At 70.3% G+C, this 115343-nt stretch carries 98 protein-coding genes (1 of these 98 running past the window's edge); 41 read left to right on the top strand and 57 right to left on the bottom strand.

The genetic code is table 11. The features are described 5' to 3' along the window. Positions 1-67: 67 nt before the first annotated feature. Both OG912_RS07840 and OG912_RS07845 read left to right on the top strand, forming a co-directional pair. Positions 68-1054 carry an alpha/beta fold hydrolase gene (locus tag OG912_RS07840; RefSeq protein ID WP_327708746.1) on the top strand — a complete coding sequence of 329 codons (987 nt, stop codon included), beginning with the start codon at positions 68-70 and terminating at the stop codon, positions 1052-1054. Between the two features lie 231 nt (positions 1055-1285). Continuing rightward, a complete protein-coding gene (locus OG912_RS07845) occupies positions 1286-1732 on the top strand; it encodes an STAS domain-containing protein (RefSeq protein WP_327708747.1) in 447 nt (148 codons plus the stop codon). Between the two features lie 71 nt (positions 1733-1803). Here the strand turns inward: OG912_RS07845 and OG912_RS07850 are convergent, their stop codons facing one another. The 7 genes from OG912_RS07850 to OG912_RS07880 form a co-directional block, all read right to left on the bottom strand. Next, positions 1804-2019 carry an EF-hand domain-containing protein gene (locus OG912_RS07850; protein ID WP_326738861.1) on the bottom strand — a complete coding sequence of 72 codons (216 nt, stop codon included), beginning with the start codon at positions 2017-2019 and terminating at the stop codon, positions 1804-1806. 163 nt (positions 2020-2182) lie between these two features. Beyond that, positions 2183-3376: a YncE family protein gene (locus OG912_RS07855; protein WP_327708748.1), complete on the bottom strand. Its 1194-nt coding sequence runs from the start codon at positions 3374-3376 to the stop codon at positions 2183-2185. Next, entirely contained in the window at positions 3376-4176 is an 801-nt protein-coding gene (locus tag OG912_RS07860) for a polysaccharide deacetylase family protein (RefSeq protein ID WP_327708749.1), read from the bottom strand. Before OG912_RS07860 ends, OG912_RS07855 begins: the two co-directional genes overlap by 1 nt. Positions 4177-4602: 426 nt before the next feature. Then, positions 4603-5118: an ATP-binding protein gene (locus OG912_RS07865; RefSeq protein ID WP_326738858.1), complete on the bottom strand. Its 516-nt coding sequence runs from the start codon at positions 5116-5118 to the stop codon at positions 4603-4605. A gap of 251 nt (positions 5119-5369) precedes the next feature. Continuing rightward, positions 5370-6137 carry an enoyl-CoA hydratase/isomerase family protein gene (locus OG912_RS07870; protein ID WP_326738857.1) on the bottom strand — a complete coding sequence of 256 codons (768 nt, stop codon included), beginning with the start codon at positions 6135-6137 and terminating at the stop codon, positions 5370-5372. A gap of 387 nt (positions 6138-6524) precedes the next feature. Beyond that, entirely contained in the window at positions 6525-7778 is a 1254-nt protein-coding gene (locus OG912_RS07875; protein ID WP_327708750.1) for a L,D-transpeptidase, read from the bottom strand. A gap of 268 nt (positions 7779-8046) precedes the next feature. Further along, positions 8047-9279: a L,D-transpeptidase gene (locus OG912_RS07880; protein WP_327708751.1), complete on the bottom strand. Its 1233-nt coding sequence runs from the start codon at positions 9277-9279 to the stop codon at positions 8047-8049. A gap of 152 nt (positions 9280-9431) precedes the next feature. Here OG912_RS07880 and glgX point away from each other — a divergent pair, with 152 nt between their 5' ends. After that, entirely contained in the window at positions 9432-11708 is a 2277-nt protein-coding gene (glgX, locus tag OG912_RS07885) for a glycogen debranching protein GlgX (RefSeq protein ID WP_443060959.1), read from the top strand. Positions 11709-11727: 19 nt separating this feature from the next. Here glgX and OG912_RS07890 read toward each other — a convergent pair whose 3' ends face one another. From OG912_RS07890 to OG912_RS07910, 5 genes are all read right to left on the bottom strand, one after another. After that, positions 11728-12378 carry a response regulator transcription factor gene (locus OG912_RS07890; RefSeq protein WP_326738854.1) on the bottom strand — a complete coding sequence of 217 codons (651 nt, stop codon included), beginning with the start codon at positions 12376-12378 and terminating at the stop codon, positions 11728-11730. 30 nt (positions 12379-12408) lie between these two features. Beyond that, positions 12409-13701 (bottom strand): sensor histidine kinase, encoded by a 1293-nt coding sequence (locus OG912_RS07895; RefSeq protein ID WP_443060960.1) that lies wholly within the window; start codon positions 13699-13701, stop codon positions 12409-12411. Positions 13702-13722: 21 nt separating this feature from the next. After that, entirely contained in the window at positions 13723-14496 is a 774-nt protein-coding gene (locus OG912_RS07900; protein WP_327708752.1) for an ABC transporter permease, read from the bottom strand. A gap of 1 nt (position 14497) precedes the next feature. After that, positions 14498-15436: an ABC transporter ATP-binding protein gene (locus OG912_RS07905; RefSeq protein WP_327708753.1), complete on the bottom strand. Its 939-nt coding sequence runs from the start codon at positions 15434-15436 to the stop codon at positions 14498-14500. Between the two features lie 100 nt (positions 15437-15536). Then, on the bottom strand, positions 15537-16400 hold the full coding sequence (locus OG912_RS07910; protein WP_327708754.1) for a hypothetical protein: 864 nt from the start codon (positions 16398-16400) through the stop codon (positions 15537-15539). Positions 16401-16565: 165 nt separating this feature from the next. Here OG912_RS07910 and OG912_RS07915 point away from each other — a divergent pair, with 165 nt between their 5' ends. Both OG912_RS07915 and OG912_RS07920 read left to right on the top strand, forming a co-directional pair. Further along, the gene (locus OG912_RS07915; RefSeq protein ID WP_327708755.1) at positions 16566-18440 is read left to right on the top strand and encodes an ABC transporter ATP-binding protein; all 1875 of its coding nucleotides are present in this window, start codon (positions 16566-16568) and stop codon (positions 18438-18440) included. Next, positions 18437-20338: an ABC transporter ATP-binding protein gene (locus OG912_RS07920; RefSeq protein ID WP_327708756.1), complete on the top strand. Its 1902-nt coding sequence runs from the start codon at positions 18437-18439 to the stop codon at positions 20336-20338. The genes OG912_RS07915 and OG912_RS07920 overlap by 4 nt, the downstream gene beginning before the upstream one ends. Positions 20339-20527: 189 nt before the next feature. Here OG912_RS07920 and OG912_RS07925 read toward each other — a convergent pair whose 3' ends face one another. Together OG912_RS07925 and OG912_RS07930 are read right to left on the bottom strand one after the other, a co-directional pair. After that, positions 20528-20932 (bottom strand): hypothetical protein, encoded by a 405-nt coding sequence (locus OG912_RS07925; protein ID WP_327708757.1) that lies wholly within the window; start codon positions 20930-20932, stop codon positions 20528-20530. An 80-nt stretch (positions 20933-21012) separates the two neighbouring features. Continuing rightward, positions 21013-25050, bottom strand: coding sequence for an SGNH/GDSL hydrolase family protein (locus OG912_RS07930; RefSeq protein ID WP_327708758.1), 4038 nt, complete (start codon positions 25048-25050; stop codon positions 21013-21015). 1240 nt (positions 25051-26290) lie between these two features. Here OG912_RS07930 and OG912_RS07935 point away from each other — a divergent pair. Then, a complete protein-coding gene (locus OG912_RS07935) occupies positions 26291-28324 on the top strand; it encodes a M4 family metallopeptidase (protein ID WP_327708759.1) in 2034 nt (677 codons plus the stop codon). A 78-nt stretch (positions 28325-28402) separates the two neighbouring features. On the opposite strand, the gene OG912_RS07940 is transcribed toward OG912_RS07935, so the two are convergent. After that, positions 28403-29626, bottom strand: a complete 1224-nt coding sequence (locus OG912_RS07940; RefSeq protein ID WP_327708760.1) for an alginate lyase family protein — start codon at positions 29624-29626, stop codon at positions 28403-28405. A gap of 235 nt (positions 29627-29861) precedes the next feature. After that, a complete protein-coding gene (gene glgP, locus OG912_RS07945) occupies positions 29862-32465 on the bottom strand; it encodes an alpha-glucan family phosphorylase (RefSeq protein ID WP_327708761.1) in 2604 nt (867 codons plus the stop codon). A gap of 766 nt (positions 32466-33231) precedes the next feature. Here glgP and OG912_RS07950 point away from each other — a divergent pair. From OG912_RS07950 to glgB, 4 genes are all read left to right on the top strand, one after another. Continuing rightward, a complete protein-coding gene (locus OG912_RS07950; RefSeq protein WP_327708762.1) occupies positions 33232-35271 on the top strand; it encodes an alpha-1,4-glucan--maltose-1-phosphate maltosyltransferase in 2040 nt (679 codons plus the stop codon). Then, entirely contained in the window at positions 35268-36974 is a 1707-nt protein-coding gene (treS, locus tag OG912_RS07955; RefSeq protein WP_326738842.1) for a maltose alpha-D-glucosyltransferase, read from the top strand. Before OG912_RS07950 ends, treS begins: the two co-directional genes overlap by 4 nt. Before the next feature lie 229 nt (positions 36975-37203). Continuing rightward, on the top strand, positions 37204-38598 hold the full coding sequence (locus OG912_RS07960; protein ID WP_327708763.1) for a maltokinase N-terminal cap-like domain-containing protein: 1395 nt from the start codon (positions 37204-37206) through the stop codon (positions 38596-38598). A gap of 61 nt (positions 38599-38659) precedes the next feature. Further along, on the top strand, positions 38660-41086 hold the full coding sequence (glgB, locus tag OG912_RS07965; protein WP_327708764.1) for a 1,4-alpha-glucan branching enzyme: 2427 nt from the start codon (positions 38660-38662) through the stop codon (positions 41084-41086). 169 nt (positions 41087-41255) lie between these two features. On the opposite strand, the gene OG912_RS07970 is transcribed toward glgB, so the two are convergent. After that, positions 41256-42071 (bottom strand): glycoside hydrolase family 25 protein, encoded by an 816-nt coding sequence (locus OG912_RS07970; protein ID WP_327708765.1) that lies wholly within the window; start codon positions 42069-42071, stop codon positions 41256-41258. 359 nt (positions 42072-42430) lie between these two features. Between OG912_RS07970 and OG912_RS07975 the strand changes: the two genes are divergently transcribed. The 3 genes from OG912_RS07975 (at position 42431) to OG912_RS07985 (ending at position 44829) form a co-directional block, all read left to right on the top strand. Next, on the top strand, positions 42431-43534 hold the full coding sequence (locus OG912_RS07975; RefSeq protein ID WP_327708766.1) for a peptidoglycan-binding protein: 1104 nt from the start codon (positions 42431-42433) through the stop codon (positions 43532-43534). Positions 43535-43796: 262 nt separating this feature from the next. Further along, positions 43797-44147, top strand: coding sequence for a hypothetical protein (locus tag OG912_RS07980; RefSeq protein ID WP_327708767.1), 351 nt, complete (start codon positions 43797-43799; stop codon positions 44145-44147). A gap of 115 nt (positions 44148-44262) precedes the next feature. Continuing rightward, positions 44263-44829 (top strand): L,D-transpeptidase, encoded by a 567-nt coding sequence (locus OG912_RS07985; protein ID WP_327708768.1) that lies wholly within the window; start codon positions 44263-44265, stop codon positions 44827-44829. A gap of 29 nt (positions 44830-44858) precedes the next feature. Here the strand turns inward: OG912_RS07985 and trxA are convergent, their stop codons facing one another. The 3 genes from trxA to OG912_RS08000 form a co-directional block, all read right to left on the bottom strand. Continuing rightward, positions 44859-45203, bottom strand: a complete 345-nt coding sequence (gene trxA / locus OG912_RS07990) for a thioredoxin (protein WP_327708769.1) — start codon at positions 45201-45203, stop codon at positions 44859-44861. Continuing rightward, complete coding sequence (locus tag OG912_RS07995; protein ID WP_327708770.1) at positions 45200-45616, bottom strand: MerR family transcriptional regulator; 417 nt, start codon at positions 45614-45616, stop codon at positions 45200-45202. Before OG912_RS07995 ends, trxA begins: the two co-directional genes overlap by 4 nt. Positions 45617-45739: 123 nt before the next feature. Then, positions 45740-47101 carry a cation:dicarboxylate symporter family transporter gene (locus OG912_RS08000; protein WP_327708771.1) on the bottom strand — a complete coding sequence of 454 codons (1362 nt, stop codon included), beginning with the start codon at positions 47099-47101 and terminating at the stop codon, positions 45740-45742. A gap of 130 nt (positions 47102-47231) precedes the next feature. On the opposite strand from OG912_RS08000, the gene OG912_RS08005 reads away from it, so the two are divergent. From OG912_RS08005 to OG912_RS08015, 3 genes are all read left to right on the top strand, one after another. Beyond that, positions 47232-48908 carry a sensor histidine kinase gene (locus tag OG912_RS08005; protein ID WP_327708772.1) on the top strand — a complete coding sequence of 559 codons (1677 nt, stop codon included), beginning with the start codon at positions 47232-47234 and terminating at the stop codon, positions 48906-48908. Then, a complete protein-coding gene (locus OG912_RS08010; RefSeq protein ID WP_327708773.1) occupies positions 48905-49579 on the top strand; it encodes a response regulator in 675 nt (224 codons plus the stop codon). The genes OG912_RS08005 and OG912_RS08010 overlap by 4 nt, the downstream gene beginning before the upstream one ends. Before the next feature lie 172 nt (positions 49580-49751). Next, positions 49752-50375 (top strand): helix-turn-helix domain-containing protein, encoded by a 624-nt coding sequence (locus tag OG912_RS08015; RefSeq protein WP_327713370.1) that lies wholly within the window; start codon positions 49752-49754, stop codon positions 50373-50375. A 703-nt stretch (positions 50376-51078) separates the two neighbouring features. Here OG912_RS08015 and OG912_RS08020 read toward each other — a convergent pair. Next, on the bottom strand, positions 51079-52104 hold the full coding sequence (locus tag OG912_RS08020) for an ATP-dependent 6-phosphofructokinase (protein ID WP_327708774.1): 1026 nt from the start codon (positions 52102-52104) through the stop codon (positions 51079-51081). 263 nt (positions 52105-52367) lie between these two features. On the opposite strand from OG912_RS08020, the gene pta reads away from it, so the two are divergent. The 3 genes from pta (at position 52368) to pyk (ending at position 57198) form a co-directional block, all read left to right on the top strand. Then, positions 52368-54449 (top strand): phosphate acetyltransferase, encoded by a 2082-nt coding sequence (pta, locus tag OG912_RS08025; protein ID WP_327708775.1) that lies wholly within the window; start codon positions 52368-52370, stop codon positions 54447-54449. Continuing rightward, positions 54446-55687: an acetate kinase gene (locus tag OG912_RS08030; RefSeq protein ID WP_327708776.1), complete on the top strand. Its 1242-nt coding sequence runs from the start codon at positions 54446-54448 to the stop codon at positions 55685-55687. Before pta ends, OG912_RS08030 begins: the two co-directional genes overlap by 4 nt. Positions 55688-55761: 74 nt before the next feature. After that, the gene (pyk, locus tag OG912_RS08035) at positions 55762-57198 is read left to right on the top strand and encodes a pyruvate kinase (RefSeq protein WP_326738831.1); all 1437 of its coding nucleotides are present in this window, start codon (positions 55762-55764) and stop codon (positions 57196-57198) included. Between the two features lie 93 nt (positions 57199-57291). Here pyk and OG912_RS08040 read toward each other — a convergent pair whose 3' ends face one another. The 4 genes from OG912_RS08040 to OG912_RS08055 all read right to left on the bottom strand — a co-directional run bounded on the left by OG912_RS08040 (position 57292) and on the right by OG912_RS08055 (position 61549). Then, positions 57292-58611, bottom strand: a complete 1320-nt coding sequence (locus OG912_RS08040; RefSeq protein WP_327708777.1) for a hypothetical protein — start codon at positions 58609-58611, stop codon at positions 57292-57294. Then, positions 58601-59194, bottom strand: coding sequence for a DUF6114 domain-containing protein (locus OG912_RS08045; RefSeq protein WP_327708778.1), 594 nt, complete (start codon positions 59192-59194; stop codon positions 58601-58603). The genes OG912_RS08040 and OG912_RS08045 overlap by 11 nt, the downstream gene beginning before the upstream one ends. Before the next feature lie 92 nt (positions 59195-59286). Then, positions 59287-59946 (bottom strand): DUF6230 family protein, encoded by a 660-nt coding sequence (locus tag OG912_RS08050; RefSeq protein ID WP_327708779.1) that lies wholly within the window; start codon positions 59944-59946, stop codon positions 59287-59289. A 622-nt stretch (positions 59947-60568) separates the two neighbouring features. Next, positions 60569-61549: a tetratricopeptide repeat protein gene (locus OG912_RS08055; RefSeq protein ID WP_327708780.1), complete on the bottom strand. Its 981-nt coding sequence runs from the start codon at positions 61547-61549 to the stop codon at positions 60569-60571. A 317-nt stretch (positions 61550-61866) separates the two neighbouring features. Here OG912_RS08055 and OG912_RS08060 point away from each other — a divergent pair, with 317 nt between their 5' ends. Further along, a complete protein-coding gene (locus OG912_RS08060) occupies positions 61867-62496 on the top strand; it encodes a TetR/AcrR family transcriptional regulator (protein WP_326738826.1) in 630 nt (209 codons plus the stop codon). A gap of 11 nt (positions 62497-62507) precedes the next feature. On the opposite strand, the gene OG912_RS08065 is transcribed toward OG912_RS08060, so the two are convergent. From OG912_RS08065 to OG912_RS08085, 5 genes are all read right to left on the bottom strand, one after another. Further along, on the bottom strand, positions 62508-63584 hold the full coding sequence (locus OG912_RS08065; protein WP_327708781.1) for an alpha/beta fold hydrolase: 1077 nt from the start codon (positions 63582-63584) through the stop codon (positions 62508-62510). Positions 63585-63668: 84 nt separating this feature from the next. Continuing rightward, complete coding sequence (locus OG912_RS08070; protein ID WP_327708782.1) at positions 63669-65369, bottom strand: acyl-CoA mutase large subunit family protein; 1701 nt, start codon at positions 65367-65369, stop codon at positions 63669-63671. A 75-nt stretch (positions 65370-65444) separates the two neighbouring features. Then, a complete protein-coding gene (locus OG912_RS08075) occupies positions 65445-65780 on the bottom strand; it encodes a DUF3817 domain-containing protein (RefSeq protein ID WP_327708783.1) in 336 nt (111 codons plus the stop codon). 65 nt (positions 65781-65845) lie between these two features. Then, positions 65846-66355 (bottom strand): MarR family winged helix-turn-helix transcriptional regulator, encoded by a 510-nt coding sequence (locus tag OG912_RS08080; protein WP_327708784.1) that lies wholly within the window; start codon positions 66353-66355, stop codon positions 65846-65848. A gap of 10 nt (positions 66356-66365) precedes the next feature. Next, entirely contained in the window at positions 66366-67889 is a 1524-nt protein-coding gene (locus tag OG912_RS08085) for an MFS transporter (RefSeq protein WP_327708785.1), read from the bottom strand. Positions 67890-67968: 79 nt separating this feature from the next. On the opposite strand from OG912_RS08085, the gene OG912_RS08090 reads away from it, so the two are divergent. Continuing rightward, on the top strand, positions 67969-68952 hold the full coding sequence (locus OG912_RS08090) for an ArsR/SmtB family transcription factor (RefSeq protein ID WP_327708786.1): 984 nt from the start codon (positions 67969-67971) through the stop codon (positions 68950-68952). 58 nt (positions 68953-69010) lie between these two features. Here the strand turns inward: OG912_RS08090 and OG912_RS08095 are convergent, their stop codons facing one another. Both OG912_RS08095 and OG912_RS08100 read right to left on the bottom strand, forming a co-directional pair. Further along, a complete protein-coding gene (locus OG912_RS08095; RefSeq protein WP_030971479.1) occupies positions 69011-69304 on the bottom strand; it encodes an MTH1187 family thiamine-binding protein in 294 nt (97 codons plus the stop codon). After that, the gene (locus OG912_RS08100; RefSeq protein ID WP_266782985.1) at positions 69301-69651 is read right to left on the bottom strand and encodes a DUF3817 domain-containing protein; all 351 of its coding nucleotides are present in this window, start codon (positions 69649-69651) and stop codon (positions 69301-69303) included. The genes OG912_RS08095 and OG912_RS08100 overlap by 4 nt, the downstream gene beginning before the upstream one ends. 246 nt (positions 69652-69897) lie before the next feature. On the opposite strand from OG912_RS08100, the gene OG912_RS08105 reads away from it, so the two are divergent. The 4 genes from OG912_RS08105 to OG912_RS08120 all read left to right on the top strand — a co-directional run bounded on the left by OG912_RS08105 (position 69898) and on the right by OG912_RS08120 (position 72528). Further along, positions 69898-70530: an AIM24 family protein gene (locus OG912_RS08105; protein ID WP_327713371.1), complete on the top strand. Its 633-nt coding sequence runs from the start codon at positions 69898-69900 to the stop codon at positions 70528-70530. Continuing rightward, positions 70530-71180, top strand: coding sequence for an AIM24 family protein (locus OG912_RS08110; RefSeq protein WP_326738819.1), 651 nt, complete (start codon positions 70530-70532; stop codon positions 71178-71180). The genes OG912_RS08105 and OG912_RS08110 overlap by 1 nt, the downstream gene beginning before the upstream one ends. Next, positions 71177-71938, top strand: coding sequence for an AIM24 family protein (locus OG912_RS08115; protein WP_327708787.1), 762 nt, complete (start codon positions 71177-71179; stop codon positions 71936-71938). Before OG912_RS08110 ends, OG912_RS08115 begins: the two co-directional genes overlap by 4 nt. A gap of 113 nt (positions 71939-72051) precedes the next feature. After that, positions 72052-72528, top strand: coding sequence for a MarR family winged helix-turn-helix transcriptional regulator (locus OG912_RS08120; protein WP_148020767.1), 477 nt, complete (start codon positions 72052-72054; stop codon positions 72526-72528). Between the two features lie 13 nt (positions 72529-72541). Here the strand turns inward: OG912_RS08120 and OG912_RS08125 are convergent, their stop codons facing one another. Further along, positions 72542-73990: a sensor histidine kinase gene (locus OG912_RS08125; RefSeq protein ID WP_327708788.1), complete on the bottom strand. Its 1449-nt coding sequence runs from the start codon at positions 73988-73990 to the stop codon at positions 72542-72544. Further along, positions 73987-74646 (bottom strand): response regulator transcription factor, encoded by a 660-nt coding sequence (locus OG912_RS08130; RefSeq protein ID WP_326738816.1) that lies wholly within the window; start codon positions 74644-74646, stop codon positions 73987-73989. The genes OG912_RS08125 and OG912_RS08130 overlap by 4 nt, the downstream gene beginning before the upstream one ends. Before the next feature lie 121 nt (positions 74647-74767). Here OG912_RS08130 and OG912_RS08135 point away from each other — a divergent pair, with 121 nt between their 5' ends. Further along, positions 74768-75328 carry a PepSY domain-containing protein gene (locus OG912_RS08135; RefSeq protein WP_327708789.1) on the top strand — a complete coding sequence of 187 codons (561 nt, stop codon included), beginning with the start codon at positions 74768-74770 and terminating at the stop codon, positions 75326-75328. 73 nt (positions 75329-75401) lie between these two features. Here the strand turns inward: OG912_RS08135 and meaB are convergent, their stop codons facing one another. After that, positions 75402-76364 carry a methylmalonyl Co-A mutase-associated GTPase MeaB gene (gene meaB, locus OG912_RS08140; protein ID WP_326738814.1) on the bottom strand — a complete coding sequence of 321 codons (963 nt, stop codon included), beginning with the start codon at positions 76362-76364 and terminating at the stop codon, positions 75402-75404. 28 nt (positions 76365-76392) lie between these two features. Further along, positions 76393-77595 (bottom strand): acetyl-CoA C-acetyltransferase, encoded by a 1203-nt coding sequence (locus OG912_RS08145; protein WP_327708790.1) that lies wholly within the window; start codon positions 77593-77595, stop codon positions 76393-76395. Between the two features lie 134 nt (positions 77596-77729). Between OG912_RS08145 and mce the strand changes: the two genes are divergently transcribed. The 7 genes from mce (at position 77730) to OG912_RS08180 (ending at position 87389) form a co-directional block, all read left to right on the top strand. Continuing rightward, a complete protein-coding gene (gene mce / locus OG912_RS08150; protein WP_136328730.1) occupies positions 77730-78158 on the top strand; it encodes a methylmalonyl-CoA epimerase in 429 nt (142 codons plus the stop codon). 203 nt (positions 78159-78361) lie between these two features. Further along, a complete protein-coding gene (scy, locus tag OG912_RS08155) occupies positions 78362-82159 on the top strand; it encodes a polarized growth protein Scy (protein WP_327708791.1) in 3798 nt (1265 codons plus the stop codon). A 185-nt stretch (positions 82160-82344) separates the two neighbouring features. Next, positions 82345-83283, top strand: a complete 939-nt coding sequence (locus tag OG912_RS08160; RefSeq protein ID WP_326738811.1) for a cellulose-binding protein — start codon at positions 82345-82347, stop codon at positions 83281-83283. Positions 83284-83363: 80 nt separating this feature from the next. Continuing rightward, a complete protein-coding gene (locus tag OG912_RS08165; RefSeq protein ID WP_327708792.1) occupies positions 83364-84386 on the top strand; it encodes an ABC transporter ATP-binding protein in 1023 nt (340 codons plus the stop codon). Between the two features lie 5 nt (positions 84387-84391). Next, positions 84392-85171, top strand: a complete 780-nt coding sequence (locus tag OG912_RS08170) for an ABC transporter permease subunit (RefSeq protein ID WP_326738809.1) — start codon at positions 84392-84394, stop codon at positions 85169-85171. A gap of 152 nt (positions 85172-85323) precedes the next feature. Then, entirely contained in the window at positions 85324-86505 is a 1182-nt protein-coding gene (locus OG912_RS08175) for an ABC transporter ATP-binding protein (RefSeq protein WP_327708793.1), read from the top strand. Beyond that, positions 86502-87389 carry an ABC transporter permease subunit gene (locus OG912_RS08180; RefSeq protein ID WP_327708794.1) on the top strand — a complete coding sequence of 296 codons (888 nt, stop codon included), beginning with the start codon at positions 86502-86504 and terminating at the stop codon, positions 87387-87389. Before OG912_RS08175 ends, OG912_RS08180 begins: the two co-directional genes overlap by 4 nt. A gap of 15 nt (positions 87390-87404) precedes the next feature. Here the strand turns inward: OG912_RS08180 and OG912_RS08185 are convergent, their stop codons facing one another. Beyond that, the gene (locus OG912_RS08185) at positions 87405-87734 is read right to left on the bottom strand and encodes an ATP/GTP-binding protein (protein WP_327708795.1); all 330 of its coding nucleotides are present in this window, start codon (positions 87732-87734) and stop codon (positions 87405-87407) included. A 200-nt stretch (positions 87735-87934) separates the two neighbouring features. Between OG912_RS08185 and OG912_RS08190 the strand changes: the two genes are divergently transcribed. Continuing rightward, positions 87935-88978, top strand: coding sequence for an LLM class flavin-dependent oxidoreductase (locus OG912_RS08190; protein ID WP_327708796.1), 1044 nt, complete (start codon positions 87935-87937; stop codon positions 88976-88978). A gap of 90 nt (positions 88979-89068) precedes the next feature. Here the strand turns inward: OG912_RS08190 and OG912_RS08195 are convergent, their stop codons facing one another. Continuing rightward, complete coding sequence (locus OG912_RS08195; RefSeq protein WP_326738804.1) at positions 89069-89461, bottom strand: SCO5389 family protein; 393 nt, start codon at positions 89459-89461, stop codon at positions 89069-89071. 262 nt (positions 89462-89723) lie between these two features. On the opposite strand from OG912_RS08195, the gene nucS reads away from it, so the two are divergent. Beyond that, positions 89724-90395 carry an endonuclease NucS gene (gene nucS / locus OG912_RS08200; RefSeq protein ID WP_326657926.1) on the top strand — a complete coding sequence of 224 codons (672 nt, stop codon included), beginning with the start codon at positions 89724-89726 and terminating at the stop codon, positions 90393-90395. 251 nt (positions 90396-90646) lie between these two features. Here nucS and OG912_RS08205 read toward each other — a convergent pair whose 3' ends face one another. The 4 genes from OG912_RS08205 to OG912_RS08220 form a co-directional block, all read right to left on the bottom strand. Continuing rightward, positions 90647-93130: an ATP-binding protein gene (locus OG912_RS08205; protein ID WP_327708797.1), complete on the bottom strand. Its 2484-nt coding sequence runs from the start codon at positions 93128-93130 to the stop codon at positions 90647-90649. Positions 93131-93380: 250 nt separating this feature from the next. Further along, positions 93381-93704 carry an STAS domain-containing protein gene (locus tag OG912_RS08210; RefSeq protein ID WP_018102617.1) on the bottom strand — a complete coding sequence of 108 codons (324 nt, stop codon included), beginning with the start codon at positions 93702-93704 and terminating at the stop codon, positions 93381-93383. Positions 93705-93951: 247 nt separating this feature from the next. Beyond that, positions 93952-94800 (bottom strand): 3-hydroxyacyl-CoA dehydrogenase family protein, encoded by an 849-nt coding sequence (locus OG912_RS08215; protein ID WP_326738802.1) that lies wholly within the window; start codon positions 94798-94800, stop codon positions 93952-93954. Between the two features lie 129 nt (positions 94801-94929). Continuing rightward, positions 94930-95571 (bottom strand): TetR/AcrR family transcriptional regulator, encoded by a 642-nt coding sequence (locus OG912_RS08220; protein WP_327708798.1) that lies wholly within the window; start codon positions 95569-95571, stop codon positions 94930-94932. 81 nt (positions 95572-95652) lie between these two features. Here OG912_RS08220 and OG912_RS08225 point away from each other — a divergent pair, with 81 nt between their 5' ends. Genes OG912_RS08225 through OG912_RS08235 form a run of 3 tightly spaced genes read left to right on the top strand, consistent with a single transcriptional unit; the run spans position 95653 to position 97793 of the window. Beyond that, positions 95653-96435, top strand: a complete 783-nt coding sequence (locus tag OG912_RS08225; protein ID WP_327708799.1) for an ABC transporter ATP-binding protein — start codon at positions 95653-95655, stop codon at positions 96433-96435. A gap of 22 nt (positions 96436-96457) precedes the next feature. Continuing rightward, positions 96458-97207 carry an ABC transporter permease gene (locus OG912_RS08230; protein ID WP_327708800.1) on the top strand — a complete coding sequence of 250 codons (750 nt, stop codon included), beginning with the start codon at positions 96458-96460 and terminating at the stop codon, positions 97205-97207. 13 nt (positions 97208-97220) lie between these two features. Next, entirely contained in the window at positions 97221-97793 is a 573-nt protein-coding gene (locus OG912_RS08235; protein WP_326738798.1) for a cob(I)yrinic acid a,c-diamide adenosyltransferase, read from the top strand. A gap of 54 nt (positions 97794-97847) precedes the next feature. On the opposite strand, the gene OG912_RS08240 is transcribed toward OG912_RS08235, so the two are convergent. After that, the gene (locus tag OG912_RS08240) at positions 97848-98423 is read right to left on the bottom strand and encodes a hypothetical protein (RefSeq protein WP_327708801.1); all 576 of its coding nucleotides are present in this window, start codon (positions 98421-98423) and stop codon (positions 97848-97850) included. A gap of 152 nt (positions 98424-98575) precedes the next feature. On the opposite strand from OG912_RS08240, the gene OG912_RS08245 reads away from it, so the two are divergent. The 3 genes from OG912_RS08245 to OG912_RS08255 all read left to right on the top strand — a co-directional run bounded on the left by OG912_RS08245 (position 98576) and on the right by OG912_RS08255 (position 102487). Beyond that, a complete protein-coding gene (locus OG912_RS08245; protein ID WP_327708802.1) occupies positions 98576-99790 on the top strand; it encodes a sensor histidine kinase in 1215 nt (404 codons plus the stop codon). Then, on the top strand, positions 99787-100437 hold the full coding sequence (locus OG912_RS08250; protein WP_326738795.1) for a response regulator transcription factor: 651 nt from the start codon (positions 99787-99789) through the stop codon (positions 100435-100437). The genes OG912_RS08245 and OG912_RS08250 overlap by 4 nt, the downstream gene beginning before the upstream one ends. 178 nt (positions 100438-100615) lie before the next feature. Then, entirely contained in the window at positions 100616-102487 is a 1872-nt protein-coding gene (locus OG912_RS08255; protein ID WP_327708803.1) for a glycoside hydrolase family 18 chitinase, read from the top strand. A gap of 101 nt (positions 102488-102588) precedes the next feature. On the opposite strand, the gene OG912_RS08260 is transcribed toward OG912_RS08255, so the two are convergent. The 14 genes from OG912_RS08260 to OG912_RS08325 form a co-directional block, all read right to left on the bottom strand. After that, positions 102589-103035, bottom strand: a complete 447-nt coding sequence (locus OG912_RS08260) for a DUF2550 domain-containing protein (RefSeq protein ID WP_326740774.1) — start codon at positions 103033-103035, stop codon at positions 102589-102591. 140 nt (positions 103036-103175) lie between these two features. Beyond that, the gene (locus tag OG912_RS08265; protein WP_148020742.1) at positions 103176-103550 is read right to left on the bottom strand and encodes a F0F1 ATP synthase subunit epsilon; all 375 of its coding nucleotides are present in this window, start codon (positions 103548-103550) and stop codon (positions 103176-103178) included. A 109-nt stretch (positions 103551-103659) separates the two neighbouring features. Continuing rightward, the gene (gene atpD / locus OG912_RS08270; protein ID WP_326738793.1) at positions 103660-105102 is read right to left on the bottom strand and encodes a F0F1 ATP synthase subunit beta; all 1443 of its coding nucleotides are present in this window, start codon (positions 105100-105102) and stop codon (positions 103660-103662) included. Continuing rightward, positions 105102-106019: a F0F1 ATP synthase subunit gamma gene (locus OG912_RS08275; protein WP_326738792.1), complete on the bottom strand. Its 918-nt coding sequence runs from the start codon at positions 106017-106019 to the stop codon at positions 105102-105104. Before OG912_RS08275 ends, atpD begins: the two co-directional genes overlap by 1 nt. A 3-nt stretch (positions 106020-106022) precedes the next feature. Beyond that, the gene (gene atpA, locus OG912_RS08280; protein WP_326738791.1) at positions 106023-107594 is read right to left on the bottom strand and encodes a F0F1 ATP synthase subunit alpha; all 1572 of its coding nucleotides are present in this window, start codon (positions 107592-107594) and stop codon (positions 106023-106025) included. 140 nt (positions 107595-107734) lie between these two features. Next, positions 107735-108550, bottom strand: a complete 816-nt coding sequence (locus tag OG912_RS08285; protein ID WP_327708804.1) for a F0F1 ATP synthase subunit delta — start codon at positions 108548-108550, stop codon at positions 107735-107737. Then, positions 108547-109092, bottom strand: a complete 546-nt coding sequence (locus OG912_RS08290) for a F0F1 ATP synthase subunit B (protein WP_327708805.1) — start codon at positions 109090-109092, stop codon at positions 108547-108549. The genes OG912_RS08285 and OG912_RS08290 overlap by 4 nt, the downstream gene beginning before the upstream one ends. Positions 109093-109129: 37 nt before the next feature. Further along, complete coding sequence (gene atpE, locus OG912_RS08295; protein ID WP_018102636.1) at positions 109130-109378, bottom strand: ATP synthase F0 subunit C; 249 nt, start codon at positions 109376-109378, stop codon at positions 109130-109132. 67 nt (positions 109379-109445) lie between these two features. After that, positions 109446-110267, bottom strand: a complete 822-nt coding sequence (gene atpB / locus OG912_RS08300; protein ID WP_148020738.1) for a F0F1 ATP synthase subunit A — start codon at positions 110265-110267, stop codon at positions 109446-109448. 226 nt (positions 110268-110493) lie between these two features. After that, the gene (locus OG912_RS08305; protein ID WP_327708806.1) at positions 110494-110931 is read right to left on the bottom strand and encodes a hypothetical protein; all 438 of its coding nucleotides are present in this window, start codon (positions 110929-110931) and stop codon (positions 110494-110496) included. A 259-nt stretch (positions 110932-111190) separates the two neighbouring features. Beyond that, positions 111191-112576 (bottom strand): MraY family glycosyltransferase, encoded by a 1386-nt coding sequence (locus OG912_RS08310; RefSeq protein ID WP_327708807.1) that lies wholly within the window; start codon positions 112574-112576, stop codon positions 111191-111193. A 116-nt stretch (positions 112577-112692) separates the two neighbouring features. Then, positions 112693-113952, bottom strand: a complete 1260-nt coding sequence (gene glyA, locus OG912_RS08315; RefSeq protein WP_327708808.1) for a serine hydroxymethyltransferase — start codon at positions 113950-113952, stop codon at positions 112693-112695. A gap of 180 nt (positions 113953-114132) precedes the next feature. After that, positions 114133-114774: an arsenate reductase/protein-tyrosine-phosphatase family protein gene (locus OG912_RS08320; RefSeq protein ID WP_327708809.1), complete on the bottom strand. Its 642-nt coding sequence runs from the start codon at positions 114772-114774 to the stop codon at positions 114133-114135. Next, a protein-coding gene (locus OG912_RS08325; protein ID WP_326738783.1) for an L-threonylcarbamoyladenylate synthase crosses the window boundary here: on the bottom strand, positions 114771-115343 show its 3' portion. The gene runs 75 nt beyond the window's last position; 573 of the gene's 648 nt are visible here — the last part of the coding sequence; its start codon lies beyond the right edge, outside the window; its stop codon occupies positions 114771-114773. The genes OG912_RS08320 and OG912_RS08325 overlap by 4 nt, the downstream gene beginning before the upstream one ends.

Consider the following 115343-nt stretch of genomic DNA (forward strand, 5'->3'; position numbering starts at 1 on the left):
CATCATGATCGTCATCCGAGCCGGACATCCCTACGGACCGGCACCGGCCGACAGCCGTGGAGGAATCATGTCGCAGCAGCCCAGCCCGGCCCCCGACCTCACACACCGCCTGGTGCCCTCACCGGCCGGCCGGATCCACCTCGTGGAACAGGGCACGGGACCCCTGGTACTGCTGGTGCACGGGTTCCCGGAGTCCTGGTACTCCTGGCGCCGTCAGCTGCCGGCGCTGGCAGCCGCCGGATACCGGGCGGTCGCCGTGGACATGCGTGGCTACGGTCGTTCCTCCCGGCCCGGGGACGCGGCCGCGTACCGGATGCTCGAACTGATCGAGGACAACGTCGCCGTGGTGCACGCGCTCGGCGAGCGCGGCGCGGTGGTGGTCGGCCACGACTGGGGGGCAACGGTAGCGGCGAACTCCGCCCTCGTCAGGCCGGACGTCTTCCGGGCGGTCGGACTGCTCAGCGTGCCGTACACCCCGCGCGGCGGGCCGCGGCCCAGTGAGGTGTTCGCGGGGATGGGCGGGGACGAGGAGTTCTACGTCTCCCGATTCCAGGAGCCCGGCCGGGCGGAGGCGGAGATCGAGCCGGACGTGCGCGGCTGGCTCGCCGGCTTCTACGCCGCGCTCTCCGCCGACACCATGCCCGCGCCCGGCGCCCCGGACCCGCACTTCGCCGCCCGCGGCGGGACGCTGCGCGAGCGGTTTCCCGCAGGCCGCCCCGGCTGGCTCAGTGAGGACGAACTCGACTTCTACGCCGCCGAGTTCGAGCGTACCGGCCTGAGCGGCGCTCTCAATCGCTACCGGAACATGGACCGGGACTGGGAGGATCTCGCCGATTACGACGGTGCGCCCGTCACTCAGCCTTCGCTCTTCCTCGGCGGCTCCCTGGACGCCTCCACCACCTGGCTGGCCGACGCCATCGCCGCGTATCCGACGACGCTGCCGGGCCTGGTCGCCTCGCACGTCCTGGACGGCTGCGGCCACTGGATCCAGCAGGAGCGGCCGGATGAGGTCAACCGGATCCTGACGGACTGGCTCGGCTCGCTGCCGAGCTGAACCCGAACCGGTCCCGCCGCGAGGCGAACCGACCGGGCCGCGCCTGTCCATGGGAACAGCCGACGTTCACCCGGAAGAGGGCATTGGGGAAAGCGCGAACGTTTCTGCGTCGCGAGCCGGCGGACCCTCGGGTTAGGTTCACCGACTGTCACCTCACCGACCGTCCCCCACCGGCTGCCATGCGGGCTCCAGGCACGTCCTGCGGGCCCGGCGCTGCGAGGAGAGGCATCAATGACCCAGACCTCGGCCCCCACGGCATCCCCCGTGCCGGCCCCGCTGCCCGAGCCGTGCGGCCGGGTGTACCGCCGGGACGGCCGGACGGTGGTGGCGCTGCGTGACGAGATCGACCTCGCGACCGCCGCGCTCATCGCACCGGCCCTGGACGGGGCGACATCGGACGGCTCACCCCAGCTGGTGGTCGACCTGACGGAGGTGAGTTTCCTCGACTGCTCGGGGCTGACGCTCCTGTGCCGGGCCCGGCGGCGTGTGCTGGACCGCGACGGGCGGTTCTGGCTCGTCTGCGGCTGCCCGCGGATCCTGCGCCTGCTGCGGGCCGGCCGGCTGCACGATCTGTTCTGCCCGGTTGCCACCCCGGACGAGGCCTTCCGCACGGCTCCGGTGGCCACCCCGGACGAGGACTTCCGCGCGCCGGAGCCCGTAGCTTCTGCCGGGGCCTGAGCGGGGCGGGGAGCCCGTCCCCGAGCGCCGTCCCGCGGCCCCCGGCCCGCCGGCCGGGGGACCCCCGGACGTCAGCCCTTGTTCTGCGCGGCCCAGAACTCGTCGAACGTGAGCAGCCCGTCCCCGTTCGCGTCGTGGGAGTTGATCACGGCCTGTGCGACCGTCTCGGTGACGTAGGGGTCACCCAGCTGAGCCATGACGCTCTTGTACTCGACAGCCGAGATCAGCCCGTCGCTGTTCAGGTCGAACCGCTCGAATGCCTTGCGCGCCGACTCGATGTCCGCCACTGTTCCGCCCCTTCGTATGACTCTCTGACGGAAGTCAGATTATCGGGCGTGACAGCCGGCCCTCGCGGCGGCCGGTCGTCGATCACGGGGCGCCGCCCACCGCCCGGTGGACGGCGCCCCGATCGAGGAACGCACGGCGCGGTACGGGGCACCGGGCGGTGGCTCAGCGGAAGACGCCGGTGTGGCCGAGCGAGTAGCGGCCCGGCTGCGGGTAGACGGCGAGGCCGTGCGGACCGCTGCCCACCGGGATCCGGGCCAGCTGCTTGCCGCTGGTGGTGTCGATCGCGTACACCTCGGCGTTGTAACGCCCGGACAGCCACAGGACCTTGCCGTCCGCCGAGACCCCGCCCATGTCCGGGCTGCCGCCGTTCGGCAGGTGCCACTTCTTCGCCAGCTTCTTCTGTGCGAAGTCGAACACGGAGACCGAGCCCTCACCGCGGTTGGAGATGTACATCTCCTTGGCGTCGCGGCTGACGTAGAGCCCGTGGCAGCCCTTGCCGGTCGGCAGCAGCCTCGGCTCGGTGAACTTCTCCCCGTCCAGCACCCACATGCCGTTGGCCATCATGTCCGCGATGTAGAAGGTGCTGCCGTCGGGTGACAGTTTCACGTCCTGCGGCATGGCCCCCTTGAACGGCAGCTTCTGCCGGCCGACCACCTTCATCCTCGCCGTGTCGACCTTGAGCAGTTCGCCGGAGAACTCGCAGGAGACGATGAAGTACCGGCCGTCCGCCGAGAAGTCGGCGTGGTTGACCCCCGCGCAGCTCACCGGAACGGCCTTGGCGGTCTTCATGGTGTGCGCGTCGCGGAAGACGAGCTCGCGGTCCATCGAGGCCATCACGACGGCGTACTTGCCGTTCGGTGTGAAGTAGAGGTTGTACGGGTCGGAGACGCCGACCGTCTTCCCCGCCTTCCCGGTCGCCGGGTCGATGGCGGTGAGGCTGTCACCGACGTCGTTGTTGACCCAGAGCGTCTTCAGGTCCCAGGACGGGACGACGTGCTGCGGCTGGCGGCCGACCGGGATCGTCTCGATGACCTTGTACGTGGCGGGGTCGATGACCGACACGGTGTTGGAGTTGGTGTTGGGCACGTAGACGCGGGACGGGAAGTCCTTGACGGCCGGCGACAGCTTTCCCGGGGCGTCGGCCGCGTACACGTTCCTGGCGTCGAGCACCGGCGGCATCCCGGGCAGTCCCGGCGGCGCGGGCGGGGTGACGCGCTTGGGCCGGGCGGGCGGGGCGGCGGCTTCGGTGGGGGCGTCGGACGCGCCCTTGTCCGCGGGGGCGGTGCCGCAGCCGGTAAGGACGGCGAGCAGGACGCCCCCGAGCAGGGCCGCGGTGCGTGTGGTGGAGGGAGACATCAGGTCAGCAGCTCCGTGGTCGTCACCGCACGCAGTCGGCGGCGGTCGAGTTCGGTGAGGAGGAGGGGCAGTGCGGCGACCGTGTCCGCATAGCCGAAGTGCATGCTCACCACCGATCCGTTACGGATCTCCCCGGCCACCTTGCGGGTGACGGCCGCGGCGCCGGGCGAGGTGAAGTCGAGGGAGTCCACGTCGTACGAGAGGACGTGCGGGTATCCGGCCCGGACGGCGAGCCGCTGGACGAGCGGGGTGGCGTAGCGGGTGCGCGAGGGCCGGAACCAGGTGCCGATGGAGCCGGTGAGCCGGCGCAGCCGCTGGGCGCAGCCGGTGATCTCCGCGTAGGCCTGCGCCTCGTCCATCGAGGAGATGTCGATGTGGTGCTGGGTGTGGTTGCCGAGGTCGTGGCCGCCGTCGAGGATCCGGCGGGCCATGTCGGGGTGCTCGTCCAGCCAGCTGCCCACGGCGAGGACGGTGACCCTCGCCCCGGCACGTTCGGCTTCTCCCAGGACGGTCCGGGCAACGGCGGGATCACCCTGGCCGTGGAAGGTGAGGGCGACACGTGCCCGGTCGCGGGGGCCGTGGTCGATTTGCACGGGCTGCCCGGCGATGCGGTGCGGGGCGGGGGCGTGCGCGCCGGTGGTGGCGGCCCGCCTCTTCGGTGCCGGGCGGGTGAGTGGCTTCGCCGGTGTGCCGGCGGCGTCCGGGTCCGCGCAGCCGGTGGCGAGGGCGGCCGTGAGGGCGGCCCCGGCTCCTGCGCGCAGGGCGCTGCGGCGGTGCACCGGTCTGTCGGGGGCGTTCATGCGCTGAACATTAAGGGCGTGATGTCAGGAAAATAACAATTGACCCACGGTGGCCGGTGAAGGTCACACGGATGCGCATGTCCACCCCTCGGACGATCAATGAATCACGACGAGAATCCCCTATACATTCACTGATTTACAGGTCAGTGACCCAGCACACCTATGATTCATTGACATAATGTCCGGCTTCGCCCCGCTAAGCCCGCAATGCGGCTTTGGCGATGGGGTTGTCCGTCTGCCATAGTCGGGGACACGACCCCCATCGACCCGGGCCAGGTCGTCATAAGCGGCCGTGAACACACCCCCCATTTCACGGCCCCCACACAGAAGCCCCCGAAGCGCCGCACCACGGCCGATCCGGGGGCTTCTGTGCATCCGCGACAACACGTCCGCGAGAGGCATCCACGAGCAGGGGCGCCGCCGGGTTCAGCGGTCGGAGATCCGCATCTCGAACCAGGTGGTCTTGCCGCGCGGCAGCAGGTCCACGCCCCACCGGTCGGAGAGCTTGTCGACCAGGAACAGACCGCGCCCGCTGATGTCCATCTCCTGGACCGGCATCAGGCACGGCAGCCCGCGCGAGGGGTCGCGCACCTCGATCCTGATCCAGCCGCGGCGCCGCATCATCCGCAGCCCGAAGACCCTGGCACCGGTGTGCCGCACGGCGTTCCCGACGAGTTCGGACACGAGCAGCACGGCATGCTCGGCCGTCTGCGAGGAGAGCGCCCACTGACGCAGGACCACGCAGGAGGTGAGCCTGCGGGCGGTCGCCGCGGACTCCGGGCGGGAGGGCAGCCGGACTTCGTCCTCCGTCGGATTTCCGAACAACTCCAGCGCCTTGAACGCCTGTTCGTCATCGACGGCCGGCATCCGCCGTGCCGCTGTCGCGCTGCCGCGCTGCCGCGGCTGCTCCACACCCTCCAGGCCCGCCATGGACACCATCATGGCCGCACGGGAGACGTTCCGTGGCCGTTCCGGGGGAATCCCTGGCCCGGAATCAGACATTCCGTAGCGGGCTCCAGGCATATGCCGCCGACATAACGCCTCGCCGGACACCCATGCCGACCTGCATGAATACCGCGCCCGAACGGGTTTGCCAGGACCGACGGGAGGCTGAGCCTTAAGGTTGCCTTAAGGCTCAGCTAATCCGCCCACACGGATGAACGCACACCCCGCCGTTCCCAACTGGCGTTCGGTCAGAGGAACTTGGCCTTGCCCGGACCCTCCTCCACAAAGCTGCGCATTCCGCGCTCCCGGTCCTCGGTGGCGAAGAGTCCGGCGAACCAGGTCCGCTCGATCGTGAGACCGGTGTCGATGTCCGTCTCCAGTCCGGCGTCGACGGCCTCCTTGGCGGCACGCAGCGCGAGCGCCGGGCCCTTCGCCAGCTTGGCGGCCCAGGCGTGCGCCTGCTCGTACACCTCGGCGGCGGGCACCACCCGGTCCACCAGCCCCATGGTCAGCGCCTCCTCGGCCTTCACATGGCGACCGGTGAAGATCAGGTCCTTCGCCTTGGCGGGGCCCACCAGCCGGGCGAGGCGCTGAGTGCCGCCCGCGCCCGGGATGAGCCCGAGCATGATCTCCGGCTGCCCCAGCTTGGCGTTGTCGCCGGCGATCCGGAAGTCCGCGCAGAGGGCCAGCTCGCAGCCGCCGCCGAGCGCGTAGCCGGTGACTGCGGCGACGACGGGCTTGGGGATCCGGGCCACCGCGGTGAAGGAGTCCTGCAGCGCCTTGGACCGTACGACCATCGCCGGGTGGTCCATCGCCTGCATCTCCTTGATGTCCGCACCGGCCGCGAACACCTTCTCGCCGCCGTAGAGCACCACGGCGCGCACGTCGTCGCGCCGGGACGCCTCTTCGGCGAGCTCGCGCAGCCGGTCCTGGGTGGCGATGTCCAGGGCGTTCATGGGCGGACGGTCCAGCCGGATCGTGCCGACGCCGCCGCTTACTTCGAGGGTTACGGTCATGGGAGGCAGGTTAGACCGACCGCGCAAGTGGGGGGTGGAAGAAGGAGGGGGGCTGGGTGCGTACAGCTGCAAGGCGGAGGATTGAGCAAGGGCGGAGCCCTTGCGATTGACGACAACGCCGGAGGGGGCCCCTCCCGGCAGGCGCACCGACCCACGACCGGCTTTCCGGGCCCAGCCGAACGCTGTGTTCCGGTTCACACCCAGCTCGGCCGCCGCTGCCGTCACGCTCCCCACAACATCCAGCCGAGCAAGGAAACGCTTCCTCAACCCCACAAGATCAACCCGCTCAACGCCCACGGTCCTCGCAACTCCCACAGATCGAGGGTGTTGCGAGGACCGTTAGAACCCAAGCAGGCCGGGCCCGTTCCGTGTTCCGTACCGCGGGACCTACTTGGTCCACTCCGACCAGCTCATGTTCCAGCCGTTGAGGCCGTTGTCCGGCTGGATCGTGTCGTCGTGGGAGTTCTTGACGATCACGACGTCGCCGATCAGCGAGCTGTTGAAGAACCAGGCCGCCGGGGTGTTCGGGTCACCGGCGCCGCGCGCGTCCTGCAGACCGACGCAGCCGTGGCTGGTGTTGGTGGTCCCGAAGATGCCCGAGCCGCCCCAGTAGTTGCCGTGGATGAAGGTGCCCGACGTGGACAGGCGCATCGCGTGCGGCACGTCCTTGATGTCGTACTCACCGCCGAAACCGACGGTGTCGCCGTTCATCCGGGTCACCCGGAGCTTCTCGCTGATGACCATCTGGCCGTTGTACGTGGTGGTCGCCGGGGCGCCCGCCGAGACCGGGATGTCCTTGATCTGCCTGCCGTCGCGGACGACCTTCATCCGGTGCGACTCCGCGTCGACGGTGCTGACCTGCCGGCGTCCGACGGTGAACGACACCGTCTTGGCCTGCTTGCCGTAGACGCCCGGCCGTCCCTCGACGCCGTCGAGGTCGAGCTTCACGGTCACCTTGGTGCCCGCGGCCCAGTAGTCCTCGGGGCGGAAGTCCAGACGGTCGTTGCCGAACCAGTGGCCCTTGATCTCGACGGCGGGCTCGGCGGTCACCTCGATGGCCTTCTCGACGGACTCCGGGTCGGTGATGCCCCGGGTGAAGTGGATCGAGACCGGCATGCCGACACCGACCGTGGAACCGTCCTCCGGGGTGTACTGCCCGATGAAGGTGTTCTGCGGGACCAGCGTGGTGAAGGTGGTGTCCTTCGCCGACTCACGGCCCTTCGCGTCCTTGGCGACCGCGTGGACCTTGTACTTGGTGGCCGATGCCAGATGCCGGTCCGGCTCCCAGGTCGCGCCGTCGGCCGCGATCTTCCCCTCGACCTCGGCCCCCTTGGGGTCGGAGACCTTGACCGTGGTCAGCTTCCCCTGCTCGGCCGAGATCTTCAGTGCCCCGTTCGTGGCGACGGAGTCGGCCCCGTCCTTCGGCGCGACGTTCACGACGGCCTGCGAGGCGGTGGTGTCCCCCGTCCCCGCCCTGCCTGCCTTGCCGCCCTTGCTCCCGCCGTCGGTGTCTCCCCCGCCGCACGCGGTCACCAGCAACAGCAACGCACCCAGGACCAGAGCCAGCAGACCGGTGGAGCCATGCCCCCGCCGCCTGCCGTTCGCCCCGGCCGATGCCCCCGATATCGGCTGCCCGTTCAATGTGGTCGTCTCCCCTCACACGGCCTGGCCCCGCCAAGGCCCCGGGAACCCGCAGGCTCCCACCCCCGCACGCTGCACATGCGCGCTCAGCGAAAGATAATCACACCACCCGTGGGGAGACCGCCCCGGAATTGTCACCGTTCAGTCCCAACTCGTCCCAGGAGTTCGCCTGGTCGCGAGCGGTTCCGCCGCCGCGGCGCCGGTACACCGGACGGCGCGGCCCCGGGGCCGCGCCGTCGATGGAGGACGAGGGAATCTCCCCCGGGTGTCAGTGGAGCGCGGAACCCGCCTTCCACCGCTTCCAGTCCATGTTCCAGCCGCCCAGGCCGTTGTCCGGAGCGACCTTCTTGTCCTTGGAGTTGACGACCTCGACGACGTCGCCGATCAGTGTCCGGTCGAAGAACCAGCCGGCCGGGGTGGAACTGCTGCCGCCCTGTACGTCGCGCAGCCCGATGCACCCGTGGCTGACGTTCGTCGAGCCGAAGATGTCCTCGTCGGACCAGTAGTTGCCGTGCAGGAAGGTGCCGGACTCGGTGAGCCTGATGGCGTGCGGGACGTCCTTGATGTCGTACTCGCCGCCGAAACCGACGGTCCGCCCGTCCATCCGCGTCACCTCGTGCATCTCGCTGACCACCATCTTGCCGTTGTACGTGGTCGTCGTCGGCGAGCCCGCGGTGATCGGGACGCTGGAGACCAACTGCCCGTCCCGGCGCACCTCCATCGTGTGCGCGGCCGAATCCACCCGGGACACCTGCTCGCGGCCGACCGTGAATCTGATCGTCTTGCGCTGGCTGCCGTACACGCCCGGCGCCCCCTCCACATCGCGCAGCCCCACCTCGACCGTCACCTCGGTGCCCGGACGCCAGTAGGAGGCGGGGCGGAAGTCCAGGCGTTTGTCGCCGAACCAGTGTCCCGCCACCTCGACCGCGGGATCGGAGGTCACCCGGATCGCCCGCTGCACGGCCGCACGGCGGGTGACCGGACGGTTGAACCCGAAGGAGACGATCATGCCGGTGCCGACCGTCGACCGGTTCTCCGGCTTGAAGTACCCGATGAAGCGGTGCTCCGGGACCGCCGTGGTGAAGGTGGTGTGGCGGGCCGAGCGGTGCCCCGTCCCGTCCACCGCCACCGCGTCGACGCTGTACTTGGCGGCGAGCCCGAGCCGGCCGGCCACCCCCTGCGGGGACCAGGAGCGCCCGTCCTCGGCGATCAGGCCCCGCACCTCCTGCTGCTGCGCGTCCTCGATCCGGGTGACCTCGACGCTCTCCAGCCGCCCGTCCGGCACCTTCACCTCGACCCGGCTGTCCGGCGCGACGTCCTCGGCGCCGTCCCGCGGGGTGATCCGGATGGCCTCCTGCGGCGAGCGGGGTTTCCCGCCGATGATCGAATCCGTACCCGAGCAGCCGGTCAGAACAGCCAGTACGGCCAGTACGGCGAGCAGTCCCGACCGGGCCTTCACGGTCGCCGGGCTCGCCCCTGCCTTCTTCGCTACGTGGTTCACGTCCCCCCAACGACGCGGGCGGTCCCGGGGAAACGTGAGTGCGGGCCCCGTCGTGGGAAGAACAGAGGGGACGACCACATTCGGGGAGCCGCGGCCGGGACGCCGCGCGCCCCCTTTCGGTGCCGGTCCCATGAGCCGCGGGAGGCGAGCAGGTGTCGAGCGCAGCCGAGCAGGAGGCAGTGCCGAGGACGGATACGGGACCGGATACGGGACCGGCCGGGACGGCGGTGGAGCGGGCACCCGCCGCCGGATCCGGCCGGTCCGTCGAACCGGTCCCGCGGCCGCCCGCCGTGTGGCCGGGGGCCCCGATGCCCCTGGGCGCCCGCTTCCGGGTGGGCCCCGACGGGGTCGCGGGCACCAACTTCGCTCTCTGGGCCGGCGGGGCGGAGGCCGTCGAGCTCTGTCTCTTCGACGAGGACGGCACGGAGACCCGCCTCGCCCTGACCGAGCTGACCCACGAGATCTGGCACGGCTTCGTGCCCGGCGTGCGGCCCGGCCGGCGCTACGGCTACCGGGTGCACGGCCGCTGGGACCCGTGGACGGGCGCCCGGTGGAACGCGGCGAAGCTGCTCCTCGATCCGTACGCACGGGCCGTGGACGGCGATTTCACCCTTCCGGCCGAGGTGTACGGCCATGTGAGGGACTGGCCCCAGCAGCAGGTCGCCGACACCGTGCGCGACGAACGGGACTCCGCTCCGTACGTCCCCAAAGGGGTGGTCGTCCACGATGACGACGACTGGGCCGACGACCGCCGCCCCAAGACGCCCTGGGCCGACTCCGTCATCTACGAACTGCACGTGCGCGGCTTCACCGCACGCCACCCCGGCATCCCCGAGGAACTGCGCGGCACCTATGCCGGACTCGCGCACCCCGCGGCCATCGGCCATCTGAAGCGCCTCGGGGTGACGGCCGTGGAGCTGCTGCCGGTGCACCAGTTCGCCCACGAGGACCATCTGCTCCGGCGCGGGCTGCGCAACTACTGGGGCTACAACTCGATCGGCTACTTCGCCCCGCACGCCGGATACTCCGCGAGCGGCACGGCGGGCGAACAGGTCGGCGAGTTCAAACGGATGGTCCACGCGATGCACGACGCCGGGATCGAGGTGATCCTCGACGTCGTCTACAACCACACGGCCGAGGCGGGCGAACTGGGCCCGATGCTGTCGCTGCGCGGCATCGACAACCGTGGCTACTACCGTCTCCAGTCCGACGCCCGCCGGTACGCCGACTACACGGGGTGCGGCAACACCCTGCACGTGGTGCAGCCGAACGTCCTGCGGCTGATCACCGACTCCTTGCGGTACTGGGTCACCGAGATGGGCGTCGACGGATTCCGCTTCGACCTCGCGGCGGCGCTCGCCCGCTCGATGCACGACGTCGACATGCTGTCCCCGTTCCTCGCGGTGATCGCCCAGGATCCGGTGCTGCGCCGGGTGAAGCTGATCGCCGAGCCGTGGGACGTCGGCAACGGCGGCTACCAGGTGGGGGCCTTCCCCCCGCTGTGGACCGAGTGGAACGACCGCTACCGCGACGCCGTAAGGGACTTCTGGCGCGGCGCCCTGCCCGACGTACGCGATCTCGGCTACCGGCTGACCGGATCGAGCGACCTGTACGCCTGGGGCGGCCGCCGGCCGTACGCCTCCGTCAACTTCGTCACCGCGCACGACGGGTTCACCCTGCGCGACCTGGTCAGCTACGAGCAGAAGCACAACGAGGCCAACGGCGAGGGCAACCGGGACGGCACCTCGGACAACCGGGCCTGGAACTGCGGGGCGGAGGGCGAGAGCGACGACGCCGCCGTCAACGCGCTGCGCCGCCGCCAGTTGCGCAACCTCCTCGCCACGCTGCTCCTGTCGACCGGGGTGCCGATGCTCGTCGCGGGCGACGAGATGGGCCGCACCCAGGGCGGCAACAACAACGCCTACTGCCAGGACAACGAGATCGGCTGGGTGGACTGGTCGCTGCTGGAGCAGCCGCAGTGGCGGGAGCTGACCGAGCTGACGGCCCGGGTGCTGGCGCTGCGCCACACCCATCCGGTGCTGCGCCGGCGGGCGTTCTTCTCCGGCCGGGCACAGGCCCCGGACGGGCTGCGGGACCTGGCGTGGTTCACCCGCCAGGGCGCGGAGATGACGGAGGAGGACTGGTACGCACCGGCCGCGACGGTCGGGCTCTACCTCTCCGGCCGCGACATCCCGGGCCGCGATGCACGCGGTGAGCAGGTGACCGACGACAGCTTCCTGGCGGTCCTGCACGCCGGCGACCGGCCGGCGGAGTTCCTGCTGCCGGGGCCGCCGTGGGCCCAGGGTTACGAACTGGTCCTGGACACCTCGCGGGAGGACCAGTCCGCCGCGCCGGGCACGGTCCACCGGGGCGGCGCGGGCATGACGGTGCCGGCGAGGTCGGTTCTGCTGCTGCGGGTGACGGAGTGAGGAGTGAGGGGGCGGCCGGTCAGCCGAGGATGCCGCGTTCGTAGGCGACCGCGACGGCCGCGGCGCGGTCCTTGGCGCCCAGTTTGGCGAAGACATGGGTGAGATGGGTCTTCACGGTCGCCTCGCTGATGAACAGCTCGGCGGCGATCTCACGGTTCGACGTCCCCCGGGCGACGAGCCGGAGCACCTCGCGCTCGCGCGCGGACAGCGCCTCGTGGCCGGGCGCGACCGGGGTGCGCACGCGTGAGATCAGCCGGGAGGCGACCGCCGGCGACAGGACCGTACGGCCGTCGGCGGCGGCGCGGACGGCGGTGAAGAGTTCGTCGCGCGGCGCGTCCTTGAGCAGATAGCCGGTGGCGCCCGCCTCGATCGCGGGCAGGGTGTCGGAGTCGGTGTCGTACGTGGTGAGCACCAGGACCTTGGAACGGGCGCCGCGCCGGGTCAGTTCGGTGATCGCCGCGACTCCGCCGCCGCCCGGCATCCGCAGGTCCATGAGGACGACGTCGGGGTCGAGCCGGACGGCCATGTCGACGCCCTCGACGCCGTCGGCCGCTTCACCGAGTACCCGGAACTCCGCCGCCGACGCGAACATGCCGCGCAGTCCGTCCCGTACGACAGGGTGGTCGTCGACGACGATCAGGGTGATGACACGTGCGGGTTCCCGGTCCATAGCGGCCAACCGTACTGCGCCGGAAGGCTCCTATCCCTGACGGACCATCGGAACCCGGGCGCAGACCGCGGTGCCGAGCCCCGGCCCCGTCTCCACCTCGACGGTGCCCGCGATGCGTTCGGCGCGGGCCCGCATGCCGCCGAGCCCGAATCCGCCGGCGCCCCGGTAGGGCGGCAGCACGGCCGGGTCGAAGCCGCGGCCGTCGTCGCGTACGTCCAGCGAGATCTCGTCGCCCATGTAGGAGAGAGTGACGCCGGCCCGGGACGCATCGGCGTGCCGGGCCGCGTTGGCAAGGGCCTCCTCGGCGATGCGCAGCAGGGTGGCGCCCACCTCGTCGTGCAGGGGTTCGGCGGTGCCGGTGACGGTGAACTCGACGCGGACGCCAGTCCGTTGCGACCAGATGGTGACCGTCTTCTTCAGCGCGCCCGGCAGGTCGTCGTGCTCCAGCGCGGCCGGCAGCAGATCGTGCACCGAGCGGCGCGCCTCGCCGAGGCTGTGCCGGGCGAGCGCGGCGGCGCGGGCGAGGTGTTCCCCGGCGAGCGCGGGGTCGGTCCGTGCCGTGGAAGTGACGGCCTGGAGCTGGGCGATGATGCCGGTGAGTCCCTGGGCGATGGTGTCGTGGATCTCGGCGGCCAGCCGGCTCCGCTCGTCGGCCACCCCCGCCTCGCGTGCCTGCACGAGGAGTTGGGCGTGCAGCCCGGCGTTCTCCGCCAGGGCCTGTTCGAGACGGGCGTTGGCCGACTCCAGGGCCGTGATGGTGTCGGTCTGGGTACGCGCCTGCTCCGCCTCCCGGTTGCCGATCTGGGCGAAGACCATGGTGAGGCTTCCGTGCACGGCCAGAACGATGGCGAAGACGACCCAGTTCATGAGGGAGACGGGTGGCAGGCCGCTGCCGGACTGCGATCCCGCCATGATGACGGCGGTGGCCAGCAGCCCGGCGCGCATGCGCCGTTGCGGGAGCAGCCGGCCGGCGTCGAAGTAGCCGAGCACCGCGTAGATCGAGAAGAACGGGTTGCACCAGGTCAGCCCGAAGGCCAGCAGGGTGCGGACGATGAAGTAGCACTGGGCCGCACGTGATCCCTGCTCGGCCGGGGCGCGGCTCCACAGGAGCTGAAGGCCGAGTGCCGCCGGGACCAGCACCGCGGCGGCGTACACGTCCGCGCGGGACATGATGAGCCCGCTGGTCACGGCCGAGACCACGCTGGCCAGGCCGAGCAGACCGTAGGGTCCGTGCCGGAAGAACCGCTCCCACCACTGCTCGGCCGTCGTCACACCGGTCATGGCTTCCTTCTTCTCCCCCGCGCCCTTCTCCCCCGCGTTCATGGGTGAAGTCTCCCGTAACACCTACTCCCAGCGGAACGTCCGGATCGCCGCCACCGCCGCCACTGCGGTCCACAGCGCCACCACCCCGAGATACGCCCAGCTCGGCCAGGCACCGGTCGCAGCTCGGTCCAGTACCTGGGACGCCGCTCCGAACGGGGTGATCTGGACGGTGCGGCGGACCGTGTCGGGCATGGCCTGCACCGGCACCCAGACGCCCGCGGTGAACATCATGACGAAGAAGACGACCGAGCCGATGGCGGCCGAGATCTTGGTGGTGCGCGAGATGGCGCAGACCAGGGCGCCCAGCGCCAGTACGCAGGCGACGGCCAGCAGCAGCCCGAGCAGATAGCCGAACGGCTGTCCGGGCAGCCGCACTCCGAAGGCGATCCGGGCGACGGCCATCACGAGCAGGGTGGAGCCGAGCGCCGCCCCGCCGTGCAGAGCGATCTGCGCGCCGAGCAGGGCGGAGGGCCGCACGGGGGTGGTGGACATGCGGCGCAGGATGCCGCGTTCGCGGTAGCCGGTGAGTACGGGCGGCATCGCCTGGAGACCGGCCATGATCATGGCGAGCAGCACAGCCACGGGGACGTACAGGTCGATGACGCGGCGCCCGCCGAGCGCGTCGTCGTGCTCCCGGAAGGACGGGATCAGGCCGAGGATCGTCATGAGTACGGTCGGAAAGGCGAGGATCCAGAAAAGGCTGCCCGGTTCGCGGAGGAAGAGCCGGGCCTCGGACCTCAGGACCGCAAGGGAGGGGGCGTTGCGGGACGCGGGGGCGGTGTTCGCCGTGGCCATCTCAGGCTGCCTGTTCTGTCAGGCCGCGCTCTTGCGCGGGGCCGGGGTGCTCGGTGAGGTCGAGGAAGGCGTCGTCGAGCGTGGCCTCGGCGACACGGAGCTGCTGCGCGGTGATCCGGAGCCGGGCCAGCAGCGAGATGACGGCGTTGACGGTCTCGTCGGTGCCGCTGATGACGATCCGTCCGTTCCTGATCTCGCACGAAGTCGCACCGGGCAGCCCGGCCAGCTCGGCATCGGGGAGCGGCTCGGAGGGGGTGAAGGAGATGGCCGTGGAGCTGCCGGCCCTGGCGATCAGTCCGGACGGGGTGTCGAGGGCGGCGATCCTGCCCCGGTCGATCACGGCGATGCGGTCGCAGAGGCGCTGGGCCTCCTCCATGAAGTGGGTGACCAGCAGGACCGTGACCCCGCTGTCCCGTACCTCTTCGATCAGTTGCCAGGTGTCGCGCCGTGCGCGCGGGTCCAGCCCCGTGGTCAGCTCGTCGAGGACCACGACGCGGGGGTTGCCTACGAGGGCCAGCGCGATGGACAGGCGTTGCTTCTGGCCGCCGGAGAGCCGGGCGAACCGGGTGGTGAGCCTGGTGTGCAGCCCGAGGCGTTCGGCGAGCGGGCGCCAGTCGGCGGGCCGCGGGTAGAAGGCGCTGTACAGCTCCAGCGCCTCGCCCACGGTGATCTTCGGCTGGATTTCGCTCTCCTGGAGCTGCGCACCCAGCAGGAGTGTCACGCGGTCGTGGTCGGCGACGGGGTCGAGCCCGGCGACCCGGACCGTGCCCGCGTCGGGTACCCGCAGTCCCTCGACGCATTCGACGGTGGTGGTCTTGCCCGCGCCGTTGGGGCCGAGGATCCCGAAGATCTCCCCCTCCTCGACGGAGAAGCTCACCCCGTCGACCACGGGGCGGCCGGCGTAGGTCTTGCGCACCCCGTTCACTTCGATGATTGCCATGCCTGTGAGCATCGCGGGCGTTGGGCCCCTCGCGGCATCCGCCATCGCGCTCGAACCGGCATCCGCCGATCGGTTGATGCCACGCTACGACCGGGCGCCCTCAGGCGCCGGCACCTGTGCCGGCCTTCTCTCCCGCCCCCGACAGCCGTTCCTCCAGCCGCGCCACGGCCGCCCGTTCGCCTTCTTTGCGGATCGAGGAGAGCCGGGCGTCGGCCACGAGCATGGGCAGCATCCACAACAGGCCCCACGGCCCGAACCCGTTGACGACGCCGGTCAGCCGGAGCAGCGCCCCGGTCAGGGCCGAGAGCGTGACGGACGCCGCCCAGACCCAACCGCGGTGGCGGGCGATCCAGCGCAGCGGGGCGTTCCCGGGTCCCGAAAGGGCTTCCAGCGTGGCCGCGAGAACGGCCGTGCGCCGGTCCTCGGGCCACGCCTGCGTCGCTGCTGCGACCTGTGCCCGCGCCCCCTGGATGTTCTGCGTCCGCAGAGCGTCCGCCACATCCCCCGCCTGCACCTCCACCGCCTGACGCTTCACCGCGCCCCGTGCCGCAGCCATCCGCAGATCGTCCCAGTAGCTGCGGGCTGCCCAGCGGTGGGCCTGCCGCAGCTGTGCGTTCTGCGCGGAGTCGGGGGCCAGCTCTTCGAGGCGTCGGGTCAGCCGCACGGCACGGTTGGCCCGCCCGGGGTACTCGAAGGCGTCGCTGCGCAGGCACAGTTCGCCGTACCCGGCCAGCAGGCCGAGGTGATCCGCTTCGAGTGCGAGACCTTTGCGGAAGGCGCGTTCGGCCTCGGTGTCGTGATCGTCCTCGTCTTCCGAGGCGTGGGCCACGGCGAGCCAGCAGTAGAGATCGGCATGCGGACCCACGTCGTCGAGCCCCTGCCGGGCGGCACGCCGGACGGCACCGAGTCCGCCCGCCAGGAACAGTTGCTCGCAGCGCTCGTTGTACTCGTCGACCGTCGTCATGTGTCCCGCCCCTGGTTGCTCACACGGTGGTGCGCACCCGTGTGCACGCCCGCCCCTCCCCCGGGGGAGGATAAATATCGGATGCGGCCGGCTGTCCGTCAAGCGTTCGCCGGGCGAGGAAAACCACATGAGCGATGTCAGTGGTGAACCGTAGGCTCGCCCCTGATGCCCGAAGAACATGTAGAGCCCAAGGACCGGTCCGCCGCACAGACCCTGTTGCGGTTGTGGCCGTATGTGAAGCCGGTGCGGAACCGGCTGCTCAGCGCCGCCCTGATCGCGATCGTCGCCTCGTGTCTCGGCCTGGTGATCCCGCTCGTACTGAAGTGGATCGTCGACGGTCCGGTGGCCCACCAGGACCCGGGCGGTGTCTGGCTCGGTGCCCTGTTCCTGCTGCTGCTGGGGATCGTCGAGGCGGTCCTGTTCGGGGTACGGCGATGGCTGGTGGCGCGTCCGCTGGCCGGCGTCGAGGCGGCGATGCGGGCGGACCTCTACCGGCATCTGCAACGGCTGCCGGTGGCCTTCCACGACCGCTGGTCCTCCGGGCAGCTGCTGTCGCGCGGCACCACGGACCTGATGCTGCTGCGGATGTTCCTGGCCTTCCCCCTGACCTTTCTGCTGGTCAACGCCACCACGATCCTGATCGGTTTCGTGATCCTGCTGATGCAGGAGTGGACGCTCGGCCTGGTGCTGCTCGCCCCGGTCGTGCCTCTGGTGATCATCTGCTCGGTCTTCGAGACGAAGTACTCGGTGGTGGCGCGCAGGGCCCAGGACCAGGTGGGCGATCTGACGACGGTGGTCGAGGAGAGCGTGCTCGGCATCCGCATCATCAAGGGCTTCGGCCGGCACCGCAGCCAGTCCCTCGCCTTCCGGGCGCTCTCCCAGCGGCTGCGCACCACGGAGATCGGCAAGGCGCGGCTGCTCGCGGGCATCTGGGCGCTCATCACGACGATTCCCGAGCTCGCGATCGGGGCGGCGCTGGTGCTCGGCACGATCCAGGTCGCGGACGGCGGTCTTTCGGCGGGCACCCTGGTCGCCTTCCTCTCCACGGCGCTGGCGCTGCGCTGGCCGGTCGAGTCGATCGGCTTCCTGCTGGCGATGAGCCAGGAGTCGGCGACGGCGACCGAGCGGTTCTTCGAGGTGATGGACGTGGCGGAGGAGACGGACACCGCCGCGTCCCCGAGTGCCGCCCCTGCCGAGCAGCCCGAGGCCGGCGGCATGGTCTTCGAGGGCGTCGGGTTCCGCTACCCGGACGCGGAGGAGGGTTCCGTACCCGTACTGGCCCGGATCGATCTGCGGATCCGGCCCGGCGAGACGATGGCCCTGGTCGGGGCCACGGGGTCCGGGAAGACCACGCTCACCGCGCTCGTTCCCCGGTTGCACGAGGCCACGTCGGGCCGGATCACGCTGGACGGCGAGGACATCACCGGCATGTCGCGCGAACGGCTGCGCGAGCTGGTGTCGGTGGCGTTCGAGGAGCCGACGCTCTTCTCGGCGAGCGTCGGGGAGAACGTCCTGATGGGCGCCGGCGGCGGGGGCGAGGAGGAGTTGCGGCGGGCCCTGTCCGTCGCGCAGGCCGACTTCGTCCACGATCTGCCGCACGGCATCGACACCCAGGTCGGCGAGCAGGGCCTCAGTCTGTCGGGCGGCCAGCGCCAGCGTCTCGCGCTGGCCAGGGCCGTCGTCGGCCGGCCGCGTTTCCTGGTCCTCGACGACCCGCTCTCCGCACTGGATGTGCACACGGAGACGCTGGTCGAGGCGGCGCTGCGGCGCGTGCTGGAGGAGACCACGGCGATCGTGGTCGCCCACCGCCCGTCCACCGTGATGCTCGCCGACCGGGTGGCGCTGCTGTCGGAGGGCCGCATCAGTGCGGTCGGCACCCACCAGGAACTGCTGCGCAGCAACGCCGAGTACGCCTGGCTGATGTCCGGAGCGGGCGTCCCGGGCGACGGTGAGTCCACCGACGCGCCGCCCCGTTCGGACACGACGGCCGATGACCTTCCGGGCGTGCACGCCCCTGCCGAGGAGAGCAGCACCCGATGACGAGCACCACGACCGGACGTCCCGCCGAGCCGGGCGACAGGGACGGGGACGAAGCCGCGAATCCGGAGGCCCCGGAAGCAACGCGCGATGCGCCGGCCCAGCGGCCCGGAGACCCCTTCGACCGCGACGACCTGCCCACCCCGCGCGGCGCCACGCGCGCGCTGCTCGTCTCGCTGCTGCGGCCGATGCGGGGCCGCGTCGTGGTCGCCGCACTGTTCCTGCTGATCCAGCAGGCCGCGGTCCAGGCGGGGCCGTTGCTCGTGGCGTACGCCATCGACAGCGGGGTGCCCGCGTTCCGGGACGAGGACTACGGGCCGCTGATCGCGGTGGCCCTCGGCTACGCACTCTGCTCGGCCGGCGCGGGCGCCATGCAGTACGCCTTCATCCGGGCCTCCGCCCGGGTCAACCAGGACGTGCTGCTCGATCTGCGCGGCCGGATCTTCCGCCATGCGCAGGCGCTGAGCGTGGACTTCCACGAGCGGTACACGTCGGGGCGGCTGATCTCCCGTTCGACCACCGATGTGGAGTCGCTGCGGGAGCTGCTCAGCGAGGGCCTTCAGGAGCTGATCGGGGTCGTTCTCTCCTTCGTCTCCATCTCCCTGATGCTGCTCTGGCTGGACTTCGGTACGGGCGCCGTCGCCGTCCTGTCCTTCGTGCCGCTGTACCTGCTGGTGCGGCTGTATCAGCGCCGGTCCGCGGTGATCTTCGCGTCGCGCTCGACGGCGATCGCCGCGGTCATCGTGAAGTTCGCGGAGACGATGAACGGGATCCGCCCCGTCCAGGCCTTCCGCCGCGAGCCCGTCAACGACGACGTCTTCCGGAAGCTGAACCACGAGCACCGCCGCACGAACGGCGACGCGCTGCTGGAGAACGCGCGCTACGTCGTCGGGTCCCGGCTGGTCGCCAACACCGCCGTGGCCGGAATCGTACTGTGGGGTGCCTACCGCGTCGCCTCCGGATCCCTCGCCCTCGGCGTGCTGGCCGCGGTGGTCCTGTATCTGCGACGGCTGTACGACCCGATCGACCGGCTCAGCATGTTCCTCAACTCCTACCAGTCCGCGGCGGCTTCGCTGGAGAAGATCGCGGGGCTGCTGGCCCAGACCCCCACGGTTCCGGAGGCCCTGGAGCCGCGGGAACTGCCGCCGCTCACGGGCGGTCACCCGGGCCGTGAGGTGGTCTTCGACGGGGTGCGGTTCGCCTATCGCACGGGGGGCGAGGTGCTGCCCCGCTTCGATCTGACCGTACCCGCGGGCCAGACGGTCGCCGTGGTCGGCTCGACGGGCGCGGGCAAGTCGACGCTCGCCAAACTGCTGGCCCGTTTCTACGACCCGACCGAGGGCCGGGTCCTGCTGGACGGCACCGATCTGCGCGACCTCGGCACCCCCGAACTGCGGCGCGGAGTGGTCATGGTGACCCAGGAGGCCTTCCTGTTCTCCGGCACGGTCGCGGAGAACATCGCGATCGGCAGCCCCGACGCGACCCGTGAGGAGATCGAGCAGGCCGCCAAGGCCATCGGCGCCCATGACTTCATCGCCGGTCTGCCCGACGGATACGACACGGACGTACGCAAGCGGGGCGGCCGGATCTCGGCCGGTCAGCGCCAGTTGGTGGCCTTCGCCCGCGCCCTGCTCGCCAACCCGGCGGTCCTGATCCTCGACGAGGCGACGAGCTCCCTGGACATCCCGGGCGAGCGGGCGGTGCAGCGGGCGATGGACACCGTGCTGCACGGCCGCACCGCGGTGGTCATCGCCCACCGGCTGTCGACCGTGGAGATCGCGGACCGGGTCCTGGTGATGGAGCACGGCCGCGTCGTGGAGGACGGTGCCCCGGCCGAACTGATCGGCGGCACGGGCCGGTTCGCCGGCCTGCACCGCGCCTGGCGGGAGAGCCTGGCCTGAGAAGGCTGACAAGCCCGCACCGCCCCCGGCGCGAAGCCCGGTTCCGAAAGGGCCCCTGGCCGCGTCACCCGCCCGGCGAAGCCGGGGACGGACGGGCAGGGGACGGACGGGCAGGGGACGGACGGGCAGGGGACGGGTCCCGGCCCGCCGCCCCTCTGGGCGCCGGGCCGGGGCCGGTGGGGGAACCCGTCAGGTGCGGTGGCACTCCATGGGGGGAACCAACGTCCTGCTCGGACCGCCGCCTGCGCCCGGCTGGAAGCGGATGGAGTAGCAGCGGTACGCGCGTGAGGCGGAGGAGCCGAAGAAGCTGGCGTCCTCGTAGGTCGCGAAGAACCTGACGAGAGTGGTCAGCGCCCGCCCCGACTGCGCGTACGAGACGAGGACGCCCTGATTCTGCCGGGCGACGTCCTGTGCCCGCTCCCGGCTCGCGAAGCCGTTCCGCCCCTCGCCCCGCACGGCGTCCTCGTACGACCGCACATGCCCCGCTATCTGCTCCAGCGCCTCCTTCTCACGGCGTTCGTCGGCGCTGTCCTGGCGGTGAGCCATGACCATGAGCGTCCCCGCGGCGAGCAGCACCAGGACGATGGGGACCATGAGTGCCACCATGCAGCCGGGTGCCGGCACCCCGCCGAGGTAGGACCGCGGCGGGGTGCCGGCAGAGGAGCGGGACCGGTTCACCGGTCCTCTTGTCTGAGCGCGGCGGGGCCCAGCGTCATGAACGCCTGCGCGTAGGCGCCGGTGCCGGCCTTGTTCGGGTGGTAGCTCTCCCGGCTGAGGCAGCTGTCGGCCCAGAACCACCAGCACAACGGCGTGGCGTCGTCGTCGTGGTGGAAGTCGCCGTCACCGTTCGGTCCGGCCACGACTCCGTTGATCCCCTCCGTCGGGTCGCAGATGCGCTTGCCCTCGAACGCGGACTGCGGGGACCGGTAGCGCACGCCCTTGGCGGACATGGAGGCCGCCAGTTCCTTCTGCTTGTCCTCGAAGTACTGGGCCATGTTGTTCAGGATGACACGCTGAGAGGCGCTCACCAGCGTCGAGCAGGCCTCCGTGCGGCTGAAGAGCAGCGGGTATCCCATCAGGGATATCGTCGCGTTCGACGCCGCGTCGCTGATCTCGGTCAGCAGGTCCGCCGTCGCTGTCACGGCGTCGTCGATGTCCGCCTGCATCGACGCCTCGGAGGAACAGCCGTCGATGACGCAGGTCTGGATCTTCTCGTCGAACCGGGCGTCGTTGCCGCCGATGGTCAGCATCACCAGGGTCGTGTCCTTGCTGAGCACGCCCGAATCGACCTGCAGCTTCTCGTGGAAGTTCCCGTCGAAGCCCCAGTGCTCGTTGTTGTCGTCGTCGTACGGCGTACCCGACCCCGCCTGCCATGCCTTGGCTCCGGAACAGGCGACGAACTGGAAGTCGAGACTCGCGTCGTAGCTGTCCGCGAGTGCGCCGACGGTCTGCGACTGGTCGGGGAGGGTCACCTTGCGCGGCCACGCGTTCGGGCTCCGTCGGCACGCGTTCCAGCTGTCCTCCCCGTGGTCGCGGTCGCTGACGTGGTAGTAGTCTCCCGAGCCCTCGCCCGAGGTGTAGGAGTCGCCCATCGCGACGACCATGTCCTGAGGCTTGCCGGCCAGCTTCTTGAAGGCGATCGAGGTGTACGCGACGTCCTCGTCGGCGGTGCCGTCGTCCGTGGTGTTCGTGAGCTCCACCTGAGGCGTTCCCGTGAAGTGGTAGACACCGAGCTCGACCCAGGTGCTCTCGCCGTAGTGGGTGTTGAGGTAACGCTCGCGGTCACCGCCGTCCACGCCGCGGATGGTGTAGTGGGCCTGCTGGGTATGGGCGCCGGTGTCGGGCACGTGCACGAGCACCCGGGACCAGCCGTCCAGGTTCTGGCCGAGGGTCCAGGTCCCCTTGACGGACATCACTCCGTTGTCACCGCCGAGGTGGGCGGCGTTGCGGGTGTGGGCGAACCAGAAGTGGCCGTCGTATCCACCCCCTATCTGGTAGAGGTCACCCTTCGCCTCGTACTGGCCGAGACCGGGGCCGACCGCACCGTCGCTGTTGAACGTGAACGCGAAACTCCCGTCGTCGGTGCCGGTCGATCCACAGGTGCTGTACGTGTTCGTGTTGTCGGGTACGGAGTTCACGATCAGCGCGCCCGCGGGCAGGCTGCTGTCCGTGTCACCGGCGCAGACGGGGGTGCCGTGCTGGAGGCGGGAGCCACGGCCCGGTTCGGCGATCAGCGTCTGGTACTTGATGTTCTCGACACCGCAGGTGGTGGCGCAGTCGCCCTTCCAGGTGACGTTGGACTCGTGCCACCAGTACTGCGTGTAGCAGTCCGCGTCGGGGCAGTCGGGCGGGTTGGCGGAGTCGCAGTTGTTCTTGGAGTTGCAGAACGTGTCGAGTGGCGGCGTGGCCTGCGCCCGGTTGTACTTGGCGCTGCCCGGTTCGCTGTAGAGGCCGGTCGTGCCGTTCCAGTAGGCGGGCTGGAAGCCGGCGGAGGAGAAGCCGGACTCGCCGGCCCAGTCCTGGCGTCCGGAGGTCGCGTAGGAGTAGCCGGCGTCGATGGACCAGGAGGCCCAGCCCAGCACCTTCTCCTCGTACGGCCAGTTCTGCGGATGCGCGGCGTCCTGGGCGGCATTCGGGTCGATGTCGGTGTTCATGAAGGCCGAGCGGGACGGCGGATACACGGGGTTGGCGGGGTTGTTGTACCAGCCCAGGCCCCAGTTGCCGTTCTCCGACTCGGCGGAGCGGGGGTTGAAGCCGAGGTTGTAGTTCCACAGGGCGGCGAACCAGTTCTCGGGCCTGGACGCGGAGTCGTTGTTGACGGTGATCGTCTGCGCCGACTCGTGCAGTTCGTTCCACTTGTCGGCCAGGATGTACAGGGAGGCGGCGACGTTGACCGAGTAGTCCAGGGCGACCGCGCGCTGGGTGGAGACGGGGAGCGAGGTCTCGTCCTCCTTCGCGTACGCCGCGAGCCGCATGCCGTCGGTCACCTGGCCCACGCCGTAACCGCAGTCGGAGTTCGCCCAGTCGATCTTCCAGTAGGCCGCCGGATCGTCGCCCTTGTGGCCGTAGAAGCCGGCATACGAGGCGAGCGGGCTGCCCATCTGGCCCGGGATCGCGCCCGGCTCGGCCTGCCACAGGTTCGACTCCTGGGCCATCACGCCGAGCAGCACGTTCGCCGGGATGCGTCCGCCGCCCGTCAGCGTGGGGCGGGGGAACAGCCCTTGCGGGTCGATGGTGCCCAGCCCGGTCTGGCTGCGCCAGCCGCCCTGGGTGATCCAGTTCGAGCGCAGTTCACCGCGTACGGCCATATCGACGGCCCACTCGACCTGGTTCGGTGTGGGCTGCAGTGCCTGGGCGTTCACGTCGTTGCGGGGCACCGAGCACCAGCGGTCGGTGTCGACCGGATCGTTCGCCCTGCTGTCGGCCGCGGTGAGGGCGGCGGGAGCGGCGGTGCCGGTGAGCGAGGGGGACACCGAGGTGTCTCCACTGTCCGCCGTGGTCTGCCCCAGGGACTGCGTGATCCTCGCGCCCGTGGTGGTGGCGGTGGAGGTCACGGTGGCCGGCTCGCCGCCGCCGACGGTGTCGGGCGCGGCGACCGCGCTCTCTGCCGGCGCGCCGCTCTTGTCGAAGCCCTTGCCCGCTTCCTTGACGCGCGCGAGTCCGCGTCGGACGCCGGGGGTGATTACGGGGTCGACGGCGAGCCGTCCCAGGGTGGAGACCTCCGTCCCGGCGGGCGCGTCCAGAAGCGTGACGCCCGAACCATCGAGCCGGGTGCCGGAGGGCCGGCCGGTCAGGAACACCCGGCCCTCGGCGCCCTGGCGCAGGTCCACGTCACCGAGCCTGCCCGAGGCGATCACGGCAGGCTCGCCGCGCCCGCGCCACAGCTTGGCGTGTGCGGCGGAGTCTCCCCGTCGGTCGAGGAAGGCGACGTGTCCGGCGCCCGTGGGCCGGATGTCGAACGGCGGGCTGTCGGCCTTGGTGAGGGTCGTCAGCCGGCCCTTCCCGTCGAGGTGGACCAGATCGCGTCCGCGTGCGCCGATCGCACCGTCCTCGACCGGTACCGCGCTGGTGATCTCCCCCTTGGTCACCGCCGAACCGGCCGTCCTTCCGGCCGTGTCGACCGTCATCACCCGGGTCTTCGTCCTGGCCGGGTCGTTCATGTCGCGGAAGGCGGTGAACGCGGCCGTGTGCGTGATCGTGTTGCAGGACGGGTCGAAGTAGGCGAGCGACGCGGTGAACGGCAGCTTCACCACCCGGCCGGTGACCGTGTTGACGACGGCTGCGAACGCGCCGCCCTGCATCAGGTCGGGCTTGTTGACGAAGGTGCGGGGCGCGTACACGACGGCGGCGTGACTGGCGTCCATCACACACTGGTTGCCGATCCAGGTGTCCGCCGAGATCGTCGGCTCGGCCAGGGAGGCGACGGTCTTCCACGCGTACGCGTCCGACGAGTCCGCGACGAGGATCTTCAGGCCGTCGCTGTCGGCCGCGCTGGTCACCGCCCGGTCCTTGGACGCCTTCCAGCCCGTGCCGAGCTTCTTTCCCGGATCGGCGACGCCCGCGGGCTGCGCGGACCGAGCGGACGGTTCGGGAGTAGGTTTCGGTACCGGCTGCGTGGCGAGTGCCGGCGCCGCTGCCGGCATGAGGCCGATGACCGCCAGCGCGGCTGCCGTCAGCGCGAGGGATGGATGTGCTCTGCGTCTCAGCCTCAAGGATTCTCCTCGGTCCGGAAGCGGGTTTGACTGGACAGACTGCGCAGCCGCCACGGTGCGTGTGACACCGGTTCAGCGGTGGAGAGTTCCGGCGGCGTGCCAAGCCGGACAGGCGGGCGGGGAGCCCGGCGCACGGTCCGATGGGTGGGCACGAAGGACGACGAACGGCAGCACGAAGGGGCCTGTCGGACGGTGACGGCCACGCCGGGGGCGTGAGCGCGCTCAGGCGCCGGTCAGCCCGCCGGCGGACCGAAGGCCGCAGGCCCGGTGGGGAACTGCGCGGTGGTGTACCGGCGCAAGGGGGTCGGGCTCCCGCCCTGATGGGCAGAAGCTCCGGCGTCCTCTCCCCCGCTGCGGCAGTCTGCCTTCACCGGCATCACGGCGCCGCCGTCCGCACGCCCGAAGGATGCGCCGTTACTGACGGCGCGTCCGTGACCGATTCCCTGCGCCATGACGCCGCGGACACGGATGACGGGCAAGGCGGGGCGGACGACCGTCCCCGCTCCCGCCGCTGTTCTCACTGTCTTCCCGCTCACAGAAGCCCCCCTGTGTCGAGTTGTCACCCGGCAACTGCCGGGCCTTGGTTCACCGGACCGGACGGTGAGCCGTCATGATCGAAGCGCTTCAATGACCGCCGAGTCAACAGCGAAAGGCCGCCGGGCAATCACCCCCCACAGGGATGACCTTCCGTAAAACCGGACATCTCCGGAGGGTCAAATCTGCCCACGCCCCCCTATCCACACGAGGCAAAAGTTCGGCAAATCCAACCGGCCCTCCGCAACGCGAGCGGCGGCGTGCGGACTTGCGGGGCACACCCCCGCCGACGCCCCGCGGACCCGTCCAGGACGCACGACCGCCCGGGAAGCGGCCGCGTCAGGGCACGAACCGCCACACCGAGTGCCGGACGGCGCGGAACTAGCCACAGTTGCCGGCCGTCTCGCCAGGTGGTCGCTTCCCGGTTCTTCACAGTCTTTTCGAACACGCCACCGAAGGTCCGAACCTCAACGCCCTCTGCACATTCAGGCCTCCGGACCCCCGGGCAACATCGCGGCAATGATCGGCGAAACGTCCGCTTAACGAACATGACCATTGCGGCAACGGACGAATTCCGGCCAACTTGTTGACGCGGTCCTGACAGAGGCCGCTCTCTGCTGACACTCTTCACCCCGTTCTGCTCACTGCCTGCACTGTCCGGACGGCTCCCCCTGCCGCCGGTACCCCCCTCGCAGAAGGAGTCCGCGTGAGATCCACGCTCAGCCGTCGTACCACCGCGACCGGCGCTCTGATAGCCGCAGCAGCCCTCCTCGCCGTAGGAGTCCAGACCGGAACAGCCACCGCCACACCGGGCGGCGCCGCACAGGCCGCCCCCTCGGCCTCACAGCCCAATCCCGGTGCGCTGGCCAAGCAGCTTTCGCCCTCACAGCGCGCCGAGCTGATCCGCGAGGCCACCGCGAGCAGCGCGGCCACCGCAAAGCAGCTCGGCCTCGGTTCGCAGGAGAAGCTCGTCGTCCGGGACGTCATCCAGGACAACGACGGCACCACGCACACGCGTTATGAGCGCACCTTCGGCGGACTCCCCGTCCTCGGCGGCGACCTGGTCGTCCAGGAGACGAAGGCCGGCGCGACCGAGAGCGTCACCAAGGCGTCGAAGACGACCTCGGCGCAGCTCAAGGCCGTCGACACGACCGCGGACGTCGCCCCGGCGACTGCCGAGAAGCAGGCTCTCGGCCTGGCCAAGGCGGACGGCTCGTCCAGGACCGCGGCCGACAAGGCTCCCCGCAAGGTCGTCTGGATGGCGTCCGGCACACCGCAGCTCGCGTACGAGACCGTGGTCGGCGGACTGCAGGAGGACGGCACTCCGAACGCCCTGCACGTCATCACCGATGCCACCTCCGGCGCGAAGCTCTACGAGTGGCAGGCCATCGAGAACGGCGTCGGCAACACGGAGTACAGCGGCCAGGTCACCCTCGGCACCTCGGGGTCGTACAACCTGACCGACACCGCCCGTGGCAACCACAAGACGTACAACCTGAACCACGGTACGTCCGGGACGGGCACCCTCTTCTCCGGCACCGACGACGTCTGGGGCAACGGCCTCGCCTCGAACGCGGAGACCGCGGCGGCGGACGCCCACTACGGTGCGGCCGAGACCTGGGACTACTACAAGAACGTCCACGGCCGGACCGGCATCCGGGGCGACGGTGTCGGCGCGTACTCCCGCGTCCACTACGGCAACAACTACGTCAACGCCTTCTGGGACGACAGCTGCTTCTGCATGACGTACGGCGACGGCAGCGGCAACGCCTCGCCGCTGACCTCACTGGACGTCGCGGCCCACGAGATGAGCCACGGTGTCACCTCCAACACCGCCGGCCTGGTCTACAGCGGTGAGTCCGGTGGCCTCAACGAGGCGACCAGCGACATCTTCGCCACCGCGGTCGAGTTCTACGCGAACAACTCCTCCGATGTCGGCGACTACCTCATCGGCGAGAAGATCGACATCAACGGCGACGGCACCCCGCTGCGCTACCAGGACAAGCCGAGCAAGGACGGCGCGTCCAAGGACGCCTGGTACTCGGGCATCGGCAACGTCGACGTGCACTACTCGTCGGGTCCGGCCAACCACTTCTTCTACCTCCTCTCGGAGGGAAGCGGCGCCAAGACCATCAACGGCGTCTCCTACAACTCCCCGACCTCCGACGGCCTGCCGGTGACCGGCATCGGCCGCGCCAAGGCGGAGCAGATCTGGTTCAAGGCGCTCTCCACGAAGTTCACCTCCACGACCAACTACGCGGCCGCCCGCACGGGCACACTCGCCGTGGCCGGTGAGCTGTACGGCACGACCAGCGCCGAGTACACCGCGGTCGCCAACGCCTGGGCCGGCATCAACGTCGGTACCCGCCCCGGTGGCGGCACCGACCCCGGCGGCACGGTCTTCGAGAACGCCACCGCCGTGTCCATCCCGGACTACGGTTCGGCTGTCACCAGCTCGGTCGCCGTCACCGGCCGCACCGGCAACGCGCCCAGCACCCTCAAGGTCGGCGTGGACATCACCCACACCTACCGCGGTGACCTGGTCCTCGACCTCGTCGCCCCGGACGGCACCGCCTACCGCCTGAAGAACTCCTCGTCGAGCGACTCGGCGGACAACGTCCAGACGACGTACACCGTCAACGCCTCCTCGGAGGTGGCGAACGGCACCTGGAAGCTGAAGGTCCAGGACGTCTACTCGGGCGACACCGGGAAGATCAACAGCTTCAAGCTGACCTTCTGATCCGGTACCACCGCATGACCCGCAACTGACGCGGTATCCCGCCCGGGAGGAGATCACTCCTCCCGGGCGGCTGCGTGCTCAGCCCGGGTTGTTCGCGTGGGTCAGGGTCTCCCAGGCGACGAACAGGTTGTTGGACCCGGCCGGCCGCTGCTGCTCGGTGAGGGCCTGGGTGTTGGTCATCGCGATGCCCATCCGGTTGTGCAGCGCGTTGAAGCCGACCTCGGTGACCGGCCCGAGGCTGTCCTTGAGCGATCCCCCGCACAGCGACGACGGAACGGCCGCCCCCAGCTGGTACTTGGCGTGCAGACCGAGGGCGTGGCGCAGCCGGTCGGCGATCTCCGGGTAGAGGTCCTGCCCCTGGATCCGGCTGGTCTCGGCGATGTGCGAGATGGCGGACAGGCCGTATCCGGTGTGGGTCAGATCGCGGCAGGTCTCCTGGGAGAGACCGTCCATGAAGGTCGACTGGCCCTGCCAGTAGTTGATGACCTTGTCGCGGGTATCCAGTCCGCTGCCCGGCGCGGTCTTCGGCAGGGCGCCGTCCGCGGTCACGTATATGTACGCGGGCACGCGCCCACGGAACTTGGCGACGGCCTTGTCGTACGAGGTGCGGTCCTCCAGGAAGACCGAAATGCCGATCGCGGCCTCGGTCATGCTCAGTTCCCAGTTTCCGTTGCTGTTCGAGCCGTTGATGACCTTCGGCAGGTACACGTTGCGCAGCATGGTGGCGAACCGGCCCGCGTTCGGCCAGCCGCTGTAGGTGTACTTGATGATCTCGGCGGCACGGGGCCAGGAGGAGCCGGCCCAGCCGGTCTGGAGGGGGGCGTTGCTGTTGGTGTGATCCTGGATCACAGCCGACCAGGCGTCCATGATCTCGATCGCCTTGGCGGCGTAGCGGCTGTCCTGGGTGAGGTACCAGGCCAGCGAGAGCGTGTACGCGGCGATCGCGTCCTCGCGCTCGTCGGTGCAACCGTAGTTGGGGTTGGAGTACGAGCCGCACTCAACGACGGCGCGGGGCTTCGCCGTCCGGGTGAGCGAGGCGTACTTGCTCCCCATCATCTGGTCGTACGCGCTCTTCCAGGGCTGTGCGCCGGCCTGCACCTTGGCGCGTACGAAGTCGAGTTGGGAGCGGCTGACGAGCACGCCGGGATGGGTGAAGACCGCGGGTGCGGCGGCCCGCGCCGCTGCGGGCACCTGATCCGGGGCGGGTCTGCCGGCCGAGGCCGGGGCCATGAAGAGGCCGGTGAGCAGTGCCGCGAGGGCGGTGGCGAGGCCGAGGCCGCGCCCGATGGTTCCGGTGCGCATGTGGGGGTGCCTTCCGGTACTGAGGAGGTCCGCAACTCGACCCCCTACAACGGGAGTTCATGGATATGAACATTGAGTCGAACTGTGAACGCTGCAATGAGTGAGGAACCTAAAGGCATTCCATGAACACGTCAAGACCTTGTGTTCAGGAAGCGAAGGCCCCGCACCCCCGGCACAAGGGCCCGACACCCCTGGAAACCACCCAGGGGTGCCGGGCCCTCGCCGACGCGGTACGTCAGCGCATCAGCACACCCGCACCCTCGCCCGTCGCCTCCGTCGGCTGTGCGACCAGGCCCAGTTCGGCTCCGGTGGCCATCAGCCGGTGGGCCGGCAGCACCCGCACGGTGTAGCCGTACGGGCCGGTGCGGTCGAGGGCGAGCGGGCCCTCGTACAGCCAGCGGCCCTCCAGGTCCTGGCCGCCCGCCGGTTTCAGCGGGAAGACCTGGGCGTCCGAGATCGCGTCGGCCGAGTCGACCCGGCCGGCCACCGCCTGCACCTCCACGTCGTCCGGGTCCAGCACCCCGAGGGTGATCCGGACCCGCAGCGCCAGCGTGGAGCCGAGCTCGGCCGAGCCACCGGAACCGGTGGGCGTCACCGCCTCCACGTGGTCGACGGCCACCCGCGGCCAGGCCGCCCGGACCCTGGCCTTCCAGCCGGCGAGCTCCCGGGCCGCGGTGGCGTCCAGGGAGCGGCGGGCCCGGGCTGCGGGGGTGTACAGCCGCTCCACGTACTCACGGACCATCCGGTCGGCGAGGACCTTGGGGCCCAGGGTGCCCAGGGTGCTGCGGACCATCTCGATCCAGCGCCCGGGGAGCCCCTCCTCCCCCTGGTCGTAGAAGCGCGGCGCGACGCGGTCCTCGATCAGCTCGTAGAGGGCGCCCGCCTCCAGGTCGTCGCGCCGGTCCTCGTCCAGCGCGGAACCGTCGGCCGTGGGGATCGCCCAGCCGAAGTCCGGCTCGAACCACTCGTCCCACCAGCCGTCCAGGACCGAGAGGTTGAGGCAGCCGTTGAGCGCCGCCTTCATCCCGCTCGTACCGCAGGCCTCCAGCGGGCGCAGCGGGTTGTTCAGCCAGACATCGCAGCCCGGGTAGAGCTTCTGGGCCATCGCCATGCCGTAGTCGGGCAGGAAGACGATGCGGTGGCGGACCCGGGGATCGTCGGCGAACCGGACCAGCTCCTGGACCAGGCGCTTCCCGCTGTCGTCGGCCGGGTGCGCCTTGCCCGCCACCACGATCTGGATCGGGCGCTCGGGGTGCAGGAGCAGCCCCCGCAGCCGGTCCCGGTCGCGCAGCATCAGCGTCAGGCGTTTGTACGAGGGCACCCGGCGGGCGAAGCCGATAGTGAGCACGCCGGGGTCCAGCACCCCGTCGATCCAGCCGAGTTCGGCGGCCTGGGCGCCGCGGGTGAGCCAGGAGGCGTGCAGTCGCTCCCGCACCTCGGTCACGAGTTGTTCGCGCAGGGTGCGGCGCAGTTCCCAGAGCTGCCGGTCGGGGATCTGCGCGACGGAGTCCCACCGGCCGGGGGTGCCCCCGGACTCGGTGCGCAGCCGGTAGACCTCCGGCGCGACCCAGGTGGGTGCGTGGACCCCGTTGGTCACGGAGGTGATCGGCACCTCCGGGGCGTCGAAGCCCGGCCAGAGGCCGGCGAACATCTCCCGGCTGACGGCGCCGTGCAGGGTGGAGACGCCGTTGGCGCGCTGGGCGAGGCGGAGCCCCATGACCGCCATGTTGAAGACGCCCGGATCGCCGCCGTCGTAGGTCTCCATGCCCAGGTGCAGGATGCGGTCGACCGCGACACCGGGCAGTTCGCCGTCGTCGCCGAAGTGGCGGGCGACCAGGTCGCGGTCGAACCGGTCGATGCCGGCCGGGACCGGTGTGTGGGTGGTGAAGACGGTGCCGGCGCGGACGGACTCCACGGCGGAGTCGAAGTCGAGGCCGGTTCCGGAGAGCTCCCGGATGCGTTCGAGGCCGAGGAAGCCGGCGTGCCCCTCGTTGGTGTGGAAGACCTCGGGGTCCGGATGGCCGGTGAGCCGGCAGTAGGTCCGCACGGCGCGCACCCCGCCGATGCCCAGCAGTATCTCCTGGAGCAGCCGGTGTTCGCTGCCGCCGCCATAGAGCCGGTCGGTGACCTCGCGTTCGCCGGGGGCGTTGTCCTCGACGTCGGAGTCGAGCATGAGGAGCGGCACCCGGCCGACCTGGGCCTGCCAGATCTGGGCGTGCAGCGAGCGGCCGCCGGGGAGGTCCAGGACGACCTGGCTGGGCGTCCCGTCGGCCTCCCGCACGAGCGTGAGCGGGAGTTCGTTCGGGTCGAGGACGGGATAGCGCTCCTGCTGCCAGCCGTCGCGCGAGAGGCTCTGGCGGAAGTAGCCGTGGCGGTAGAGCAGGCCGACGCCGACGAGGGGTACGCCCAGGTCGCTGGCGGCCTTGAGATGGTCTCCGGCAAGGATGCCGAGCCCGCCGGAGTACTGCGGCAGGGCCGCCGTCACCCCGAACTCGGGCGAGAAGTAGGCGATGGCGGCGGGGAGCCCGTCGCCCTGGGCGCGTTGTTCCTGGTACCACCTGGGTCCGTCCAGGTACTCCCGGAGATCTGCGGACACCTCGGCCAGACGGTGCAGGAACTGCTCGTCCCGGGCCAGCTCGGCGAGGCGTCCGGCGGACACGGCGCCGAGCAGGCGCACGGGGTCGCACTCCGCCGTCCGGCCGGCCACCGGATCGACGGCCTGGAAGAGCTCACGGGTCTCGGTGTGCCAGGACCAGCGCAGGTTGCGCGCGAGGTCGCTGAGCGGTTGAAGGGGATCGGGGAGGACGGGACGCACGGTGAATCGACGAATGGCCTTCACGTATTCCACCTTTACAGGGGACGTACGAATCCGAGCGGACGCACCGCTGTGTGCGCCGCTCCGTCACCCTCGACGGTAGTGGTGGGCGGCATCCCGCAACCACGGCGCGCGGCCGGCTCCGGGGGTGCGACCCCGGACGGTCCGACCGCCCCTGCCGCCGGCGCCGCTCACGCCCGTCCCGCACCACGCGCAGATCAGGACACATCCGTCACAGGCGTTATGGCCGATTCCCTCACCTCGTGCGGCCTTGTGGGCCTTCGCGCCACAGGGAAAGCTGCCCTGTGGCGCCCGTGCTGCCCCGCGTGCGCCGGCTCCGCGCAATCCCGCGCACGCGCGGCGGAGCCCGGCGCATTCGGATCGTCACAGATACGCCCGAGTAGTTAACAAACAGCCGGATTGGCCCACCGAGATCCGTGGGAAGGCTTCTCCGGTACCCGGAACGACTGCATTCGGATGAGAGCCGAAGGCGATCCGTAACCGCCCCCGCATGATTCATCCCCTGTCCACCGGCGATCCGCTCCCGGTTCGTATGCAATCGCTGCGGACGACACACGCATTCGGTCCACATCCGTGCACAGGACCACACGCCTCAGCCATTCGAGTGCCATTCGAGTGAACGCGGACAGGAGCGGCCATGCCCACACCCCATCAGTCGTCGACGGAGCAGCTAGAAAGGACCGAACCCCACCATCGCGGCGCGCGCGTCCAACGTTTCGCGCCCGCTTCGCGCCCTGTCGAGTCCGAGCTCCAGTCCCCAGGTGATTTCATGATCGGTCGCATTCCCGTCCTCGATGTCCAGCCGCTCGTCGACTGCGGCAGAAGGCCCGCCAAGGCCGTCGCCGGTGAAACCTTCCAGGTCACCGCGACCGTCTTCCGCGAGGGCCATGACGCGGTCGCGGCCGATGTCGTGCTGCGGGATCCGAGCGGGCGCCCCGGCCCCTGGACGCCGATGCGCGAGCTCGCTCCGGGCACCGACCGCTGGGGCGCCGAGGTGACGCCGGACGCGGAGGGCCGCTGGACCTACACGGTCGAGGCCTGGAGCGACCCGGTCACCACCTGGCGCCACGCGGCGCAGATCAAGATCCCGGCGGGGATCGACACCGCGCTCGTCCTGGCGGAGGGTGCCGAGCTGTACGAGCGGGCCGCGGAGGGCGTACCGAAGCGGGACGGACGCGAGGCGGTGCTGGCCGCGGTCGACGCCCTGCGCGACACGTCCCGGCCGGCCGCCGCCCGGCTGGCCGCGGCCCTCGCCCCCGAGGCGGCCGCAGCGCTGGCGCGTAACCCCCTGCGCGAGCTGGTCACCGCGTCGCGTCCGCACCCGCTCGTCGTGGAGCGCCGGCGTGCACTGTTCGGCTCCTGGTACGAGCTGTTCCCCCGCTCCGAGGGCGCCAGGGTCGAACCGGCCAAGGCGCCGCGCAAGAGCCGTACGGGCAAGCCGGCCGCCGCCCCGAAGCCGCCCCGGATCATCAGCGGCACCTTCCGCACAGCGGCCGAACGCCTGCCCGCGGTCGCCGCGATGGGGTTCGACGTGGTCTACCTCCCGCCCATCCACCCCATCGGCACCACCCATCGCAAGGGCCCCAACAACTCCCTCTCCCCCGCCGCGCACGACGTGGGCGTGCCGTGGGCGATCGGTTCCGCCGAGGGCGGTCATGACGCGGTCCACCCGGATCTCGGCACCCTGGACGACTTCGACCACTTCGTCGAGACGGCCCGCACCCTGCGCATGGAGATCGCGCTGGACTTCGCTCTCCAGTGCTCGCCCGACCATCCGTGGGTGGAGAAGCACCCCGAGTGGTTCCACCACCGGGCGGACGGCACCATCGCCTATGCGGAGAATCCGCCGAAGAAATACCAGGACATCTATCCGATCGCCTTCGACAGGGATCTGCGGGGGATCGTCACGGAGACCGTACGCATCCTGCGTTTCTGGATGGATCACGGCGTACGCATCTTCCGGGTCGACAATCCGCACACCAAGCCGGTGATCTTCTGGGAAAAGGTGATCTCCGACATCAATCGCACCGACCCCGACGTGATCTTCCTGGCCGAGGCATTCACCCGCCCCGCGATGATGCGCACCCTCGCCGCCGTCGGATTCCAGCAGTCGTACACCTACTTCACCTGGCGCAACACCCGGCAGGAAATCACGGAGTACGTGACCGAGCTGTCCGGTGAATCGGCCTCCGTCATGAGGCCCAATTTCTTCGTGAACACCCCCGATATCCTTCCCGGTCATCTCCAGGAGGGCGGCAGGCCCGCCTTCGAGGCACGGGCGGTGCTCGCGGCAACTCTCTCCCCGTCCTGGGGGGTGTACGCCGGGTACGAGCTGTGCGAGAACACCCCGGTCCGCAACGGCAGTGAGGAGTACCTCGACTCGGAGAAGTACGAGATCCGGCCCAGGGACTGGGAAGCCGCCGAGCGCGAGGGCCGTTCGCTGGCTCCGCTCATCACCACACTCAACCGGATCAGGCGCCGCCACCCGGCGCTGCAGCAGCTGCGTGACGTGCACTTCCACTCGTCCGACAACGACGCCCTGATCGTGTACAGCAAGCGCTCCGGTTCGAACATCGTTCTGACGGTCGTCAACCTCGACCCGCACCACACCCAGGAGGCGACCGTCTCGTTGGACATGCCGCAACTCGGCCTCGAACGGCACGAGAGCGTGCCGGTGCGCGACGAGCTCACCGGCCATTCCTATCACTGGGGCAGGACCTTCTATGTGCGTCTGGAGCCGGGCGTCACGCCCGCGCACATCGCGGTCCTGCGACCGTCCCCGCCGACCGGAGGGTCACCCACACCATGATCGTCAATGAGCCCGTCCACGACACGTTCGAGGACACCCCGGCCAAGGACCGCGATCCCGACTGGTTCAAGCGTGCTGTCTTCTACGAGGTCCTCGTCCGGTCCTTCCAGGACTCCAACGGCGACGGCATCGGAGATCTGAAGGGGATCACCTCCAAACTGGACTACCTCCAGTGGCTGGGCGTCGACTGCCTCTGGCTGCCGCCGTTCTTCAAGTCGCCGCTGCGCGACGGCGGTTACGACGTGTCCGACTACACCGCCGTGCTGCCGGAGTTCGGCGATCTCGCCGACTTCGTCGAGTTCGTCGACGCCGCGCACCAGCGCGGCATGCGCGTGATCATCGACTTCGTCATGAATCACACCAGCGACCAGCACGACTGGTTCCAGCAGTCCCGCACGGACCCGGACGGTCCGTACGGCGACTACTACGTCTGGGCCGACGACGACAAGCAGTTCCAGGACGCCCGGATCATCTTCGTCGACACCGAGACGTCCAACTGGACCTTCGACCCGGTGCGCAAGCAGTACTACTGGCACCGGTTCTTCTCGCACCAGCCCGACCTCAACTACGAGAACCCGGCGGTGCAGGAGGAGATCATCTCCGCGCTGCGCTTCTGGCTGGACCTCGGCATCGACGGCTTCCGCGTCGACGCCGTGCCCTACCTCTACCAGCGCGAGGGCACCAACTGCGAGAACCTCCCGGAGACCCACGGCTTCCTCAAGCGGGTCCGCAAGGAGATCGACGCCAACTACCCGGACACCGTGCTGCTCGCCGAGGCCAACCAGTGGCCCGAGGACGTCGTCGACTACTTCGGCGACTACCAGGCAGGCGGCGACGAGTGCCACATGGCGTTCCACTTCCCCGTGATGCCGCGGATCTTCATGGCCGTACGGCGCGAGAGCCGCTACCCGGTCTCGGAAATCCTGGCCAAGACGCCGGCGATCCCGGCGGGCTGCCAGTGGGGCATCTTCCTGCGCAACCACGACGAGCTGACGCTCGAAATGGTCACGGACGAAGAGCGCGACTACATGTACGCGGAGTACGCCAAGGATCCGCGGATGCGGGCCAACATCGGCATCCGCCGCCGCCTCGCACCCCTGCTGGACAACGACCGCAACCAGATCGAGCTGTTCACCGCCCTGCTGCTCTCCCTGCCGGGCTCCCCGATCCTCTACTACGGGGACGAGATCGGGATGGGCGACAACATCTGGCTGGGCGACCGGGATGCCGTACGCACCCCGATGCAGTGGACGCCCGACCGCAACGCCGGCTTCTCCTCCAGCGATCCGGGGCGGCTCTATCTCCCCACGATCATGGATCCGGTCTACGGCTACCAGGTCACCAACGTCGAGGCGGCGATGGCCTCGCCGTCGTCGCTGCTGCACTGGACGCGCCGGATGATCGAGATCCGCAAGCAGAACCCGGCGTTCGGGCTCGGCTCGTACAACGAACTGCCCTCCTCCAACCCCGCCGTGCTCGCCTTCACCCGTGAGCACGGGGACGACCTCGTGCTGTGCGTGCACAACTTCTCTCGGTTCGCGCAGCCGACGGAGCTCGATCTGAGGTCCTTCAACGGGCGTCATCCGGTGGAGCTGATCGGCGGGGTGCGCTTCCCCGCCATCGGTCAGTGGCCCTATCTGCTGACTCTCGCGGGACACGGCTTCTACTGGTTCCGGCTGCGGAAGGACGCGCCGCCGAGCTGAGACCGGCCGGCCCGTGCGGGGCGGTTTCCGCCGCCCCGCACGGGGCACTCTTCCCCCCATATCGAGCACTTCCGTAGCCTTCTTGGATCTTCCTGGCGTTTCGATCACTCCGAGTCGAGTCCGTACGGACCATCCTGACCCGACACGTCCCGCACAGCCGGACAGCCAAAGCCGCAATCCGGGACACTCTTCGCATCCTGTGGTGTGCCCGGGGAAAGGACGCGATGCCATGTCGGAGGCTGCATCCGCTCAGGTCACCCTGGCGAACAGCACAGCCCTGCTCCCGTCTCTCGGACCGCTGCTGCACGAATGGCTGCCCCGGCAGCGATGGTTCGCGGGCAAGGGGCGGCCCATCACCGCCTTCTCACTCGTCTCGGCGACCGAAATACTGCCGGTCGACTCCGGAGCGGCCGAAACCGGTCCGGGCCTCCTCCACCTCCTGGTGAAGGCCCATCAGCCCACGATGCCGGCCCAGCCGCCCCCGGACTGCTACCAGTTGCTGCTCGGTGTGCGCTCCACCCTGTCCCCGCGGCTGGCGCCCGCCCTCATCGGGCGTGTGACGGACGGACCGCTGGCCGGCCGCACCGTCTACGACGGCCTGTACGACCCGCGCCTCGCCTCCCTGCTGCTGGAGCGGCTGCGCACGCCCGGCGGGCTCGGCGGCCTGCGCTTCGGCCGGGGCGCGGAGCCGATCCCCGACGGGCTGACCCCCCGGGTGCTGGACACCGAGCAGTCCAACTCCTCGCTCGTGTACGGCGACTCCTACATCCTCAAGATCTTCCGCCGGGTCTTCCCCGGCACCAACCCCGATCTGGAACTGCCGCTCGCGCTCGCCCGTGAAGGGTGCGGACGCGTCCCCGCGCCGGTCGCCTGGTTCGAGGCCGCCGCACCGGAGCGGCTCACGCTCGGCGTGCTCCAGCCGTACCTGCGTGGCGCCCAGGACGGCTGGCAGCTCGCCCTGCGCGCACTGGCGACGGGCGACGACTTCACGCCCGAGGCCCACGCCCTGGGCCGGGCCACCGCTGAGGTGCACACCGCGCTCGCCGCGGCCCTGCCCACACCGTCCCTGCACCGCTCCCAGACCGACCAGCTGGCCGCCGCCATGGTGCGGCGCCTTGAGGCAGCCGCCCACGCGGTGCCCGCACTGGTGCCGTACGTCCCCGGACTGCGCGCCGCCTTCGACGCCGTGACGACCCTGGGCCACGGCGGCCACGGCTGGGCCGCCCAGCGGGTGCACGGCGACCTCCACCTCGGCCAGACGCTGCGCGGCAGCGACGGTTTCTGGTCACTGATCGACTTCGAGGGCGAACCGGCCCGCCCGCTCCCCGAGCGCCGCAGCCCGCAGCCGCCGGTGCGCGACATCGCCGGAATGCTCCGCTCCTTCGACTACGCGGCCCGCTCGCACCGGCCCTGGAACGCCGACTGGGCGGCGCGCTGCCGGACCGCCTACTGCGACGGCTACGCGCAGGCGGCGGGCACCGACCCCCGCGACGAGCCGGAGCTGCTGCGCGCCCACGAGACCGACAAGGCGGTCTACGAGGTGTTGTACGAGGCCCGCCACCGCCCCGACTGGCTGCCCGTCCCGATGGCCGCGATCCACCGTCTGGCGGCCGACGCCGACTGAAGCGGCACGACCGCCCGCTGCCCGCCCCACCCCACCCACACCCTCCGAGGAGGCTGTCCCTGTGACCGCCCGCAAGCCGTCCCGCAAAGCGTCCGATCCCGCTCCGACCACCCTCGACGCCCCTCTCTCCGCGGCGCCCGCCGAGCATGCGGACGCCGCCGCCGGCCCGGCCACCGGGACCCTCGCACCGGTGGAGGCGGACGCACCGCCCACCGAGGCGGCAGCGACGCCCCCACCGGCCAAGCGGGCGAAGCGGGCGGCGCCGCCGCGCCCCCGCCGCGCGGGCGGTCAGGGCGTCCGCCCCGCCGGTGCGCTCGACGACGGGGACCGGGCACGCCTCCTGTCGGGTGAGCACCACGCCCCGCACGAGCTGCTCGGCGCCCACCAGATCCGCGGCGGGGTCACCTTCCGGGTGCTGCGCCCGTTCGCCCGCTCGGTCACCGTGCTCGCCAAGGGGCTGCGCGCCCAGCTGCTCGACGACGGCGACGGGTTCTTCTCGGGACTGCTGCCGATGCCCGCGGTCCCCGACTACCGGCTCCTGGTGGCGTACGACGACAACGAGATCGAGATCCACGACCCGTACCGCTTCCTGCCCGCGCTGGGCGATCTCGATCTGCATCTGATCGGCGAGGGCCGGCACGAGGAGCTGTGGACCGCGCTCGGTGCCCGGGTGATGGAGCACCAGGGCGTCACCGGCACCCGGTTCACGGTGTGGGCGCCCAACGCCCGCGGGGTCCGTGTCTCCGGGGACTTCAACTACTGGGACGGCACCGGATTCCCGATGCGTTCGCTCGGCTCCACCGGAGTGTGGGAGCTCTTCCTGCCGGCGATCGGGGAGGGGGCGCTGTACAAGTTCGACATCTGCCGCCCGGACGGCTCGCACACGCTGCGCGCCGACCCGATGGCCCGCCACGCCGAGGTCCCGCCGTCCAACGCCTCGGTCGTGACGGCCGCGCACCACGTCTGGCAGGACCAGGAGTGGATGGCGCACCGCGGGGACGTCCCCGTCCACGAGGCGCCGCTCTCGGTCTACGAGGTGCACCTGCCGTCCTGGCGACCGGGTCTCACCTACCGGCAGCTCGCGGAGCAACTCCCGGCGTACGTACGCGATCTGGGCTTCACCCACGTGGAGCTGATGCCGGTCTCCGAGCACCCCTTCGGCGGCTCCTGGGGCTATCAGGTCACCGGTTTCTACGCCCCGACGTCCCGGATGGGCTCGCCGGACGACTTCCGCTTCCTGGTCGACGCGCTGCACGGGGCCGGGATCGGCGTCATCGTCGACTGGGTGCCCGCGCACTTTCCGCGTGACGACTGGGCGCTCGCCGAGTTCGACGGCCGCGCGCTGTACGAGCACTCGGACCCGCAGCGGGCCGCACACCCGGACTGGGGGACGCTCGAATTCGACTACGGCCGCACCGAGGTCCGCAACTTCCTGGTCTCCAACGCCACGTACTGGTGCGAGGAGTTCCACATCGACGGGCTGCGGGTCGACGCGGTCGCCTCGATGCTCTACCTCGACTACTCGCGCGAGGACGGGGAGTGGTCACCGAACGAGCACGGCGGCCGGGAGAACCCGGACGCCGTCGCCTTCCTCCAGGAGATGAACGCGACGGTCTACCGCCGCAACCCCGGCGTCGTGACGATCGCGGAGGAGTCCACCGCCTGGGACGGCGTCACCCGCGCCACCCATCATGTGGGCCCCGGCGGATTCGGCGGTCTCGGCTTCGGGCTGAAGTGGAACATGGGCTGGATGCACGACTCGCTGGAGTACGTGTCGAAGGAGCCGGTACACCGCAAGTACCACCACAACGAGATGACTTTCTCGATGGTGTACGCGTACAGCGAGAACTACGTCCTGCCGATCTCGCACGACGAGGTGGTGCACGGCAAGCGGTCGCTCGTCAGCAAGATGCCCGGCGACTGGTGGCAGCAGCGCGCCAACCACCGCGCCTATCTCGGCTTCATGTGGGCCCACCCCGGCAAGCAACTCCTCTTCATGGGGCAGGAGTTCGCGCAGGGTGCGGAGTGGTCGGAGGGCCACGGCCCGGACTGGTGGCTGCTCGACCCGTCGTACGCGGCGGAGAGCGACCACCGGGGCGTACGGACGCTGGTGAGCGATCTGAACGCGGTGTACGGGACGACGCCGGCGCTCTGGCAGCGCGACACCGTCCCGGAGGGCTTCAGCTGGATCGAGGGCGGCGCCGCGGAGGACAACGCCTTCGCGTTCGTGCGGTACGACGCGGCCGGATCCCCCCTGATCGCCGTCTCCCATTTCTCCCCGGTGGTGCGCAGCGACTACCGCATCGGCGTGCCGGACGGGCCGGAGGCCTGGGTGGAGGTCCTGAACACGGACGAGCTGCGGTACGGCGGGAGCGACGTACGCAACGAGGAGCCGCTGAAGCCGGAGGCGGTGGCGGCGCACGGCAGGGACACCAGCATCACGCTGACGCTCCCGCCGCTGGCGACGGTGTGGCTGCGGCCGGCCTGACCCGCAGGGCAGGGCCGGGCCGTCCCGTCGGCTCGGCCCGGCCCGGCACAGCACGGCTCGGCTCGGCTCGGCTCGGCTCGGCTCGGCTCGGAGAGGTTGCGATCGCAGGGGCGCTCCCGCGGCCAGACCTTCGGGGGCGCCCCGCGCGGTTCGCAGTCTCTGTCCCCGTTCAGGTATGCGCGAGCCGCTCCAGTTCGGCGACGGTGCCGCGAAAGACGTTGAGGTCGGTCCTGTTATTCGATTCGATGCCGGGCACGGTTCCCGTCTCGCTGTGCTGCCAGATCTTCCAGCGGGACCCGGCGCCCGGCACGGTCGTGGGCTCCGACGCACTGCTCCGGTACCGGGGCTGCCAGAGCATGTGGTCCGCGAACAACGAACCGTCGCCCTTCATACAGGCCTTGACGAACTGCTCCGTGGTGTAGATGACCGGCTTGACCTTCATCTCGGCGTCGACGGCCCGCAGGAAGGTGCGCAGTTCAGCCGTACTGAAGTTCCTCGGGCAGGCGCCGCCCGCCTTCAGCTCCAGATCGATGGCGGGCGGCAGTTCGCCGGGCGCCTTCCCCGTGTAGCCGGCCCTCCGCACCGTCGCGACGAAGTTCTCGGCCTGGTCCTTGCCGGCCGTCGTGCCGTAGAAGTGGTACGCGCCGCGGAACAGGCTGGCAGCCTTGGCATTCTTCAGGTCGGCGGCGAGCCACCTGTCCTGATGCGTGGTGCCCTCGGTGGCTTTGGCGTACATGAACGCATAGCCCGCTCGTCGCACCCGCTGCCAGTCGATGACCTTGTTCCCGGGGTGGTTGTAGTGGCTCGTGTCGACCCCTTTGACGCGGTAGTCGCTCGGCGGGGCGGCCTGCGCGGGTGTCACGGCCGGACCGGTGATCAGCGTTCCGGTGATCACCGCCAGTGCGACGTTACGGACGGCTGTCCCGCGCAGGGCGGTGGCGTGGTTCTTCACGACGGTGAGCGCCGCTCGGGCGAAGAGTGGCATTGAGGGCCTTCCGGTAGTCGGGTACGAGGAGCTGGGAGTGCCGGGGCCGTACGTGCTGCCGCGTGGCCCGCCATCCGTCCGGGTGAATACCTGGTCGCGGAGAACCGGGCCGCACGGCCGCGCGTGGTGGCACATGCCGCAGAGCTCTGGGCCTGCCCGACTCGGACGACGTCAAGTCGCCCGGTGGGCAGCGGAGTCAGCATGCCGGACATGTCACCGTTCTCGCTACGATCTGCTCTGCTGTCGGCCGATGCATCGATGCATGCCGCTATGTACATCGCTGACCTGCTGTTATGCCACCAGGCACGAGGTTCGCGGGTGTCCGGCCAGTCCGTATCACGACCTGGAGGAACACGGACATGACGAGGAAGCAGGAGCGTGACGGCCGGCAGGCGTCTCCCGGCGTACTGCTGGCAGAACTGCTCCGTGAGTGGTGGGAGGCCGCCGGAGGGCCGACCGGCGGTGCGCGACCGACGCAACAGGCGCTGGCCTCACGCCTGGGCATCGACCAGACCACTCTGTCGCGCTATCTGAACCGTAATCACCCTTCCACCGCACCGCAGCGGGTGGTCGAGGCACTGCATGCGCAGTTGCGGGCCCCGCAAGCGGAGTTGGAGCAGGCACGGGCGTGGTCCAGGGCGGCGCTGGAGGAGCAGAGCCGCCAACGAGCCGTGAGCAACGGTCCGGCCGGCATCGTGAACGGCGCCGCCGCCCGCGTCGACAGCCCGTCCGCCGACGCCTCGGGCCCGCAGACATCCGCTGCCGGCGACGAAGCCCCCGTCGGAGCAGCCGGCGCGGCCGGTTCGCACAGAAGTCGCGGCCCGGGCCGTCTCCGCCCCCGGTGGCCCATGGTGGTGACGGTGGCACTGGTGGCGGTGGCCTTTGCCGCCGGGGCCCTCACCCAGCAACAGCGGAAGTCCGACCCGCCGGTTACGGCGAGCGGAACGGGCCGGGCGGGCGCGCCCCCTTCGACCGGAGCGCCGCTCGAATGGCCGGTACTGAAGAGGAAGCGGAACGAGGACCAGTTCGTGCGTGGCCGCGCCCTGCAGAACCTGTTGAGGAAGGAGAAGTACGAGCTGGAGGTGGACGGGATCTTCGGAGACCGGACGTACCGGGCAGTCGTGGACTTCCAGCGGCGGAACCACCTCCGCCCGGACGGCAAGGTGGGCGGGGAGACCTGGCCGGCGCTGGTCGAGGAGCTCACGCTGGGAAGCCGCGGTTTCGCGGTCCTTGCCGCGCAGGAGCTGCTGGACAACACGGATCTGGGCGGCACGGAGGTGACGGGGACGTTCACCCCGACGAACGCCGCCGAGGTGAGCTTCTTCCAGCAGAGGCACGGCCTGCCCCGGACCGGCCGGGTCGACACGGACACCTGGCTGGCTCTGCTGGTGTTCCAGAGCGACCCCCAGGACACGCCCTCGTACCAGAAGTCCGCGAGCCCGTCCGGGCCCGCGTCCCCGTGACCGGCGCCGCCCGAAGGCGGCACAGCGTGGTGCACCTTCCGTGCCTGACGACATAACAGCAGTTCAGAGGCGGTGCGCACCGAGCTGCATCCATGCACCTACGCAGGCGCCAGGCAACCCTTCTTCCTGCCTGTGCCGCCGGGGCAGTCTGGTGGTGCGCCGAGCGGTCGGCCGGTCCCAGAACGGTCCGGCCGCTCATGGGACGTACATCCGCAGTTCGGTCCCGGCGCGATTCCCCTCAGCCCTGCTCAAGGAGTTCCACATGCCCGCTGTCCGCAAGACCCTCATCTCCGCCCTCTCCACCGCCGTGCTCGCCGGTGGGCTGGCCCTCGGCGCGGCCGGCGTGGCGAACGCCGACGGGTGCGGCGCCACTCGGTCCCCGAAGATCGACGGCGCCATGGCCTCCTGGACGATCACCTGCCCTACGAAGAACTCAGTGCGGGTGACCGGGTGGGTCGAGGACACCAGCATGGACGGGGACTGCGCCATCGTCCGCGTCGTCGCCAACAGCACACAGCAGGCGAAGAAGGCGTGCGGCTCGGACGTCCGGGAGCACTTCACCTTCGACTTCCCGGGGACGCAGTCGGCCGAGGCGCGCCTGGCCACCGCCTGATCCGGACCACCGGCGGGGCGGGCCACCGGGCCCGCCCCGCGCACTCAGGCACGGCCCGTGCCTGACACACGCCGCAGCCGGCAGGCCGACTGCGCAGATGGAGCGAGGTACTCACATGAAGGCGAACATGTCCAAGCGGCTCGTCCCCGGTGTCCTGACGGCAGCGGCAATGATGACCGCGGTGGTGGCACTGCCTCCCACCGGTGCCACCGCCGAGGCGGCGGCACCGGTGACGACCCTGGTGTTCGACAAGAACCCCGCGGACCCCACCCGGTCGACCCTTTCGGTCTACAAGGGGGGCGTCCCCCAGTCGAAACCGTTCCGGGCCGGGTCCGGCGTCGGTCTCACGGACGAGTGTGTCCGCAACAAGGGATGGATTCCGAACGGCAACTGGAAGATCAAGCTGAAGGACAAGCGCTACGACGGACAGTTCATCAAGGGTTACGCCGTCCTGCTGGAGAACATGAGGTGCGCCCGGAAGTCGACGCCCCGCACCGAGATGTTCATCCACTCCGAGATGAACCGTGACGGCAGCCAGGGGAAGTCGGAGGCCCGCCGCTGGGATGGCGCCGGTGACTACAAGTCGAACGGCTGCGTGAAACTGAGTCCTTCCGACATCACCGAGTTGTTCGGCCTCCTGAACCGCATCGGCTGGCCGACCCACCTCCGGGTGGTCTCCTGACCCTCAGGTGGGCTCCCGGCCGTCACGCATCAGACCACCGCAGGCAGCACGTCCTCCAGCTCCTGGAGCAGACGGCGCTTGGGGCGGGCGCCCACCATCGACTTCACCGGTTCGCCGTCCTGGAAGACCATCAGCGTCGGCATCGACAGCACCGCGTAGCGGCCCGTGATCTCCGGGTTGTGGTCCACGTCGATCTGCACCACCTTGATCCGGCCGCTCTCCTCCTCGGCGATGGCGCTGAGCACCGGGGCCAGCTGGCGGCAGGGGCCGCACCAGTCGGCGGTGAATTCGACCAGGACCGGCACACCGGCTGCCAGGACCTCGGCGTCGAACGTCGTGTCGGTGACCTCGGCGACACCTTCTGCGTGGATCATCCTTCGTCCTCCCAGTTCAGTTCACAACGTGGTTCGGGGCCGCCCGTCAGCTCGGCGGAGGCCTCGACTTCGGCGCGGGCCAGCTGGGCGCCCACCTCCGTGCGGACCGACTGCAACTGGCCGATGAGCGCGTCCAGCTCGCCGAGCTTGCGCCGGTAGACGGCCAGCGAGGCCGGGCAGGCGTCGCCCGCCGGATGGCCGGCGCGCAGGCAGTCGACGAAGGGCCGGGTCTCCTCCAGGTCGAACCCGAAGTCCTGAAGGGTCCGGATCTGCTGGATCAGCCGCAGGTCCCCCTCGTCGTACGTGCGGTAGCCGTTCTCCGCACGGCGTGCGGGCAGCAGGCCCCGTGACTCGTAGTACCGCAGCGTCCGTGTCGTCGTCCCGGCGCGTTCGGCCAGTTCCCCGATTCGCATGCCACGACCGTAATCCTTGACGTCGGCGTCAAGGCAAGGGCGGGAGGGCGGACGGGCGGACACACACGGATGCGGCCGGTCCGGGAATCCCGTACCGGCCGCATCCTTGAACGCGCTACACCTCTACGCCTTCGCGAGCGAGGGCTGCTCCTCGCCGCCGTCCCTGGCCTCGGGGACGTACGGCTCGGCGGGCCCCTCGTCCGTGATCATCTTCTCGTCGAACGGGAGTGATCCGGAGAGGACTCGGTCCACCCGCTCCTTGTCGATCTCCTTGGTCCAGGTGCCGACGAGTACCGTGGCCACCGCGTTGCCCGCGAAGTTCGTCAGCGCGCGGGCCTCGCTCATGAAGCGGTCGATGCCGACGATCAGGCCGACACCGTCCACCAACTCGGGCCGGTGCGACTGAAGGCCCCCGGCGAGGGTGGCCAGTCCGGCGCCGGTGACGCCCGCCGCGCCCTTCGAGGCGATCACCATGAAGACCAGCAGCGAGATCTGCTCGCCGATGCTCAGCGGGTCGCCCGTCGCGTTGGCAATGAAGAGCGAGGCCATCGTGAGGTAGATCGCGGTGCCGTCGAGGTTGAAGGAGTAGCCGGTCGGCACGGTGATGCCGACGACGGGCTTGCTGACGCCCATGTGCTCCATCTTCGCGATCAGCCGCGGCAGGGCCGACTCGGACGAGGAGGTGGAGAGGATGAGCAGGAACTCCCGGCCCAGGTACTTCAGCAGGGCGAAGATGTTGACCCCGGCCACCAGGCGCAGGATCGTGCCCAGGATCACGAACACGAAGAGCGCGCAGGTGACGTAGAAGCCGATCATGATGACCGCGAGGGACTTCAGCGCGTCCACGCCGGTCTCGCCGACCACCGCGGCCATGGCGCCGAACGCGCCGACCGGGGCCACCCACATGATCATGGCGAGGATGCGGAAGACCAGGCGCTGGATGTGGCCGATGCCGCGCAGGACCGGCTCGCCCGCCGAGCCCAGGGCCTGGAGTGCGAAGCCCGCGAGCAGGGCGATGAGCAGGGTCTGGAGGACCTCGCCCTCGGTGAACGCCGACACGATGGTGGTGGGGATGACGCCGAGCAGGAAGTCCGCGGTGGACTCGCTGTCCCCCGCCTGCGCCTCACCGGCGGCGCGGGTCGCCTCGGTGAGGTGGAGGCTGGAGCCGGGCTCCAGGATGTTGCCGACGACCAGACCGATGGCCAGGGCCACGGTCGACATCACCAGGAAGTAGCCGAGGGCCAGACCGCCGACGGCGCCGACCTTGGCGGCCTTGCGTACGGAGCCGACGCCCAGCACGATCGTGCAGAAGATGATCGGCGAGATCATCATCTTGATGAGGTTGACGAAGCCGGTTCCGATCGGCTTGAGCTCGACGGCGGCGTCCGGAGCGACGAGGCCCACCAGAATGCCGAGGCCCACCGCCGCGATCACGGCGAGATACAGATATTTCGTACGGTCCCGCTTGGCGGCGGCCACTCCCACGGGGGTCTCCTCGGCTCGGTCCTGTCACTCCCCCGTCCCTGGGGGCCCCGGCGACTATCCCGCCCTCTGTGACGCCGGTCACCCTTGTGTGCATTTCGTTCATAGGTTTTCGGCCAGGCAGACTGTGGAGATGCGCTTTCCCCGTACCCGCCCGCGCAGCCTCGCGGGCCAGCTCTTCGCCATGCAGGTGGTGCTGGTCGCGGCCGTGGTGGCGGGGTGCGCGTTCTTCGCGTACGTCTCCGGCAGCTCCCAGGCCAAGGAGACGGCGACCCGGCAGGTGCGGGCGGCCGCGCTGGCGATCGCCGGTTCGCCGTCGGTACGGGAGGCGATCCGCACCCCGGACCCGTCGGCCGTGCTTCAGCCGTACGCGGAACAGGTCCGCAGGGACACCGGGATCGCCTTCGTCACCATCATGGATCCGCACCGGGTCCGCTGGACCCACCCCGTCGCCGAGCGGATCGGCGAGACCTTCCTCGGGCACACCGCGCGGGCCCTGCGCGGTGAGACCTTCTCGGAGACGTACACCGGCACGCTCGGCCCCTCGATACGCGTCGTCACGCCGATCCGGGACGGCGGCAGGATCGTCGGACTCGTCAGTGCGGGCATCACGGTCGAGCGGGTCTCCTCGCAGGTGCGGGCCCAGCTGGGCGCGCTGGGGCTGGCGGCGGGCGCGGCGCTGGCGCTCGGCGGCCTCGGCACGTACGTGATCAACGCCCGGCTGCGGCGGCACACCCACGGGATGAACGCCGCCGAGCTGAGCCGGCTGCACGACTACCACGAGGCCACGCTGCACGCGGTGCGCGAGGGGCTGTTGATGCTGGACGGGCAGCGCAGGATCGCCCTGATCAACGACGCGGGCCGCGAGCTGCTGGGGCTCGCGCCCGGCACGGTCGGCCGCCGGGTCGCCGAACTCGATCTGCCCGCACCGCTCACGGGGGCGCTGCTGGCCTCCGAGGAACGGGTCGACGAGGTGCATCTGACGGCGGACCGGGTGATCGTGGTCAACACCCGCCCGGTGGTGGGCGGGGAGCGGCGCGGCACCGTCATCACCCTGCGCGACCACACGGAACTCCAGGCTCTCTCCGGCGAGTTGGACTCCGAGCGCGGGTTCACCCAGGCGCTGCGCTCGCAGGCGCACGAGGCGGCGAACCGGCTGCACACCGTGGTCTCGCTGATCGAGCTGGGACGGGAGCAGGAGGCGGTCGGCTTCGCCACGGCGGAGCTGGAACTGGCCCAGGCCCTGACGGACCGCGTCGTCGGCGCGGTCGCGGAGCCCGTACTGGCGGCGCTGCTGCTGGGCAAGGCCGCGCAGGCGAACGAGCGGGGCGTGGAGCTGGTGCTTGCGGACGACAGCCTGATCGACGACGGGGCCCTGCCCGCGACGCTGCCGCACCGGGACCTGGTGACCATCCTCGGCAATCTGATCGACAACGCGGTGGACGCGGCGTCGGAGGCGGTGACGGGCTCCCCCGTCACCGGCGGGGGCGGCGTCCCCGTCCAGCGCACGGGCCCCCGGCCGGCCCGCGCCCGGGTCACGGTCACCGCACTCGCCGGCGACGGGGTGCTCCTGCTGCGCGTCGCCGACAACGGGGCGGGCGTGGGACCCGCCGACACCACGGAGGTGTTCCGCCGCGGCTGGTCCACGCACGGCGCCGGCCGCGGGCTCGGCCTGGCGCTCGTCCGGCAGGCTGCGCACCGCAACGGCGGGGCGGTGGTGCTGGAACAGGGGCCGGACGGCGGCGCGGAGTTCACCGTACGGCTGCCGCTCGCGCAGCCCAGCGGTGTGCAGAAGGAGAGAACCCCGTGATCCAGGTGCTGGTCGTCGAGGACGACCCCGTCGCCGCCGACGCCCATCAGCTGTACGTGGACCGCGTCCCGGGATTCACCGTGGCGGCCGTCGCGCACACCCGGGCCGAGGCGGTGCGGGCCCTGGACCGCGTCCCGGTCGACCTCCTGCTCCTCGATCTGTACCTGCCCGACGGACACGGGCTGCAGCTCCTGCGCTCGCTGCGCGCGGCCGGGCACGCGGCCGATGTGATCGCGGTGACCTCGGCCCGCGATCTGGCCGTGGTCCGGGAGGGGGTCTCGCTCGGCGTCGTCCAGTACGTGCTGAAGCCCTTCACCTTCACCACGTTGCGCGACCGGCTGGTCCGCTACGCCGAATTCCGGTCCTCGGCCGGTGAGGCGAGCGGTCAGGACGAGGTGGACCGGGCGCTGGCCACCCTGCGCACCCCGCAGCCCGCCCGCCTGCCCAAGGGCCTCAGCAGCCCGACCCTGGAGGCGGTGACCCGTGTGCTGCGTGCGGCCCCGGACGGTGTGACGGCGGCGGCGGCCGGACTGGAGCTCGGCATCTCCCGCATCACCGCGCGCCGCTATCTGGAACACCTGGTGACGGCCGGCCGGGCGGTACGCAGTCCGCAGTACGGACAGATCGGGCGCCCGGAGCTGCACTACCGGTGGCTGGCGGAGGGTCGCTGAGCGGGGTCCGCCGCACCCCGGGAGAGGCCCCCCGGCCTGGACGTTCCTACGATCTGCGGTCTCGGGTGAACACACCGTAGTCATATGCCCTCCGGCCTCCTACGGTGGGGGCGTGCAGCCCACCCCGCCTTTCAACGCCCCCGCCGCGCGCAGACTGCGCGAGGCCCTGGGGATGACGCCCGGCCATGTCGCCTATGGCCTCGGCGCCCAGTACGGACTCCGGATCGGCGCCGAGACGGTCGCCGACTGGGAGCGCGGCCTGGCCCGGCCCACCGAGTACGAACTCACCGCACTGGCGGGGGTGTTGTGGTGCGCCCCGGGCGAACTCCTCACCGCCGCCCGGACGCTGCGCGAGCACCGGATCGCCAGGGAGCTGACCGTGGACGAGCTGGCGGGGCAGCTGGGGCTGTCCGTGTCCTCGTATCTGCGGATGGAGGAGTCGGGCCGGTGGCGGGGCAACGAGCGCCAGTCGACTGCGCTCATCGAGGCGCTGCAACTCGACGCCGCCGGATTCGTGACGGCCACCGGGCGGGACGGGGAACTGGCGGAACTGCTGCGCAGCGCGGTGACGACCCGCTGGCAGGCGTACGTCAAACCGGTGTCGAAGCTCGCGCCGGTGGACCGGGCACCGGTCCAGAAGATGCTGGAGCGGCTGCACTCGGACTACCAGGCGCTGATGGCGACCACGCTCAGCTGGAGCAGCACGGGCACCGAGTCGGCCGGTGCGACCGGGGACGCCGGCCGGGCGTTCCTGGCGGAGATAGTGGAACGGTTCTGGCAGACGGCGGAGGCGTAGTGCGTACCGGGCCCGTCATGCGGTGACCGCGCCCACCGGGGCCCCGGCCCGGTTCATACACCGGTGCCCCCTGGCCTCCGCCTCCCCCTGGGCGCCGGAGCGTATCAGCAGGTCAGCGACGGGTGAACGAAACTACACCCGTCCAATTTCGTTATCCGGCAGTGGAGTTGCGCGGGCTCTGAGTAAGGTCGGCTCGCGTGTAGTTGTGGCCGGCGGGACTTCGGCCGCCGCGGCATCGCCAAGATCACCCGTCGGGGGTGGCATGGGCGCGGTGCTCAGCGGCTGGAGGCTCGATGGCTCGACACGCGGTGCCCCGCAAGGGGAAGGGTGGCCCCGACCCCTGGAAGATCGGGTTCCTGCTGATCCACATGTGGAACAGCTTCTGGAACCACTTCTGAGGCCAGGGCCAGTAGGCGGCGTCCGGCCTTGTGCTTGCCGGCTGGGGCCGGGCGTCCGCCGTCCTGCCACTGTCACGGATTCAAGTGACACGACTTCGGCCACCTTAGCGAACTCGTAAGTGCGCTGGCCCGGCGTTCACTAATTTACTCACAGAGGGTCTTGCGGTCACATTTTATGTGTCACGAAGTGCGGGACTTCGGCGCTCAGCCCTCTCGCTTCGACGCGCCGGAGATACAGGAACGGGCCCCGACCGCCCACGAAGGACAGCCGAGGCCCGCCCATCACCTCGCGCGCCGGTGCCGGCTCAGAAGACCGACTCGGCCTCGTGCATCCGGGACACGGGCACCGTCTTGAGCTGAGTGACCGCGTCGGCCAGCGGCACCATCTCGATGTCGTTGCCGCGCAGGGCCGTCATGTTCCCGAAGTCGCCCCGGTGCGCCGCCTCCACCGCGTGCCAGCCGAAGCGGGTGGCGAGCACCCGGTCGTACGCGGTCGGCGTGCCGCCGCGCTGGACGTGGCCGAGGATGACCGGCCGGGCCTCCTTGCCGAGGCGGGTCTCCAGCTCGACGGCGAGGCGGTTGCCGATGCCCTGGAAGCGCTCGTGGCCGAACTGGTCGATCGCGCCCTTGGCGTACGGCATGGAGCCCTCGGCCGGGTGCGCGCCCTCGGCGACGCAGATGACCGCGAACTTCTTGCCGCGCGCGAAGCGTTCCTCGACCATCTTGACCAGGTCCTCGACCTGGAACTGCCGCTCGGGCAGACAGATGCCGTGCGCGCCGCCGGCCATGCCGGACTCCAGCGCGATCCAGCCCGCGTGGCGGCCCATGACCTCGACGACCATGACGCGCTGGTGGGACTCGGCGGTGGTCTTGAGCCTGTCTATGGCCTCGGTGGCGACGCCCACCGCGGTGTCGAAGCCGAAGGTGCGGTCGGTGGCCGAGATGTCGTTGTCGATGGTCTTCGGGACGCCGACGACGGGCATTCCGGCGTCCGACAGCATCCGGGCGGCCGTGAGGGTGCCCTCGCCGCCGATCGGGATCAGCGCGTCCATGCCGTAACGGCGGCTCAGCTCGGCACAGTTCTCCGCGGCTTCGCGCAGCCGGTCGCGCTCCAGGCGGGCCGAGCCGAGGATGGTGCCGCCGCGGGCGAGGATGCCGCTCACCGCGTTGAGGTCGAGGGGTCGGAAGTGACCGTCGAGGAGGCCCTTGAACCCGTCCTCGAACCCGATGACCTCGTCTCCGTGCCCCACCACGGCACGGTGCACGACCGAGCGGATCACTGCGTTCAGGCCTGGGCAGTCGCCGCCTGCGGTGAGAACTCCGATGCGCATCGTGCTGTATCTCCTGCTCGCTGGGGCCCGTCGTTAGCCGTACGGGCCGGGGGCAACGGCATGATCCCCCGTACCGTGAGTCACGACGAGTGTCCCACGTCTGGTCTGTACCTCGCGCTTTCGGCTGCTCCAAGGGCGGCCGGCGACCTCGGCCGGGGGCCTTCGTCCGGCGGGCGGCCTCTTGGCCCCCGCAGGTATCGTCAAAATGGCGATACCACTCGAACCGGACAATATGTCGGACAAGAGATGACGGGAGAGCACGCGTGACGCGCAGCGTGTACGTGACCGGGATCGACCGGGGAGACGGCCGCCAGGTCGTCGATCTGGGAGTCATGGAGCTCCTGACGCGTCAGGTGGACCGGGTCGGGGTCTTCCGGCCCCTGGTCCACGACGACCCGGACCGGCTCTTCGAACTGCTGCGGGCCCGCTACCGGCTCTCCCAGGACCCGGGGACCGTCTACGGCCTCGACTACCACCAGGCCTCCGCGATCCAGGCGGAGCAGGGTACCGACGAACTGGTCTCCCGGCTCGTCGAGCGCTTCCACCGGGTGGCCGCGGACTACGAGGTGGTCCTCGTCCTCGGCACCGACTTCGCCGCCACGCAGCTCCCCGACGAGCTGGCCCTGAACGCCCGCCTCGCCAACGAGTTCGGCGCCTCGGTGATCGGGGTGGTCGGAGGCCAGGACCAGGACGCGGAGTCGGTGAAGGCCGAGACGCGCAACGCGTACCGCGCGTACGCCGGCCTGGGCTGCGACGTGCTCGCGATGATCGTGAACCGGGTGGCCTCCGCGGACCGCGACGTGATCGCGGAGCGGCTCTCGGCCACACTGCCGGTGCCGTGTTCCGTACTGCCCGACGACCCGGCGCTCTCGGCGCCGACCGTCGCGCAGATCACCGCGGCTCTGGACGGCACGGTGCTGCTCGGTGACGACGCGGGTCTTGCGCGGGACGCGCTGGACTTCGTGTTCGGCGGCGCGATGCTGCCGAACCTGCTGAAGGCGCTGACGCCGGGGTGCATGGTGGTGACGCCCGGGGACCGGTCCGACCTGGTGGTCGGTTCGCTGGCCGCGCACAGCGCGGGCACACCGCCCATCGCAGGCGTGCTGCTGACGCTGAACGAGCGGCCGGGCGAGGAGATACTCAAGCTGGCCGCGCGCCTCGCGCCCGGCACCCCGGTCGTCTCCGTGGCCGGCGGCTCCTTCCCCACGGCCGGGGAGCTCTTCGCCCTGGAGGGCAAGCTGAACGCGGCGACGCCGCGCAAGGCCGAAACGGCCCTGGGCCTCTTCGAGCGACATGTCGACACAGGCGCTCTCCTGGACCGGATCTCGGTCGCCCGCAGCGGCCGGGTCACCCCGATGATGTTCGAGCACGAGCTGTTGGAGCAGGCCCGCGCGGACCGGCGCCGGGTGGTGCTGCCGGAGGGCACGGAGGAACGGGTGCTGCGCGCCGCCGACGTACTCCTGCGGCGCGACGTCTGCGACCTCACCCTGCTCGGCGACCCCGACGTCATCCGCAAGAAGGCCGCGGACCTCGGCATCGACCTGGCCGGCACCCAGATCGTCGACCCGCAGACCTCCGAGCTGCGCCAGGCCTTCGCGGAACGGTACGCGCAACTGCGCGCGCACCGCGGGGTGACGGTCGAGCTCGCGTACGACGTCGTCTCGGACGTCAACTACTTCGGCACCCTGATGGTCCAGGAGGGGCTCGCGGACGGCATGGTCTCCGGGGCCGTGCACTCCACGGCGGCGACGATCCGCCCGGCCTTCGAAATCATCAAGACGAAGCCGGATGCCTCGATCGTTTCGTCGGTGTTCTTCATGTGCCTCGCCGACAAGGTGCTGGTGTACGGCGACTGCGCGGTCAACCCGGACCCGAACGCGGAGCAGCTCGCGGACATCGCCGTGCAGTCCGCGGTCACCGCCGCCCGCTTCGGCGTGGAGCCCCGGATCGCGATGCTCTCGTACTCGACCGGGACCTCGGGGTCGGGCGCCGATGTCGACAAGGTCCGTGAGGCGACGGACCTGGTGCGCGCGAGCCGCCCCGACATCAGGATCGAGGGCCCGATCCAGTACGACGCCGCGGTGGAGCCGAGCGTCGCCGCGACGAAGCTGCCCGGCTCCGACGTGGCGGGCCAGGCGACGGTCCTGATCTTCCCGGACCTGAACACCGGCAACAACACCTACAAGGCCGTGCAGCGCTCGGCGGGCGCCGTGGCCGTCGGCCCGGTCCTCCAGGGGCTGCGCAAGCCCGTCAACGACCTGTCCCGTGGCGCGCTCGTCCAGGACATCGTCAACACCGTGGCCATCACGGCGATCCAGGCACAGGGCGAGGAGCGACCCGCATGACCACCCCCACCGCAGAGAACACGGCAGGAACCGGGGCGAGCCGGGTGCTCGTCCTCAACTCCGGATCCTCCTCCGTGAAGTACCAGCTCCTCGACATGCGCGACCACTCCCGGCTCGCGTCCGGGCTGGTCGAGCGGATCGGCGAGGAGACCTCCCGGCTCGTCCACACCCCGCTGGCCGGCGGCGGTGGTGAGAGCCGGGAGCGCCTCGGCCGGATCCCCGACCACGAGGCGGCGCTCAAGGCGGCCGCCGAGGAGCTGGCCGCCGACGGGCTGGGCCTGGACTCCCCCGAACTGGCCGCGATCGGCCACCGGGTGGTGCACGGCGGGCTGCGCTTCACCGAGCCGACCGTGATCACCGACGAGGTGCTGAAGGAGATCGAGCGCCTGGTACCGGTGGCGCCGCTGCACAACCCGGCGAACATCACCGGCATCCGCACCGCCCAGGCGCTGCGCCCGGACCTGCCGCAGGTGGCGGTCTTCGACACCGCGTTCCACACGACGATGCCGGAGTACGCGGCGCGGTACGCGATCGACGTGGAGACGGCCGACGCCCACCGGATCCGCCGCTACGGATTCCACGGCACCTCGCACGCGTACGTCTCCCGCAAGGCGGCCGAGCTGCTGGGCCACGCCCCCGAGGACGTGAACGTCATCGTGCTGCACCTGGGCAACGGCGCCTCGGCCTCGGCGGTGGCGGGCGGCCGGTGCGTGGAGACCTCGATGGGACTGACCCCCTTGGAGGGGCTGGTCATGGGTACGCGTTCCGGGGACATCGATCCGGCGGTCACCTTCCACCTCAAGCGGGTGGCGGGCATGTCGGCCGACGAGATCGATGAACTTCTCAACAAGAAGAGCGGTCTGGTCGGCCTCTGCGGCGACAACGACATGCGGGAGATCAGGCGCCGGGTCGACGAGGGCGACGAGCGGGCCGCGCTCGCCTTCGACATCTACGTCCACCGGCTGAAGAAGTACATCGGCGCCTATTCGGCGGTCCTCGGCCGGGTGGACGCCGTGGTGTTCACGGCGGGGGTCGGCGAGAACTCCGCTCCCGTACGCGAGGCTGCCATCGCGGGTCTGGAGGAGCTCGGCCTCGCGGTGGACGCGGATCTCAACGCCGTACGGTCCGGCGAACCCCGGCTGATCTCGCCGAATTACGCACGGGTCGCGGTCGCCGTGGTGCCGACGGACGAGGAGCTGGAGATCGCCGGCCAGACCTTCGCACTGGTCGACAACTGAGCACCCCCGCGCCCCTTTGTATCTTCCACCAGACGGAATATTCCGCAGCGAAACAAACCGATAGGATCCGCCTCATGCGCCGTTCCAAAATCGTCTGCACCCTCGGTCCCGCCGTCGACTCCCATGAGCAGCTCGTCGCTCTGATCGAGGCCGGCATGAGCGTGGCCCGATTCAACTTCAGTCACGGTTCCCACGCGGAGCACCAGGGTCGTTACGACCGGGTCCGCAAGGCCGCCGCCGAGACCGGCCGGGCGGTCGGCGTGCTCGCCGACCTCCAGGGCCCGAAGATCCGCCTCGCGAAGTTCGCCGAGGGCCCGGTCGAACTGGTCCGCGGGGACGAGTTCGTCATCACCGCCGAGGACGTCCCCGGCGACAAGTCGATCTGCGGCACGACCTACAAGGGTCTGCCCGGCGACGTCGCCAAGGGCGACCCGATCCTGATCAACGACGGCAACGTCGAGCTGAAGGTCGTCTCCGTGGACGGCCCCCGCGTCCACACCATCGTCATCGAGGGCGGGGTGATCTCCGACCACAAGGGGATCAACCTGCCGGGTGCGGCGGTCAACGTCCCGGCCCTGTCCGAGAAGGACATCGAGGACCTGCGCTTCGCCCTGAAGATGGGCTGCGACCTGGTCGCGCTCTCCTTCGTGCGGGACGCGAGCGACGTCAAGGACGTCCACAAGGTCATGGACGAGGAGGGCCGCCGGGTCCCCGTCATCGCCAAGGTCGAGAAGCCGCAGGCCGTCGACAACATGGAGGGCATCGTCGCGGCGTTCGACGGCGTGATGGTCGCCCGTGGCGACCTCGCCGTCGAGTACCCGCTGGAGAAGGTCCCGATGGTGCAGAAGCGCCTCGTGGAGCTCTGCCGGCGCAACGCCAAGCCGGTGATCGTGGCGACCCAGATGATGGAGTCGATGATCACCAACTCGCGCCCGACCCGTGCCGAGGCGTCCGACGTCGCCAACGCGATCCTGGACGGTGCCGACGCGGTCATGCTCTCCGCGGAGTCCTCCGTGGGCGCGTACCCGATCGAGACGGTCAAGACGATGTCGAAGATCGTCGTCGCCGCCGAGGAGGAGCTCCTCTCCAAGGGCCTCCAGCCGCTGGTGCCGGGCAAGAAGCCCCGCACCCAGGGCGGTTCGGTGGCCCGCGCGGCCTGCGAGATCGCGGACTTCCTGAACGGTGAGGCGCTGGTCGCCTTCACCAAGTCCGGCGACACCGCCCGCCGCCTCTCCCGCTACCGCGCGGCCCAGCCCATCCTGGCCTTCACCACGGACGAGTCGACCCGCAACCAGCTGGCCCTCAGCTGGGGCGTCGAGGCCCATGTGGTCCCGCACGTGGACAACACGGACGCGATGGTGGAGCTGGTCGACGCGGAACTGCTGAAGCTCAACCGCTACAACGCCGGCGACACGATGGTCATCACGGCCGGCTCGCCTCCCGGCATCCCCGGCACGACCAACATGGTGCGCGTGCACCACGTGGGCGGCCAGGAGCGCGAGCGCGACTGACCGCGTCCGCCTCGGACATGACCGTGGGCCGTACCCCTGAAGGAGGGGTACGGCCCACGGTCTTTGTGCGGCTCCCGAACGGGTCCTTGGCCGTCAGCCGGTGCCTTCGGTGAAGTAGTTCTGCAGTCCGGGCACCGTCAGCGTCCCGCCGAACTGGCCCGCCTGCGTCACCTTCACCTTGGTGAAGAAGGCGAACGGCACGTTCAGCGGCGGCGGCGTCTCCGGGCTGAAGGTGATCGGGATGAGGCCGAAGAGGTTGCCCTTCAGCTCCTCCGTGTACATCGTCACCTCGCCGTCGCGGATGGTGGAGGTGGAGCCCTTCCGCGCCTTCACATGGCCGGTCACGCCCGACTGCGGGCCGACCGTCAGCTGGTGGAGGTCCTTGATGTCGACGGAGGAGGCGGTGAACTTCAGCACCTTCTTCGTGGTGCCGTCGCCCTTCTGCACCTCGACGATGCCCTTGTAGTCGAGCCCGCTCAGGGTGAGCAGCGAACTCTCCAGGATCCACGGGTCGTTCGGGAGGCGGGGGATGCCCTGCTCCAGATCGGCCGCGGCCAGGGCCTTCGGGTCGGCGGTGGGGCACGGGAAGGAGGGCTTGGCGCCGTCCGGGATGTCCTCGTCCGCCTTGGGGTCGAGTCCCTTGACGTCCTCGTCGAGCTCCTCGACCGGCTTGCCGGCCTTCTCCGCCGCCTCGCGGATGGCGTCGGTGGTCTTGTCGACCGTGCCCTTCGCCGCGTCCGTGGCCTTCTCGGCAGCCTTCTCGACGGGCTTGTCAGCCGCCTCGTCGGCAGCCGTGTCCGTGGTCTTGGCGGCAGCGGACTTCGAGGGCTCCGGGGTCGCGGTGGCCGACGGGCTCGCCGTCTCCTTGTCCGGTCCGTCGAGGAGATCCTTGAGCTTGTCGCCCCAGCCCAGCGGGTCGAGCGGGTTCGTCGACTTCGTGGGAGTGGGACTCGGGCTCGCCGTCGCTGCCGGGGCGTCGGCGCTCTTCCTGGCCGCGTCGGCCGCCGCTTCGTCGGTGGCGCTCGCCGACGCCGACGGGGTGGCCGTGGGCTTCGCGGTCGCCTCGTCGCTCTTGGCCGGCGTGGGCTCGGCTTTCTCCGTTGCCGACGGGGACGGCGTCTTCGACGCCGAGGGCGACGGTTCCGCCGACTCGCTCGGCTCGTCGGAGCGGGTCACACAGGGGCCGGGCGCGAAGGGAATGTCGGTGGCGTCGTCGGCCATCGCGAGCTTGGGGGTGAGCCCCATCCCTACGAAGACCGCCGTCGGCATCGCGGCGAGCGCGAACGCCTTCTTGCCGGCGGGCATGTGCAGCTTCGTCAGCAGCGACTTCCTAGGGGCTGCGTGGCGCGGCCCTCTTCGCTCGTCGAGCTCGCTCTCGCCCGAGGCGTTCACCTGCCTGTCGTCACCCCGCACGATGCCTCCCGCCGTCGGCCTCGACTGTCGAGCCGTACTTCGCCGGCTGCTGTTCGGGAACGCTCATCCCGTGGAGCGCGCCCTCGGGGTGGACCGGGGCGGCCTGCTCGTCCTTCGCGAACGAGATGCCCTCCGGTGCTTCCTCGCCAGGAGCGCCCGCGTCCGGTCCGGCCTCGTCCGCCTTCGGCTCACCCGGGGCCCAGGACACGGAGAGCGCGCCACCGATCAGGGAGAACAGGAAGCCGATCAAGAAGCCGCCGATGTTGGCGACGGGTATGGAGATCAGTGCCAGCAGGATCGACGCGACACCGGCGAACACCCGGACGATGTGGTGGAACCACATCGTCAGACCCAGCGTGATCAGCAGGACCCCGATGATGAGCGATCCGGCGCCCGCGGTGGTGGACATGGCCAGCGTCACGTTGCCGAGGTGCATGTTCGCGTACGGGAAGTACGCGATGGGTACGCCGCCCAGCATGGTGAACAGGCCCGCCCAGAACGGCCGGTTACCCCGCCAGGTACGGAACGTCCGCCGGAAGACGCTGAGGTAGTGCTCGTTCTGCCCTTGGGATTCGGGGCTCATGGAAAACAGCTCCCTGGAACCGGTACTGCTGTGAGAAAGAGAAGGGTGGGTGGCCGGAAGGCGATGCGTCCCCCGGCCACCCTGGCGGGTGCTTAGTAGCACTCCTTGGCGGTGCCCTTGTGAAGGCTCAACTTCAGACCGCTGAGGTTGAAGGTGCCGGCCGTCGTGGCCCATGCCTTCTGGTGGACGCCGGTCAGGACGGCCTCCTCGGCGCGCTGGGAGAACCCGTTGGGGTTGGCCTGGGTGCCGGGCTGGATGCCCATGCTCCCGGGCTTGTCCGTCTTCAGCGAACCCGCAGCCACACCGATGTCGATGTTCTTGAACTTGGCGTCGGCTTCGAGCTGCGACACATCGAGGTAGAGGTCCTTGGCGTAGACCCGGTCGTGTCCCTTGCCGCCCGCCTCCAGCCTCATGGTGATGGTGCCGAGACCGAACGGCAGGTTGGGCGTGACGACCGACTGGCACATGTTCGTGATGTAGGCCTCGCTGAAGCCCGACACGGCCACGGCGTGCCCCCCGCCAGGCTTCTTGGGGTCGGCGTCGCGTTCGGCAGCCACACTGCCGTACTGGACGAAGTCGTACCCTTCGAGCTCATCCGCGCTGACCTTGAACTCCTGGCCGGACACGCTGAACGACGCGGCGAGCGCGCCCTGTGCCAGACCGACACCCACCGCGGCGGTGGCTATCACGCTCGGCACCATGACGACAGCGAAACGCTTCCATCTCGTGCCACCGCGAACCTGGGAACTCATACTTTTCCTCCTTCTCGGACGTACATCTCCGGCCTGGCATCCTGCCGGACCTGGGATGGGAGAAGTGCTACGTCCTCGGAAAGGAGAGCGCCTGCAAACGGGGGCGTGAACCGCGCCCGAATCACCGGCGATCACCCCCGAGCGACAACCACTGGCCACGCGTTCGCGCAACCTGTTTCGGACAGGCCCTGCGGGTCAGCAGGAACCCCCCTGTCCGGAATCGGCGCCACTGCCGCCGATCCACTCGGTGGGGACCCAACAGTGCCGCCGCACCGACTGGCAGCCGGACTGGCGTTATTGGACCGAGCGTGGCCGATCGTGGTCCATTCGCGGCCGTGACACAAGGGGGTTCGTTACTCGCTAGTAACGGCCCGATAACCGACCCACGACCGGGCGGCACCGGGTGGCCACACAGGGTTGCCCCGACCCGGCAGACGAAAGCCATCATTGGCGATCGAAATCGGGCAGATCGCAAAGATCGACTTACTGCGAGTAACAAGCCGTGCTTTTATCAAGATTTGGTAAAGCGGAGGGGGAGCAGAGGGGGATCAGCAGGCTCTCTTATCGCCGGAACGCGAAAACGGCCGCGACCCCCACCGGGGGCCACGGCCGTGTTGTCAGATCAGAACAAGACGCGCGCGAGTGCGGTGCGTGCGGCGCCGACGCGCGGGTCGTCGGGGCCGATCACCTCGAAGAGCTCCAACAGGCGGACCCGTACCCGGTCCCGGTCGTCGCCGAAATTCCGCCGGACCGTCTCGACGAGACGCCCGAACGCGTCCTCGACGTGACCGCCGACCAGATCGAGGTCGGCCGCGGCGATCTGCGCGTCCGCGTCCCCGGGATTCTCGGCGGCGTTCTTGCGGACCTGCTGCGGGTCCATCTTCTGGACCCGGCCCAGCAGTTCGGCCTGCGCGAGGCCGAGCTTGGCCTCGCTGTTGGCCGGGTCGTCGGAGAGGACGTTCTTGTACGCCTGGACGGAGCCGGCGAAGTCATTGGCGTCCAGCGCCTGCGCGGCCGCCTCCAGAAGTGCGTCGTACGGCCCCGCGGGCGCCTCGGGGGCCTGCGCGGCCGCATCGGGGTCCGCCACCGCGTCCGGATCGACCGCGATGCCGGTGAGCCCGAACCGCTCCTCGCCGACCTGGATCAACTGGTCCAGTGTCTCCCGGATCTGGGCTTCGGGCGCCGCACCCTGGAAGAGGGGCAGCGCCTGTCCGGCGACGACCGCGAAGACGGCCGGGATGCCCTGGATCCCGAACTGCTGCATCAGCATCTGGTTGGCGTCGACATCGACCTTGGCCAGCAGGAAGCGGCCGTTGTACTCGTGGGCCAGGCGCTCCAGGAGCGGGCCCAGCTGCTTGCACGGCTCGCACCACTCGGCCCAGAAGTCGATGACGACCGGGACTTCGGCGGAGCGCTGGAGGACGTCGTTCTCGAAGCCCGCCTCGTCGACGTCGATGACGAGGGAGGAGGCGGGTACGGCTACGGGGCCGCCCTGCCTGGCGGACTCGGCACGGGCCTGCTCCGCCTTCACCTTGGCCTCACCGGCCGCCTTCACCGCGGCGAGGTCGACGACGCCGCTCATGGACATGTTCCTAGGCTGCATGCGTACATCCTCCCCCCTCGGCGCGCTGTTCCGGAAAGCGTTACGGGAACCGCGTCCGTCCGCTGCCCTCGCCGGCGTGCGAGGTGCACGGACAGACACGGTCCGAGGGCCCCTGAAAGACCCGGTTCGGCGCCCGGTCCCCACCCGGCGCCTGTGGCTGTTGCTCGTTCGTGGCGCCACAACGGCTGGGCCGTCGTTCTTACGCTACGACCCGTAGCGTAACTGCCCCCCACCCTCGATGCACAAGAGTGTTCGGTGATCTGTCTCACGGCGAACGGGGTCGGCCGAAACTAGCTACTGGCGGGTATGGTCGCGGGATGCTGAGCCGCAGCCACCCCAAACCCTCACGAACGGGACGTCCGCGCAGTGTCGCGGCCGACGAGGCGATCCTTGAGGCCACCAGAGCCTCGCTGGTCGACCTCGGCTGGTCGAAACTGACGATGGGTGACGTGGCGACGCGCGCGGGGGTCGCCAAGACGACCCTGTACCGGCGCTGGGCGGGCAAGAACGAACTGGTCGTGGACGCCGTGGCGGTGCTCTTCGACGAGCTGGAACTGCCGGACCTGGGCAGCCTGTCCGCCGATGTGCAGGCGGTGGTGCTGCAGTTCGCCGCGCTGCTGGAACGGCCGGAGACCCAGACCGCGCTGATGGCGGTGGTCGCGGAGTCGACGCGCGACGAGGCGCTGCGGACCCGCATCCGCGACTCGATCGTGAACCGGCAGAAGCGCCTCGTCCTCCAGGGGCGCCGGCGGGCCCAGGAGCGCGGCGAGTTGCCCGTCGAGCCGGACGAGGCGACGGCGGCGCTGACCGCCGACCTGATCTTCGACGTGATCGCCGGCGCGGTGGTGCACCGGGCGCTGGTGAGCGCCGAGCCCGTCGACGAGGACTGGGCCCGGCGCTTCACGCTGCTGCTGCTCGCGGGGCTGGGCGCGGCAGCGGCCGGATAAGGGCTTTCGGACTACTTCTGCCAGGCGCAACTGCCCAGCGTGGCCTTGCCGGCGGTGACCAGCCGGTCCGCCTGCTTCGGCGCCATCAGCTTCGTACGGTCGCTGTGGCAGACGACCGTGCGGTCCCCCTGCCCGGCCAGGTCCACCAGGATCTGGTCCCAGTGGCGGTACTGGACGTCATGTCCGGAGTCCGCGTACGTACGCACCACCGGGGTGACCGGCAGCGCCTTGCGCCAGGTGTCGAGAGTGGCGGGCGGGACGGTGGTGTCCTTCTCGCCGCCGTACAGGTAGACGGGCGCCTTCAGCTTCGAAAGGTCGGGGCCGGGGCGCTCGCAGTAGAGCCGCTGCTCGTGCACCTGCGGGGCCGGATCGGACTTCTGGCCGCGCTGGTTGTACGTGCGGGCGCCTTCCTCGTACGCGGTGTCGGCGAAGCCCGGGATGGACTTGACGGCGCTGTCGTCGGGGAACGCCCACCACGAGCGCGGGTCGGCTATCGAGTCCTTGACCGCGTCGGCGAGCGCGTCGTCGCTCAGGCCGCAGTAGGCAGGCTTCGCGCCGTACGGCGGGAGTGCGGCGGCCAGGTGGAGGGCCTGGATACGGCCGGGGGCGCGGGCGGCGAGCTCGGCGGCGTACGGGCCGCCGCCGGAGATCGCGATCACCGAGACCTTCTTGACGCCGATCCGGTCGAGGACTTCCAGGGCGTCCTTCGCGAAGTCGGCCTTGCCGAGGGACTTGTCGTACTCCGTGTCCCCGAAGCCGTTGCGTTCCACGGAGATCAGGCGCAGCCCGAGGTTCTCGCGGGTGGTGCGGAAGAAGTCCGTCATGTGCGCGGCTCGCGCGCTGGTCCCGGTGCCGCCGATGAAGAGGACCGGGGTACCGCCCCGGCTCCCCTCGTCGATGTAGTGCGCGGTCCGGCCGGTGGAGAGCTCCGCCGCCTTCACGTCCGGCCCGAGCGAGTCGAAGGCGTCCTGCACCCCCGGCCTCGGGACCGGTGCGGCGCTGACCGCCGTCGATCCGCTGACCAGCAGCGTTCCGAGTACGGCGAGTGCGGCGCCCGCGGCCGCGGTGATTCTCCCGGACAGTCTCACGGTGTTCCTCCAGGGGTGGTGCGAGTATCGCGGCTGCGCCTACCCGGGCCCCCGGAGGTGACACCTGTAACTGCCAACTGTCTGTCAGAAGCCGGGCGGCTCCGTGTAGGTGCCCCACTCCTCGCGCAGCACCCCGCAGATCTCGCCGAGGGTCGCCTCCGCGCGTACGGCGTCGAGCATCGGCGCGATCATGTTGGAGCCGTCGCGGGCGGCGGCCAGCATCGCCTCCAGTGCGGCGGTCACCCGGGCGTCGTCGCGGTCCGCCTTGCGGCCGGCGAGCTCGCGGACCTGCTCGCGCTCGACCTCGTGGCTGACCCGCAGGATCTCCAGGTCGCCGGTGACCGAGCCGAGCGCGACGTTGACGCCGACGACCCGCTTGTCGCCCTTCTCCAGCGACCGCTGGTACTGGAAGGCGGATTCGGCGATCTCGCCGGTGAACCAGCCGTCCTCGATGCCGCGCAGGATGCCCGATGTCATCGGCCCGATGGGGTGCTGTCCGTCCGGGTGGGCCCGGGTGCCGCGCTCCCTGATCTGCTCGAAGACCTTCTCGGCCTCCGCCTCGATCCGGTCGGTGAGCTGCTCCACGTACCAGGAACCGCCCAGCGGGTCGGCCACGTTGGCGACGCCGGTCTCCTCCATCAGCACCTGCTGGGTGCGCAGCGCGATCTCGGCGGCCTGCGCGGAGGGGAGCGCGAGGGTCTCGTCGAGGGCGTTGGTGTGCAGGGAGTTGGTGCCGCCGAGGACGGCGGAGAGCGCCTCGACGGCGGTGCGTACGACGTTGTTGTACGGCTGCTGGGCGGTCAGCGAGACGCCGGCGGTCTGGGTGTGGAAGCGGAGCCACTGCGCCTTGTCGGTCTTCGCGCCGTACGTCTCCTTCATCCAGCGGGCCCAGATCCGGCGGGCCGCGCGGAACTTGGCGATCTCCTCGAAGAAGTCGAGGTGCGCGTCGAAGAAGAAGGAGAGCCCGGGGGCGAAGGTGTCGACGTCGAGCCCGCGGGAGAGGCCGAGCTCCACGTAGCCGAAGCCGTCGGCGAGGGTGTAGGCGAGCTCCTGCGCGGCCGTGGCCCCGGCTTCGCGGATGTGGTAGCCGGAGACGGAGAGCGGCTTGTAGGCGGGGATGTCGCGGGCGCAGTGCTCCATCAGGTCGCCGATGAGGCGCAGGTGGGGCTCGGGCTGGAAGAGCCACTCCTTCTGCGCGATGTACTCCTTGAAGATGTCCGTCTGCAGCGTGCCGTTGAGCACGGCCGGGTCGATGCCCTGCCGCTCGGCGGCGACCAGGTACATGCAGAAGACGGGCACGGCGGGGCCGCTGATGGTCATCGAGGTGGTGACGTCGCCGAGGGGGATGTCCTTGAAGAGGACCTCCATGTCGGCGGCGGAGTCGATGGCGACCCCGCAGTGACCGACCTCGCCGAGCGCGCGGGGGTCGTCGGAGTCCCGGCCCATCAGCGTCGGCATGTCGAAGGCGACGCTCAGGCCGCCGCCGCCCGCGGCGAGGATCATCTTGTAGCGCTCGTTGGTCTGCTCGGCGTTGCCGAAGCCGGCGAACTGGCGGATGGTCCAGGTGCGGCCGCGGTAGCCGGTCGGGTGGAGTCCGCGGGTGAAGGGGTACTCTCCGGGCCAGCCGATCCGCTCGAAGCCCTCGTACGCGTCCCCGGGCCGGGGGCCGTAGACGGGCTCGACCGGGTCCCCGGAGAGCGTGGTGAAGTCCGCGTCGCGCTTGCGGGCCTTGTCGTAACGGGCCTGCCAGCGTTGGCGGCCTTCCTCGATCGCGTCAGCGTCCATGCATATCAATTTACTAGGACGTCCTAGTAAATGTCGATGACAAACCGCCCGGTGCTTTGCACGGGGCGGTCGGGGTCAGACCTTGGCAGCGGCCGCGGGGGCCGCGTCCGCGATCAGCGGCTCGACCTCACGGACGACCTTGCGCTCCACGAAGAACGCGGCCGTCGGGATGGTGCCGGAGATCAGCACCCAGGCCAGCTTGCCCAGCGGCCACTTCGCCTTGGAGCCGAGGTCGAAGGCGAAGATCAGGTAGATGATGTACAGCACGCCGTGGATCTGGGAGACGACGAGGGTCAGCCCCTCACCCTTGTCGAAGCCGTACTTGAAGATCATGCACACGCAGAGGATCAGCAACATGACGGCGGTGACGTAAGCCATCACCCGATAGCGGGTCAGCACACTGCGTTTCATGCCATCGAGCGTAACCGGACGTCCGGGGCGATCTTGCAGCGGGCCCCGCGCCGGAACGGCCCCTGTCAGATCTCCTCGAAGTCCTGGGCGGCGATACGCAGCGGGCGCAGCAGCGCGAAGATCTCCGCGCATTCCTCGGCGTCGTACACCCCGAGACCGAACTCCATCGCGACCAGCTCACGGGTGGCGGACTCGACGACCTCGCGGCCCTTGTCGGTGATGGAGGCGAGCGTTCCGCGACCGTCGTTCGGGTTGGGGCGCTTGTCGACGAGACCGGAGCGCACCAGCCGGTCCACCGTGTTCGTCACCGAGGTGGGGTGGACCATCAGCCGCTCGCCGATCTTGGACATCGGCAGCTCGCCGGCTTTGGAGAAGGTGAGCAGCACCAGCGCCTCGTACCGCGCGAAGGTCAGTCCGTACGGTTTGACGACCGCGTCGACCTCGGCGAGCAGGATCTGCTGCGCCCGCATGATCGAGGTGATCGCCCCCATGGAGGGAACCGGGCCCCAGCGCTGCTGCCAGAGTTCGTCGGCGCGGGCGATGGGATCGAAGGGGAGACTGAGCGGCTTCGGCACGGCATCGACCTTACCTACTGGTCACATGCCGGTCCTCACCGTCTCGAACTTCGGTCCGAATACGGTGCGAGGGGCCGGTTCTGCGGACCTCGGCGACAAGCAGCAGCAGGCACAGCGTGCCCAGGACGCCGGCCCCGGCGACCACCTGGTGCACGGGGAAGAACTCGGCGGCCAGTCCGGCCAGGGCCATGCCGACGCCCTGGAGCGTCATCAGTCCGGCGGTGAGCAGGGTCATGGCCCGGCCGCGCAGCTCGTCGGGGACGGCCTCGACGAACCACTGGTCGAGGCCGATGACGTACGCCGATCCCGCACCGGCCAGCACCAGCGCGACCGCTGCCAGCGCCACCCCGGGGCGGAACCCGTACAGCACGAGGGGCAGCAGCCCGGCCGCGGCGAGCGGCAGCACGATCAGGGAGCGGGACCGGGGGCTGAGGGCCGCGCCCGCGTACAGCTCGGCGGCGATGGAGCCGACGGGCATCGCACACATCAGCAGCCCGAGCGCGGTGCTGCCCACACCGATCTCGTCGGCGTACGGGGCGGCCAGCGCCTCCGGGGCGACGACGAACACCGGGGGCAGCCAGAAGAGCAGTATCAGCGCCCGGATCCGGCGGTGGCCGAACACCAGCCGGGCACCGGAGAGCGACTCCTTCAGCAACGTGCCGCCCGCCCCGCCACCGGTGCGCGCGGGCCGGTCGCGGGTGCCGAGGCGGAGCAGTGCGGCCGAGCAGAGGAAGGTGGCGACGGTGATCGTGATCGCGCCGCGCGGGGAGACCACGGCGAGCAGCAGTCCGCCCACGCCGAAGCCGGCGAGCAGTGCGCTCTGCGAGACGATCCGCAGCAGCGAGCGCCCCAGGACGAACAGGTCGCCCTCGCCCAGGATGTCGGTGAGCGCGGCCATCCTGGTCCCGGTGAAGACGGGCGAGACGGCGGCGACGAGGCAGCGCAGCACGAGAAGTCCGGCGACGGGGGTGCCCGGCAGCACCATCACGGCGACGCAGCCGGCACAGATCAGGTCGCAGGTGACGAGCACCCGGCGTGCGGGGTAGCGGTCGGCGATCCCGGCGAAGAGGGTGCCGCCGACGAGGTAGGGCAGCATGCCGAGCGCGAAGGTCAGGGCGCTGAGCAGGGGCGAGGCGGTGAGGTCGTACACGAGCACGGTGAGCGCGAGTTCGCTGACGACGACGCCGAGCAGCGAGAGCAGATGCGCGGCGAAGACGGCCCGGAACTCCCGCACGGCGAAGACCGCCCCGTAGCCGCGTGGGCCGCCCGCCGTCGCGGGTGCGTCCGGTGCCGTCAGGGGTGCGTGCGGTGCCGTCGCGGGTGCGTCCGGCACCCGGAGCGCGGGCGGTCCGCTCGGGTCGGGGGGACCGGCGCGCTCCGGGTGCGGGGCCGGAAGAGGGGCCGGTCCGGTGGTGGCGGGGCTCGCGGTGCGCGGGGCGGGCGGCGTGCCGGTCCCGGGCGGGACCTGCCGGTCGCTGGGGGTGTCCGTCGCTTCGCGGGGCCTGCCCGGCAGGGGATCGGTGTCTCTCGGCATGGAGGCAGCGTGCGGGAGCGCGGCACCCCTTCCGTAGACTTTCGGGCCCAGCCGAATCTTCGCGACCCGAGACCGAGACATGCCCGTCCATCTGCACTTCGACGAGAGCGATCTGCTGCGCTGCCGCTTCGCGGTCTCACCACTCTGGGAGACGCAGGCCGCCGTGCGGGTGCTGGGGCGGCCCGAACGGCAGGGGTATCACCTGCCGTGGCTGCGCAGGATCCGGGGCGCGGCCGCCGGGCTCGGTCTGGAGCCGCTGTGGCTGCTGATGGCGGAGGGCGGCCACAGTCCGGACTTCTTCTGCCCGCCGCCGATCGGGCCCCTCGCCTCCTTCGAGGAGGAGATCGCGGGGGTGCGGGCCATCGATCCCCGGCTGGCCGGCCAGGACATGGCCCGGTCGCTGGCGGACCGGCCCGAGGTGCTGCGCTCCCCCGCCGGGCAGACCCTGCTGGCCGATCCCGAGCGGGCCGTGCGGGAACTGGCCGACCTGCTGGAGCAGGCCTGGCGGGTGCTGATCGAGCCTCACTGGCCCCGGCTGCGCGCCCTGCTGGAGGCGGATGTGGCCTATCACTCGCGGCGGCTCGCGGCGGTCGGCTTCGAGCGGCTGCTGGGCGAGCTGAGCCCGCAGCTGCGCTGGGCGGACTCGACGCTCACCCTCACCCGTACGCGCGCCCGCCACTCCCGGGTGCTCGGCGGGCAGGGTCTCGTCCTGATGCCGTCCGTCTTCGCCTGGCCGGACGCGGTCGGCGGTTTCGAGGATCCCTGGCAGCCCGCGGTGATCTACCCGGCACGGGGCATCGGCGGACTGTGGACGGAGCCGGGCGACAGCACCCCGGAAGTGCTCGCCCGGCTGCTCGGACGGGCGCGGGCCGATGTCCTGTGCGCGCTCGACGAGCCGGCGGGCACCAGCGCGCTCGCCCACCGGCTCGGCCTCGCGCCGTCCTCCGTCTCGGAGCATCTGTCGGTGCTCCGGGCGGCCGGGCTGCTGACGTCGCGCAGGTACGGACACCAGGTGCTGTACGAACGGACGCCGCTCGGCATCGCGCTGGCCGTGCCGCAATGAGCGGAGCCCCCGGCCGGATCTGCGGCAGGGGGCTCCTTACGTACGGGCGGACGTGGCGTCAGTCCGCCAGGTACCGCTCGACCGTCTCGACCTTCGAGGTCAGACCGTCGGTGACACCCGGGCGGATATCGGCCTTGAGCACGAGGGAGACCCGTCCGGCGCGCGCCTCCACGGCCGCGACGGCGCGCTTGACGACGTCCATGACCTCGTCCCACTCACCTTCGATGGAGGTGAACATGGCGTCCGTGCGGTTGGGCAGCCCCGACTCGCGGACGACCCGGACGGCGTCGGCGACGTACTCGCCGACGTCCTCGCCCACACCCAGCGGGCTGACGGAGAAGGCGACGATCATGCGCTGACCGTGCCTTCCCGGCGGGCCCGCGCGGCGATGACGCCGTCGGCCTCGTAGCGCTTGAGCACCTTGTCGCCGTACAGGCCGCCGAAGGGCAGCACGCAGAGCAGGAAGAAGAACGCGACGCGCTTGAGCGGCCACTTGGTCTTGTTCCAGACGTCCAGCAGCAGGACGACGTAGATCACGAACAGCACGCCGTGCAGCATGCCGAGCGGCATCATCAGGAAGTCGATGTCGGAGACCCGGCTCAGGACCGAGCCGAAGAGGATCAGCGCCGGGAAGGAGAGCGCCTCGGGAATCGAGATGAGGCGCAGCCGGTGCAGGGCGGTAGCGGTCTTGATGTCCACGGGGGCACCTTCGGTGGGAGGACGGTGACAGCTTGTGAACGCAGGCACAAGCGGCACCCATTGTGGCATCGCCGCTCGCGGTGTCCGGCGGCGGGGGCGGGCCCGCAGCGCTCCCTCCGTAAGAGATACGTCCCGATTGCGTCCGGGTCCGGTACCGGATGCGTATCAGGGGCGGTTCAGGGGGCCGGATCGGGTGACACGCCCTGTTCCGGCGGCGGCACCTGCCGCTACCTTCGCCGGGTGGCAATGTTCCGACTCCAAGGCAGCAAGACGCTCGCCGTCGACCTGACCGGCGACACCGTCAAGGCGAAGAACGGCTCGATGGTCGCGTACGACGGCCGGATGACGTTCAAGAAGATGACCGGCGGGGGTGAGGGCCTGCGCGGCATGGTGACCCGCCGGCTGACCGGCGAGCAGATGGCCGTGATGGAGGTGACCGGGCAGGGCACCTGCTTCTTCGCCGACCGCGCGAGCGAGATCAGTCTCGTCTCGCTGCACGGCGACAAGCTGTACGTCGAAGCGAGCAATCTGCTCTGCACCGACGCCGGACTGCGCACCGGCACCACCTTCACCGGGATGCGCGGCAGCGCGGCGGGCAACGGCCTGTTCACCACCACCGTCGAGGGAACCGGCCAGGCGGCGATCATGTCGGACGGCTCGGCCGTGGCCCTGCGGGTCTCCGCCCAGTACCCGCTCTTCGTCGACCCGGGCGCCTACATCGCCCATCAGGGCAACCTCCAGCAGCACTTCCAGTCCGGGGTGAACTTCAGGACGCTGATGGGCGAGGGATCGGGCGAGTCCTTCCAGATCCGGTTCGAGGGCGAAGGACTCGTCTACGTCCAGCCCAGCGAGCGGAACACGATCGGGGGCAACGTCTGATGCCGTTCCGCGAGATCAACTCGAAGATGGTCGAGGCGACGGTGATCCCCGGCCAGAAGATGTTCAGCCAGCGCGGCGCGATGCTGGCCTACCGGGGCGAGGTGTCGTTCACGCCGAACATCCAGGGCGGCCAGGGCGGTGTGATGTCGATGATCGGCCGCCGGCTGGCGAACGAGGCGACCCCGCTGATGACGGTCGAGGGAAACGGCACGGTGATGTTCGGCCACGGCGGTCACCACATCCAGGTGATCAACCTGGCCGGGGACACCCTCTATGTGGAGGCCGACCGGCTGCTCGCCTTCGACGGGGCACTGCAGCAGGGCACGATGTTCATGGGCTCGCAGGGCGGCGTGATGGGCATGGTGCGCGGCCAGGTGAGCGGGCAGGGCCTGTTCACCACGACGCTCAAGGGGCACGGCGCGGTGGCGGTGATGGCGCACGGCGGGGTCATCGAGCTGCCGATCACGCCGGGCCGCGAGGTGCATGTGGACCCGCAGGCGTATGTCGCGCACCACGGCGACGTGACCAACAAGCTCTCCACCGCGCTGGGCTGGCGCGAGATGGTGGGGCGGGGTTCCGGCGAGGGGTTCCAGCTGGAGCTCAGCGGCAGTGGTGCGGTGTACGTCCAGGCCTCGGAGGAGAAGCTGTGAGCACGCCCGTGGTCTTCGACCCGATGACGCTGCCGTCGGACGACAACGTCAACGCGTACACCTTCTGTGTGGAGCTCAAGGGGAGCCAGTGGTTCCTGCAGAAGGGCAAGATGATCGCCTATTACGGGCGGATCGAGTTCAACGGCATCGGCCACGGCCGCTTCCAGGGTCTGGTCCGTACGAGCTTCCACTCGCCGCTGCACGCGAGCGACTGGGTGGTGGCCGAGGGCAGCGGGAAGATGCTGCTCGCGGACCGGGCCTTCGATGTGAACTCGTACGACCTGGACGACGGGAATCTGACGATCCGGTCCGGCAACCTCCTCGCCTATCAGCCGACGCTGGCGCTGAAGCAGTCGATCGTGCCGGGGTTCCTGACGCTGATCGGCACGGGGAAGTTCGTCGCCGCCTCCAACGGTCCGGTGGTCTTCATGGAGCCGCCGCTGCGGGTCGACCCGCAGGCGCTGGTGGGCTGGGCGGACTGCCCCTCGCCGTGCCACCACTACGACCACGGCTACATGACGGGCGTGCTGGGCGGGCTGCGGGCGTTCACCGGGATCGGGGGCGCCTCGGGCGAGGAGCACCAGTTCGAGTTCGTGGGCGCCGGTACGGTGCTGCTCCAGTCCAGCGAGGCGCTGATGGCCGAGCAGCCGACGGGGGCCGTGCCGCAGCAGGCGGGAGTCCCGGGGGCGGGTCAACCTGGATCCGGACCCCGCACACCCGGTCAGCGGGGGGATCTCCAGCGTCGCCTCGGTTGGTGAGCGGTACCCTGCGGAGTGTGACGTCGACCGTCTGCGCCCAGCCTGCGAGCGCGTGCTCGGCGTCACATTCCCCCACTTCGTCCAGCTTTCAACTTCTTAGGTAGAATCCATATATGGAGACCGAGACGGCCACCCGCTGGCTGAGCGACGCGGAGCAGTGCGCCTGGCGCACCCACCTGGACGTCGGCAGGCTGCTGACGCACCAACTGGAGAAGGACCTCCAGCCGTTCGGCCTGACCATGAACGACTACGAGATCCTCGTCAACCTCTCGGAGTCGGACGACCAGCGCATGCGGATGAGTGACCTCGCCGGTGCCACGCTGCAGTCCAAGAGCAGGCTCTCGCACCAGATCACCCGCATGGAGAGCGCGGGCCTGGTCCGCCGGGAGAACTGCGAGTCCGACCGCCGGGGGCTGTACGCCGTCCTCACCGAGACCGGCGCCGAGACGATGCGCAAGGTCGCCCCGCACCACGTGGCGTCGGTGCGCAAGCACTTCATGGACCTGCTGACGCCCGAGGCCCTGGAGCAGCTGCACGCGGCCCTGACCCCGGTCGCCGACCATCTGCGCGGGCGGCGCGGCAAGCTCTGATCCACCGGGGTGTTCAGCGGGCGTCCGGCAGCCACAGCGTGAACCGGGCGCCCCGCTCCCCCGCATCCGTCACCGTCAGCCGGCCCCCGTGCCGGACGGCCACATCGCGGGCGATGGCGAGGCCCAGTCCCGCTCCGCCCTCGTCGCGGGTGCGGGCGTCGTCGAGGCGTACGAAGCGTTCGAAGATCCGCTCGCGCTCGGCCCCGGGAACCCCGTCCCCGTCGTCGGTGACCTCCACGGCCACACCGCCGCCCTCCGCGCGCACGGCGACCGCGACCGCAGAACGCGCGTGCCGCTCGGCGTTGTCCAGCAGGTTGCCGAGCACCCGGGCCAGCTGCGCGCGGGAACCGCTCGCCTCGAAACCGCCGCCCGCCGGCACGGACACCGTCACCGGGATGCGGTCGCCGGTGCGCTGCGAGACCTCCTCGTGGACCAGCGCACCGAGATCCAGCCGGCCCGTGCCCGGCCGCTCCCCCGCGTCCAGCCTGGCCAGCAGCAGCAGACCGGCGGCCAGCTCCTGGAGCCGTACGGTGTCGGCGACCGCACCCGGCACATCCAGCAGCTCCGGGTGTGCGGCGCCCACCTCCAGCTGGGTGCGCAACGAGGCGATCGGGCTGCGCAGTTCGTGCGAGGCGTCGGCGACGAAGCGCCGCTGCCGGTCGACGGAGGCCTCCAGCGCGGTGAGCGTCTCGTTGGTCGTACGGGCCAGCCGCGCGATCTCGTCGCGCGAACCGGGCTCCGGCACCCGCCGGCTCAGATCCTCGGACGCGGTGATCGCGGCCATCTCGCGCCGGATGCCCTCGACCGGGCGCAGCGCCCGCCGTGTCACCAGCCAGGTCACTCCGGCGACGACGAGGAGCACGACGGGCAGCCCGGCCAGCATCGCCCCGCGCACGCTGGCAACGGCCCGCTGCTCCGCGGCGAGCGGGGCGCCCGCGTGGACGGTCAGGGTGAGCCCCGCCTCGTTCGTGGCCTCGACGGAGGCGAACCGGTATTCGGCGCGGTCTCCGTCGACCGTGGCGGTGCCGTTGGCGAAGTCGGGGTCGTCGGTGGAGACCTCACCGCGGGCGGGGTCGGCGCCGCCCGCCCCGTCGTCATCGTCGTCGCGTCCCTCGCCGTCGTCCTCGCGGTCGCCCCCGGCCGAGGCGCCGGGCTCGGGCGTGACCCGGTCCGTACCGGTGCCGGAGATCGCCTCCAGGTCCTTGGAGACGGCCACCACCCGGCCGTCCTCGTCGGTCACCTGGACGGGATGCTCCTCCTCGTCGCCCGTCTTCAGCTCGTCGTACGGCACGTTCAGGGCCAGCTGGCCGGCGACCTCCCGGGCCGCCACCTCGGCCTGGAGGCCCGCCTGGTCGGTGAGGTTGGCGCGCAGGACGAGGAGAACGGCGAGGCCTGCCGCGGCCAGCGCGAGGGCGACGACCACGGTGGCACCGAGCGCCGCCCTGGCCCGTACGGATCTCACAGCGCCTCCAGCCGGTAGCCGGCGCCGCGCACCGTACGGATGGAGGCAGCGCCGAGCTTGCGGCGCAGGGCGCTGACGTACACCTCGACGATGTTCGGGTCGCCGTCGTAGGCGAAGTCCCAGACGTGTTCCAGGATGTCCGCCTTGCTCACCACCTGGCCGGCCCGCAGCGCGAACTGTTCCAGCACGGCGAACTCCTTCGCGGTGAGGGTGATCTCGTCCTCGCCCAGGTGGACCCGGCGGGCCGCGGTGTCCATGCGCAGGGTGCCGACGGTGACCACCGGCGAGGCGGAGCCGCCCCGGCGCCGCAGCAGCGCCCGGACCCGGGCGACCAGGACGACGTAGCTGAAGGGCTTGGTCAGGTAGTCGTCGGCTCCGGTGTCGAGCCCCTCGGCCTCGTCGTACTCCCCGTCCTTCGCGGTCAGCATCAGGATGGGCACCTCGTGGCCGGCGGCGCGCAGGGCGGCGCAGACCCGGTAGCCGTTCATGCCCGGCAGCATGATGTCGAGGACGACGAGGTCGTAGGCCCCGTCGGAGGCCCGGTGCAGCCCTTCCAGGCCGTCGTGGACCACGTCCACGGCGAAGCCCTCGGCGGTGAGCCCCCTGGCCAGGGAGATCGCCAGCCGCTTCTCGTCCTCCACGATCAACAGGCGCATGTGCACAGCGTCGCAAACCGAAGCTGAAGAAGGCTTCAGGTGGCTTCAGGCTGCGTTCAGCATCTCCTCGGCAGTGTGGACCGCATCGCAACGGACTGACCCGATCGGGGAGGAAACCCTCATGAAGCGAAAGATCGTCATCGCCACCGTCACCGCTGCCGTGCTGGTCGGCGGCGGAGCCGCCACCGCCGTGGCCTTCGCGGACGACGACGGCGGCGCCTCGGGCAGCGATACGGCCCGTGTCTCCGTCGGCGAAGCCGCCGCGTCCGCCCTCCGGGCCGTCCCGGGCACGGTGACCGAGGCGGAGCTCGACGACGAGGAAGGCGGGCTGGTCTGGGAGCTCGACGTGTACGGCTCCGACAAGGTCTGGCACGACGTGACGGTGGACGCGGGCAGCGGCAAGGTGCTCGGGAAGCACACGTCCGACGACAACGACGACCGCGACCGCCACGCCCCGCGATCGGCCCCCGTCACGCTCGACCGGGCGGCCGCCGCCGCGACCGGGGCGTCGCCGGGCACGGTGACCTCCGTCGAGCTGGAGGGCCGCAGCGGCGGGGCGGCGCACTGGGAGGTCGACGTCAGGGGCAAGGACGGCAGGGCGCACGAGCTGAACGTGGACGCGCAGTCGGCCCGGGTCACGGTGGACCGCTCGGACGACGAGCACGATTCCGACGACGACTGAGGCCGGTGCGCGGGCGCTGTTCCCCGGTCCCGGTGCGGCCCGCACGCCGCACCGGGACCGGGGATCAGTGCGCTCAGGCCTCCCCGGTGAGCCCCGCCACCAGTTCGTCCGCCGCCGCGTACGGATCGAGGCGGCCGGCCACGATGCGTGCGGCGAGGGCGTCCAGACGGCGGTCGCCGTGCAGGTCGCCGATGCGTTCGCGGAGCCGGGTGACGGCGATCGTCTCGACCTCCCGGGCGGCGCGGGACGCGCGCCGCTCGGCCAGGACGCCGTGCTCCTCCATCCACGCCCGGTGCTTCTCCAGCGCCTCGACGACCTCGTCGATGCCCTCGCCCCGGGCGGCGACCGTCTTCACGATCGGCGGCCGCCAGTCGCCGGGCCCACGGGACTCCCCGAGGCCCAGCATGTGGTTGAGCTCGCGGGCGGTGGCGTCGGCGCCGTCCCGGTCGGCCTTGTTGACGACGTACACGTCGCCGATCTCCAGGATCCCGGCCTTCGCCGCCTGGATGCCGTCGCCCATGCCCGGGGCGAGGAGGACGACGGAGGTGTCGGCCTGGGAGGCGATCTCCACCTCCGACTGGCCGACGCCCACCGTCTCCACCAGGATCACGTCGAAACCCGCGGCGTCCAGCACTCGGATCGCCTGCGGTGCCGACCAGGCGAGACCGCCCAGATGACCGCGCGTGGCCATGGAACGGATGTAGACACCCGGGTCCGAGGCGTGGTCCGACATCCGGATCCGGTCCCCGAGAAGCGCGCCGCCGGAGAACGGCGACGACGGGTCGACGGCGAGCACGGCGACCCGCTTGCCCTGCCGCCGGTAGGCGGAGACGAGCGCCGATGTCGATGTCGACTTGCCGACACCCGGTGATCCGGTCAGGCCGACGACGCAGGCGTTCCCCGCCAGGGGTGCCAGCGCCGCCATCACCTCGCGCAGCTGCGGCGACGCCCCCTCCACCAGGGAGATGAGCCGGGCCACGGCCCGTGGCCTGCCCTCCCGTGCCTGCTCGACCAGGGTGGGGACGTCCACCTTCACGCTCGGCCTCCTCGCTCGCTCGTACCGACTACTTGCCCGGTACGCGGATGATCAACGCATCGCCCTGGCCGCCGCCGCCGCACAGCGCCGCCGCACCGGTCCCGCCGCCGCGCCGCTTGAGCTCCAGCGCCAGGTGCAGCACCACACGGGCGCCGGACATCCCGATGGGGTGGCCGAGCGCGATGGCGCCGCCGTTGACGTTGACCTTGTCCGGGGTGACGCCGAGGTCCTTCATGGACTGGACGGCGACGGCCGCGAACGCCTCGTTGATCTCGATCAGGTCGAGGTCCTCGACGCCGATGCCCTCCTTCTTGAGGGCGTGGCGAATGGCGTTGGAGGGCTGCGACTGGAGCGAGTTGTCCGGACCGGCCACGTTGCCGTGGGCGCCGATCTCGGCGATCCAGTCCAGGCCCAGCGCCTCGGCCTTGGCCTTGCTCATGACGACGACGGCGGCGGCGCCGTCGGAGATCTGCGAGGACGTGCCGGCCGTGATCGTGCCGTCCTTCGCGAAGGCCGGGCGCAGCCTGCCGAGGGACTCGACGGTCGTCTCGGCGCGGATGCCCTCGTCCTTGGAGAAGAGGACCGGGTCGCCCTTGCGCTGCGGGATCTCGACCGGGGTGATCTCGGCCTCGAAGAGACCGTTCTTCTGCGCCGCGGCGGCGCGCTGGTGGGACAGGGCGCCGATCTCGTCCTGGGCCGCACGCGCCAGGCCGAGACGGGTGTTGTGCTTCTCGGTGGACTCGCCCATCGGGATGTTCTCGTAGGCGTCGGTCAGACCGTCGTACGCCATCGAGTCGAGCATCTCGATGGCGCCGTACTTGTGGCCCTCCCGGGACTTCGGGAGCAGGTGCGGGGCGTTCGTCATGGACTCCTGGCCACCGGCGACGACGATGTCGAACTCGCCGGCGCGGATCAGCTGGTCGGCCAGGGCGATGGCGTCGAGCCCGGAGAGACACACCTTGTTGACGGTGAGCGCGGGAACGTTCATCGGGATGCCGGCCTTGACCGCTGCCTGGCGTGCCGGGATCTGCCCTGCCCCGGCCTGGAGCACCTGCCCCATGATCACGTACTCGACCTGGTCGCCGCCGATGCCGGCCCGGTCCAGCGCCGCCTTGATGGCGAAGCCGCCGAGGTCGGCTCCGGAGAAGCTCTTGAGGGAGCCGAGGAGGCGGCCCATGGGCGTACGGGCGCCCGCGACGATCACCGAAGTGGTACCGGTCGTTCCTGACATGAGGCACAGCCCCTTGGAATAGGAGTGAACGAGGGTTTACATGAATGTACTGAGCAGTACCGCGCCCGTCATCCGGCAGCGGGTGTGATCGCGCGCACGTTGCGTAACCAAGCTCCGAGCGCTGCACTGGTCCCATGCTGACGCGAATCGACCACATCGGGATCGCCTGTTTCGACCTCGACAAGACCGTCGAGTTCTACCGCTCGACCTACGGGTTCGAGGTGTTCCACTCCGAGATCAACGAGGAGCAGGGCGTACGGGAGGCCATGCTCAAGATCAACGAGACGTCGGACGGCGGCGCCTCGTACCTCCAGCTGCTGGAACCGACCCGCGAGGACTCCGCCGTGGGCAAATGGCTGGCCAAGAATGGTGAGGGCGTGCACCACATCGCCTTCGGTACGGCGGACGTCGACGCGGACGCCGCGGACATCCGGGAGAAGGGTGTCAGGGTGCTGTACGACGAGCCCAGGACCGGGTCGATGGGGTCCCGGATCACCTTCCTGCACCCCAAGGACTGCCACGGCGTCCTGACCGAACTGGTCACGTCCCGGACGGAGCACTGACCCGAGGCATACCCGGCCCGGTAGAGTGGGCGGTTCCGGGCCGGGGCCGGGTCGGGGCCGCGCCGCGTCCTCAGCCGTTGATCTGTCACCATTCCCCGGGGGGACCGTTCGCCGGCGAGCGGTACTCGTGGAGTTGGCGATCAGGGTTGGGGTCTCCCCCGCTCGAACAGAGTTGAGAGCTCGGGGAAGGATGGGACCGCGCAGTGCGGGGCTACGAACGCCAGGAGAGCCACCGAGCTGAAGACGACCATCTCTCTCGGTTCGAAGCCGAGATGGACCGGCTGAAGACCGACCGGGAGAAGGCCGTCCAGCACGCCGAGGACCTCGGTTACCAGGTCGAGGTCTTGCGTGCCAAGCTGCACGAAGCCCGGCGCAGTCTGGCGACCCGTCCCGCCTACGACAGCGCGGACATCGGTTACCAGGCGGAGCAGTTGCTCCGTAACGCCCAGATCCAGGCCGACCAGCTGCGCAACGACGCCGAGCGCGAGCTGCGCGACGCCCGTGCGCAGACGCAGCGGATCCTTCAGGAGCACGCCGAGCACCAGGCGCGGCTCCAGGCCGAACTGCACAACGAGGCCGTGCAGCGCCGCCAGCAGCTCGACCAGGAGCTGGCGGAGCGCCGCCAGACCGTCGAGTCCCACGTCAACGAGAACGTGGCGTGGGCCGAGCAGCTGCGCGCCAGGACCGAGTCCCAGGCCCGTCGGCTGCTGGAGGAGTCACGGGCCGAGGCCGAGCAGGCGCTGAGCGCCGCCCGTACCGAAACCTCCCGGCTGGCCGACGAGACGCGACAGCGCCTCGGCTCCGAGGCCGAGTCCGCCCGCTCCGAGGCCGAGTCGATCCTGCTGCGCGCCCGCAAGGACGCCGAGCGGATGCTGGGCGCCGCCTCCAGCCAGGCGCAGGAGGCCACCGCCCACGCCGAGCAGCTGCGTACGTCGACGACGGCCGAGACCGAGCAGACCCGGCAGCGGACCACCGAGCTGAACCGGGCCGCCGAGCAGCGCATGCAGGAGGCCGAGACGCAGCTGCGCGAGGCGCGCGTCGAGGCCGAGAAGGTGCTGTCCGAGGCGAAGGAGGCCGCGGTCAAGCGGCTGGCCGGTGCCGAGTCGCAGAACGAGCAGCGCACCCGTACCGCCAAGTCGGAGATCGCCCGGCTGGTCGGCGAGGCCACCAAGGACGCCGAGGCCCTCAAGGCGGAGGCCGAGCAGGCGCTCGCCGATGCCCGCGCCGAGGCGGACCGGCTCCGTTCCGAGGCGGCCGACACCGCGCGCACCGCCGCCGCCGAGGACGCCGCGGCCCAGCTCGCCAAGGCGGCCCGTGCCGCCGAGGAGGTGCTGACCAAGGCGTCCGACGACGCCAAGTCGACCACCCGGGCGGCGAGTGAGGAGGCCGACCGGATCCGCCGCGAGGCGGAGGCCGAGGCGGACCGGCTGCGGGGCGAGGCCACCGAGCAGGCCGACCAGCTCAAGGGCGCGGCCAAGGACGACACCAAGGAGTACCGGGCCAAGACGGTCGAGCTCCAGGAGGAGGCCCGCAGGCTGCGCGGCGAGGCCGAGCAGCTGCGCTCCGAGGCGGTCGCCGAGGGCGAGCGGATCCGCGGCGAGGCCCGTCGCGAGGCCCTCCAGCAGATCGAGGAGGGCGCGAGGACCGCCGAGGAGCTGCTGGCCAAGGCCAAGGCGGACGCGGAGGAGCTGCGCGGCGCCGCGGGCACCGAGAGCGAGCGGGTCCGCAGCGAGGCCACCGAGCGGGCTGCGGCGCTGAAGAAGCAGGCGGAGGAGGCCCTGGAGCGGGCCCGCGCCGAGGCCGAGCAGTTGCGTACCGAGTCCGAGGAGCAGGCCCGGTCGGCGACGGCCGCTGCCGAGCAGGCGGCGGCGGAGCTGCGCGAGGAGACCGAGCGCGCGATCGCGGCCCGGCAGGCGGAGGCGGCCGACGAGCTGACCCGGCTGCACAGCGAGGCCGAGACCCGGGTCACCACCGCCGAGCAGACGCTGGGCGAGGCACGCACCGACGCGGAGCGCATCCGGCGCGAGACCAACGAGGAGTCCGAGCGGCTGCGCGCGGAGGCCGCCGAGCGGCTGCGCACGCTCCAGGAACAGTCCGAGGCCGAGGCCCAGCGGCTGCGCGACGAGGCCGCGGCCGACGCCGCGCAGTCCCGCGCGGAGGGCGAGTCCGTCGCCGTACGGCTGCGCGGCGAGGCGGCAGCCGAGGCCGAGCGGCTGAAGACCGAGGCGCAGGAGAGTGCCGACCGGGTGCGGTCGGAGGCCGCGGCCGCCGCCGAGCGCGTGGGTGCGGAGGCCGCCGAGGCGCTGGCCGCCGCCCAGGAGGAGGCGAACCGGCGCCGTCGCGAGGCCGAGGAGACCCTGGACGCGGCCCGGAGCGAGGCCAACCAGGAGCGCGAGCGGGCCCGCGAGCAGAGCGAGGAGCTGCTGGCCTCTGCCCGCAAGCGGGTCGAGGAGGCGCAGGCCGAGGCCCAGCGCCTGGTCGAGGAGGCGGACGCACGGGCGACCGAGATGGTCTCCGCGGCCGAGCAGACCGCTCAGCAGGTGCGGGATTCGGTCAGCGGGCTCCAGGAGCAGGCCGAGGCGGAGATCGCCGGGCTGCGCTCCACCGCCGAGCATGTCGCGGAGCGGACGAAGTCCGAGGCGCAGGAGGAGGCGGACCGGGTCCGTTCCGATGCCTACGCGGAGCGGGAGCGGGCCGGCGAGGACGCGGCCCGGGTCCGGCGGGTGGCGCAGGAGGAGACCGAGGCCGCGACGGCGATGGCCGAGCGGACGGTGTCCGACGCGATCGCCGAGTCGGAGAAACTGCGGGCCGACACCGCGGAGTACAGCCAGCGGATGCGTACGGAGGCGTCCGACGCCCTGGCGTCCGCCGAGCAGGACGCGTCGCGCAGCCGGGCCGAGGCCCGCGAGGACGCCAACCGGATGCGGTCCCAGGCCGCGGAGCAGGCCGACAGCCTGGTGTCCGAGGCCACGGCCGAGGCCGATCGGGTACGCAACGAGGCGACGCAGCAGGCGGCCCGCCTCGGTGACGAGGCGGCGGGTGAGGCCGAGCGGCTGCGGGCGGAGGCGTCGGCGACCGTCGGTTCCGCACAGGAGCACGCGGCCCGTACCCGCGAGGAGTCGGAGCGGCTGCGTGCCGACGCCGAGGCGGCGGCCGAGCAGATGCGCGCCGAGGCCCGTCAGGAGGCGGACCGGCTGCTGGACGAGGCGCGCGAGTCCGCGTCGAAGCGCCGTGCCGACGCCGCCGAGCAGGCGGACCAGCTCATCAACAAGGCCCAGGAGGAGGCGCTGCGCGCCGCCACCGAGGCCGAGGCGCAGGCCGACACGATGGTCGGGGCGGCCCGCAAGGAGGCTGTGCGGATCACCTCCGAGGCGACTGTCGAGGGCAACACCCTGGTGGAGCGGGCCCGGACGGACGCGGACGAGCTGCTGGTCGGTGCCCGCCGGGACGCCACCCAGATCCGGGAGCGGGCCGAGGAGCTCAGGACGCGCCTGGAGACCGAGATCGAGGAGCTGCACGACCGCGCCCGGCGCGAGACGTCCGAGCAGATGAAGACGGCCGGCGAGCGCGTCGACAATCTGATGAAGGCGGCGACCGAGCAGCGCGACGAGGCCGCGGCGAAGGCCAAGGAGCTGCTGTCCGACGCCAACTCGGAGGCGAGCAAGGTCCGGATCGCCGCCGTGAAGCGGGCCGAGTCGCTGCTCAAGGAGGCCGAGCAGAAGAAGGCCAGTCTGGTGCGCGAGGCCGAGAAGCTGCGGGCCGACGCGGAGGCCGAGGCCAAGCACACGGTGGACGAGGGCCGGCGCGAGCTCGATGTCCTGGTGCGCCGGCGCGCGGACATCAACACGGAGATCTCCCGTGTCCAGGACGTCCTGGAGGCGTTGGAGTCTTTCGAGACCCCCGGGGCAGGTGGTAAGGGTGCGGGTGCCGGTCCGCCCGGCGGCTCCAAGGCCACGGCCGCGGCGGGCACTCGTGCGGGTGGCAAGCAGTCGGATGGGTAGTCATCCGGTGCTTTTCCATGGTCCGGCAGGGACGTTCAACCCTCCGAGTGGCAAGGGTTACGGGGGTCAGCCACTCAAAAGGGGTGTCATTCTCCAGATCAAACGGGCATCTGCTCGATGACACGCCGTCCTGGCGCCTAGGATTCCCTCTATCACCTCACCGGTCTCACTTCGACAGGAACCCCATGAGTGACCCTTCCTCCCCCTTCGGCTTCGAGCTCGTGCGGCGTGGTTACGACCGCGGTCAGGTGGATGACCGCATTACCAAGCTCGTCGCCGACCGTGATAGTGCTCTCGCCCGCATCACGTCTCTGGAAAAGCGCATCGAGGAGCTCCACCTCGAAACGCAGAACGCCCAGGCCCAGGTGAACGACGCGGAACCGTCGTACGCGGGCCTCGGTGCGCGTGTGGAGAAGATTCTCCGCCTCGCCGAGGAGGAGGCCAAGGACCTGCGTGAGGAGGCCCGTCGCGCCGCCGAGCAGCACCGTGAGCTCGCCGAGGCAGCCGCCCAGCAGGTGCGCAACGACGCCGAGGCATTCGCCGCCGAGCGCAAGGCCAAGGCCGAGGACGACGGTGTCCGCATCGTCGAGAAGGCCAAGGGTGAGGCCACCACGCTGCGCTCGGACGCGCAGAAGGACGCGGCTCAGAAGCGCGAGGAGGCGGACGCCCTCTTCGAGGAGACCCGCGCCAAGGCCGCCCAGGCCGCAGCGGACTTCGAGACCAACCTGGCCAAGCGCCGCGACCAGTCGGAGCGCGACCTCGCGTCCCGTCAGGCCAAGGCCGAGAAGCGTCTGGCCGAGATCGAGCACCGCGCCGAGCAGCTCCGCCTGGAGGCCGAGAAGCTCCGCACGGACGCCGAGCGCCGCTCCCGTCAGACGGTGGAGACCGCTCAGCGCCAGGCCGAGGACATCGTGGCCGACGCCAACGCGAAGGCCGACCGGATCCGCAGCGAATCGGAGCGCGAGCTGGCGGCGCTCACCAACCGCCGCGACTCGATCAACGCCCAGCTGACCAACGTCCGCGAGATGCTGGCGACGCTGACGGGTGCCGCGGTGGCAGCCGCCGGCTCTCCCGCCGACGAGGAGCCCGCCACCCGCGGCGTCCCGGCCCAGCAGACCCGCTGACCCCCGGCTGGTCGCATTCCTGCGCGCCCGGTTCCACCTTTGTGGTGGCGCCGGGCGCGCGGCCGTTCTAGCGTGAACGCATGATCGAGCTTGATGGCCTCACCAAGCGCTTCGGCAACAAGGTTGCCGTCGACCAGTTGTCGTGCCGGATCAAACCGGGGATGGTGACGGGTTTTCTGGGACCCAACGGGGCGGGCAAGTCCACCACGATGCGGATGATGCTCGATCTCGACAACCCCACCAGCGGATCGGTGCGCATCGACGGCAAGCACTACCGCGAGCTGTCCGAGCCCCTGAAATACATCGGCGCACTGCTGGACGCCAAGTCGATGCACGGTGGTCGCAGCGCCTACAACAACCTCCTCTGTCTGGCCCAGAGCAACCGGATCCCGCAGAGCCGGGTGGCGGAGGTTCTCGACACCGTCGGCCTGACCGCCGTGGCGAAGAGGAAATCCAAGGGGTTCTCCCTCGGTATGGGCCAGCGCCTGGGAATCGCCTCGGCGCTGCTCGGCGATCCCGAGATTCTGATGTTCGACGAACCCGTCAATGGTCTGGACCCCGAGGGAATTCACTGGATCCGCAATCTGATGAAGGCGCTCGCCGCGGAAGGCCGGACGATCTTCGTCTCCTCGCATCTGATGAGTGAAATGGCACTGACCGCGGACCATTTGATCGTGATCGGACAGGGCCGGCTGCTCGCCGACACCTCGATGGCCGATTTCATCCACCAGAACTCCCGCAGTTTTGTGCGGCTGCGCTCACCGCAGCAGGAGCGGCTGCGGGACGTCCTGCACGCGGAGGGCATCGTGGCGGTCGAGTCGGGCAACGGCACGCTGGAGATCGACGGCGCCACCACCGAGGCCCTGGGCGAGCTCGCCGCCCGGCACACGATCGTGCTGCACGAGCTGAGCTCCCAGCGGGCCTCGCTGGAGGAGGCGTTCATGCAGATGACGGCGGACTCGGTGGAGTACCACGCACACTCGGAGCGCGGTGCCGCGCCGCCCCCGGTCGGACCGCACTGGGGCGACCAGGGGAACCAGCCGCCCGGCAACGCCCCGGGCCCCGGGTCTTCCGACGGTTCCGGCACCGGACAGGGGGTGTGACGGCGATGGCATCGGTACCCGCGGTCCTGACCTCCGAATGGACCAAGATCCGAACGGTCTCCTCGACGACCTGGACGCTGATCTCCGCGTTCGCCGTCACCGTCGCGATGAGCGCCGCGCTCTGTGCGGTGATGAACGCCCAGTTCGACGACCTCTCCGACGCGGAGCGGGCCACCTTCGACCCCACGTTCATCAGCTTCTCCGGGATGATTCTCGGTCAGCTGGCGATGGTCGTCTTCGGTGTCCTGGTGGTCGGTACGGAGTACAGCTCCGGCATGATCCGCACCTCCCTGGCGGCGGTGCCGCAGCGCGCCACCTTCCTCTTCAGCAAGATGCTGGTGGCCGGTGTGCTGGCCTTGGTGGTCGGGATGGTCACCAGCTTCGTCTCGTTCTTCCTCGGCCAGGCCCTGCTGGGCGACCACAGCATCGGCATCGGCGAGGACAACGTGCTGCGGGCGGTCTTCGGCGCCGGCATCTACATGGGGCTGATCGCGATCTTCTCCATGGGCGTGGCCGCGATGCTGCGCAGTTCGATGCTGTCGCTCGGCATCCTGATGCCGTTCTTCTTCCTGGTCTCACAGATCCTGTCGGCCGTCCCCGGGGCCAAGAGCGTCGCCCAGTACTTCCCCGACCAGGCCGGTTCCAAGATCATGCAGGTGGTGCCCGACGCGATGAACAGCGATCCGGCTCCGTACGGGCCGTGGGCCGGGCTGCTGATCATGGTGGCGTGGGTGGCGGCCTCGGTGATCGGCGGCTTCCTCGTACTCAAGAAGCGCGACGCGTAGGCGAGTCCCGTCCGGGGAGGGACACCGGAAGGGACTCGCCCGGTTTCGACTTGGCCGGAACCGTCAAGGCCTGGATATCCTCCTAACTCAAACGGGGGGCGTGCGGCCGATGGCCTGTGCCCCGACGACAGATAAGTCGATGGGGCTGGAGCATGATCGAGGCAGTCGGCCTGACCAAGCGCTATGGCGCGAAGACGGCCGTGTACAACCTTTCCTTCCAGGTGCGGCCCGGAGCCGTCACCGGGTTCCTCGGTCCCAACGGGTCGGGCAAGTCGACCACGATGCGGATGATTCTCGGCCTGGACCGGCCGACGGCAGGCCGGGTGACCATCGGCGGCCACGACTTCCGCACTCTGCCGAACGCACCGCGCCAGGTGGGCGCGCTGCTCGACGCCAAGGCCGTGCACGGCGGGCGCAGCGCCCGTAACCACCTGCTCTCGCTCGCCCAGCTCGCGGGCATCCCGGCCGCCCGGGTCGACGAGGTGCTCGGTGTCGTCGGTCTCCAGGACGTCGCGCGCAAGCGGTCCAAGGGCTTCTCGCTGGGCATGGGGCAGCGTCTGGGCATCGCGGCCGCGCTGCTGGGCGACCCGCAGGTGCTGCTCTTCGACGAGCCGGTCAACGGTCTCGACCCGGAGGGCATCCTCTGGGTCAGGAATCTGATGAGGATGCTGGCGTCCGAGGGCCGTACGGTCTTCGTCTCCAGCCATCTGATGAGCGAGATGGCCCTCACCGCCGACCATCTGATCGTGATCGGCCGCGGTCAGCTGATGGCCGACATGAGTGTCACGGACTTCATCTCGGCCAACTCGGCCGATTTCGCCCGGGTCCGGGTCCCGGACGAAGGGCCCGAGCAGCGGGAGAAGCTCACCGCCACCCTGACCGAGGCGGGCGGCCAGGTCATGTCGGAGCCGGACGGAGCCCTGCGGATCACCGGTCTGCGGCTGCCCCGGATCAGCGATCTGGCCCATGCCGCGGACGTCCGGCTGTGGGAGCTCTCGCCGCACCAGGCCTCGCTGGAGGAGGCGTACATGCGGATGACGCAGGGCGCCGTGGACTACCGCTCGACGGCCGACCAGGTGGCCCACCTGCAGGCACCGCTGCCGCCCGGCGGATACGGGCCGCAGCAGGGATACGCGCCGCCCCAGCAGGGCGTTCCCGAGGTGCCGCAGCAGGGCTGGTACGCCCCGCCGCCGCCCGGACAGAACCCGTACGCGAGCGCTCAGGCACCCGCGGCCCCGGCAGTTCCCGCCGCTGCGCCCGCTCACGCCCCGGCAGCGCCTGCCGGACCCCCCGCAGACCTGACCAAGAGCGACACCAGCGAGGACTCCCGATGACAACGCCGTCCACGCCTCAGGCGCCCTACCAGCAGCAGGCGTACCAGCAGCCTCCCGCTCCCCAGCAGCACGGGCAGGGTATGCAGGCCGGCTACTACACCTCGCCGATCCCGGTGCGCCCCGCCACCCTCGGCGACGCGCTCGCCTCCGAGTGGACCAAGATCCGTTCCGTACGCTCCACGATGTGGACGCTCGGCGTCATGATCGTGCTCCTCCTCGCCATCGGGGTGCTCTCGGCGGTCGTGGTCAGCGCCTCCGACCAGGACGTCAGCGACACACCGGTGCTCAGCCTCGGCTTCTTCGGTGTGCTGCTGGGAACGATCTGTGTGATCACGCTCGGCGTGATGACCATCGCGTCGGAGTACGGCACCGGCATGATCCGTACGACGCTGACGGCCTGCCCGAGCCGGACCCGGGTGCTCAGCGCGAAGGCGATCGTCTTCTTCCTGCTCACCTTCGTGCTGACGACCGTGCTGACCACGGTCGTCGCCCTGATCCAGACGTCCATCGTGGACTCCGCGGCGCCCAGCGGTGACGAGTGGCTGCGCAGCACGGTCGGCGTGGGTCTCTACATCGCGACGCTCGGGCTGCTCTCGCTGGCGGTCGGCGCGCTGATCCGGCACTCGGCCGGAGCGATCACGATCATGATCGGCGTGGTGCTGCTGCCGCTGGTGCTCGCGATCTTCATGTTCTCCGAGTCGCTGGCGTCGCTCCAGGAGTGGCTCCTGGAGTACTCGATCCCCAACCAGCTCAGCATCTTCTACGACAACTCGGTGACCTCGTCCGGCGGGCCGTCCGGCTGGGACCCGCTGTGGATCATGCTCGGCGTGGCCGCCGTGGCTCTGGGCGGCGCCTACCTGGTGATGAACAACCGCGACGTCTGAGCCGAAGACCGGTTCTCAGTACCGAGGCGCGTTCCTGGACCGCTGCACCCGTGTGGTGCGGCGGTCCTTCGCGTTCCAGCACGCCTTGTGCCAGTGTCTGCGGTCGTCGATCCCGCCGTACTCGGACCAGGCCACCAGGTGCGGGACGCCCGAGGGGATCTCCTGGTCGCAGCCGGGGCACCGGTAGCGCTTGCCCGCCGCGCTCGCGCCGCTCACCGGGCGGACCGACCACTCCTCGCCCTGCCACTCCTCCGCGCGCCCTCCGCCGCCGTACCGGTCCCCCGCCGCACTTGGGCTGTCGGGGGGACTCTCGCCGCCTCGGGGGCGGTTGCGGCGCGGGGACACGTGACACCTCACGGAGGGCGGGCTGGGCAGTTCCAGACCAGCGTAGGGCCATTCGGCGGGGGCAGACGTTCCGCACCGCCCGGGACGGGACGGGTTAGCGGAAAATCGCAACAACTTCTCGCCGGACCGTGCCTTTGGCACGTGTCAGACGTTGTTGCCAGTAGGGGAGAGCCGCGTCGGCCGCAAGGAGGTATCTGGCGATGCGTGTGGGAACGTTCGTACTGGCAGCCCAGTTTCCGGGGCAGGGACCGGGTGAGGCGCTGCATCGCGCGATCCGGTCCGCCGAGGTCGCGGAGGAGTCCGGCCTCGACTCGGTCTGGCTGGCCGAACATCATTTCGTGCCGTACGGGGTCTGCCCGTCCGCCGTCACATTGGCCGCACTGCTGCTCGGCCGCACGCGCAGGATCCGCGTCGGTACGGCGGTGAGCGTGCTGCCGACCCAGCATCCGGTCGCGCTCGGCGAGCAGGCCGCGCTGCTGCACCTCACCAGCGGCGGCCGGTTCACCCTCGGCGTGGGCCGGGGCGGACCCTGGATCGACCTGGAGGTGTTCGGCGGCGGCCTGGAGGCCTACGAGACCGGCTTCCCGGAGTCCCTGGGGCTGCTGCTCGACTGGCTGCGCGAGGCGCGGGTGGCGGGCCGCGGGGAGCGCTACGGCTTCCGCGAGGTGGCGGTGGTCCCCCGGGCCGACGAGCTGCTCGACGAGGAGAGCGGCGAGAGCCCCGGCGGTCCCGAGGTGATCGTCGCGTGCACCTCGCCGAAGAGCGTGAAACTCGCTGCCGAAAACGGCCTGCCGATGCTGCTCGGGATGCACTGCGGTGACGAGGAGAAGGCCGAGATGGTCGCCCTCTGGCGCTCCTGCGCCCTCGCCGCGGGCCGTTCGCCGCAGAGCGTACGGGAGGCGGGGCACGTGTCCGCGGGCGTGGCCCAGATCACGGACCGCGCCGACGACGCCCGGGAGATGCTCGTGAAGGCGATGCCCGGCTGGCTGCGGCAGGGGCTGGGCGCCCATGTGACGGTCGACGGCCGGCACCGGGTGATGCGCGATCCGGTCGGGTACACGGAGCTGCTGTGCGGGCTTCATCCGGTGGGCCCGCCCCGCCTCGCGGCCGACCGCCTGGCGGCCACGGCGGAGCGCACGGGTATCACCCGCTTCGCGCTCCTGGTGGAGGGTTCCGGAGATCTCGTGGCCACGGAGGAGAACGTAGCGCGGCTGGGCACCGAGGTGCTGCCGCTCCTCGAATGACCCACACCTATGGGTTTCACGGTGTACGTACGGGAGCTGCCGCCCCGGACCAGTCGCACCTCCCGCGGCCCGGAACGGCAGCAAAAGACGTCAGCAGTCCCGTAGTTCGGGCGACTGGTTGAGCAACTGGCCCCTCACCGAGGTGAACTTGGCCAGTCGGTCGTCGACCGAGCCGTCCAGCGGGAACACCGCGACGCGGTGGCAGTTCTGGAATGCCAGACGCACCCCGAAGTGCCGCTGCAGCGCGCCGCGTATCGCATCACTCGCGAGCGCACGCAGCAGCTGACCACGTGCCTGCTCGTTGGGCGGCGGCGTCTGGTTGTCGGCGAACTCCCCGCCGTCGACCTTCAGCTGAGCCACCAACGAGCTGATCATCTCCCATGCGTAGGGCAGGGAGGTCCGGACGCAGTCGACGAAGTCGGCTTCGTCGACCTCGCCTCGCTCGGCCTGTTCCAACAGCGCCGGTGAGACGTCGAGCGACATGGGTTCTCCTCTCGCGACCCCGACGGAGGCCGGGGCCTTACGGGCAGGGAAGGAGGACGGCGACGCAGCGTGCACGCACGGCGACCTCCTGCATCCACGGTAAGGGCGCAGTCCGGGCCGCACCAGGAGATTGGGAACACAACCGGCCAATAACGAAGGGGTTCAAAGAGGGGCAAGCCAGAAAGTGTCACTCCGGGGCGGGGATGGAGTGACGGGTGGGTGAATCGCGTCGAGCACCCCTCGTCGAGTAGCGTTGCCGACCATGCGTCTCGTCATCGCCCGCTGCTCCGTGGACTACGCGGGCCGGCTCACGGCCCACCTGCCCTCCGCTCCCCGTCTGATCCTGGTGAAGGCGGACGGGAGCGTGTCGATTCACGCCGACGACAGGGCGTACAAACCGCTCAACTGGATGTCGCCGCCCTGCACCCTGAAGGAGGGCGCCGACGACACAGCGGGCGTCTGGACCGTCGTGAACAAGGCGGGCGAAAAACTGATCATCACGATGGAGGAAATCCTCCACGACTCGTCCCACGAGCTGGGTGTCGACCCCGGCCTGATCAAGGACGGCGTGGAAGCGCACCTCCAGGAACTGCTCGCCGACCGGATCGAGACGCTCGGCGAGGGCTACACCCTCATCCGCCGCGAGTACTTCACCGCCATCGGCCCCGTCGACATCCTGTGCCGGGACGCCGACGGGCAGACCGTGGCCGTCGAGCTCAAGCGGCGCGGCGACATCGACGGCGTGGAGCAGCTCACCCGCTACCTGGAACTCCTCAACCGCGATCCCCACCTGGCACCGGTGAAGGGCATCTTCGCCGCCCAGGAGATCAAGCCCCAGGCCCGCGTCCTGGCGACGGACCGCGGCATCGGCTGCGTGGTCCTGGACTACGACGCGATGCGAGGCATCGAGGACGACAAGCTCAGGCTTTTCTGACCGTTCGGCCCCCTGGGGCCTGTCGGACACTTCAGGCCCGACACCTCAAGCCCGTCCGGCGCTTGAGGACGGAACCCTCCGCCCGGAGACCGCCAGCCCCGCCCGGCACGTCAAGCCGGTCCGGCGCTTGAGAACGGAACCCTCCCCGCGGAGACCGCCAGACCGGCCGGACGGGCGCACACACCAGGCCCGCCCGGCACGTCAAGCCGGTCCGGCGCTTGAGGACAAGGCGCCACCAGGGGTGCCCCGGCTCAGGTCACCGTCGGACTCGCACTCGCCCCCGAGGGCCCGCTCGCCGAGTCCGACGAGTCGGGCGTCGTCGCCGTGTCCGTGGGCGTCGGAGGCTCGCTGGTTTCCGTCGCCGTCTCGGTGGGCGTCGGAGGCTCGCTGGTCGGCGGCGGCGTCGTCTTCGTCGGCTTCGGTGACCCGGACGTCGTACGCGTAGGCGAAGGCTTGCTCGACGACGAACCACCCGGCGACGACGGGGTCGTCTCCGAAGCCGTCGCCCCTGGCGAAGACGCCCCGCTTCCGCCCGCCGGCACGGACTCGCTCCCCGACGGACCCGGCGTCGTCGACGACGCGGACGCGGACGCGGAACCCGACGTCCTGGCGGACGGAGTCGTGCCGTCTGTGGGCTCCTCCGCCGGCAGCTCCTCCTCCGTGTCACCGCCCTCGGTCACCGACTGCTCGGTCGAGGCCCCCGGGTCACCCTGCGGGTCACTGTTCGAGGTGAGCCCCAGGGTCACCACCGTGCCGAGCACTCCGGCCAGCAGCACGCCCGCACCGGCGGCGACCACATTGCGCCGGGCCCCGCGCATAATCGCGAAGCGGCCGCCCCCCTGCTCGCCGGCTGCCGGCGGAGCGCTCTGCGGGGACATGACTACGGTCTCGTCCGGGTACGGCCGCGGGACCGAGACGGGGATGAGCGCCGGCAGGCCGCGCGGCGGCGACGCCAGCAGCGGGTTGGCCGGTATCTCGTCGGTCGACGTGAAACCGACCACGGCCGGTCCGCCGGAGCGGTCCTCGACCAGCGCGAGCGCCCGGCGCCCGGCCACCGCACCGGACTTGTCGGCGAGCGCCCCGCGCATGCTGATGGACGTCTCCAACTCGGCCCTGGCCCGGTCGAGATGGCCGGTACAGAGGGCGAGCACTCCCAACTCATGGTGGAAGTACGCCTCTTCGGCGACCTCGCCCGCGATCCGGCCGGCCTCCTGGCCGATCCGCAGAGACCTCTCCCAGGCGCTCCAGTGCAGCCCGGCGGCAAAGGCGGGCGAGGCACTGCTGGCCAGCAGCACGGCGACGCTCGTCTGACCGGCCCCGTCCCCCGGCACCAGCTGTGCCATCGCCGCGACGATCGCATCGGCCTCGGCCACCACCCGTGCGGGGGTGACGGAGGGGTGCCCGGCCCACCAGGCGTAGTGCTGAGCCACGGTCCGGGCCCGGTCGGTGGCGCCCTCGCCGTATCCGGCGGCCTCCAGCTGCGCGAGGACACCCGCGGCCAGGCGGTAGCGGGAGCCGGCCGGGGACAGCAGCCCGCAGCCGGCCAGCTCACCGAGCGCCGCATCGGCGTGGGTGTCCCCCACGAGCGCCGGCAGATGGGCCTGGTGCGGCACCTCGCCGCCGAGCGCGACGGCGAAGCGCAGGGTGTCGCGCGCGGCCTCGCTCAGCCGCGAGGCGAGCAGCGCGGCGGGGGCGGCACCCTCGCCGAGGCTGGGCAGCGCCACCTCCGCGGCCGCCGTCCCGTCGGAGACCTCGGCCGCCTGCGGCTCCCCGGCAGGGCGGTTCTCCAGGTAACCGTATTCGTCGTAAGCGGTCGGGTCGGTGCTCAGCAGGTCGAGCTGGCGCAGCAGGGCGCCCGCCTGGACGAAACGCAGCGGAAGGCCCTCGGACTCAAACCAGAGGTCGCCCGCCCAGCCGGCCTCCTCCTCGGTGAGCCTCCGCTCGACCACCCGCTCCATCAGGTCGACCGAGGCCGCGCGGTCAAGACCGCCGAGGAAGACCTCTTCGAGGTGGGAGTCGGGGCCGGGCGCGGCCACATCGGGCGTCGCGGCCAGCAGGAAGGCGCATTCGGGCGTGGCGTCGAGCAGCTCGTCCAGTGCGGCGCCGCCGAACTCCAGGTCGTCGAGGACGACGACGGCGCCGGTCGACCGCAGCTTCTCCAGCAGCAGCTCCCGGTCCGGGCGGTGCAGCGGCGCGTCGTGGACGGCCTCGAAGAGTCCGTGGAGAAGGTCGGTGACGGTGCGCTTGTGGCCGTTGAGCCGGACGACTCCGTCGGGTGCGAGTTCCGCACAGTCCGCGGCGACGACGTTCAGCAGGGCAGTTCGGCCGGAACCGGCCGGTCCGGTGAGCCGTACGGAGCGGCCGCGGGCCAGCAGGCGCATCAGTCGCCGGCGTTCGTCCTCGCGCCGCAGCAGGGGGATCTGCAGGACGGGCGGCCCGGGCGGCACGGGGGGCGCCGTGGCCCGCTCCCGTTCGGCCCGCTCCGCGGGGGTGCGCCGGACGGGTGCGGCGGGCTGCTCCCCGGGCGGGCACGGTTCGACCTCGCTGCCGTCGACCGGGTTGACGGTGAGCAGGAGGTCGCCGGCTATGAGCGGGACGATGCGCGCCTGTTGCGGTGTTTGCTGACCGAAATCAGGCGTCAGCGGATCGCGGGAAGGACGGCGTCGGCCGGCTTCCTCGGCGAAGCCGCTGCCATCGTGGCCGAACTCTTCCGGCCCCCGGTGTATCGGGTCCATCGCCAAAGCCCCCAAGACGCGTCGAGCACGGTTGTCCCTCCCGGCCTCGCACGTCCAGCTGTCGCTTCCGGTCCGGTGTCCGCCAGGTGGGTCCGTCAATCGGCAGACGGCCGAACCCTAAACCTTCGCACAGTATCTACGAACATCCGGGGTGCCGCGCCGCCCCACAGATCACGGTCTCGTGAGGATTGTGCGGCTTCGCCCCGGAGGCCGGGACGGGCGTCGACGGGCGTCCGCCGCCGGGCATCCATCAGACGCGCGGCAGGGACTCCGCGGCGATTCCGCCCTCGATGGCCAGGATGCGGTGCAGCCGGGTGGCCACCAGCAGGCGTTGCATCTGCGGCGGTACGCCGCGGAGCACCAGCCGCCGTCCGGCGCGCCCGGCTCTGCGGTGCGCGCCCATGATGACGCCCAGCCCGGTGGCGTCCCATGAATCCAGCTCGGTCAGGTCGAGCACCAGATCGCCGACTCCGTCGTCGAGAGCCGAGTGCAGGACCGTACGGGCGTCCGCCGCGCTTCGGACATCGAGGCGGCCCCCGACGACCAGCTCGGCGTGGTCGCCCCTGATGTGCATATGCGCTCCCCTGGAAGCTCCGTGGCTTGGTCTGTCTGTCTGAAACTGTCTCTGCCCCAACTGACTGCGGCAGCGACACGGAAGTTGCCGTCTGTAAGCGAACCGATACCGAATTCACTCCGTGGAGTGACCGAGGCCCGCCCTGGAACCCCTGCGAATCCCCTGCGGATCCGCTGGTTCCACAAGCCGGCCCCCGAAACTCCGGGCCTGATCGACGGCAGATCAGACAGCCGGGGACCGAAAACGATCAGTAGGTGTAGAAGCCCTGCCCACTCTTGCGGCCGATGTCACCTGCATCGACCATCCGGCGCATCAGCTCCGGGGCGGCGAACTTCTCGTCCTGGGACTCGGTGTAGATGTTGCCGGTGGCGTGCAGCAGGATGTCGACGCCGGTCAGGTCCGCGGTGGCGAGGGGCCCCATGGCGTGGCCGAAGCCGAGCTTGCAGGCGATGTCGATGTCCTCGGCCGAGGCGACGCCCGACTCGTACAGCTTGGCGGCCTCGACGACGAGCGCCGAGATCAGCCGGGTGGTGACGAAGCCGGCCACGTCGCGGTTGACCACGATGCAGGTCTTGCCGACCGACTCGGCGAACTCCCGCGCGGTGGCGAGGGTTTCGTCGCTGGTCTTGTAGCCGCGTACGAGCTCGCAGAGCTGCATCATCGGGACCGGCGAGAAGAAGTGCACGCCGACCACGCGCTCCGGGCGCTCCGTCACGGCCGCGATCTTGGTGATCGGGATGGCGGAGGTGTTGGAGGCGAGCACGGCATCGTCCCGGACGATCTTGTCGAGGGCCCGGAAGATCTCGTGCTTCACCTCCAGCTTCTCGAAGACGGCCTCGACGACGATGTCCGCGTCGGCGACGGCGTCCAGGTCGGTGGTCGTGGTGATGCGGGCGAGCGCGGCCTCGGCGTCGGACTCCGCGAGCTTGCCCTTGGAGACGAACTTGTCGTAGGAGGCCTTGATGCCGTCACGGCCGCGGGTCAGGGCCGCATCGGTGACATCACGCAGCACGACGTCCCAGCCCGCCTGGGCGGAGACCTGCGCGATACCGGACCCCATGAGTCCGGCGCCGATGACGGCGAGCTTCCTGGCCACGTTGGCACCCCTATGCTTCGGCGTTTGTTGTTCCATGCTCTCCGGCGGAGGTTAGTACCCGTGAGGGGCGCTGAGGCGGTGAAGAGATGCGCGTCACGTCTCAAATGACGGACATCACACCGGGATGCGTCATTCGGCGGCGCGCCGGGCGTAGTTGAGCACCTTTTCGCCCAGCAGGTCCTCGATGTCGTCGAGCAGGACCAGGGCGTCGCGGGACACCTCTGCGGGCTTGCGGCCCGCCACCATCTCGCCGCCGATGTACGCCATGAGCGTCGCGTGCACCCAGGCGAGCTGACCGGCCACCAGGCTCGCGGTCCGGTCCCCGGGCCCGTTCCCGCACTCCTCCTGGAGCGTTCCCTCCAGATGCTGGAGGACTTCCTGCTGGACGTGCCAGAGGCGGGCCTTGAGGCTGTCGGCCCCCTCGATGACCCGCATGAACTGCGCGTACCCCTCCATCAGGCCGACGGTGGGCGACACGCCCTCGACCTGGATGCGCAGTTCGCGCAGGACGGCGTCGGCCGCGGACTCCCCCTTGTCCCGGCCCCGGACGTACCGCGAGAGGCGGTCGACGACGCCGCGGCTGCGGTCGAGGAAGAGGTCCTCCTTCGTCGGGAAGTAGTTGTAGACCGTGTTCACCGAGACGTCGGCGGCGCGGGCGATCTCGGCGATCGTGACCGCGTCGAATCCCCGCTCCAGGAAGAGACCGGTGGCCACGTCCGAGAGGTACTGCCTGGTCTGGCGCTTCTTACGCTCCCTGAGTCCCTCAGCCATGGGGCCATCGTAGGACGCTCTGGGGTTCATGAATATTTGGTGTCGTTGCAATTTTTCAGTGACTCTGTTTTTGTGGTCGCTATGCCAATCATCAGTACGGCCGGGCTCGCCCGGACCTTCGCCTCGAAGACCGGCCCCGTGGAGGCCGTCCGTTCCATCGACATGACGGTCGCGACCGGCGAGATCGTCGGACTCCTCGGCCCCAACGGAGCGGGCAAGACCACCACCCTGCGCATGCTCACGACCCTGCTCGCCCCCACCGGCGGCGCTGCCACCGTCGCCGGCTGCGACCTGCTCGCCGACCCGGCGGGCGTCCGGAGGAAGTGCGGGTACGTGGCCCAGTCGGGCGGCGTCGATCCCCACATCAGCGTCCGGGAGGAGCTGGTCACCCAGGGCCGGCTCTACCGGCTCGGCAAGGCCGAGGCCGTGACCCGGGCCGCGGAACTCGCCGCCGAGCTGGGCCTGACCGAACTGCTCGACCGGAAGACGCTCACGCTCTCCGGAGGCCAGCGGCGGCGGCTCGACATCGCGATGGGCCTCACCCACCGCCCGGCCGTCCTGTTCCTCGACGAGCCGACCACGGGGCTCGACCCGGGCAGCCGCACCGATCTGTGGGACCTGGTGCGCCGGCTGCGCGACACGTACGGCACGACCGTCGTGCTCACCACCCACTACCTCGACGAGGCGGACGCGCTCGCGGACCGGCTCGTCGTCGTCGACGGCGGTCTGGTCGTGGCCGAGGGCACGCCGGCCGCGCTGAAGAGCCGCTACGCGGGCTCGGCCGGCGCCTCGCTCCAGGACGCGTTTCTCGCGATCACGGGCCGTGCCCCCGCCTCCGCCGATGCCGAACCCGTCGCCGTATAGCCCGACCCCTCAGAGGATTCCCATGCTTCTCCACGACACCGCGCTCGTCTTCGGGCGGTACGCCCGGCAGACCCTGCGCTCCAGGTTCCAGATCCTCTTCGGCATCCTCATGCCGCTGCTGTACCTGCTCTTCTTCGGCCCGCTGCTCACCGGCCTGCCGCTCGGTCCTGACGGTGACTCCTGGCAGGTGCTGGTCCCCGGACTGCTGCTCCAGCTCGGCCTGTTCGGCGCCTCGTTCGCCGGATTCGCCGTCATCATCGACAAGTCGACCGGCGTCATGGAGCGGATGCGGGTCACCCCGGTCAGCCGGACGGCGCTGCTCCTGGGCCGGGCCCTGCGCGATGCGCTGCTGTTCATGTTCCAGGCGGTGCTGCTGGTGCTCGTCGCCGTACTCATGGGACTGCGCGCGCCGCTGCCCGGCGTGCTGATCGGCTTCGCGTTCGTCGGCCTGCTGACGGTCTCGCTGGCCTCGCTCTCGTACGCCCTGGCCATGAAGGTCGGCACACCGCAGGAGTTCGGGCCGGTGATCAACTCGCTCACCATGCCGGCCATGCTGCTCTCCGGCCTGATGCTGCCGATGACGCTGGGCCCCCGATGGCTGGACGTGCTGTCGCACTTCACGCCGCTGCGCTACCTGGTGGACGCGGTGCGGGACGCGTACGTGGGCTCGTACGCCACCACGCACATGCTCTACGGGGTGCTGGTCTCCCTCGGTTTCACGGCACTCGCCGTGACAGTGGGCACACGCGTCTTCAGAAGGGCAGGGGCCTAACTAGGCTGACCGCATGGTCAACCTGACACGTATCTACACCCGCACCGGCGACCAGGGCACCACCGCCCTCGGCGACATGAGCCGGACCGCCAAGACCGATCTGCGGATCTCCGCCTACGCCGACGCCAACGAGGCCAACGCGGTCCTCGGTACGGCGATCGCGCTCGGGCAGCTGAGCGAGGACGTCGTGAAGGTCCTCGTCCGCGTGCAGAACGACCTGTTCGACGTGGGCGCGGACCTGTCGACGCCGGTCGTCGAGGAGCCGAAGTACCCGCCGCTGCGGGTCGAGCAGTTCTACGTCGACAAGCTGGAGGCGGACTGCGACCACTTCCTGGAGCAGGTGGAGAAGCTCCGCAGCTTCATCCTGCCGGGCGGCACCCCGGGTGCCGCGCTGCTGCACCAGGCCTGCACGGTGGTCCGGCGCGCGGAGCGGTCCACCTGGGCGGCGCTGGAGGTGCACGGCGAGGTCATGAACCCGCTGACGGCGACCTACCTCAACCGGCTCTCGGACCTGCTGTTCATCCTCGCCAGGGTGGCGAACAAGGAGGTCGGCGACGTGCTGTGGGTGCCGGGCGGCGAACGGTAGACAAGACCGTCCCCGCCGGCACCGTCAAGCCCGTCCGGCGATCGAGGACAAGCCTCACCCGGGCGGGCCCGACACCCGCTTCGCCTCCCGCTCCCGCCCGGGGTCCCGCTTCGGGAACAGGCTGTAGCTCGCCGCGATCACCAGGTTGATGCCGATCACGAAGAGCATCGTCTGCTGCCACGACCGCAGCGACGCCGTGTCCCCGTCTCCCCCGACGTACCAGACCGCCGCCTGCAACAGGGCCAGCGCCGTCACCGCGGCCACCGTCCACCGCCCGGCCACGCGCCACTCGTGCGCGGCCCGCGCCATCCCGTACTTCGGCGGCCTCACCGGCGGCGGACCACCGGCGAACCGGTGCGCGACCCGGGCGTCGACCCACTTGATCGTGGAGTGCCCGAGCCCGACCGTGAAGCCGATGTAGACCGCGGCCAGCCCGTGTTTCCAGTCCGGATCGGCGCCGTTCTTCAGGTCGACGGCCGTCACCACCAGCAGGACGACCTCCAGCAGCGGCTCGCACAGCAGCACGGCGGCTCCGAGGCGCGGCTTCCCGGCGGCGTAGCGCAGCGTGAGTCCGGCGGCCAACAACACCCAGAAGGCGATCTCGCAGAGAACGATCAGTGTGACGATCACGGTCCGATTCCTTTCGCTCCCTTCCAGCCTCGCGGCACCATCGCCCCGGATCATCGGCCCCGGTGACGAAAGACCACTGCATCCTTCGATGTAGTGGCGGCTCGCTCCCGGTACGGACGCGCTGCCGCGGGCCGGACGTGTTGGATGGGAGCGTGTTCTCACCGGCCCGCTGTCGCCACCTGCCCCGTCCCCACCGCAGCGACGTCCTCATCGCGGTCGTCGGGCTGCTCGGCGGGGCGGTCCTGTCCCTGCTCGGTCTGCACATGCAGAACGGCCGCCTCTTCGATGCGCCCTGGCTCGCGCTCATCCCGCTCACCGTGATGTCGGGGGTGGAGCTGCTGCGTCGTGGCGCACCACGGACGGCGCTGGTCATCGGCACGCTGGCGCTGGTCGCGGACCAGTTCACACGCGGGAACCTGGCGACGGTGCTGATGTTCACCGACGTCATGTACGCGGCCGTGCTGTACGGAACCCCGGCGGCGGCCCGCCGGATCCCGGTGACCACCTTCCTGATCACGGTCGGGGTCACGATCGGTTTCCTGGCGTGGTTCCGCGACGCCGAGGCCCTGCTCGTCGGCATCGTCACGGGACTCGTCTCCTTCGTCCCCGCGCTCACCGGGGTCAGCGTCCGCAACCACCGCGACGCCGCGGAGACCGCCCGGCTGCGCGCCGATCAGACCGCTCTGCTGGCCGAGATGGACCGCGCGCAGGCGGTGACCGCCGAACGCGCCCGGATGGCACGCGAACTGCACGACATGGTCGCCAACCACCTCTCCGCCATCGCCATCCACTCCACCGCCGCGCTCTCCATCAACGATCCGGCGACCTCCCACAACGCCCTCGGGGTCATCCGCGAGAACAGCGTCGACGGTCTGGCCGAAATGCGCCGTCTGATCGGGCTGTTGCGCACCGGCGCCGCGGACCTGGAGCCGAGCAGCTCGCCGACCCTCGGCTCGCTGGACAGCCTCATCGAGCAGCACCGTACGAACGCCGCCTCCAGCGGGCTGACCTGCACCGTGGACGACGCCCGCACCGACCCCGGCCGGCTGCCGGCCCCGGTCGAGCTGGCCGCGTACCGCATCGTCCAGGAGTCCCTCACGAACGCCCTCAAGCACGCCGCGCCCGGCCCGGTCACGGTGCGGCTGGGGCAGACGAAGGAGCGGCTGACGGTGGAGGTGGGCAGCGTCCTCGGGGACCGGCCGGGGCCGCGCGCCCCGGGTTCGGGGGCCGGTCTGATCGGGATGCGGGAGCGGGTCGCGCTGCTCGACGGGGAGTTCGAGGCGGGCCCCGTGCCCGTCGGGAACGGGACGAAGATCTGGCGTGTACGGGCTGAACTGCCCGTCGGGGAAGGGAAGATGAAGCCATGACGATCCGGGTTCTGGTCGCCGAGGACCAGTCGGCCGTACGGGCGGGGCTCGTGCTCATCCTGGGCAGCGCACCGGACATCGAGGTCGTCGGGGAGGCCGGTGACGGCGAGGAGGCCGTCCGGCTGGCCCGCGAACTGCGCCCGGATCTGGTGCTGATGGACATCCAGATGCCCCGGCTGGACGGGGTGTCCGCGACGAAGCAGGTGGTCGCGGAGCGGCTGGCGGACGTGCTGGTGCTGACGACGTTCGACCTGGACGAGTACGTGTTCGGCGCGCTGCGGGCCGGGGCGTCGGGCTTTCTGCTGAAGGACACCGAGGCGCGCGGGCTGCTCGACGCGGTGCGCACGGTGGCGCGCGGCGAGGGGCTGATCGCTCCGTCGGTGACGCGCCGGCTGATCGCGGAGTTCGCCGGGACCGCGCCGCCCCGGCCGTCGGGGGGTGCCGGCACGACGGCCCTGGACGCGCTCACCCGGCGCGAGCGCGAGGTGCTCGGCTGCCTCGGGGAGGGCCTGTCGAACGCGGAGATCGCGGTGCGGCTCTCGATGGCCGAGGCGACGGTAAAGACGCACGTCAGCCGGTTGCTGGGGAAGCTGGAGCTGCGCAGCCGGGTCCAGGCGGCGGTGCTGGCACAGGAGTTGGGCGTCTGAGGTTTATCCGCGCCACACTCCGAACTTTGGTCTGGACCTCTTGACGATTGGTCCAGACCTTCCTAATCTCACCGAGCACACTGCGGTGAGCCCGCCATGACAAGGCGAGCTCAGGGCGGCGCAGGGTTTGCAGTCCACGGACCACCCCGTTTGTCCGGACCTCACCCGAGGAGCACCGTTGAGCACTGACACCCCCCGCCGGACCCGATTCAGACTCGGGGCCGGAAAAGCCACCAGATCCAGAGCCGTCGCGGGCCTCACCGCACTGCTCCTTCCGCTCGCCGCGATGGTCGGCATGGCCTCCCCGGCCGAAGCCGCGACCTCGGCGACCGCCACGTACCTCAAGAAGTCCGACTGGGGCAGCGGCTTCGAGGGCCAGTGGACGGTGAAGAACACCGGCACCACCGCCCTCAGCTCCTGGACCATCGAGTGGGACTTCCCCTCAGGCACCGCCGCCGGCTCCGCCTGGGACGCCACCGTCACCAGCTCCGGCACCCACTGGACCGCCAAGAACCTCGGCTGGAACGGCTCGGTCGCACCGGGCGCCAGCGTCTCCTTCGGCTTCAACGGCACCGGCTCCGGCTCCCCCACCGGCTGCAAGCTGAACGGCGCCTCCTGCGACGGCGGCAGCGTCCCCGGCGACAACGCCCCCTCGGCGCCGGGCACCCCCACCGCGAGCGCCATCACGGACACCTCGGCGAAGCTGAGCTGGAGCGCGGCCACCGACGACAACGGCATCAAGAACTACGACGTCCTGCGGGACGGCGCGGTCGTCGCCACGGTCACCGGCACCACGTACACGAACACCGGCCTCGCCGCGGGCACCGACTACTCGTACACCGTGCGGGCCAGGGACACCGCCGACCAGACCGGTCCGGCCAGCGGCGCGGTCAAGGTGCACACCACCGGCGGCGGCGGCACCGACCCGGGCACCGGCTCCAAGGTCAACCTCGGCTACTTCGCCGAGTGGGGCGTCTACGGCCGGAACTACCACGTCAAGAACCTGGACACCTCCGGTTCGGCCGCGAAGATCACGCACATCAACTACGCCTTCGGCAACGTCCAGAACGGCAAGTGCACCATCGGTGACTCCTATGCCGACTACGACAAGGCCTACACGGCCGACCAGTCGGTCGACGGCGTCGCCGACACCTGGGACCAGCCCCTGCGCGGCAGCTTCAACCAGCTGCGCAAGCTCAAGGCGAAGTACCCGCACATCAAGGTCCTGTGGTCCTTCGGCGGCTGGACCTGGTCCGGCGGCTTCGGCCAGGCCGCACAGAACCCGGCCGCGTTCGCCCAGTCCTGCTACGACCTGGTCGAGGACCCCCGTTGGGCCGATGTCTTCGACGGCATCGACATCGACTGGGAGTACCCCAACGCCTGCGGTCTCACCTGTGACACCAGCGGCCCGGCCTCGCTGAAGGCCCTCACGTCCGCACTGCGCACCAAGTTCGGCAGCAGCAACCTGGTGACCGCGGCCATCACGGCCGACGGCTCCGAGGGCGGCAAGATCGACCTCGCGGACTACGCGGGCGCCGCACAGTCGCTGAACTGGTACAACGTGATGACGTACGACTTCTTCGGCGCCTGGGACGCGAAGGGCCCGACCGCCCCGCACTCCCCGCTCACCTCGTACAGCGGTATCCCGAAGGCCGGGTTCACCGCCACCGAGGCCATCGCCAAGCTGAAGGCCCAGGGCGTCCCCGCCTCGAAGCTGCTGCTGGGCATCGGCTTCTACGGCCGCGGCTGGACCGGCGTCACCCAGGACGCACCCGGCGGCACCGCCACCGGCGCCGCTCCCGGCACCTACGAGGCGGGCATCGAGGACTACAAGGTCCTCAAGAACAGCTGCCCCACCACCGGCACCGTCGCCGGTACGGCGTACGCGCACTGCGGCACCAACTGGTGGAGCTACGACACCCCGGCCACCATCGCGTCCAAAATGACCTGGGCGAAGAACCAGGGTCTGGGAGGCGCGTTCTTCTGGGAGTTCAGCGGGGACACCAGCAACGGTGAACTCGTGAGCGCGATGAACAGCGGTCTGAAGTAGTCCCCACCGCACGGCTCATCGCGTAACCCCCGAAAAGCACCGGGGAGACAGGTCCGCCCCCTGTCTCCCCGGTTTTTCGTCTCTGTTGTACGCGCCCGGCCTCAGGCCACGTTCACCCTCTGACCGGGCGGCGCCGCCTCAAGCCAGGCGAGGAATCCGGTCAGGGCGTCCTCGCTCATCGCCAGCTCCAGGCGGGTCTCCCGGTGGAGACAGCCGAGCACGACGGCGTCCGAAAGCAGTGCGAGCTCCTCCTCGCCCTCGGGCAGCCGGCGGGCGACCACCTCGATCGAGGAGCGCTCCAGCACCCGGCGCGGGCGCGGGGAGTAGCTGAAGACCCGGAACCAGTTCACCTTGTCGCCGCTGTACCGGGCGACTCCGTACACCCAGCCCTTGCCCGAGAGATCCGGCTCCACCGGAACATCCCAGCGCAGGCTGCAGTCGAAGGTCCCGCCGGAGCGCTGAATCAGCCGCCGGCGCAGACCGAAGACGAAGAGCCCCACCAGGACCAGTGCGACGACGAGCCCGCCCACCCACAGCGCGAGGACCATCTCCACCGACCTCCTCGCGTCATCGAGTAAACGGATACCGCCCGAACTTCACCTGCACCTGCATCGCCTCAGCCGCGACACGGTCTGGAGGGGTCTCCAGCTCGGGCCGCGGCTGAGGGTAAAGCCGTTTCGCGGGGTGACTAGTGCACCGCCACCGCACGCAGTCGCACATCGGCGCGGCGCTCAGCAGCGCTGTCCGTGTCCGACTTCGCACGTTCGAACGCACGCTCCGCGCGCTCGACATCGATCTCGTCCGCCAGCTCGGCAATCTCCGCCAGCAGCGAGAGCTTGTCGTCGGCGAAGGAGATGAAACCGCCGTGCACAGCGGCGACGACAGTGCCGCCTTCGCTCGTACGGATCGTCACCGGGCCCGATTCCAGCACACCCAGAAGCGGCTGGTGACCGGGCATGACGCCGATGTCGCCGGACGTGGTACGTGCGACAACGAGGGTGGCCTCGCCGGACCAGACACTGCGGTCCGCGGCGACCAGCTCGACATGCAGCTCAGCAGCCAAGGGTGGCTCCTCGGGTCACCACCCGGCGGTCATGCCGGGTGTTGGGTCAATTCTACGGGGCGTGGTGAGGGGGGCGGGACACACCCACCCCCCTCGGTGAGCCGGAGGCTCAGGAGACGCCGAGCTCCTTGGCGTTGGCCTTCAGGTCCTCGATGCCACCGCACATGAAGAACGCCTGCTCGGGGAAGTGGTCGTACTCCCCGTCGCAGATCGCGTTGAACGCGGCGATCGACTCGTCGAGCGGAACGTCCGAACCGTCCAGGCCGGTGAACTGCTTGGCGGCGTGGGTGTTCTGCGACAGGAAGCGCTCGACGCGACGGGCACGGTGGACAACGAGCTTGTCCTCCTCGCCCAGCTCGTCGATACCGAGGATCGCGATGATGTCCTGGAGGTCCTTGTACTTCTGCAGGATCCCCTTGACGCGGCTGGCCGTGTCGTAGTGGTCCTGCGCGATGTAACGCGGGTCCAGGATGCGGGACGTGGAGTCCAGCGGGTCCACGGCCGGGTAGATGCCCTTCTCGGAGATCGGACGGGAAAGAACCGTCGTCGCGTCGAGGTGGGCGAACGTGGTGGCCGGGGCCGGGTCGGTCAGGTCGTCCGCGGGGACGTAGATCGCCTGCATCGAGGTGATCGAGTGACCACGCGTCGAGGTGATGCGCTCCTGGAGCACACCCATCTCGTCGGCCAGGGTCGGCTGGTAACCCACTGCGGACGGCATACGGCCGAGCAGCGTGGAGACCTCGGAACCGGCCTGCGTGAAGCGGAAGATGTTGTCGATGAAGAGCAGCACGTCCTGCTTCTGCACATCGCGGAAGTACTCCGCCATGGTCAGGGCGGACAGGGCCACGCGAAGACGCGTGCCCGGCGGCTCGTCCATCTGGCCGAAGACCAGCGCGGTCTTCTCCAGAACGCCCGAGTCCGTCATCTCGTCGATGAGGTCGTTGCCCTCACGGGTGCGCTCACCGACGCCGGCGAACACCGACACACCGTCGTGCAGCTTCGCCACACGCATGATCATTTCCTGGATGAGGACCGTCTTGCCGACGCCCGCACCACCGAACAGACCGATCTTGCCGCCCTTGACGTACGGGGTCAGCAGGTCGACGACCTTCAGGCCGGTCTCGAACATCTCGGTCTTCGACTCGAGCTGGTCGAAGGCCGGGGCCTTGCGGTGGATCGGCCAGCGCTCGGTGATCTGAGCTTCGGCCTCCGGCTCGTTCAGGATCTGACCGAGGGTGTTGAACACCTTGCCCTTGGTGATGTCACCGACCGGCACCATGATGCCCTTGCCGGTGTCGGTCACCGGGGCCTGGCGGACCAGACCGTCGGTGGGCTGCATCGAGATCGCGCGGACCACGCCGTCACCCAGGTGCTGGGCGACTTCGAGGGTCAGCGTCTTACGAGCGCCGGCCTCGGCCGGGTCGTCGACCTCGACGTGCAGGGCGTTGTAGATCTCCGGCATCGCGTCGACGGGGAACTCCACGTCGACGACCGGGCCGATGACCCGGGCGACGCGGCCCGTGGCAGCGGCCGTCTCAACTGTCGTCGTCATTACTTGTCACTCCCCGCGGACGCGTCGGCCAGCGCACCTGCACCGCCGACGATCTCGCTGATTTCCTGGGTGATTTCGGCCTGGCGGGCCGCGTTGGCAAGCCGGGAGAGGCTCTTGATCAGGTCCCCGGCATTGTCGGTCGCCGACTTCATCGCGCGGCGGCGGGCGGCGTGCTCGGAAGCGGCAGCCTGCAGCAGTGCGTTGTAGATGCGGCTCTCGACGTAGCGCGGCAGAAGGGCGTCGAGGACGTCCTCCGCCGACGGCTCGAAGTCGAACAGCGGAAGGATCTCGTCCTTCGTGCCGTTCTCCTCCGCGACCTCGTCGAGCGAGAGCGGCAGCATCCGGCCGTCGACCGCGTTCTGCGTCATCATCGACACGAACTCGGTGTAGACGATGTGCAGCTCGTCGACGCCGCCCTCGGCCGTGTCCTTCTGGATGGACTCGATCAGGGGCGCCGCGATCTTCTTGGCGTCCGCGTACTCCGGGCTGTCGGTGAAGCCGGTCCACGACTCCGCGACCTTGCGCTCGCGGAACCCGTAGTAGGCGACACCCTTACGGCCGACGATGTACGTGTCGACCTCCTTGCCCTCGGCCGCCAGCCGCTCCCGCAGCCGCTCCGCAGCCTTGATGGCGTTGGAGGAGTAGCCGCCGGCCAGACCGCGGTCGCTCGTGAGGAGCAGGACCGCGGCCCGCACCGGGGCGTCGGCCTCGGTGGTGAGCGGGTGCTTGGTGTTGGAGCCGGTGGCCACCGCGGTCACCGCACGGGTGAGCTCGGTGGCGTACGGCATCGACGCCGTCACCTTGCGCTGCGCCTTGACGATGCGCGAGGCGGCGATCATCTCCATCGCCTTGGTGATCTTCTTGGTCGCGGTGACGGCTTGGATGCGGCGCTTGTAAACGCGAAGCTGAGCGCCCATCGATCAGCCCTCGCCCAGGAGCTTGCCGTCCGAGGTCTCGAACTGCTGCTTGAAGGCGGCGATCGCGTCGGCGATCGACTGCAGCGTGTCGTCGGACATCTTGCCGCCCTCGGCGATGCTGGTCAGGAGGTCCTTGCGCTCACGGCGCAGGTACTCCAGCAGCTCGGCCTCGAAGCGACGGATGTCCTCGACCGGGACGTCGTCCATCTTGCCCGTGGTGCCGGCCCAGACGGAGACGACCTGCTCCTCCATCGGGAACGGGGCGTACTGCGCCTGCTTCAGCAGCTCGACCATGCGCTTACCGCGCTCCAGCGACGCCTTGGAGGCCGCGTCCAGGTCGGAACCGAAGGCGGCGAACGCCTCCAGCTCGCGGTACTGGGCGAGGTCCACGCGCAGTCGGCCGGAAACCTGCTTCATGGCCTTGTGCTGGGCGGAGCCACCGACTCGGGAGACCGAGATACCGACGTTGAGCGCCGGACGCTGACCCGCGTTGAACAGGTCGGACTCCAGGAAGCACTGGCCGTCGGTGATGGAGATGACGTTGGTCGGGATGAACGCCGACACGTCGTTCGCCTTGGTCTCGACGATCGGGAGGCCCGTCATCGAACCGGCGCCCATCTCGTCGGAGAGCTTGGCGCAGCGCTCCAGCAGACGCGAGTGCAGGTAGAAGACGTCGCCCGGGTAGGCCTCACGGCCCGGCGGACGGCGCAGCAGAAGCGACACGGCGCGGTAGGCGTCGGCCTGCTTCGAAAGGTCATCGAAGATGATCAGAACGTGCTTGCCGGCGTACATCCAGTGCTGGCCGATGGCCGAACCGGTGTAGGGCGCCAGGTACTTGAAGCCGGCCGGGTCGGACGCCGGGGCGGCGACGATGGTCGTGTACTCGAGCGCGCCGGCCTCTTCCAGGGCACCTCGCACGGAGGCGATGGTGGAGCCCTTCTGACCGATGGCGACGTAGATGCAGCGCACCTGCTTGTTCACGTCGCCCGAGCGCCAGTTGTCGCGCTGGTTGATGATCGTGTCGACGGCCAGCGCGGTCTTACCCGTCTGACGGTCGCCGATGATCAGCTGACGCTGGCCGCGGCCGATCGGCACCATGGCGTCGACGGCCTTGTAGCCGGTCTGCATCGGCTCGTGCACCGACTTGCGGACCATGACGCCAGGGGCCTGCAGTTCGAGGGCGCGACGGCCTTCGGTCGCGATCTCGCCGAGACCGTCGATCGGGTTGCCGAGCGGGTCGACGACGCGGCCGAGGTAACCCTCGCCGACGCCGACGGAGAGCACCTCACCGGTGCGCTGCACCGGCTGGCCCTCCTCGATTCCGCTGAACTCGCCGAGGACGATCGCACCGATCTCGCGCTCTTCGAGGTTGAGGGCGAGACCGAGGGTTCCGTCCTCGAACTTCAGCAGTTCGTTCGCCATGGCGGAGGGCAGGCCCTCCACCTTTGCGATGCCGTCGCCGGCAACGCTGACCGTACCGACCTCCTCGCGCGAGGCCGCGTCCGGCTGGTACGACTGGACAAAGTTCTCCAGTGCGTCCCGGATCTCCTCCGGCCGGATCGTGAGCTCCGCCATCTGGGTTCCCTGCTCTCCTTGTTGGGCCCGAAGTTTCTTAAGGGGGTCTGGGGGCCGACCCCCAGGAATCTTCTGCAATTTCTGCACGGCCCAACCGGGCCGCTGGTCTTGCTCTGTTCTGTTTGGTACGCCGCGCGAGGTCAGCCGGCCATGCGACGGGTCGCCTCGTCGAGGCGCTCCGCGATGCTGCCGTTGATGACCTCGTCGCCGACCCGCACCACGATCCCGCCGAGGACCTCGGGGTCCACGTCGAGGCTCAGGTGCATCTGCCGGCCGTAGATCTTCGCCAGGGCGGCGCCGAGACGCTGCTTCTGCCGGTCACTGAGCGGCACGGCCGAGGTGACGACCGCCACCACGCGGTCCCGGCGGTCCGCGGCGAGCTTGGAGAGGGACTCGAGTCCCGCTTCCAGGCTACGTCCCCGGGGCTGGGTGACAAGCCGCACGACGATGCGCTCGGTGGTGGGCCGCGCCTTTCCGCCGAGCAGGCTGCGGAGCAGCTCGCCCTTGGCGGCGGGGGTCGCGGTCCGGCTGGTGAGCGCGGAGCGCAGCTCGGGGTCCGAGGCCACGATCCGGCCGAACCGGAACAGCTCGTCCTCGACGTCGTCGAGGTCTCCGCTGCGCTGGGCGGCGGTGAGGTCGGCGATGTTCGCCAGTTCCTCGACCGAGTCGACCAGGTCACGCGACTGCGACCAGCGCGAGCGGACCATGCCGGAGACCAGGTCGACGGCTTCGCCGCCCACCTGACCGCTCAGCAGCCGTCCGGCCAGCTCGGCCCTGGCCTCGCCGGCCTGCGCCGGGTCGGTCAGGACCCGGCGCAGCGACACCTCGCGGTGCAGCAGCGCCGTGACGCCGGCCAGGTCCTCGGCGAGCTTCGCCGCGTCGACCGACGTGTTGTCGGTCAGCGCGTCGAGACGCTCGCGTGCGGCAGCCAGTGCCTCGCGGCTCGCGCTGTTCATCGGACTGCCTCGGCCTTCGCCTCGAGCTCGTCGAGGAACCGGTCGACGGTGCCGCTCTGCCGGGCGTGGTCCTCAAGGGACTCGCCGACGAGCTTGCCGGCCAGGTCGGTGGCGAGCTTGCCCACGTCCTGACGCAGCGCGGACGCCGCGGCCTTGCGGTCGGCCTCGATCTGGGCGTGACCGGCAGCGACGATCTCCTCGCGCTGCCGCTGGCCTTCCGCCCTCATCTCCTGCAGGATCACGGCGCCCTGCTCCTGCGCGTCCTGGCGCATACGAGCGGCTTCGTGGCGGGCCTCGGCGAGCTGAGCCTTGTACTGCTCAAGAACGCTCTGGGCCTCGGTCTGGGCCGCATCGGCCTTTTCGATACCGCCTTCGATGGCCTCGCGGCGCTCTTCCAGAACCTTGTTGATGTTCGGGAGGAGCTTCTTGGCGAGGAAGCCGAAGACGATGACGAAAGCGATGAGGCCAATGACGAGCTCAGGGATCGGCGGGATGAGCGGGTTCTCCTGCTCCTCCGCCGCGAGCTGAACCAGGGGGTTCACGTCAGTGCCTTCCGTCGAATGGGCTGTTCGCGACCGGTCAGGAGGTCGGGTAGACGAACGGCATGACCAGACCGATCAGGGCGAGCGCCTCACAGAAGGCGAAGCCGAGAATCTGGTTGGCGCGGATGAGGCCGGCGGCCTCGGGCTGACGGGCCAGCGCCTGGGTGCCGTTACCGAAGATGATGCCGATGCCGACACCGGGGCCGATCGCGGCGAGGCCGTAACCGATCGAGCCGAGGTTGCCCTTGATTTCGACGCCGGCGGCGAGGGTCTGGAGAGCGGACATGCCGGTTCTTCCTTCTCTTTCAATGTCCGGTGGGGGTTGGCCACCGGGTGCTTCAGGAGGTGGGTGCTCAGTGGCCCTTGGCGAGAGCGCCCTGGACGTAGCTGCAGGCCAGCAGCACGAACACGTAGGCCTGGACAGCCTGGATGAAGAGCTCGAAGGCGGTCATCACGATGACCATCACGAACGACACGCCTGCGTAGGCGAAGCCGATGCCGTTGAGCAGGTACCAGCTGGCGATCGTGAAGAGCAGCAGGAGCGTGTGCCCCGCGAACATGTTCGCGAACAGTCGGACCGCGTGCGTGAACGGCCGGACCAGCAGGTTCGAGAAGAACTCGATGGTCATCGAGAGCGGCAGGACCCCGCCGAGGCTCTTGTCGTAGCCCGTGAAGTTCTTGAACGCTCCGACGAAACCGTGCTTCTTGAAGGTCAGGACGACCCACAGGATGTAGACGATCCCGGCGAGAGCCGCCGGATACGAAATGATCGCCGTCACGGGGAACTGGGCAACCGGAATGATGGACCAGAGGTTCATCATCCAGATGACGAAGAACAGGGAGACCATCAGCGGGACGTACTTCTCGCCGTCCTTCTTGCCGATCGTCTCGTAGACGATGCCGCGGCGGACGAAGTCGTATCCGGCCTCGGCCACCATCTGAAGCTTGCCGGGCACCAACTTCGGCTTACGGAAGGCGGCCCAGAAGAAGCCAACGATGATGACCGAGCCGAGCAGGGCCAGCAGCATCGTCTTGTTGAAGTACAAGTTGCTGTCCGCATCGCCCCAGAGGGGCTCGAACAGGAACGAGTGCAGGCCGGGTGCCGGGAAACCACAACCGTCGAAGATGTGGCAATCGGTCTCGAAGGCGAGCACCTGTGTCGGGTCAGCACTCACCGCGGGCTCCTTCAGCGTGGCGCATAGGTACGGCAACCTCGTTGTGTCGGCGCGGCGCGCAGCCGCGGTTCGGCACTGGACTGGTGTTTCGGATGTGTGAGCGGCAGTCAGGCATGTGAGCCTCGCGATTGTGCAGGCGTCAGCTCACATGCCCGCGCCCGCAGTGCCGCAGTTGGAACCGGACGATAGCAGGGTCGCGAACCTGCACTTATTCCGCCCCTACCCTTCACGCTGCGGACCCCGGCTTTTTGGGCTTTTCGTCCTTGTCGGACTCGGGTTCCACGTAAAGGATCTTGGCCTTCATGTGCGCACGCGCCTGTGCGCCGATCCACACGAGTGTCGTCACGACCAGAGTGATCGCGAAGGCCTTCGGGTTGAACAGCGAGGTGTTCTTGAATACGGCGACGAAGATGAACAGCAGCAGGAGTTGCGCCGTGTACAGCGCGAGACCCATCGCCTGGAACAGGTGGGGCATGGACCGGGCGGTCCGTTGCAGGACCACCAGTCCGATCCCCATGAAGAGGATGACCACGATCGTCGCAACGATCGCGCCCAGGGCTCCCTTGCCACCGGCGACGCCAGCGCTGATCGCTGCGGCGACTGCGCCGGCGACAGCGGTGGGTACGGCGGTCTGGAGGAGAGTCCGGACGTCGTTGGACGGCATGGCGGCAGCTCCGCTTGCTGGGGGTGGGCAGTGTGTCGTCATGGACGAGCGTAGGCCCGGTCCGAGTCGATGCCTCGGGACCAAGGGACCGTGCTACTCAGGTCCTTCGGCTCTGTCACCGGGTTCGTGAACGGTATCACAAACTATTTGATGAGGTCTTTACCTAGAAAGTGTGCTTGCTGTCACACGTGAGAGCTAATCAGCGCGTGTGAGCAAGACAACTCAATGACTTGTCTGGTATTGCCCCTTGATGACCGGATCAACGACGCGTCGAATCGGCCTTGCGCCGGTCCGCGAAGCGCGAACGGTGGCCGATCGCCGTCGCCCCGTTGGCGCCGGACACCCCCGCGGCGATCGGGGCCTGCGGGGCGGCCTCGTGCCCATTCTGCCCCATCTGATCGTCCAGGGGCTCCTGTTGGCCCTGCAGCCCTTGCGACAGCTCCGCCCCGGGGTCCGCCTCGCGGCGGCGCCGACGGTACCGAGGCGGTACGACGCGTTCCGCCCAGCGGGGGGCGCGCGGCGTGAACCGGGGCATCAGCAGCAGGATCAGTCCGAGCGCGCTCAGCCCCACGATCAGGAGCACGATCCACATCGACGTCGAGTGCACCGAGTAGCCGACCGCACCGAAGGCGATCAGCGCCGACCAGAAGTACATGATCAGCACCGACCGGCTGTGCGAATGGCCGATCTCCAGCAGCCGGTGGTGCAGATGGCCGCGGTCCGCGGCGAACGGCGACTGGCCGTTCCACGTACGCCGCACGATCGCCAGCACCAGGTCGGCGGCCGGGATCGCGATGATCGTCAGCGGCAGGAGCAGCGGGATGAAGACCGGCAGCATCGCGTGGGTCGCCTGCCGCTCGCTTCCCGCGAAGAGCTTCATCGCGTCCGGGTCGACCTGTCCGGTGACGGAGATCGCACCGGCGGCGAGGACCAGACCGATCAGCATCGACCCGGAGTCCCCCATGAAGATCCTCGCGGGATGCATGTTGTGCGGCAGGAAGCCGAGGCACATGCCCATGAGGATCGCGGTGAAGAGCGTCGCGGGGGCGGCCGCCTCGATCCCGTACCCGTACCAGAGACGGTAGGTGTAGAGGAAGAGCGCGGCCGCGGCGATGCACACCATGCCGGCCGCCAGGCCGTCCAGACCGTCGACGAAGTTGACCGCGTTGATGGTGATCACGACAAGCGCGACGGTCAGCAGCGTGCCCTGCCACTGGGTGAGCGGGACCGTGCCGACGCCCGGGATCGGCAGCCACAGGATCGTGAGGCCCTGGAGCACCATGACCGCCGCGGCGATCATCTGGCCGCCCAGCTTGATCAGGGCGTCGATCTCGAACTTGTCGTCCAGGACGCCGATCAGCCAGATCAGCGCCGCCCCGGAGAGCAGCGCCCGCGGTTCGTTGGAGAGCTCGAAGACGCCGTCGAGGTTGGACAGGTGATCGGCGACGATCAGTCCCGCACAGAGCCCGCCGAACATGGCGATGCCACCGAGCCTCGGTGTCGGTTCTCGGTGGACGTCACGTGCACGGATCGCGGGCATCGCCCCGACCGCGATGGCGAACTTACGCACCGGGCCGGTGAGCAGATACGTCACCGCGGCCGTGACACAGAGCGTCAGCAAGTAATCACGCACGGGCTGCCCCATAAATGTCGCCGGCCATCTCAGCCCACACCTTAACTAGGTCGGCCTCATGGTTGAGGACACAGAGCTCCCCGCGATGGTTGCACAGGCTGCCACCATTGCGGACATCAGATGTCATTTCACCCTGGGTACGGCGGATGCTGTGCCGCCATCTCCCGCACCTCCGCGAGGACATCGCCCTCCCCGCGCACCGCGGAACCCATCAGCACCGCGAGGCGGGCCATGTCGGTCGCGTCCATGCCCTGGGTGGTGACGGCCGCGGTGCCGAGCCTGATGCCCCGGGCGTCCCCGTACGGAAGCGCGCAGGTGTCCAGCACCAGACCGGCGGCGGCCAGCCGGGCGCGTGCGGTGGGCCCGTCCACGCCGAGGGGGGCCGGGTCCGCGACGATCAGGTGGGTGTCCGTGCCGCCCGTGGTGACGTCGAAGCCCTCGGCCTCCAGGCCGGCGGCCAGCACCCGGGCGTGCGCCACCACCTGGTGGGCGTACGCGGCGAAGGCCGGCGCGGCCGCCTCGCCGAACGCGACGGCCTTCGCCGCCACCGTGTGCATCTGGGCGCCGCCCTGCGTGAAGGGGAACACCGCCCGGTCGATCCGCTCCGCCAGCTCCGAACCGCAAAGGATCATGCCGCCGCGCGGACCCCGCAGCACCTTGTGCGTGGTGGCGCAGACCACGTCCGCGTACGGCACGGGACTCGGCGCCGCTCCCCCGGCGATCAGTCCCATCGGGTGCGCGGAGTCGGCGATGAGGTACGCGCCCACCTCGTCGCAGATCTCCCGGAACAGCTCGTGGTCGGGGTGGCGGGGGTAGGAGATCGAGCCGCTGACGATCGCCTTGGGCCGGTGCGTGCGGGCCAGGGTGCGGACCTGGTCGTAGTCGATCAGCCCGCTCTCGGAGTCCACCCCGTAGCCGATGAACTCGAACCAGCGGCCGGAGAAGTTGGCGGGCGAACCGTGCGTGAGATGGCCGCCGTACGGGAGTCCCATCGCCAGCACCGTGTCGCCGGGCCGCAGCAGCGCCGCGTACGCGGCGAGGACGGCCGAGGATCCGGAGTGGGGCTGCACATTGGCGTGCTCGGCGCCGAAGAGCGCGGTGGCGCGGCGGATCGCGATGCGTTCGGCGGCGTCCGCCTGCTCGCAGCCGCCGTGGTGGCGGGCGCCGGGGTATCCCTCGGCGTACTTGTTGGCGAGCGGGGAGCCGAGGGCGGCCAGGACCGCGGGCGAGGTGAAGTTCTCCGCCGCGGTCAGCTGGAGGGTCTCGGACTGCCGGTGGAGCTCCCCCACCAGCACGTCGGCGATCTCCGGGTCCTCCCGGAGCAGGGCGTCGAAGTCCTGCGGGAGGGCGGCGACGGCGGAGGGGGCGGCAGCGGTGGTGACCGGCATCGAGGGCTCCGGGCCTGGGGAGGGGAACGCCTGGGGAGGGGGCGTCAGCTCCAATGTAGGCCCGTGGTGGGTCTGCTGCCCGCTGTCGCGGGCCGTGGCGCACCCGTCCGGGCCGGCCGGGCGCGGTCCTCCCTGTACGGCCGTCAGCGCGACGCGGACGGCCCCTCGGGCGTCAGCCGTTCAGTGCGGTGCCGATACGCCCGTCAGCGCGGTGACGACCGGGTCCAGGGCCTGGTTGATCTCGTCGCCGATGGACCGGAAGAACGTGATGGGGGCGCCGTACGGGTCGTAGACCTCGTCGGCCTCCGCGGTCGGGGCCAGCAGCCAGCCGCGCAGTGCCGCGGCGGCGCGGACCAGGGCGCGGGCGCGCTCGACCACGCCCTCGTCGCTCGCGTCGGGCAATGTGGCGGGGTCTATCGCCCGGACCAGCCGGGTGAACTCCTTGAGCGTGAAGGTCCGCAGTCCGGCCGAGTGACCCATCGAGATCACCTGGGCCCGGTGGTCGCGGGTGGCGGTGAGCACCAGGTCGGCACGGATCACGTGCTCGTCCAGCAGTTCGCGGCCCACGAACCCGGTGGCGTCGGCGCCGAAGTCGGCGAGCACCACCTCGGCGTTGGCCTCCATCGGGGCACCCTCGTGCCCCCAGGTGCCCGCGCTCTCCACGATCAGACCGCCCAGGAACGGGTCGCCCAGGCGGTCCACGAGGGCATGCCGGGTCAGCCGCTCGGTGATCGGTGAGCGGCAGACGTTGCCGGTGCTGACGTGGAGGATGCGGAAGGTGTCGGTCTGCCCCGCTATGCCACGCCCCTCAGGGGCGGTCAATTGGCCACCTCAAGGTCGGGTACCACCTTGCGCAGCTCCTCCGCGGAGAGCGCACCGGCGCGCAGCAGGACCGGCACCTTGCCGGTGACGTCGACGATCGAGGACGGGACGATGCCCGGGGTCGGGCCGCCGTCGAGGTACACGGACACGGAGTCGCCGAGCATCTCCTGGGCGGCGTCGCAGTCCTCGGGCGACGGGTGTCCGGTGAGGTTGGCGCTGGAGACGGCCATCGGGCCGACCTCGGTGAGCAGTTCGATGGCGACCGGGTGCAGCGGCATCCGGATGGCGACGGTGCCGCGGGTGTCGCCGAGGTCCCACTGGAGCGACGGCTGGTGCTTGGCGACGAGCGTGAGCGCGCCCGGCCAGAAGGCGTCGACCAGCTCCCAGGCCTGCTCCGAGAAGTCGGTGACCAGGCCGTGCAGGGTGTTCGGCGAGCCGATGAGGACGGGCGTCGGCATGTTGCGGCCGCGGCCCTTGGCCTCCAGGAGGTCGACGACGCCCTCGGAACTGAAGGCGTCCGCACCGATCCCGTACACGGTGTCGGTGGGCAGCACGACCAGTTCGCCGCG

The organism is Streptomyces sp. NBC_00464 (assembly GCF_036013915.1).
GTDB lineage: Bacteria > Actinomycetota > Actinomycetes > Streptomycetales > Streptomycetaceae > Streptomyces.

What these genes read in the sequence shown, in the direction of transcription:
- OG912_RS07840 (WP_327708746.1), top strand. Translation starts at nt 68, where the DNA reads ATGTCGCAGCAGCCCAGCCCGGCCCCCGACCTCACACACCGCCTGGTG.
- OG912_RS07845 (WP_327708747.1), top strand. Translation starts at nt 1,286, where the DNA reads ATGACCCAGACCTCGGCCCCCACGGCATCCCCCGTGCCGGCCCCGCTG.
- OG912_RS07855 (WP_327708748.1), bottom strand. Translation starts at nt 3,376, where the DNA reads ATGTCTCCCTCCACCACACGCACCGCGGCCCTGCTCGGGGGCGTCCTG.
- OG912_RS07860 (WP_327708749.1), bottom strand. Translation starts at nt 4,176, where the DNA reads ATGAACGCCCCCGACAGACCGGTGCACCGCCGCAGCGCCCTGCGCGCA.
- OG912_RS07865 (WP_326738858.1), bottom strand. Translation starts at nt 5,118, where the DNA reads ATGATGGTGTCCATGGCGGGCCTGGAGGGTGTGGAGCAGCCGCGGCAG.
- OG912_RS07870 (WP_326738857.1), bottom strand. Translation starts at nt 6,137, where the DNA reads ATGACCGTAACCCTCGAAGTAAGCGGCGGCGTCGGCACGATCCGGCTG.
- OG912_RS07890 (WP_326738854.1), bottom strand. Translation starts at nt 12,378, where the DNA reads ATGGACCGGGAACCCGCACGTGTCATCACCCTGATCGTCGTCGACGAC.
- OG912_RS07895 (WP_443060960.1), bottom strand. Translation starts at nt 13,701, where the DNA reads ATGAACGCGGGGGAGAAGGGCGCGGGGGAGAAGAAGGAAGCCATGACC.
- OG912_RS07900 (WP_327708752.1), bottom strand. Translation starts at nt 14,496, where the DNA reads ATGGCCACGGCGAACACCGCCCCCGCGTCCCGCAACGCCCCCTCCCTT.
- OG912_RS07905 (WP_327708753.1), bottom strand. Translation starts at nt 15,436, where the DNA reads ATGGCAATCATCGAAGTGAACGGGGTGCGCAAGACCTACGCCGGCCGC.
- OG912_RS07910 (WP_327708754.1), bottom strand. Translation starts at nt 16,400, where the DNA reads ATGACGACGGTCGACGAGTACAACGAGCGCTGCGAGCAACTGTTCCTG.
- OG912_RS07915 (WP_327708755.1), top strand. Translation starts at nt 16,566, where the DNA reads ATGCCCGAAGAACATGTAGAGCCCAAGGACCGGTCCGCCGCACAGACC.
- OG912_RS07920 (WP_327708756.1), top strand. Translation starts at nt 18,437, where the DNA reads ATGACGAGCACCACGACCGGACGTCCCGCCGAGCCGGGCGACAGGGAC.
- OG912_RS07925 (WP_327708757.1), bottom strand. Translation starts at nt 20,932, where the DNA reads ATGGTCCCCATCGTCCTGGTGCTGCTCGCCGCGGGGACGCTCATGGTC.
- OG912_RS07940 (WP_327708760.1), bottom strand. Translation starts at nt 29,626, where the DNA reads ATGCGCACCGGAACCATCGGGCGCGGCCTCGGCCTCGCCACCGCCCTC.
- OG912_RS07950 (WP_327708762.1), top strand. Translation starts at nt 33,232, where the DNA reads ATGATCGGTCGCATTCCCGTCCTCGATGTCCAGCCGCTCGTCGACTGC.
- treS (WP_326738842.1), top strand. Translation starts at nt 35,268, where the DNA reads ATGATCGTCAATGAGCCCGTCCACGACACGTTCGAGGACACCCCGGCC.
- OG912_RS07960 (WP_327708763.1), top strand. Translation starts at nt 37,204, where the DNA reads ATGTCGGAGGCTGCATCCGCTCAGGTCACCCTGGCGAACAGCACAGCC.
- OG912_RS07970 (WP_327708765.1), bottom strand. Translation starts at nt 42,071, where the DNA reads ATGCCACTCTTCGCCCGAGCGGCGCTCACCGTCGTGAAGAACCACGCC.
- OG912_RS07975 (WP_327708766.1), top strand. Translation starts at nt 42,431, where the DNA reads ATGACGAGGAAGCAGGAGCGTGACGGCCGGCAGGCGTCTCCCGGCGTA.
- OG912_RS07980 (WP_327708767.1), top strand. Translation starts at nt 43,797, where the DNA reads ATGCCCGCTGTCCGCAAGACCCTCATCTCCGCCCTCTCCACCGCCGTG.
- OG912_RS07985 (WP_327708768.1), top strand. Translation starts at nt 44,263, where the DNA reads ATGAAGGCGAACATGTCCAAGCGGCTCGTCCCCGGTGTCCTGACGGCA.
- trxA (WP_327708769.1), bottom strand. Translation starts at nt 45,203, where the DNA reads ATGATCCACGCAGAAGGTGTCGCCGAGGTCACCGACACGACGTTCGAC.
- OG912_RS07995 (WP_327708770.1), bottom strand. Translation starts at nt 45,616, where the DNA reads ATGCGAATCGGGGAACTGGCCGAACGCGCCGGGACGACGACACGGACG.
- OG912_RS08005 (WP_327708772.1), top strand. Translation starts at nt 47,232, where the DNA reads ATGCGCTTTCCCCGTACCCGCCCGCGCAGCCTCGCGGGCCAGCTCTTC.
- OG912_RS08015 (WP_327713370.1), top strand. Translation starts at nt 49,752, where the DNA reads ATGACGCCCGGCCATGTCGCCTATGGCCTCGGCGCCCAGTACGGACTC.
- OG912_RS08020 (WP_327708774.1), bottom strand. Translation starts at nt 52,104, where the DNA reads ATGCGCATCGGAGTTCTCACCGCAGGCGGCGACTGCCCAGGCCTGAAC.
- OG912_RS08030 (WP_327708776.1), top strand. Translation starts at nt 54,446, where the DNA reads ATGACCACCCCCACCGCAGAGAACACGGCAGGAACCGGGGCGAGCCGG.
- pyk (WP_326738831.1), top strand. Translation starts at nt 55,762, where the DNA reads ATGCGCCGTTCCAAAATCGTCTGCACCCTCGGTCCCGCCGTCGACTCC.
- OG912_RS08045 (WP_327708778.1), bottom strand. Translation starts at nt 59,194, where the DNA reads ATGAGCCCCGAATCCCAAGGGCAGAACGAGCACTACCTCAGCGTCTTC.
- OG912_RS08050 (WP_327708779.1), bottom strand. Translation starts at nt 59,946, where the DNA reads ATGAGTTCCCAGGTTCGCGGTGGCACGAGATGGAAGCGTTTCGCTGTC.
- OG912_RS08055 (WP_327708780.1), bottom strand. Translation starts at nt 61,549, where the DNA reads ATGCAGCCTAGGAACATGTCCATGAGCGGCGTCGTCGACCTCGCCGCG.
- OG912_RS08060 (WP_326738826.1), top strand. Translation starts at nt 61,867, where the DNA reads ATGCTGAGCCGCAGCCACCCCAAACCCTCACGAACGGGACGTCCGCGC.
- OG912_RS08070 (WP_327708782.1), bottom strand. Translation starts at nt 65,369, where the DNA reads ATGGACGCTGACGCGATCGAGGAAGGCCGCCAACGCTGGCAGGCCCGT.
- OG912_RS08075 (WP_327708783.1), bottom strand. Translation starts at nt 65,780, where the DNA reads ATGAAACGCAGTGTGCTGACCCGCTATCGGGTGATGGCTTACGTCACC.
- OG912_RS08085 (WP_327708785.1), bottom strand. Translation starts at nt 67,889, where the DNA reads ATGCCGAGAGACACCGATCCCCTGCCGGGCAGGCCCCGCGAAGCGACG.
- OG912_RS08090 (WP_327708786.1), top strand. Translation starts at nt 67,969, where the DNA reads ATGCCCGTCCATCTGCACTTCGACGAGAGCGATCTGCTGCGCTGCCGC.
- OG912_RS08095 (WP_030971479.1), bottom strand. Translation starts at nt 69,304, where the DNA reads ATGATCGTCGCCTTCTCCGTCAGCCCGCTGGGTGTGGGCGAGGACGTC.
- OG912_RS08105 (WP_327713371.1), top strand. Translation starts at nt 69,898, where the DNA reads ATGTTCCGACTCCAAGGCAGCAAGACGCTCGCCGTCGACCTGACCGGC.
- OG912_RS08110 (WP_326738819.1), top strand. Translation starts at nt 70,530, where the DNA reads ATGCCGTTCCGCGAGATCAACTCGAAGATGGTCGAGGCGACGGTGATC.
- OG912_RS08120 (WP_148020767.1), top strand. Translation starts at nt 72,052, where the DNA reads ATGGAGACCGAGACGGCCACCCGCTGGCTGAGCGACGCGGAGCAGTGC.
- OG912_RS08130 (WP_326738816.1), bottom strand. Translation starts at nt 74,646, where the DNA reads ATGCGCCTGTTGATCGTGGAGGACGAGAAGCGGCTGGCGATCTCCCTG.
- OG912_RS08135 (WP_327708789.1), top strand. Translation starts at nt 74,768, where the DNA reads ATGAAGCGAAAGATCGTCATCGCCACCGTCACCGCTGCCGTGCTGGTC.
- OG912_RS08145 (WP_327708790.1), bottom strand. Translation starts at nt 77,595, where the DNA reads ATGTCAGGAACGACCGGTACCACTTCGGTGATCGTCGCGGGCGCCCGT.
- mce (WP_136328730.1), top strand. Translation starts at nt 77,730, where the DNA reads ATGCTGACGCGAATCGACCACATCGGGATCGCCTGTTTCGACCTCGAC.
- OG912_RS08160 (WP_326738811.1), top strand. Translation starts at nt 82,345, where the DNA reads ATGAGTGACCCTTCCTCCCCCTTCGGCTTCGAGCTCGTGCGGCGTGGT.
- OG912_RS08165 (WP_327708792.1), top strand. Translation starts at nt 83,364, where the DNA reads ATGATCGAGCTTGATGGCCTCACCAAGCGCTTCGGCAACAAGGTTGCC.
- OG912_RS08170 (WP_326738809.1), top strand. Translation starts at nt 84,392, where the DNA reads ATGGCATCGGTACCCGCGGTCCTGACCTCCGAATGGACCAAGATCCGA.
- OG912_RS08175 (WP_327708793.1), top strand. Translation starts at nt 85,324, where the DNA reads ATGATCGAGGCAGTCGGCCTGACCAAGCGCTATGGCGCGAAGACGGCC.
- OG912_RS08180 (WP_327708794.1), top strand. Translation starts at nt 86,502, where the DNA reads ATGACAACGCCGTCCACGCCTCAGGCGCCCTACCAGCAGCAGGCGTAC.
- OG912_RS08190 (WP_327708796.1), top strand. Translation starts at nt 87,935, where the DNA reads ATGCGTGTGGGAACGTTCGTACTGGCAGCCCAGTTTCCGGGGCAGGGA.
- OG912_RS08195 (WP_326738804.1), bottom strand. Translation starts at nt 89,461, where the DNA reads ATGTCGCTCGACGTCTCACCGGCGCTGTTGGAACAGGCCGAGCGAGGC.
- nucS (WP_326657926.1), top strand. Translation starts at nt 89,724, where the DNA reads ATGCGTCTCGTCATCGCCCGCTGCTCCGTGGACTACGCGGGCCGGCTC.
- OG912_RS08205 (WP_327708797.1), bottom strand. Translation starts at nt 93,130, where the DNA reads ATGGACCCGATACACCGGGGGCCGGAAGAGTTCGGCCACGATGGCAGC.
- OG912_RS08210 (WP_018102617.1), bottom strand. Translation starts at nt 93,704, where the DNA reads ATGCACATCAGGGGCGACCACGCCGAGCTGGTCGTCGGGGGCCGCCTC.
- OG912_RS08220 (WP_327708798.1), bottom strand. Translation starts at nt 95,571, where the DNA reads ATGGCTGAGGGACTCAGGGAGCGTAAGAAGCGCCAGACCAGGCAGTAC.
- OG912_RS08225 (WP_327708799.1), top strand. Translation starts at nt 95,653, where the DNA reads ATGCCAATCATCAGTACGGCCGGGCTCGCCCGGACCTTCGCCTCGAAG.
- OG912_RS08230 (WP_327708800.1), top strand. Translation starts at nt 96,458, where the DNA reads ATGCTTCTCCACGACACCGCGCTCGTCTTCGGGCGGTACGCCCGGCAG.
- OG912_RS08235 (WP_326738798.1), top strand. Translation starts at nt 97,221, where the DNA reads ATGGTCAACCTGACACGTATCTACACCCGCACCGGCGACCAGGGCACC.
- OG912_RS08250 (WP_326738795.1), top strand. Translation starts at nt 99,787, where the DNA reads ATGACGATCCGGGTTCTGGTCGCCGAGGACCAGTCGGCCGTACGGGCG.
- OG912_RS08260 (WP_326740774.1), bottom strand. Translation starts at nt 103,035, where the DNA reads ATGGTCCTCGCGCTGTGGGTGGGCGGGCTCGTCGTCGCACTGGTCCTG.
- atpD (WP_326738793.1), bottom strand. Translation starts at nt 105,102, where the DNA reads ATGACGACGACAGTTGAGACGGCCGCTGCCACGGGCCGCGTCGCCCGG.
- OG912_RS08275 (WP_326738792.1), bottom strand. Translation starts at nt 106,019, where the DNA reads ATGGGCGCTCAGCTTCGCGTTTACAAGCGCCGCATCCAAGCCGTCACC.
- atpA (WP_326738791.1), bottom strand. Translation starts at nt 107,594, where the DNA reads ATGGCGGAGCTCACGATCCGGCCGGAGGAGATCCGGGACGCACTGGAG.
- OG912_RS08285 (WP_327708804.1), bottom strand. Translation starts at nt 108,550, where the DNA reads ATGAACAGCGCGAGCCGCGAGGCACTGGCTGCCGCACGCGAGCGTCTC.
- atpE (WP_018102636.1), bottom strand. Translation starts at nt 109,378, where the DNA reads ATGTCCGCTCTCCAGACCCTCGCCGCCGGCGTCGAAATCAAGGGCAAC.
- OG912_RS08305 (WP_327708806.1), bottom strand. Translation starts at nt 110,931, where the DNA reads ATGCCGTCCAACGACGTCCGGACTCTCCTCCAGACCGCCGTACCCACC.
- OG912_RS08310 (WP_327708807.1), bottom strand. Translation starts at nt 112,576, where the DNA reads ATGGGGCAGCCCGTGCGTGATTACTTGCTGACGCTCTGTGTCACGGCC.
- glyA (WP_327708808.1), bottom strand. Translation starts at nt 113,952, where the DNA reads ATGCCGGTCACCACCGCTGCCGCCCCCTCCGCCGTCGCCGCCCTCCCG.